The 115343-nt window shown below is 48.1% G+C and carries 87 protein-coding genes, 2 pseudogenes and 1 riboswitch (1 of these 90 running past the window's edge); of the genes and pseudogenes, 41 read left to right on the plus strand and 48 right to left on the minus strand.

Going from position 1 to position 115343, the window contains the following annotated elements; all coding sequences use genetic code 11:
* The first annotated feature begins 224 nt into the window (after nt 1-224).
* The 3 genes from P1P86_01350 (at nt 225) to P1P86_01360 (ending at nt 3056) form a co-directional block, all read left to right on the plus strand.
* Nucleotides 225-1292, plus strand: coding sequence for a family 20 glycosylhydrolase (locus tag P1P86_01350; GenBank protein MDF1573824.1), 1068 nt, complete (start codon nt 225-227; stop codon nt 1290-1292).
* Nucleotides 1293-1320: 28 nt separating this feature from the next.
* Nucleotides 1321-2046 carry a cyclic nucleotide-binding domain-containing protein gene (locus P1P86_01355; GenBank protein ID MDF1573825.1) on the plus strand — a complete coding sequence of 242 codons (726 nt, stop codon included), beginning with the start codon at nt 1321-1323 and terminating at the stop codon, nt 2044-2046.
* A gap of 83 nt (nt 2047-2129) precedes the next feature.
* Nucleotides 2130-3056 (plus strand): DUF1295 domain-containing protein, encoded by a 927-nt coding sequence (locus P1P86_01360; protein MDF1573826.1) that lies wholly within the window; start codon nt 2130-2132, stop codon nt 3054-3056.
* 4 nt (nt 3057-3060) lie between these two features.
* Here the strand turns inward: P1P86_01360 and P1P86_01365 are convergent, their stop codons facing one another.
* The gene (locus tag P1P86_01365; protein ID MDF1573827.1) at nt 3061-4125 is read right to left on the minus strand and encodes an ATP-binding protein; all 1065 of its coding nucleotides are present in this window, start codon (nt 4123-4125) and stop codon (nt 3061-3063) included.
* Nucleotides 4115-5476 (minus strand): annotated as a pseudogene (locus tag P1P86_01370) (sigma-54 dependent transcriptional regulator). Before P1P86_01370 ends, P1P86_01365 begins: the two are co-directional and overlap by 11 nt.
* 192 nt (nt 5477-5668) lie before the next feature.
* On the opposite strand from P1P86_01370, the gene P1P86_01375 reads away from it, so the two are divergent.
* The 4 genes from P1P86_01375 (at nt 5669) to P1P86_01390 (ending at nt 13735) form a co-directional block, all read left to right on the plus strand.
* Nucleotides 5669-7045: an ABC transporter permease gene (locus P1P86_01375; GenBank protein MDF1573828.1), complete on the plus strand. Its 1377-nt coding sequence runs from the start codon at nt 5669-5671 to the stop codon at nt 7043-7045.
* Complete coding sequence (locus P1P86_01380; GenBank protein ID MDF1573829.1) at nt 7042-8085, plus strand: ABC transporter permease; 1044 nt, start codon at nt 7042-7044, stop codon at nt 8083-8085. The genes P1P86_01375 and P1P86_01380 overlap by 4 nt, the downstream gene beginning before the upstream one ends.
* A 123-nt stretch (nt 8086-8208) precedes the next feature.
* Nucleotides 8209-12579 (plus strand): CusA/CzcA family heavy metal efflux RND transporter, encoded by a 4371-nt coding sequence (locus tag P1P86_01385; GenBank protein MDF1573830.1) that lies wholly within the window; start codon nt 8209-8211, stop codon nt 12577-12579.
* Nucleotides 12580-12589: 10 nt separating this feature from the next.
* On the plus strand, nt 12590-13735 hold the full coding sequence (locus P1P86_01390; protein ID MDF1573831.1) for an efflux RND transporter periplasmic adaptor subunit: 1146 nt from the start codon (nt 12590-12592) through the stop codon (nt 13733-13735).
* A 49-nt stretch (nt 13736-13784) separates the two neighbouring features.
* On the opposite strand, the gene P1P86_01395 is transcribed toward P1P86_01390, so the two are convergent.
* The 5 genes from P1P86_01395 to P1P86_01415 all read right to left on the minus strand — a co-directional run bounded on the left by P1P86_01395 (nt 13785) and on the right by P1P86_01415 (nt 21027).
* Nucleotides 13785-14960, minus strand: a complete 1176-nt coding sequence (locus tag P1P86_01395; GenBank protein MDF1573832.1) for a TolC family protein — start codon at nt 14958-14960, stop codon at nt 13785-13787.
* Nucleotides 14957-18046: an efflux RND transporter permease subunit gene (locus P1P86_01400; GenBank protein MDF1573833.1), complete on the minus strand. Its 3090-nt coding sequence runs from the start codon at nt 18044-18046 to the stop codon at nt 14957-14959. Before P1P86_01400 ends, P1P86_01395 begins: the two co-directional genes overlap by 4 nt.
* Nucleotides 18047-18057: 11 nt before the next feature.
* Entirely contained in the window at nt 18058-19566 is a 1509-nt protein-coding gene (locus tag P1P86_01405; GenBank protein ID MDF1573834.1) for an efflux RND transporter periplasmic adaptor subunit, read from the minus strand.
* A 77-nt stretch (nt 19567-19643) separates the two neighbouring features.
* Entirely contained in the window at nt 19644-20063 is a 420-nt protein-coding gene (locus P1P86_01410; GenBank protein MDF1573835.1) for a hypothetical protein, read from the minus strand.
* Nucleotides 20064-20106: 43 nt separating this feature from the next.
* Nucleotides 20107-21027: a sugar phosphate isomerase/epimerase gene (locus P1P86_01415; protein MDF1573836.1), complete on the minus strand. Its 921-nt coding sequence runs from the start codon at nt 21025-21027 to the stop codon at nt 20107-20109.
* A 41-nt stretch (nt 21028-21068) separates the two neighbouring features.
* On the opposite strand from P1P86_01415, the gene P1P86_01420 reads away from it, so the two are divergent.
* The 11 genes and pseudogenes from P1P86_01420 to P1P86_01470 all read left to right on the plus strand — a co-directional run bounded on the left by P1P86_01420 (nt 21069) and on the right by P1P86_01470 (nt 33969).
* Nucleotides 21069-22145 carry an AI-2E family transporter gene (locus P1P86_01420; protein ID MDF1573837.1) on the plus strand — a complete coding sequence of 359 codons (1077 nt, stop codon included), beginning with the start codon at nt 21069-21071 and terminating at the stop codon, nt 22143-22145.
* Between the two features lie 30 nt (nt 22146-22175).
* Nucleotides 22176-22622, plus strand: a pseudogene (locus P1P86_01425) (DUF134 domain-containing protein).
* Between the two features lie 71 nt (nt 22623-22693).
* On the plus strand, nt 22694-24058 hold the full coding sequence (locus P1P86_01430) for an FAD/NAD(P)-binding oxidoreductase (GenBank protein ID MDF1573838.1): 1365 nt from the start codon (nt 22694-22696) through the stop codon (nt 24056-24058).
* A gap of 8 nt (nt 24059-24066) precedes the next feature.
* Nucleotides 24067-24846, plus strand: a complete 780-nt coding sequence (locus P1P86_01435) for an MBL fold metallo-hydrolase (protein MDF1573839.1) — start codon at nt 24067-24069, stop codon at nt 24844-24846.
* A 20-nt stretch (nt 24847-24866) separates the two neighbouring features.
* The gene (locus P1P86_01440) at nt 24867-26075 is read left to right on the plus strand and encodes a DUF418 domain-containing protein (protein ID MDF1573840.1); all 1209 of its coding nucleotides are present in this window, start codon (nt 24867-24869) and stop codon (nt 26073-26075) included.
* Nucleotides 26076-26152: 77 nt separating this feature from the next.
* Nucleotides 26153-27070: a metallophosphoesterase gene (locus tag P1P86_01445; GenBank protein ID MDF1573841.1), complete on the plus strand. Its 918-nt coding sequence runs from the start codon at nt 26153-26155 to the stop codon at nt 27068-27070.
* Nucleotides 27071-27096: 26 nt separating this feature from the next.
* Nucleotides 27097-27337: riboswitch (cobalamin riboswitch) on the plus strand.
* A 105-nt stretch (nt 27338-27442) separates the two neighbouring features.
* Nucleotides 27443-28663, plus strand: a complete 1221-nt coding sequence (locus P1P86_01450; protein ID MDF1573842.1) for a T9SS type A sorting domain-containing protein — start codon at nt 27443-27445, stop codon at nt 28661-28663.
* An 81-nt stretch (nt 28664-28744) separates the two neighbouring features.
* On the plus strand, nt 28745-30082 hold the full coding sequence (locus P1P86_01455; GenBank protein ID MDF1573843.1) for a T9SS type A sorting domain-containing protein: 1338 nt from the start codon (nt 28745-28747) through the stop codon (nt 30080-30082).
* 1 nt (nt 30083) lies between these two features.
* Entirely contained in the window at nt 30084-32081 is a 1998-nt protein-coding gene (locus tag P1P86_01460; protein MDF1573844.1) for a TonB-dependent receptor plug domain-containing protein, read from the plus strand.
* A gap of 4 nt (nt 32082-32085) precedes the next feature.
* Nucleotides 32086-33180: a YncE family protein gene (locus tag P1P86_01465; protein ID MDF1573845.1), complete on the plus strand. Its 1095-nt coding sequence runs from the start codon at nt 32086-32088 to the stop codon at nt 33178-33180.
* Between the two features lie 45 nt (nt 33181-33225).
* The gene (locus P1P86_01470) at nt 33226-33969 is read left to right on the plus strand and encodes a hypothetical protein (GenBank protein MDF1573846.1); all 744 of its coding nucleotides are present in this window, start codon (nt 33226-33228) and stop codon (nt 33967-33969) included.
* Nucleotides 33970-34070: 101 nt separating this feature from the next.
* Here P1P86_01470 and P1P86_01475 read toward each other — a convergent pair whose 3' ends face one another.
* Together P1P86_01475 and P1P86_01480 are read right to left on the minus strand one after the other, a co-directional pair.
* Complete coding sequence (locus P1P86_01475; protein ID MDF1573847.1) at nt 34071-35390, minus strand: TldD/PmbA family protein; 1320 nt, start codon at nt 35388-35390, stop codon at nt 34071-34073.
* Nucleotides 35391-35408: 18 nt separating this feature from the next.
* Complete coding sequence (locus P1P86_01480) at nt 35409-36935, minus strand: TldD/PmbA family protein (protein ID MDF1573848.1); 1527 nt, start codon at nt 36933-36935, stop codon at nt 35409-35411.
* Between the two features lie 240 nt (nt 36936-37175).
* Between P1P86_01480 and P1P86_01485 the strand changes: the two genes are divergently transcribed.
* The 3 genes from P1P86_01485 (at nt 37176) to P1P86_01495 (ending at nt 40587) form a co-directional block, all read left to right on the plus strand.
* A complete protein-coding gene (locus tag P1P86_01485; protein MDF1573849.1) occupies nt 37176-38600 on the plus strand; it encodes a DUF1080 domain-containing protein in 1425 nt (474 codons plus the stop codon).
* A gap of 78 nt (nt 38601-38678) precedes the next feature.
* On the plus strand, nt 38679-39596 hold the full coding sequence (locus P1P86_01490; GenBank protein MDF1573850.1) for an aldo/keto reductase: 918 nt from the start codon (nt 38679-38681) through the stop codon (nt 39594-39596).
* Nucleotides 39597-39600: 4 nt separating this feature from the next.
* Nucleotides 39601-40587 (plus strand): hypothetical protein, encoded by a 987-nt coding sequence (locus P1P86_01495; GenBank protein ID MDF1573851.1) that lies wholly within the window; start codon nt 39601-39603, stop codon nt 40585-40587.
* Here the strand turns inward: P1P86_01495 and P1P86_01500 are convergent.
* The 5 genes from P1P86_01500 to P1P86_01520 form a co-directional block, all read right to left on the minus strand.
* Complete coding sequence (locus tag P1P86_01500) at nt 40584-42035, minus strand: NAD(P)/FAD-dependent oxidoreductase (GenBank protein ID MDF1573852.1); 1452 nt, start codon at nt 42033-42035, stop codon at nt 40584-40586. The genes P1P86_01495 and P1P86_01500 overlap by 4 nt on opposite strands.
* A 14-nt stretch (nt 42036-42049) precedes the next feature.
* Nucleotides 42050-43222, minus strand: coding sequence for a hypothetical protein (locus tag P1P86_01505; protein MDF1573853.1), 1173 nt, complete (start codon nt 43220-43222; stop codon nt 42050-42052).
* Nucleotides 43219-45000, minus strand: coding sequence for a long-chain fatty acid--CoA ligase (locus P1P86_01510; protein ID MDF1573854.1), 1782 nt, complete (start codon nt 44998-45000; stop codon nt 43219-43221). Before P1P86_01510 ends, P1P86_01505 begins: the two co-directional genes overlap by 4 nt.
* Before the next feature lie 56 nt (nt 45001-45056).
* On the minus strand, nt 45057-46463 hold the full coding sequence (locus tag P1P86_01515) for an amidophosphoribosyltransferase (GenBank protein ID MDF1573855.1): 1407 nt from the start codon (nt 46461-46463) through the stop codon (nt 45057-45059).
* A gap of 67 nt (nt 46464-46530) precedes the next feature.
* Nucleotides 46531-47364, minus strand: a complete 834-nt coding sequence (locus tag P1P86_01520) for a methylated-DNA--[protein]-cysteine S-methyltransferase (GenBank protein ID MDF1573856.1) — start codon at nt 47362-47364, stop codon at nt 46531-46533.
* An 81-nt stretch (nt 47365-47445) separates the two neighbouring features.
* Between P1P86_01520 and P1P86_01525 the strand changes: the two genes are divergently transcribed.
* Nucleotides 47446-48339, plus strand: coding sequence for a carbohydrate kinase (locus tag P1P86_01525; protein MDF1573857.1), 894 nt, complete (start codon nt 47446-47448; stop codon nt 48337-48339).
* A gap of 10 nt (nt 48340-48349) precedes the next feature.
* Here P1P86_01525 and P1P86_01530 read toward each other — a convergent pair whose 3' ends face one another.
* The 3 genes from P1P86_01530 to P1P86_01540 form a co-directional block, all read right to left on the minus strand.
* Nucleotides 48350-48805: a hypothetical protein gene (locus P1P86_01530; GenBank protein MDF1573858.1), complete on the minus strand. Its 456-nt coding sequence runs from the start codon at nt 48803-48805 to the stop codon at nt 48350-48352.
* 31 nt (nt 48806-48836) lie between these two features.
* Nucleotides 48837-49343, minus strand: coding sequence for a hypothetical protein (locus P1P86_01535; GenBank protein ID MDF1573859.1), 507 nt, complete (start codon nt 49341-49343; stop codon nt 48837-48839).
* A gap of 626 nt (nt 49344-49969) precedes the next feature.
* Entirely contained in the window at nt 49970-50479 is a 510-nt protein-coding gene (locus P1P86_01540; protein ID MDF1573860.1) for a hypothetical protein, read from the minus strand.
* Between the two features lie 617 nt (nt 50480-51096).
* Between P1P86_01540 and P1P86_01545 the strand changes: the two genes are divergently transcribed.
* From P1P86_01545 to P1P86_01555, 3 genes are all read left to right on the plus strand, one after another.
* A complete protein-coding gene (locus tag P1P86_01545) occupies nt 51097-52227 on the plus strand; it encodes a hypothetical protein (GenBank protein MDF1573861.1) in 1131 nt (376 codons plus the stop codon).
* Nucleotides 52228-52414: 187 nt separating this feature from the next.
* Nucleotides 52415-53026 (plus strand): hypothetical protein, encoded by a 612-nt coding sequence (locus P1P86_01550; protein ID MDF1573862.1) that lies wholly within the window; start codon nt 52415-52417, stop codon nt 53024-53026.
* A 50-nt stretch (nt 53027-53076) separates the two neighbouring features.
* Nucleotides 53077-53577, plus strand: a complete 501-nt coding sequence (locus P1P86_01555; GenBank protein MDF1573863.1) for a T9SS type A sorting domain-containing protein — start codon at nt 53077-53079, stop codon at nt 53575-53577.
* A gap of 40 nt (nt 53578-53617) precedes the next feature.
* Here the strand turns inward: P1P86_01555 and P1P86_01560 are convergent, their stop codons facing one another.
* Nucleotides 53618-55054 carry a ThuA domain-containing protein gene (locus P1P86_01560; GenBank protein ID MDF1573864.1) on the minus strand — a complete coding sequence of 479 codons (1437 nt, stop codon included), beginning with the start codon at nt 55052-55054 and terminating at the stop codon, nt 53618-53620.
* A 266-nt stretch (nt 55055-55320) separates the two neighbouring features.
* On the opposite strand from P1P86_01560, the gene P1P86_01565 reads away from it, so the two are divergent.
* Complete coding sequence (locus P1P86_01565; GenBank protein ID MDF1573865.1) at nt 55321-56841, plus strand: M81 family metallopeptidase; 1521 nt, start codon at nt 55321-55323, stop codon at nt 56839-56841.
* Between the two features lie 116 nt (nt 56842-56957).
* Here the strand turns inward: P1P86_01565 and P1P86_01570 are convergent, their stop codons facing one another.
* The 3 genes from P1P86_01570 to P1P86_01580 form a co-directional block, all read right to left on the minus strand.
* Nucleotides 56958-59768: a pitrilysin family protein gene (locus P1P86_01570; GenBank protein MDF1573866.1), complete on the minus strand. Its 2811-nt coding sequence runs from the start codon at nt 59766-59768 to the stop codon at nt 56958-56960.
* An 88-nt stretch (nt 59769-59856) separates the two neighbouring features.
* A complete protein-coding gene (locus P1P86_01575; GenBank protein ID MDF1573867.1) occupies nt 59857-61755 on the minus strand; it encodes a sulfatase in 1899 nt (632 codons plus the stop codon).
* A 63-nt stretch (nt 61756-61818) separates the two neighbouring features.
* Nucleotides 61819-63270, minus strand: coding sequence for a nucleoside hydrolase (locus tag P1P86_01580; protein MDF1573868.1), 1452 nt, complete (start codon nt 63268-63270; stop codon nt 61819-61821).
* Between the two features lie 406 nt (nt 63271-63676).
* Between P1P86_01580 and gpmI the strand changes: the two genes are divergently transcribed.
* The gene (gpmI, locus tag P1P86_01585) at nt 63677-65200 is read left to right on the plus strand and encodes a 2,3-bisphosphoglycerate-independent phosphoglycerate mutase (protein ID MDF1573869.1); all 1524 of its coding nucleotides are present in this window, start codon (nt 63677-63679) and stop codon (nt 65198-65200) included.
* Nucleotides 65201-65215: 15 nt separating this feature from the next.
* On the opposite strand, the gene P1P86_01590 is transcribed toward gpmI, so the two are convergent.
* On the minus strand, nt 65216-66022 hold the full coding sequence (locus P1P86_01590; protein ID MDF1573870.1) for a hypothetical protein: 807 nt from the start codon (nt 66020-66022) through the stop codon (nt 65216-65218).
* A gap of 118 nt (nt 66023-66140) precedes the next feature.
* The gene (locus P1P86_01595; protein ID MDF1573871.1) at nt 66141-66833 is read right to left on the minus strand and encodes a cytidylate kinase-like family protein; all 693 of its coding nucleotides are present in this window, start codon (nt 66831-66833) and stop codon (nt 66141-66143) included.
* Nucleotides 66834-66972: 139 nt separating this feature from the next.
* Between P1P86_01595 and mdh the strand changes: the two genes are divergently transcribed.
* Together mdh and secDF are read left to right on the plus strand one after the other, a co-directional pair.
* Nucleotides 66973-67923: a malate dehydrogenase gene (gene mdh, locus P1P86_01600; GenBank protein ID MDF1573872.1), complete on the plus strand. Its 951-nt coding sequence runs from the start codon at nt 66973-66975 to the stop codon at nt 67921-67923.
* 162 nt (nt 67924-68085) lie between these two features.
* Nucleotides 68086-71124: a protein translocase subunit SecDF gene (secDF, locus tag P1P86_01605; protein ID MDF1573873.1), complete on the plus strand. Its 3039-nt coding sequence runs from the start codon at nt 68086-68088 to the stop codon at nt 71122-71124.
* Nucleotides 71125-71139: 15 nt separating this feature from the next.
* Here the strand turns inward: secDF and P1P86_01610 are convergent, their stop codons facing one another.
* The gene (locus P1P86_01610) at nt 71140-71826 is read right to left on the minus strand and encodes a response regulator transcription factor (GenBank protein ID MDF1573874.1); all 687 of its coding nucleotides are present in this window, start codon (nt 71824-71826) and stop codon (nt 71140-71142) included.
* Nucleotides 71804-73156 (minus strand): HAMP domain-containing sensor histidine kinase, encoded by a 1353-nt coding sequence (locus tag P1P86_01615; protein MDF1573875.1) that lies wholly within the window; start codon nt 73154-73156, stop codon nt 71804-71806. The genes P1P86_01610 and P1P86_01615 overlap by 23 nt, the downstream gene beginning before the upstream one ends.
* Before the next feature lie 126 nt (nt 73157-73282).
* Between P1P86_01615 and P1P86_01620 the strand changes: the two genes are divergently transcribed.
* From P1P86_01620 to P1P86_01635, 4 genes are all read left to right on the plus strand, one after another.
* Nucleotides 73283-73915 carry a hypothetical protein gene (locus P1P86_01620; GenBank protein MDF1573876.1) on the plus strand — a complete coding sequence of 211 codons (633 nt, stop codon included), beginning with the start codon at nt 73283-73285 and terminating at the stop codon, nt 73913-73915.
* A 94-nt stretch (nt 73916-74009) separates the two neighbouring features.
* On the plus strand, nt 74010-74447 hold the full coding sequence (locus P1P86_01625) for a twin-arginine translocase TatA/TatE family subunit (protein MDF1573877.1): 438 nt from the start codon (nt 74010-74012) through the stop codon (nt 74445-74447).
* Between the two features lie 15 nt (nt 74448-74462).
* The gene (locus P1P86_01630) at nt 74463-75398 is read left to right on the plus strand and encodes a calcium/sodium antiporter (GenBank protein ID MDF1573878.1); all 936 of its coding nucleotides are present in this window, start codon (nt 74463-74465) and stop codon (nt 75396-75398) included.
* Between the two features lie 4 nt (nt 75399-75402).
* Nucleotides 75403-76053 carry an ABC transporter ATP-binding protein gene (locus tag P1P86_01635; GenBank protein ID MDF1573879.1) on the plus strand — a complete coding sequence of 217 codons (651 nt, stop codon included), beginning with the start codon at nt 75403-75405 and terminating at the stop codon, nt 76051-76053.
* Between the two features lie 15 nt (nt 76054-76068).
* On the opposite strand, the gene P1P86_01640 is transcribed toward P1P86_01635, so the two are convergent.
* The 6 genes from P1P86_01640 to P1P86_01665 form a co-directional block, all read right to left on the minus strand.
* Nucleotides 76069-77403, minus strand: a complete 1335-nt coding sequence (locus P1P86_01640; protein ID MDF1573880.1) for a saccharopine dehydrogenase C-terminal domain-containing protein — start codon at nt 77401-77403, stop codon at nt 76069-76071.
* Nucleotides 77404-77407: 4 nt separating this feature from the next.
* A complete protein-coding gene (locus tag P1P86_01645) occupies nt 77408-78007 on the minus strand; it encodes a riboflavin synthase (GenBank protein MDF1573881.1) in 600 nt (199 codons plus the stop codon).
* Nucleotides 78008-78103: 96 nt separating this feature from the next.
* Complete coding sequence (metK, locus tag P1P86_01650; GenBank protein MDF1573882.1) at nt 78104-79363, minus strand: methionine adenosyltransferase; 1260 nt, start codon at nt 79361-79363, stop codon at nt 78104-78106.
* Nucleotides 79364-79565: 202 nt separating this feature from the next.
* Nucleotides 79566-80540 carry a tetratricopeptide repeat protein gene (locus tag P1P86_01655; protein MDF1573883.1) on the minus strand — a complete coding sequence of 325 codons (975 nt, stop codon included), beginning with the start codon at nt 80538-80540 and terminating at the stop codon, nt 79566-79568.
* A gap of 103 nt (nt 80541-80643) precedes the next feature.
* Nucleotides 80644-81561 carry a gliding motility-associated ABC transporter ATP-binding subunit GldA gene (gldA, locus tag P1P86_01660; GenBank protein ID MDF1573884.1) on the minus strand — a complete coding sequence of 306 codons (918 nt, stop codon included), beginning with the start codon at nt 81559-81561 and terminating at the stop codon, nt 80644-80646.
* A 3-nt stretch (nt 81562-81564) separates the two neighbouring features.
* Nucleotides 81565-82413, minus strand: coding sequence for a universal stress protein (locus P1P86_01665; GenBank protein MDF1573885.1), 849 nt, complete (start codon nt 82411-82413; stop codon nt 81565-81567).
* Between the two features lie 111 nt (nt 82414-82524).
* Here P1P86_01665 and asnS point away from each other — a divergent pair, with 111 nt between their 5' ends.
* The 3 genes from asnS to P1P86_01680 are packed head-to-tail and all read left to right on the plus strand — an operon-like array spanning nt 82525 to nt 85989.
* Nucleotides 82525-83913 (plus strand): asparagine--tRNA ligase, encoded by a 1389-nt coding sequence (gene asnS, locus P1P86_01670; protein MDF1573886.1) that lies wholly within the window; start codon nt 82525-82527, stop codon nt 83911-83913.
* 10 nt (nt 83914-83923) lie between these two features.
* The gene (rpoN, locus tag P1P86_01675; protein MDF1573887.1) at nt 83924-85375 is read left to right on the plus strand and encodes an RNA polymerase factor sigma-54; all 1452 of its coding nucleotides are present in this window, start codon (nt 83924-83926) and stop codon (nt 85373-85375) included.
* 8 nt (nt 85376-85383) lie between these two features.
* Nucleotides 85384-85989 carry a hypothetical protein gene (locus P1P86_01680; GenBank protein ID MDF1573888.1) on the plus strand — a complete coding sequence of 202 codons (606 nt, stop codon included), beginning with the start codon at nt 85384-85386 and terminating at the stop codon, nt 85987-85989.
* On the opposite strand, the gene P1P86_01685 is transcribed toward P1P86_01680, so the two are convergent.
* The 6 genes from P1P86_01685 to rbfA all read right to left on the minus strand — a co-directional run bounded on the left by P1P86_01685 (nt 85973) and on the right by rbfA (nt 94978).
* The gene (locus tag P1P86_01685) at nt 85973-86353 is read right to left on the minus strand and encodes a DUF4296 domain-containing protein (GenBank protein ID MDF1573889.1); all 381 of its coding nucleotides are present in this window, start codon (nt 86351-86353) and stop codon (nt 85973-85975) included. The genes P1P86_01680 and P1P86_01685 overlap by 17 nt on opposite strands.
* Nucleotides 86353-87249: a type IX secretion system membrane protein PorP/SprF gene (locus P1P86_01690; GenBank protein ID MDF1573890.1), complete on the minus strand. Its 897-nt coding sequence runs from the start codon at nt 87247-87249 to the stop codon at nt 86353-86355. Before P1P86_01690 ends, P1P86_01685 begins: the two co-directional genes overlap by 1 nt.
* 1 nt (nt 87250) lies before the next feature.
* Nucleotides 87251-92461: a gliding motility-associated C-terminal domain-containing protein gene (locus tag P1P86_01695; protein ID MDF1573891.1), complete on the minus strand. Its 5211-nt coding sequence runs from the start codon at nt 92459-92461 to the stop codon at nt 87251-87253.
* A 128-nt stretch (nt 92462-92589) separates the two neighbouring features.
* Nucleotides 92590-93831 (minus strand): ABC transporter permease, encoded by a 1242-nt coding sequence (locus P1P86_01700; GenBank protein ID MDF1573892.1) that lies wholly within the window; start codon nt 93829-93831, stop codon nt 92590-92592.
* Nucleotides 93828-94637, minus strand: a complete 810-nt coding sequence (locus P1P86_01705; protein ID MDF1573893.1) for a class I SAM-dependent methyltransferase — start codon at nt 94635-94637, stop codon at nt 93828-93830. The genes P1P86_01700 and P1P86_01705 overlap by 4 nt, the downstream gene beginning before the upstream one ends.
* Nucleotides 94637-94978, minus strand: coding sequence for a 30S ribosome-binding factor RbfA (rbfA, locus tag P1P86_01710; protein ID MDF1573894.1), 342 nt, complete (start codon nt 94976-94978; stop codon nt 94637-94639). Before rbfA ends, P1P86_01705 begins: the two co-directional genes overlap by 1 nt.
* A 46-nt stretch (nt 94979-95024) precedes the next feature.
* Here rbfA and trpS point away from each other — a divergent pair, with 46 nt between their 5' ends.
* Nucleotides 95025-96014 carry a tryptophan--tRNA ligase gene (trpS, locus tag P1P86_01715; protein ID MDF1573895.1) on the plus strand — a complete coding sequence of 330 codons (990 nt, stop codon included), beginning with the start codon at nt 95025-95027 and terminating at the stop codon, nt 96012-96014.
* A 156-nt stretch (nt 96015-96170) separates the two neighbouring features.
* Here trpS and P1P86_01720 read toward each other — a convergent pair whose 3' ends face one another.
* The 3 genes from P1P86_01720 to P1P86_01730 all read right to left on the minus strand — a co-directional run bounded on the left by P1P86_01720 (nt 96171) and on the right by P1P86_01730 (nt 99856).
* Nucleotides 96171-96578 carry an META domain-containing protein gene (locus P1P86_01720; protein MDF1573896.1) on the minus strand — a complete coding sequence of 136 codons (408 nt, stop codon included), beginning with the start codon at nt 96576-96578 and terminating at the stop codon, nt 96171-96173.
* 170 nt (nt 96579-96748) lie between these two features.
* Nucleotides 96749-97417, minus strand: coding sequence for a uracil-DNA glycosylase (gene ung, locus P1P86_01725; protein ID MDF1573897.1), 669 nt, complete (start codon nt 97415-97417; stop codon nt 96749-96751).
* Between the two features lie 48 nt (nt 97418-97465).
* Nucleotides 97466-99856, minus strand: coding sequence for a TonB-dependent receptor (locus P1P86_01730; protein ID MDF1573898.1), 2391 nt, complete (start codon nt 99854-99856; stop codon nt 97466-97468).
* 111 nt (nt 99857-99967) lie between these two features.
* On the opposite strand from P1P86_01730, the gene P1P86_01735 reads away from it, so the two are divergent.
* Genes P1P86_01735 through P1P86_01745 form a run of 3 tightly spaced genes read left to right on the plus strand, consistent with a single transcriptional unit; the run spans nt 99968 to nt 105818 of the window.
* On the plus strand, nt 99968-102727 hold the full coding sequence (locus P1P86_01735) for a hypothetical protein (GenBank protein ID MDF1573899.1): 2760 nt from the start codon (nt 99968-99970) through the stop codon (nt 102725-102727).
* A 5-nt stretch (nt 102728-102732) separates the two neighbouring features.
* A complete protein-coding gene (locus tag P1P86_01740; GenBank protein ID MDF1573900.1) occupies nt 102733-104367 on the plus strand; it encodes a hypothetical protein in 1635 nt (544 codons plus the stop codon).
* Nucleotides 104364-105818 carry a DUF5723 family protein gene (locus tag P1P86_01745; GenBank protein ID MDF1573901.1) on the plus strand — a complete coding sequence of 485 codons (1455 nt, stop codon included), beginning with the start codon at nt 104364-104366 and terminating at the stop codon, nt 105816-105818. The genes P1P86_01740 and P1P86_01745 overlap by 4 nt, the downstream gene beginning before the upstream one ends.
* A gap of 13 nt (nt 105819-105831) precedes the next feature.
* Here P1P86_01745 and P1P86_01750 read toward each other — a convergent pair whose 3' ends face one another.
* Both P1P86_01750 and P1P86_01755 read right to left on the minus strand, forming a co-directional pair.
* Entirely contained in the window at nt 105832-106581 is a 750-nt protein-coding gene (locus P1P86_01750; protein ID MDF1573902.1) for an ATP-binding cassette domain-containing protein, read from the minus strand.
* Nucleotides 106578-107318, minus strand: coding sequence for an ABC transporter permease (locus P1P86_01755; GenBank protein ID MDF1573903.1), 741 nt, complete (start codon nt 107316-107318; stop codon nt 106578-106580). The genes P1P86_01750 and P1P86_01755 overlap by 4 nt, the downstream gene beginning before the upstream one ends.
* A 108-nt stretch (nt 107319-107426) precedes the next feature.
* Between P1P86_01755 and P1P86_01760 the strand changes: the two genes are divergently transcribed.
* The gene (locus tag P1P86_01760) at nt 107427-108521 is read left to right on the plus strand and encodes a mannose-1-phosphate guanylyltransferase (protein MDF1573904.1); all 1095 of its coding nucleotides are present in this window, start codon (nt 107427-107429) and stop codon (nt 108519-108521) included.
* 33 nt (nt 108522-108554) lie between these two features.
* On the opposite strand, the gene gldN is transcribed toward P1P86_01760, so the two are convergent.
* The 6 genes from gldN to P1P86_01790 form a co-directional block, all read right to left on the minus strand.
* Nucleotides 108555-109457 (minus strand): gliding motility protein GldN, encoded by a 903-nt coding sequence (gene gldN, locus P1P86_01765; GenBank protein MDF1573905.1) that lies wholly within the window; start codon nt 109455-109457, stop codon nt 108555-108557.
* Between the two features lies 1 nt (nt 109458).
* On the minus strand, nt 109459-111036 hold the full coding sequence (gldM, locus tag P1P86_01770; GenBank protein MDF1573906.1) for a gliding motility protein GldM: 1578 nt from the start codon (nt 111034-111036) through the stop codon (nt 109459-109461).
* Between the two features lie 19 nt (nt 111037-111055).
* Nucleotides 111056-112018 carry a gliding motility protein GldL gene (gene gldL / locus P1P86_01775; GenBank protein ID MDF1573907.1) on the minus strand — a complete coding sequence of 321 codons (963 nt, stop codon included), beginning with the start codon at nt 112016-112018 and terminating at the stop codon, nt 111056-111058.
* A gap of 16 nt (nt 112019-112034) precedes the next feature.
* Nucleotides 112035-113420: an SUMF1/EgtB/PvdO family nonheme iron enzyme gene (locus P1P86_01780; GenBank protein MDF1573908.1), complete on the minus strand. Its 1386-nt coding sequence runs from the start codon at nt 113418-113420 to the stop codon at nt 112035-112037.
* Between the two features lie 82 nt (nt 113421-113502).
* Complete coding sequence (locus P1P86_01785) at nt 113503-114447, minus strand: type IX secretion system membrane protein PorP/SprF (GenBank protein MDF1573909.1); 945 nt, start codon at nt 114445-114447, stop codon at nt 113503-113505.
* Nucleotides 114448-114619: 172 nt separating this feature from the next.
* A protein-coding gene (locus P1P86_01790) for a formimidoylglutamase (protein MDF1573910.1) crosses the window boundary here: on the minus strand, nt 114620-115343 show its 3' portion. The gene runs 452 nt beyond the window's last position; 724 of the gene's 1176 nt are visible here — the last part of the coding sequence; its start codon lies off the right edge, out of view — the gene reads right to left on this strand; its stop codon occupies nt 114620-114622.

A 115343-nucleotide genomic window follows, 5' to 3' on the forward strand; every position in this document is an offset into this window, starting at 1 on the left:
AATCCGGCTCAAGCCACCTGGGGGTAAAACCGTTTTTCAATTCTGCTATCTTATTGATATCTTTACTCTGCAGCATGATTGTTGTGTTTGGACGACATAGTTAATATACTCAAAAACAGTATATTAACGTAACAATCCTGCTGCTTTTTTCTTTCTATATCTTGTTAGTTTTCAACATCTAAGAGAACTGCGAAACTTTAATTAATTAAAAAAAAGCGAAGAAAATGTCCCGGAAAGTTGCACTTATCTGCTTGCTGTTTTTTACAGGCTTTTGTTTAAATGCCCAATCCACCCTGGAAGATCGCATACCTGTCAGGGGCTTTAGTATTGCCGCTCCGTCTCCGGGGGCCGTGGACCGGTTTGAGGCCTTCATTGAGGAGGAGCTGGCCGCCAGGGACATCAATGTGCTGATTCTCCGGGTCGATTATAACTTCCAGTACAAGTCGCATCCGGAATTACAGGATTCAGAAGCACTTTCCGAAAAGGATGTGAAAAAACTGGTAGAGGTGTGCAAGGATCTAGGAATCCGTATCGTCCCGCAGATCAACCTGCTTGGTCATCAGTCCTGGGCGGAAGGGATCGGGAACCTTTTAAAGGCATATCCTGAATTTGATGAAACCCCTTCCATACAGATGCCGGAGAAATACGAATGGCCCAATGAAGATGGCCTTTATTGTAAAAGCTATTGCCCCTTACACCCGGGAGTTCATAAAATAGTCTTTGAGTTGGTGGATGAATTAATGGATGTGTTTGAAGCTGTCGATTTTCATGCGGGTCTCGACGAAGTATTTTACATTGGGCAAGAGGAGTGTCCCCGTTGTTCCGGTCATGATCCGGCCGGGTTATTTGCCGGCGAAGTGTGGCAGATCAGAAACCACCTGGCTGAAAAAGGAAGGAGACTCTGGATATGGGGAGATCGCCTGCTGGATGGAAAAGCGACCGGACTGGGAATGTGGGAGGCCAGTATGAACAACACCCACCGGGCCATTGATATGATACCCAAAGATGTTTTTATCTGCGACTGGCATTATGAACGACCCGATAAAACCTCTGTCTATTTTGCCATGAAAGGTTTTGATGTGGCCACCTGTCCATGGCGGAAACCTGAAGTGGCCCGCATACAGGTTCAGGACATGATTGCATTTAGAAGTGGCTCCACGCCTGCCATGAAAGAAAAATTCCAGGGAATCATACTGACCAGCTGGTCCAGTGCCGAAAATTTCATGAAGAACTACTATGACGATTCCGGGGAGGATGGAGTCAAAGAGATGCTTTCCATTTTTGAACTGTAGCACGGGTAAAACTGAAATCCGAATTACTATGAGAATCCTTGTTGCTTTAAGATCGTTTTTTGCCTCGAGCAGGCAGGTGAATAAACCGGTGGATGTTCCATCCCATGAAACCATGGAGAAACCTGTGGAGATGCTCCGTGGACTGCCCTGGTTAGCAAAGCTGAACGAAGAGGTGTTCCAGCGGGTAGTGGATGGATTTGAAACACGCCGGTTCCCTGAAGGTGCGGTCCTGCTGAAAGAAGAAGATCCTGATAACGGCATGTTTGTGATTGTGGAGGGTAAAGTAAAAATAGAGATCAGGGGAATCCAGATGGACGTGGTTGGAGCGGGTAGCTTGATTGGGGAAATGGCAGTCCTGACCGGCTATCCCCGGAGCGCATCTATAATTACCGTCTCGCCGGTAACTGTCGTTTGGCTGGAGCCGGGCACCTTAAAATCAATCATGAAGAAATCCACGGAATTAGAAAACGGACTTTGGGAATTTGCCAGTATGCGTTTTGCCATGAACCTGCTGGGGAAGAAGGAACCATATAACCAGTGGGAGCAGAATATATTCATACAGTGGCTGGCGGCCGGGGAAATTAAATTACCCAACGAAAATGGAATCATCGACCTGAAAGGCAAAGTAGGAGTCCTGGTTACCGGTACTGCTGCAAGCCATGATGGAAGCACCGTAGTAAAAGCTCCGGCATCGCTTACCGGTACAGACTATGTTTTTAGCCAGGAGGCACGGGTATACCTGCGAGATAAATAAACCTTAAGCTCCCTGCGGATATTAGCAGGAGGAGTGATCTGGGAAATGTTTTTATATTTGCCATCGATCAAATCTGAGCTCATATGTGGAAAACTGTTCTTGCGCTGCTGGTGACCATCATTGTGATCCCTGTCCTGGCTTTCACCATGGATGAACCTGTCACTGCCTTTCAGAATGAGATGCTGACAAAACTGTTCCTGGTCTATCTGGCTGCTGCACTGCTCACTTTTGTGCTGAGCTCAATAACCAACAACTACAGTCAGGTGGATAAGCTGTGGAGCCTGATCCCCATGGTATATGTCTGGATGGTGGCCGTTCATTCAGCATTTGAACCCCGTTTGGTTTTAATGGCAATGCTGGTAAGCGCCTGGGGCCTGAGGCTGACCTACAATTTCTCCCGGAGGGGGGGATATTCCTGGAGATTCTGGACCGGAGAAGAGGACTATCGCTGGGCCGTGCTTCAGGCCAAACCTGAATTTAAGGCAAGGTGGAGGTGGATTCTTTTTAATCTGCTCTTCATTTCCCTGTATCAGATGGGTTTGATACTGCTTTTTACCCTTCCTGCCGTCAGAAGCCTGGATGGCTTGCCTCTGGGATGGCCAGATTATCTGATAGCTGCTCTCTTGCTTTTTTTCATAGTGATCGAAACTATCTCCGATCAGCAACAATGGAATTATCATAAGGAAAAGAGAAAAGCGCTGGCAGCAGGAGGTCATATTCCGGAGATTTACAAGAAGGGTTTTGTGCATAAGGGATTGTGGGGAATGGTTCGTCATCCCAATTATGCAGCCGAACAGGCCATCTGGATTGTATTTTATTTCTTTAGCGTGCTTGCCACCGGAAACTGGCTCAACTGGTCGGTGATGGGGGCCATTCTGCTGGTGCTTCTATTCTGGGGGAGCAGTAATTTCAGCGAATCCATCACCAAAGAAAAATATCCCGACTATGCCGGTTATCTGAAGAAAGTTCCACGCTTTTTACCCTTCAGCAAGAAAGGGAAACACAGGTAAGGATTTATCTTTGAATCAAACATATCTCCACCCGGGTTCCCTGACCTGGTTCAGAGTCTATCCGGATGCTTCCCCCGTGTAAGCTGATAATCTGTCTGCATAAGCTCAACCCGATACCGGAGCCCTCTTCCCTGGTGGTAAAAAAGGGAATAAACACCTGCTCCAGTTTATCCCCGGAAATCCCTTCTCCATTGTCGCGGACCGAGAGACATATGTGGTCAGCAGAATCGTGGTAACATGCCAGTTCAATTACCGGGTCTTCCTGATCGCGGAGAGCCTCCAGGGCATTTTTTACCAGATTGATCATGACCTGTTCCAGCATTTGCCGGTCAGCTTCAATTTCAATCCTGCATGGCCCGGCCCAATAAATCCGGGTTCCCTTATTCTTAAGATCCTCCCTGAAAAGCTGTTCAATTTTGTCAAACAGCTTATTGACCGAAATGCGCTCCGGGGTCATCGGGGGAAGACTGGTCAGCTTCTTATATCTTTCAATGAATTTTACCAGTCCCTTGGAACGTTCTTCAATAATAGAGGCACTTTGAAGAGCGTCCTGGAGAACCTCTCCGCTTATTTGGGCCGGAGACGAAAGCTCTTCCCTATTGCCAAGTTTCCTCCGGATGGCCGTGGAAAGGGTAATTATAGGCGTTATGGAGTTCATGATTTCAATCTTTCCGGAATCGTCAAAGCAGAGAATGCCGGTGGAGACATTATCCAGAATGGCCGCCAGATAATGTGCCTGAACCTCCAGGTCGATACGGGCTTCCTTTAACTCTCCAATCAGGCTCTCCATGCTTTCCTTAAGTCCTTTAAAATGCCTTTTCACAAAAGCCAGGGAATAATGGAGCGAGGGATCGCTCTCCTGCATATAGGAAAGAAAATTCCCCAGTATGCGGTTTGTCCGGTTTACATAATATATCATCCGGAAAGTCAGCAGAAGGGCAAATACGGCCATACCCACGGCACTGTTGGGCTGCTGTCTGACCTGCAGGAAATAGAAACAAAGAAATGCGGAGAAAAAGATCAGCAGGCAGTGGGCAACAACAGACAAATAAAAGCGGTTAGATCCCATATTTCTTCAATTTGGTGTACAGGGTGGTCCGGGAAATATCGAGCATCTGAGCTGCCTTTGTATGATTTTCCCTGCATTTATCCATGACCCGGACGATCGTCAGGCGTTCAACATCATCCAGTCTGAAAGAGGGATGGACCTCAGCTTCATGACGATCAAGGAGACGGAGGTCCCCGGGACCCAGCCGGGTACTCTCGGAGAGAATGACAGCACGCTCCATGGTATGTTTCAGCTCTCTCACATTCCCCGGCCAGCCATATTCCTTTAGTTTCCGGACGGCACTCTCCATCAGCTTCAGTCCGGGCTTGTTGTATTTACGGGGATACTGTTCCAGAAATAATTCTCCAAGTACCAGGATGTCATCGCCCCGTTCTCTGAGAGGTGGAACTTCGAGGGCCACGGTATTCAACCGGTAATAGAGATCTTCGCGAAAGGAGCCTTCAGCAATCATCTTTTTCAGGGACCGGTTGGTGGCGGCGATAAGGCGGATGTCAATGGGAACGGGGGTAAAATCACCTACCCGGATCAGTTCCCGGTTCTGGATTACCTGTAGCAGTTTGGCCTGGATCGGCAGCGGAATGTTCCCGATCTCATCCAGGAACAGAGTACCTTCGTGCGCGTTCTCAAAGCGGCCCGCCCGGTCTTCACGGGCATCCGTAAAGGCCCCCTTAACATGCCCGAACATTTCGCTTTCAAACAGGGATTCGTTCAGGGAGGCCACATCCACTCCCACAAATATCTGAGCGGCACGTTTCGAATGTCTGTGAATTTCCCTGGCGATTACTTCTTTCCCCGTACCATTTTCTCCCAGGATCAACACATTTGCATCTGTCGCAGCAACCCGCTTAGCGGTTTTTATCAACTCTTGCATGGCCGGAGAGCTTCCGTGAAACATCCGGTGCTCCCGATCCAGGTCTTCCGACAGCTGTTTTTGCCGGTTTTTGATTTTTTTAAGCTCCTGGTGGGACCTTCTCAGGCGCCAGGCATTCTTCAGGGTAATGATAAGCTTTTCCGGATCCCTGGGTTTGACAATAAAATCGGTGGCCCCCTCCCTGATCGCTTTTACCGCAAGTTCTATATCCCCGTAGGCCGTTATCATAATGACTGGCAGCAGGGGGTCTGTGTTCATTATTTCATGAAGCCAGTAAATTCCTTCGTTTCCGGAGGTTTAGCCCATGGCAAAATTCATGTCCAGCAAAACGATATTATATCTGTTTCGCCAGAGCATCTCCGGAATGCGGGATGGTTTGGGAATAAGATCCACGAACTCGAATTCATCCTTCAATAATAGGCGGAGCGATTCCAGAATCTGGACATTATCGTCGATAATAAGAATGCGTGCAGGACTCATTCCTGGATATTTACCCGTAATTTAAGGGTATTCGTCCGAAATGTTGGCACCTGCTGTTCAGTTTCTGAACAGTCATTTTTATTGTTGGAACCGAAACAAATTCTTAATAATCATATAATCAGGCTTATAGGACTGAATTTCATATTTTGGCATCCATTTGGCATTGGGACCTGTAACCATAGAAATTCAAGTATGATACGCAGCTATTTTAAACACGCCTTCCGGAACCTCCTGAAGCAACGGGGGCGAACCCTGATCAATGTTTTCGGACTCTCATTCAGCATAGCCATCGTGATTATCATCTTTCTTTATGTGAGCGGAGAAGTGACTTACAACAATTTTCACAGGCAGGCCGATCGAATCTACCGTGTCTACAGCTCTATGCAGTCGGTGGAAGGAGAAACCTGGTATTCTTCTTATCAGCCAGCTGAATTTTCCGGAGCCTTGCAGGAAAGTGTCCCGGGAGTGGAATCCACGTGCCGGCTGAAATCCACCCCGGTTTTTATTGGTCTGGAAGAAGAGGTCTTCCAGGAGCATGTGGGCTTTGTGGATTCCACCTTTTTTCAAATATTCAGCTATGATTTTCTGGCTGGCGACGGAGAAACGCCTCTTCATATGATTAAGAGTGTCGTGCTTACCGAAAGTGTGGCCCGTAAAATTTTCCGCGACAGCCTGGTTCACCTGGATGATCTCATTGGCCGGACCGTGAATTTTCCGGAACGTCCCCCCTTTAATATCTATACAGTTACTGCCATTATTGCGGATCCGCCAAAAAATACTTCCTTTCGGTGGAGTGTGCTGGTCCCCTATGTAAATGCCCGGATCTATCCCCGGAGCAATGACTGGGGAGGGGATACCTATACCTATGTGATGCTGGATGAAACCAACAACCTGAGTCAGCTGGAGTCTGCTTCCGCTGCCCTGGTGGAGCAGATTCACGGGGAAAACATCAACGAGGCTGTTAAGGAGGGCTTTTTGAGAGAGGGTGAATATAACTTCACTTTTCATTATATGCCTTTCCGGGACTTTTACCTGGAGTCAGATTTTATGTGGGAATTTTATGAGATCCGGGGGAATAAGAAAGCCCTGTATATTTTATCCAGTATCGCCGTTCTGATCCTCTTGATTGCCTGCTTCAATTATGTCATGATTTCCATTGGGACCGCCATGAACCGCATTGGTGATTTCGGTCTGATGAATGTGGTGGGCGCCCAACGATGGCAGGTACTCTTCCAGTTTGTGGTGGAATCATTTGTCCTGACCCTGATTTCTCTTCTCCTGGGTATTATACTGGCAGAACAGCTTTTGCCTCTGTTCAATCATCTTGCGGAGGAAGATCTGCTTTTCTCCCTTTATTCCAGGGGAGGGAATTTTTTATTCCTCCTGATCATACTTCTGTTTATTGTCGTCAGCACCAGCACTTATATCGGGATCTACCTGCTTCACAGGGCACAACCTTTGCTCCTGCTCCGAAGAGACATGCTGTCGGTTCGCCGCAATGGAGTGGCCCGGATTTCGGTGGTGCTGCAGTTTCTTATTGCGATTATCCTGCTGATATCCGGGGGGTGATCCTGAAGCAGCTGCATTACCTGTTGAACCGTGATGTGGGGTTTTCCAAAGAGAATACAGCCGTGATCCACGTGGATTTTGAAATGCAGAAAATCCAGACTTTGAAGGAAAGAATCCTGGAATCACCGCATGTCCGGTCGGTGACCATGAGCGATCGGAATTTCGACAGCGGGAGCTCTTCCCAGAGCGTGCATAATCCGAGCGGAGAAAGCGTTAGCATTCGCTTTCTGAGAGTCGATGAGGATTATTTGCAAACCCTTCATCTGGAATTGATCGAGGGCAGGGATTTTTTTCGCAATGAAGGCGGGGACAGCATTCCCAAAGTGATCGTCAATGAGACCCTGGTCCGGCAGATGGAGATTGAAGACCCGGTTGGAGAACGGCTAATTCTGGGTTCCGATGGTTTTGCCGTCGATATCATCGGGGTAATTCGTGATTTTCACTTCGATTCCATGCATGATGAAGTGCGGCCCCTGATGCTGCACACCTTTGATTACAATTCCATCTGGTTTCTCTTTGTTAAGGCCCGGGAAGGCCAGATGGCAGCGGCACTGGAACATTGTGAAAAGGTATGGAGGGAGGTGGTGCCGGAGTTCTCCAGGGATTACACCTTTATGACTGAAATCCTGGAGGGACAGTACAAGGATGAAAGCCGGTGGAGCCGGATTATTGCTCATGCCTCGGGAATTGCCATTCTGCTTTTCTGTCTGGGTTTGATGGGTATCAGCGGACTGCTGGTGGCCCGCCGCTTTAAGGAGGTGGGAATCCGTAAGGCCCACGGGGCCAGTATTTGGAAAATCATCGTCCTGCTAAACGGGGAACTTTTAAAATGGGTCTTGCTGGCTTATGTGATTGCCTGCCCGGTGGCCTGGTACATTGCGCAGCGCTGGATGCAGAATTTTGCTTACCGCACAGGGATCTCCTGGTGGATTTTTGCACTTGCCGGACTGTCGGCCCTGCTGATTTCCGTGCTGACCATTACCCTTCAGATCTACCGGGTGGCCCGGCAGAATCCGGTCAATGCCCTGCGATATGAATAATCTGGAATTTGGTTCGTCCTGCGGCAGGGGCAGTGCTGTTTTGAATCTGCTTTGAGCTGATCCCAAGCTGAATTTAGCTATCTTTGGAGTTCAGTAGTTCTGAACTCTAATTAAAGCCCTGGCATGCTTAACCGAATCATCAACTTAAGCATTAAGAATAAACTGATCATACTTTTGCTGACGCTTTTTATGGCTGGCTTTGGTGTGTATTCCATTTTTCAGATACCTCTTGGTGCAGTTCCCGATATTACCAACAATCAGGTACAGGTCATCACCACCTCCACCAATCTTTCCACCCAGGATGTGGAACAATTCATCACATACCCGGTGGAGCTGGAAATGTCCAATCTTCCCGGAGTAGAAGAGATCAGGTCCATCTCTAAATTTGGCCTCTCGGTGGTTACCATCGTGTTTGAGGATAAGCTGGGGACCTACCTGCCCAGGCAACTCATTGCCGAGAAAATTAAAGCTGCCGCAGCCAATATCCCTGAGGGATTCGGAACCCCGGAGATGGGTCCCATCACTACCGGGCTGGGAGAGATTTACCAGTACATTTTGGATACCAAACCTGGTTACAAGGATAAATATTCCATCATGGAGCTTCGTACCATTCAGGATTGGGTGGTAAGAAGGCAACTTTCAGGAATTCTCGGAGTGGTGGAGGTGAATACCTGGGGTGGATTCCTGAAGCAGTATGAAGTGGCCGTGAATCCTGAAAGGATCAAAGGCCTGGGAATTTCTCTGCTTCAGGTTTTTGAGGCCATCGATAAAAATAACAGTGTAGCCGGTGGGGCATACATAGAAAAGCAGAACCAGAGTTTTTTTATCAGGGGTGATGGACTGGTTTCCTCCCTGGAGGATCTGGAAGAAATAGTGGTTTCCAACCAGGAAGGGATTCCAATTCTTATCAAGGATATTGCCACGGTGCGGTTTGGAAGTGCCAACCGCTTTGGTGCCATTACAGCCAATGGCGGGGGAGAGAAGGTGTTGGGTCAGATCATGATGCTCAAAGATGCCAATTCCAACAAGGTGATTGATGCTGTTAAGGAGCGGGTGGCGGAGGTTCAGGAGACACTTCCCGAGGGGATTTTTATCAATCCTATCGTGGAACGGAGTGAATTGATCGCTAAGACCTCCCTGACTGTCTTTGAAAACCTTTTGTTTGGCTGCCTGATTGTCTTTTTTATTGTGGTGCTGCTGCTGGGTAATTTACGTTCAGGTCTTGTCATAGCCTCTATCATTCCGCTTTCGCTCTTATTTACTATTTCGATGATGTATATTTTTGGAATCGATGCCAACCTGATGAGCCTGGGGGCGCTCGATTTTGGGATCATCATTGATGGAGCTGTCATCATTGTGGAATTTATTGCCATACGTCTGACTCTGAATCGCGATAAACTGGAGGGAACAGATCCGGAGGAGAAGCAATCCCTGATGGACCGGATTACCCACGATGGGGCCTCCAAGATGATGAATTCCGCCATTTTCGGGCAGCTGATTATTCTGATTGTCTTTATACCCGTGCTTTCGCTGAGCGGGGTGGAGGGGAAGATGTTTCGTCCTATGGCACTCTCCTTCAGTTTTGCATTGCTGGGGGCCATGTTCTTTGGCCTGACTTGGTTGCCGGTGGCCTCGGCGCTTTTTCTGCGTCCTGAAAAGAAGAAACAATTTGCCCTCACCCGTTTTATCATGAAACTTTTTTATCGTTCCTACGAGCCGGTTATTCGCTGGTCCTACGATCATAAGGGGGTCATTTTCGGACTCGCCATTGCGTCCCTGATCTTTACCGGAGTCATATTTTCCAGAATGGGTGGCGAATTTGTACCCACCCTGGATGAAGGCGATTTTGTGATACAGCCGGTGCTAAAAACCGGCACCTCTCTGTCAAAAACGGTAGAACTGACTACCCGGATGGAAAATATACTGATCGACAATTTTCCTGAAGTCGATCAGATTGTCTGCCGGATCGGGGCGGCAGAAGTGCCCACGGATCCCATGTCCATGGAGGAAATAGATATGATCATCAAGCTAAATCCGAAAAAAACCTGGGTTACAGCTGAGAGCAAGGAGGAACTGGCCGACCGTTTTAAGGAAGCGCTAAGCATCATACCGGGTATCGATTATGAGTTTACCCAGCCCATAGAAATGCGTTTTAATGAATTGATCACCGGTGTGCGTGCCGATCTGGCTATTAAGATTTTCGGAGAGGACCTGGATATCCTGGCGGAAAAGGCCCAGGAGGTTAAGGCTTTGATCGATGAGGTACCCGGGGCGGTAGATATTATTATTGAAAAGACTGCCGGGCTGCCTCAGATGAGTGTGAAATACAGACGCAACAGAGTGGCATATTATGGTCTTTCTATAGAAGAACTGAATCGTTATCTCAACATGGCCTTTGGAGGTGCCACCGCAGGAAACGTGTTTGAAGGGGAGAGGCGCTTTGACCTGGTGGTCCGGCTATTGCCCGAATTTCGTGAGGACATTGAGCATATCAGGAACCTTCCGGTTCAGATCCCCAATGGAAAGCAGGTCCCCCTTAGTGAGCTTGCGGAGATTAAGTATGCTACCGGGCCCGCCAAAATTTCCAGGGACGATACCCATCGCCGGGTGGTTGTGAGCGTCAATGTGCGCAACCGGGATCTGGAATCGGTGGTTACAGATATCGAAGCCATACTGTCCCGGCAGCTGGAATTACCGTCCGGGTATTCGGTGGATTATGGAGGGCAATTCGAAAATCTTAGAAACGCAAGTCAAAGACTAAAAGTGGCGGTGCCGATCGCCCTGCTTCTAATCTTTATTTTTCTTCATTTTGCCTTCAGTTCCTTTAAGGAGGCAGCCTTGATTTTTACGGCGGTCCCCCTTTCCATTGTGGGAGGTGTTTTTCTGCTCTGGATCAGGGGCATGCCTTTCAGTATTTCGGCGGGTATAGGATTCATCGCCCTGTTTGGTGTTGCCGTGTTGAATGGAATTGTATTGATTGAGCATCTGAAAGATCTGAAAAAGCAAGGGATTACCAATATGCGCGAGAGGGTTCTGAAAGGAACCAGTGAGCGGCTACGGCCGGTTTTGTTAACGGCCGGTGCAGCTGCATTGGGATTTCTGCCCATGGCTATCTCAAATTCAGCCGGGGCAGAGGTTCAGCGTCCGCTGGCCACCGTGGTTATTGGCGGACTGGTCACCTCCACGCTGCTTACCATGCTGGCACTGCCTCTGCTGTATGCGGTGGTTGATGATATCACAGGAATTCGATTATGGCCTCCGCGTTTTAAGAGACAGAAGATAGTACCGCTTTTGCTTCTCCTGCTGATCCCTGCAATGGCTGTCTCACAGTCTTCTGATTCCACGGGAGTTGAAGCGGAGGGGCTCTCTCTGGATGAAGTTCTTGAGATCGCATACCAGAAAAACAGTGAACTAGAAGCTTATCGATTGATGGCGGAAGAGAGTGGTGCACTTATTCGCACTGCCTATTCCATAGATAAGACCTCCCTCTATTACAGCTATGACGAGAATAATATTGCATCCAATGACTATCCCATTGGGGTCTTTGGAGGGGAGCAACGTTTTGATTTTCCCTCGGTCTATCCTGCCCGGAAAAGGGCCAACACCTTTGCATATAACATGGCTGTAAATCGCCTGGAGGTAAAACAGAGAGAGCTTACACGGGAAGTATCGAAAGCTTATTATCGTTTATTGTACCTGAAAAACAGCCTGAGGCTTTATGAGAAAGTCGATAGCATCTACAGCCGGTTTACACGGGCATCGGAGACCAATTACAATCAGGGGGCTATCACTTACCTGGAGTTGCTCAATGCCCAATCGAAACATCAGGAGATATTTCTGATCCAGAGCCAGATGCAGCATGATATGGATATAGCCTTTGAACATCTTTCGACTTTGATGCATGTCGACTCTGTATTCCATATCTCAGAAAGGCCTTTGGAATTATTACTGGTTGAGGCAGATAGTGTCTGGTCGGATCCCGGATTCCACTATTTTCAGAATGCTGCATTAAAACAGGGTGCAGACTTAAAGGTCGAGAAAAATCTCATGCTGCCTGATCTGACACTGGGATATTTTAATGGCACCAACAGATATGAAGGAGCCCGTCATTACCAGGGTTTTGAACTGGGTGTAGGGGTGCCGCTCTTCTTTGGCGAGCAGCGGGCCAGGGTTAAAGCCTTACAGTTCTCCATGCAGGCCACAGAGAATCTTCAGAGCTACTATATCCGGACTTATGAGAACAGAGTGTCTGAATTGAGGAATGGTTTAGCGAAATATCAGGAAGCCATAAGCTATTATGAGCGCATCGGAAAGCAACTGGCTAAGGAACTGATACGGTCATCACAGATGAGCTATTCAGCTGGTGAGATTGATTTTTTTCGCCTGGCTCAAAGCCTGGACCGGGCCATAGAGCTGGAAATGAGCTATCTGGATAATCTGAACTCTTACAATCAACTGGTGCTGGAAATTAACTATTTAACACTTGAGAATTAACGGAATGCTTATGAAATATTCTTTGCTTATTATATCGATACCGTTATGGCTCCTTAGTTTCTCCTGTCATCGTAGTCCGGGGGATGAGAGCACTTCTTCCCCGGGTGCTGTATTAAATAACAGCGATGAAACGGGAAAGATAAGCATCTCCAGGGAGCAGTTTGAGTCCATGAACATGAAGGTGGGTGATCCTGTACCCACAATGTTCAGTAACAGGCTCAGTGCCAATGGGTACGTGGAGGCCTCACCCACCGGAAGAGCAAAAATTGGAACCTTTATGTCCGGGCGGGTCAAGCAGATCAATTTCTCCACGGGGGATTTTGTTAAAAGCGGGGAAACATTATTTACACTGGAGAGCTATGAGCTCATTCTTCTGCAACAAAGCTTTGCGGAGGCATTTCAGCGCCTGAAATTGTTGCAGGCGGATTATGAGCGCCTGCAGGTTCTCTGGGATGAAAAGATTGCGGCACAGAAGGATTTTCTGAAAGCTGAAAGTGAATACAAAAGCTTACAGGCTGAAGTGGAAGGCCTTAAGGCACAGCTAAGAATGATTCATATTGATCCTGAGGTGATTACCAAAGGAATTATGATCCCTTATCTGTCGGTGAAATCTCCCATTTCCGGAACCGTTATCCGCCAGAAACTGGTGTTGGGGCAGCACATTGAGCCCCTTGAAACTGCCATGGAAGTGGTCAATGTAAAAGAACTGCGCTTAAGGTTGGAGTTGTTCGAAAAATCCATTCCTGATTTGGAAGTTGGTCAGCAGGTTGAGTTTTCCCTTCCCGACCGGCCGGATCAGCTATACCGGGCCACCCTGAGCCACATTGGAAAATCTGTTTCCTCAGAAACCAGGACCGTGGAGTGCTATGCAAGAATTGCAGAGAAGGATAAGATGGCTTTCGTGAATAATATGTTCGTGGAAAGTACTATTATTACCTGCGAAAGGGAAGCCCTGGCCATTCCTGAGGAAGCACTTATCAGGGAGCCGGAAAGGGATTTTGTATTGATTCTGACCGATGAGACCGCTGATCAAATGACCTTCCGGAAAATTCCGGTCAGAACGGGTACTACCCGGCAGGGGCATACCGAAATTCTGGAAGAGGACATAACTTCGGTCTTAATGGAAGGCGCCTATAACTTATGGACGGATGAATGATACCCAAAGCACTTTTTCTGTAGCGCCCTCACATTTGCAGATCACTTATTTACAGGTATATTTTTAACAATTCTGCTTCCCGGATCAGCAGGTCACGCTTATAACGAAGAAGCTGCTCTTGGTTCCGGAAGTAGAAATCAGAGGTATAAAAATACTCGGAAAGAGAGATTTCCCCGTTTTCAAGGACAGAGCTAAGCAGAGACAGACTATTGGCCGATTTCAGGGCCTCTTCCAGCTTATTCACCCTTAAGCGGAGAGTCTCCAGCTGCTTTAGTTTTTGCCTGAGCTCCTTTTCCTGCCGGAGGTTTACCTCTTGCACTTTTGCTTCAGCCCGGGCTATCTCCGATTTCGCTTTCTGAACCGTGTTGGCATTTTCCCACAGGGGAACAGACAAGCCCACACGGAATCCCCGGTATGCCTGATCGATCACCGATTCGGAAAAATATCCTGCCATGAGCCTGGGAAGGTGCTCGCTGACAACCAGATTAAGTTCTTCCTCTTTTAACTGAAGGCCCTGGTCGTATAACAGGGCGTATGGTCCGTATCGGTAAGCCTCAAGCAGAGTGTCGGGAATCAGCCGGGCGGGCTCCGGGAAGTGGAGATCATCAATTTTTATCTGATTTCCTCCCGTAATCTCCGTCAGTGCCATTCGCTTAGTCTCCAGCTGAGCAAGTACTTCCCCGTATTCTCCTTCCAGGGAAGCGAGCATTAATTTACTCTGTCCAAGCTCCAGGAGTCCGAGCTCACCGGCCTCCAGCTGCTGCTCCACATGAAGATGGATGATTTCAGCCTGCCGGAGTCTGTTCGAGAAGAGATTGCGGAGCTGGTTGAGATGGATTTTTTCGATCCAGAGCTGCCGGGCTTTAAGCAAGACCTCCTGCCGGGTGAGGAGATATTCCAGTTCGGCTCGTGAACTCTGGATTTTTCTCAGTTTTGATCTGTGAATATAGGTGGTGGGAAAATCCAGTTGCTGACTGATCCCGAAATCGACGCGGCGACCCAGATCGGACGGCTTCCCGAACAGGTAGGCAAACTCCAGCTCCGGATCCGGCGGGGTGTTTCCGGTGCCAGCTTCAAGAATGGCCACCTGGTATTGTTCCCTGGCCACCTTCAGTTCCCGGTTTTGTTCCAGGACCAGTTTCATCAGGCTGTCAGCTTGCTGCGCCTTCGTACCGGCTATGATTCCAAAGCTCAGTAACAGGATATGGATCATTGTTGTCTTCATGCTTTTCTTTTTTCAATCATATAGTATACTGCAGGGATCACAATCAGGTTGAGCAGGGTGGAGGTAACCAGTCCGCCCAGAATCACAATGGCCATGGGGCTCTGGATCTCATTTCCCGGCTTATTCCCTCCCATGGCCAGGGGAATCAGGGCCAGGGCCGAGGCCAGGGCGGTCATCAGAATGGGATTGAGCCGGTCGGCCGATCCGTGAACAATGGTGTCTAACAGGCTCTTCTCCTCCTTCCGAAGTTGTATATATCTGGATATCAATAAAATTCCGTTTCGAGTGGCAATCCCGAAGAGGGTGATAAATCCGATGATGGAGGGGATGCTAAGCACTCTGCCGGTCATCCAGATGGCCATTACACCTCCTATCAGGGCCAGGGGAAGATTCAGAAGAATTATACCGGCCAGTTTTCCGCTTCTGAATTCCTGGAAAAGAATCACGAAGATCACCAGGATAGCCAGCAGAGAGGTAAACAGAAGTGTCTGGGAGGCACTTTGTGCGCTTTTGAATTGTCCGCCATACTGGATCCGGTATCCTTGTGGCAGCTCTATCTGACTCTCAATGACAGATTGGATCTCGGCGACCACACTGCCCAGGTCCCGGCCCGCGGTATTGGCCGAGATTACGAGTTTTCGCTGCACATTCTCCCTGTTGATAGTATTCGGTCCGCTGCCAGAAACCACATCAGCCACATAACGCAGGGGAATGCGGTTTCCCTTGTAGGTATCGATCAATGCATCTTCGATATTCTCCCTGCTGTTCCTGAAGGGAACATCGTACCTGATCACCAGGGGGTAATTGAGATTTTCGTCGTAAACCTCAGCGTATTTTTCCCCGGCAATGGCAGTTTCCACAAACTGTGTCAGCTGATTCTGGGAGATTCCGTAACGGGCCAGCATTTCCCTGCGGGGCCGGATCTGTATCTGGGGAACCTCCACCAGTTGCTCCACGTTCAGATCCACCAGTCCGGGAATGCCTGAAATTGCCTGCTGTATCCCGGTGGCTGTTCGGTACATGGTACTCAGGTCGGTACCGAATAGTTTGATGGCAATGCTTGCCCTGGTACCCGAGAGCATGTGATCGATGCGGTGACCCAGAGGCTGTCCTATATTGAGATTTACTCCCTGGACATGTGAGAGTCTCTCTCTTACATCTTTCATGAAGGCTTCGTAATCTCTGTCTCCCAGGGTGTAGGGGATATCGATTTCAGCCGAGTTGGTCCCCCCGTGGCTGTGCTCATTCAGTTCTGCCCTTCCGGTTCGCCGGCAGACATATTTAACTTCAGGGATTTCCATTAAAGCTGCATCGATTTGCCGGATGAGTTGATTGCTCTCATCCAGGGACACTCCCGGTAAGGTCACCGCAGTGATGGTGAGTGTCCCCTCGTTGAATTCTGGCAGGAAAGAGTTTCCAAAGCGGGTGAAGAGGACCAGGGCCATGACCAGGAGGCCGGCGGCAAGAATCACGACCTGAAGTCTCCATTTAAGTATCTGAGGCAATGTCTTTTTGTAATAATTATTGAGCTTTTGTACCAGCGGGTTGCCTCCCCGTTCATCTTTTTCGAGCTGTTTTTTACCTGTTAGCATATAACTGGAGAGAACCGGAGTCAGGGTCAATGCAACCGCTAGGGAGGCCAGGAGCGACACAATGAAGGTAATACCAAGGGGTTTTAACATACGCCCCTCCATTCCTGCCAGAAAAAAGAGGGGAATAAAAGTCACAATGATGATCAGGGTGGCCTGTACAATAGAAGAGCGGATCTCCACAGAAGCCTGGTAGATCACCTGCAGCTTGCCCTTCTGTTCTGATTTGGGCAGGCGGTGATTCTGCTTCAGACGTTTAAGTACGTTTTCCACATCGATGATGGCATCATCAACCAGCGCACCAATGGCAATAGCCATACCCCCCAGGGACATCGTGTTAATAGTGAGCCCCAGCAGCTTCAGGGTAATGAGTGATAGCATCAGGGAGAGGGGGATTGCCACCAGGGAAATGAGGGTGGTTCGCAGGTTCAGCAGGAAGAGAAACAGGATAATACTCACAAATATACCTCCCTCCAGCAATACCCGGAACACATTGTTTACGGATGTATTGATAAAATCGGCCTGACGGAAAATCCCTGAGTTAATATGGACATCATCGGGGAGTGTGGCCTGCAATCCTGTCAGAGCCGATTCCACCTCTTCGGTAAGGGTCAGGGTATTTACATTAGGCTGCTTCAGAATAGTCAGGATGACCGCTTCTTGCTGGTCCAGCCAGGCATTCCCTACCAGATCGGGATGACCAATCTTTACCTCGGCCACATCAGCAATTTTCACAGGTTTCCCATTTCTGATCTTGATCACTGCTGAAGCGATATCGGCACAATCGGTGGAGCGGCCGGTAACCCGGACGGCGTACTCCTGACCATGCTGGTTGATGATGCCGCCCGCTGCATTGCTGTTGGTGTTTTCAGTAATGGCGATCAACTCCTCCAGGCTCACGTCGTGGTATTTCATTTTGTGGGGATCAACCAGGATCTGGTATTGTTTTGGGAGGCCCCCGATAACCACCACCTGGGCCACTCCGGTCACAGAAAGAAGGCGCTGCCGCACCTGCTTATCGGTGATGGTTCGCAGCTCGAACATGGAGAGGGAATCGGAAGTAAGAGATACAAGCATCACCTCACCCATTACAGAGGTTTGCGGTGCAATAATTGGGGTCCTAATCTGTTTGGGAAGCAGGGCCGAAATGGTTGGCAGCTTTTCACTGACTATCTGACGGGCTCTGTAGATATCCGTATTCCAGTTAAATTCCACCCAGACGATGGAGAAGCCATAAGAAGAACTGGAACGGACCCTTCGTACATCGGTGGCTCCGTTGAGAGACGATTCAATGGGAAAAGTAACCAGGGTTTCCACCTCTTCCGCGGCCATGCCATGGGCATCGGTAAGCACCACCACAGTAGGAGCCGTCAGGTCGGGAAATACATCGATTTCCATATTTCTGGCTGTAAATAATCCTCCGATCACCAGCATCAGCGACAGGAAAATAATCATCATCCTGTTATCCAGGGAATATTGTATGATTCTGTTCAGCATTTCTATCTCTTTTAATGGGAATGTCCGTCACCAACCACTCCGCTAACCAAAGATGCTGCTTTAACCAGCATCACGCCCCTGGTGACTACCCGCTCTCCTGCCTGCAGTCCCCCGGTAATTTCCACTTCGAGGCCATTATTTCCGCCGGTGCTTACAAATCTTTTCGTATAGCTTTCCCCGCTCAGCTGAACATACAGATAGTGTCCTCCCTGTTCTTCAGCCAGGGCAGTAAGCGGCACAGAGAGAATGTTACTTTTTTCTTTGGCCTGAAGGAATACTTCGGCAAAGGCCCCCTCCAGCAGGTGGCCATCGTTCTGCAATCTGAAGATTACCGGAAGATAGTGATCGTTCTCAGCCACTGAAACACCTGCTGCAAGCAGGGTCCCGCTCATCTCCTCCACGGTAAAAACCTGCTTGCTGTAGGCGGGTCTGAAATGGGCGCTTCGAATATCATTCAGCTGGTCATAGTATTGTTGTGGAAGATCGGCCCTCAGCATCAGGGTACGGTTTGTGGAGAGAGTGGCAAGCAATTCGCCGGCTTCTGTATATTCCCCGTCCGAAACAAGCAGCTCATGTATGGTCCCCGATACGGGCGCCGTAACTTTTACCCCGCCCTCTGAGAAATTATGGGCCAGATGGTAGTAACGCAGACTATCTTCCACAAAGGAGGCCCTGGACTCCAGGAATTGCCGCTCGGAAATGGTTTCCTTTTTAAACAGTGCCAGGTGTCGCTGGTATTCACTGCGGCTTTTCTCCAGCCTGTTCCGTGCTTCCTCATACCGGAGTTTCACATTATCTTCCAAAAGGTTTTCCGAGGAGAGAGTAAAGAGCATTTGTCCCTTCTTTACTTTGGATCCCTGTACCAGGAAGGGATTGGTAAACCGGACAATTCCCGGGCTGCTGGCCGTTATATTTTTATTCTCTCCCGGCATGGCCATGAGCTCCCCGCTGGTGGGGATCACTGCATGGAAGGGAGCCGGATCTATCTTCGAAACCATAAACTCAGATTGCCAGGCCTGCTCTTTCAGAAATTCAATCTCCCCGATGACCCCGGCTTCATGAGCATGTCCGACATCCTCTGATTCACCGGCATGTATATCACCGTGATCTTCGTAGACATGCAGGTACTGCTCCGCAGATTGGCTTACAGATCCGTTGTTAAATACGAATTCTGCATGAAAAGCGCCGGCTTTCCGGGGGGTATATGGAACATGGAAGATCCCGGGTGATCCTGCTTCGCCTGAAGTGACCGTTACTCCGTCTATGAGGATGCTTACCCGGCCGGTTGAACAGGCTTTATAATCGGTCAGATCGGTGAGGTGCACCAGGAATTCTGCCTCCTTACCTGCTTCCAGGGGCGGATGTTCAATAAAGAACTCAAATTGCCCGCTGAAGAGCGTATATTGATTGCCCTCTTCGTTATGCTGGTGGGAGCTGGCCGGCTCACCCGGATTTGTATGGGGACCGGTATGGCAGGCAGTGAATACCACCAGGAGTGAAATAATGAAAACTTTGCTCATGCTTTGAATATTTAGAATGTCATACTACAGTGTATCTTGGATACACTGTGGCTTATAACTGGAAGATCTGGCTTGAGTTATGCCATGGAGGGGGGTGCCCGGAGGGCCCGGGTCCCCATTTCTGCAGGCGAACTGCCGGGGGCTTTAAGCGGGGTATATGATCTAGAAAGCCGGACCTGGGGGATTTCAGGAACATAGGCTTTACGGAGAATTATCAGAGCCAGCAGCGGAACGGTCCTTGTCTGGTTCAGAGAAGGGCTGTAATTTTTAAATACCACATCGTTAAAGGCATGGCAGTGGTCGGGCTGCTTCTCAGTATCCTTGCTCTGGTCTCCGTCATGATTGTGACCGTGATGATTTCCGTGTTCGATGGGACAAGCAGTGGCCATCGGGCCGGAAAGCACCCCGGAATGGTGATTATGTGGCACCAGGTTGTGTCCCAGTAAGGCTGAGAAACAAAACAGTAGTAGACCAGCTATGTGTCTGTTGGCGTTCATAAATACTAAGTCCGGACAGCAAAAATAGTGATTTCTTTAGATATCAGGTAATTTCCAGAATAAGGGATTTCATTTTAGCCAGACCTCTTTTAGCCACAAGCAGTGGATCTTCCTTCCAGTAAGTCCGGTTGAAAAGCTCCAGGGACAGCACTTTCTCTCCCCCCATTTTTTTCAGGTCGGTCAGAATCTGTTTCATGGGAGCCGCTCCGTCACCCGGGAAAACACGGTCCGCATCATCCTGCTGCTCTCTGGGTTTGTTTTCAGGATAGTCGTTCATATGAAAGAGATCAATCATATTTCCGTCAAGCATTTTTAAGGCATTGAACCCGCTCCCCCCCCGGAACATGTGATATACATCGGGAAGTATTTTTACCTCCGGATCATCTGCTGCTGCTGCGATCATCAGGACCTGGCCCAGGTGCCACAACACAGGCGAGGATCCCCAGAATTCCAGCTGGGGCATCACGCCGGTTTGCCTTCCCAGGTCGAGCAGGCGTTTGTATTTTTCTCCTGCTTCAAACAGATCCGGAGGCTGGTCACCAGGAAGCCCTGAAGGTGCAGCTGCGATGCGTCGGCATCCGATCCCGGCCAGCATTTTCATTTCTTTTTCCATCTGGATAAACCCGGCTTCACCTTCCGCCATCCAGGGGGCAAATCCAATGGCATTTTCTACCTGAATTCCATGGTCCTCGATATACATTTTTAACGAGGAAAGAGAATGCCCCGCTTTCAAAGCGATCTCCACATCTCTTACCCAGACCTCAATACCGTCATATCCTGCTTTTGAAGCGACCTTAATGTAAGCGAGAAGCCCGGGATTGTGACCACTTATAGTGCTGGTGTTCAAACAGTAACGGAATATGGAGGGAGTTCCGGATAAGCCAGCCCTAAGCCGAGCCGGAAAGGCCATCAACAGGGGACCCATGGCCAGGGTAGTGAGCGCCTCTCTTCTTGATATTCTCATTTTTAATTGTTCAATTTGTATGAAACCTTTAAGATACGAATATGCCGCGAAAACCAGTTGATCAGGGAACAAGTAACAAGCATGTGAATATTGCCATCGACCTTATTCTGAAGGTGGGGACCCTCTTCCTGGTGATCTTCTTGTGCTTTAAAATTCTGAAGCCTTTCCTGGGGATGCTGCTCTGGGGCCTGGTCATTGCCATCATTCTCTTTCCGGTATTTGAGCGTGTAAGGGGCTGGCTGGGAAAGAGAAACAAACTGAGTTCCATTATTCTGACCCTGGCAGCACTTTCCATTCTGGTATTGCCCAGCATCTGGCTGGTGAACCAGCTGGTGGAGGGGGTAAAGTTCCTTGCCGGAAATATACAGGCAGGGGATCTGAATATTCCCAAGCCCAGTGATTCGGTGGCCGACTGGCCTCTTATTGGAGAGTGGCTTTACTCTCGCTGGATGCAGCTATCTGAAAATATGGGAGTTTCCTTAAAGGGATTTATGCCCGAGATTATTTCCTGGGTGGAAAAAACCCTGGGTACGCTGGCCAATACGGGACTTGGGATCCTTCAGTTTGCAGCTTCCATCATTATCGCCGGGATTTTTTTAATATTCTTTAAAAAGGGTTCGGAATCGGGGCGAAAGATTTTTCAGAAAGTTGTGGGCGAACGGGGGGAGGAGTTCATGGAAATATCGCTGCATACTATCCGAAATGTGGCAACGGGGGTTCTGGGCGTGGCAGTCATTCAGACTACTCTGATGGGCCTTGGACTGATCCTTGCAGATATTCCCCTGGCAGCTGTCTGGATCGTTCTGATTCTTGTAATGACCATCGCACAGATACCGGTACTACTTTTTAACATCCCATTAATTATCTATCTTTTTGCTTTTGTGGATCCCCTTCCTGCAGTACTTTGGATGCTTTATTTCCTGGTGATGGGAATGATTGATAATCTCCTGAAGCCCCTGTTTATGGGAAAGGGATCGGATGTGCCCATGCTGGTGATCTTTCTGGGAGCACTTGGAGGTTTTATGGCTTTTGGATTTATCGGTCTTTTCCTGGGCTCCATTGTTCTTTCACTGGCCTATAAATTATACACCACCTGGGTGGCTTCAGCGACCGGATAAAACTGAGTTTTATTATACGAAGAGTATGAGGCACTTCGTCTGGCAGTTTATTCGGGATTAAAACAGGAGGAGGCTGCTGAATTTATGAATATATCACGACCCACCTTCACCAGGATATACAGCTCCTGCCTGAAAAAACTGGCCATGGCTTTTACCGAAGGACGCTCTATTGTCATCGAGGGAGGCGATGTGGAGTTTGACAGGCAGTGGTACAGGTGTAATCAATGCACCACGGTTTTTCATCATCCGGATGCGGAGCACAAAGAGTGCATCAGTTGTCACTCCGGGGATATTGAACATATCAATCAGAGCATCCGTGACTGGAAAGAGGATCGAGGGGTCCTCAAGACAAAGGATGTGGTGGAATACTGTACCTGTCCCTCCTGTGAATACGAGACCTTACACCAGCCGGGAGTCCCCTGCTTTTCGTTTACCTGTCCCGACTGTAAAACCCCTTTAATCAGGAAGCGTGAATAAGTGCCGGGGCCTGATTGCAGTAGCGATTACAATTAACATATTATATAACAGCATTTTAATAGATATTTATCATGAAGAGTACTGACGTATTGGTGATTGGAGGAAGTGCAGCCGGACTGGCTTCGGCGCTGGCATCAAAAGCACATTATCCGGAAAAGAGTGTAACTCTTGTAAGAAAGGAGGCTAAAGCCGCTATTCCCTGTGGGATCCCGTATATTTTCGGATCACTTGAAAGTCCGGAACAGGATATTTTACCGGACACCGGCCTGATCAATTCAGGTGTTGAAATTGTAATAGATGAAGTGACTTCATTGGAAGGTCGATCAAAAACTGCAACTCTGAAGGGGGAAGGAAAGATTTCCTATGACAAGTTGATTATTGCCACTGGATCCACGCCTGTGTTTCCCGCTTGGCTGAAAGGGGCCCGGCTGAAGAATGTTTATAGGGTTCCCAAAAACCTGGTATACCTTGAAGAGATGAAAAAGGACCTGAGCGATAAGAAAAACATTGTGGTGGTCGGAGCTGGTTTTATCGGTATTGAGATGTCGGACGAACTGCGAAAGACCGGGAAGAATGTCACTCTGGTGGAGCTGCAACCCCATGTTCTTCCCCTGGCTTTTGATCCCGATCTGGCCGGTGAGGCAGAAAAGCTCCTGAAGGAAAGGGGCGTCAGGGTATTGACCGGTCATGGGGTTAAGGAGATTGTGGGTGAGGAAGTTGTGAAAGCAGTTATCATTGCCCATGGTGATAAGTCTGAAACCCTGGAGGCCGATGCTGTGATACTTTCGGTGGGATATGAGCCCAGGGTTGATCTTGCCAGGGACCTGGAAGATGTTGCCTTTAACAGAGATGGCTTTATCAAGGTGGATGAGTACATGCGCACCGATCACCCCGATGTATTTGCGGTGGGAGACTGTGCGGAAAAACGTGATTTTTTTACCAGGAAGCGCTCCAGGGCTATGCTTGCTTCCATTGCATGTGCAGAAGCAAGGGTTGCCGGAATGAATCTTTACAAACTCTCCACCCTGAAAACCATTGGTGGTACCATTGCCATCTTCTCCACTGCCCTGAACGGCACAGGTTTTGGCGCAGCCGGCTTAACGGAGACAGTTGCACGTGAGGAAGGATTTGATATTATCGTCGGGAAATTTGAAGGAGTGGACAGGCACCCCGGCCTGCTTAACCATCCTCATAAGCAGATTGTAAAGCTGATAGCAGGACGCGAAAACGGAGTGATCCTGGGTGGTGAAGTCGTAGGTGGATCCAGTACAGGAGAGCTGATCAATATCATCGGTCTGATCATTCAGAACAAGATGAATGTGAACATGCTTTTGACTTTGCAGATTGGGACCCATCCACTTTTAACAGCCTCTCCCGCTGCTTATCCATTGATAAAGGCAGCCGAGCTTATCGCAAAGGAGTTCTGGCACAATTAATTGGTCTTATGAATCTGACGGTGTTATCGGAAAAAAGAGCTATGGACGGATTTGATTCCGAACATGGACTCTCTTTTCTTATTGAAGTGGACCAGAAAATGATCCTGTTCGATACAGGAGCCTCCGATTTATTCGTTCATAGTGCGGCAAAGCTGGGGATCGACCTGGAGAGGGTAGATCGCATTGTGTTGAGTCACGGGCACTGGGATCATGGCAACGGTCTGGAATATCTGAAAGGCAAAGCCCTGATTTGTCACCCCGGCTGTTTCGATAAGCGCTACCGGAAATCGGGTGATGATTATCTGGGGATTTCTCTCTCCAGGGAAGAGGTTGCAGAAAAATTTGACCTGGAAACCTTTCGAAGGCCCATGATGCTATCTGAGCACCTCTGGTTTCTTGGCGAAATCCCGCGGAAGAATGATTTTGAGGCGAAATACACAAAATATAAGCTGAAGGACGGCTCCGATGATTATATCATGGATGATTCCGGCCTGGCCGTAATAAGCAGACAGGGTCTGGTAATCATTTCCGGCTGTGCCCATTCAGGTATATGTAATATGATTGAACACTCCAGACGGGTTACGGGCATTTTTAAAGTGGCAGCAGTTATTGGGGGTTTCCATTTAAGGGTAGTAAATACTCAGACCCGTAAAACCATAGAATGCCTTAAAAAACTGGAAGTAGACCGGGTACTGCCTTCTCATTGTACCCTCGATCCCGCACTGGGCCTGTTCCGAAGGGTCTTTGGAAGCCAGGAGGTCCTGACCGGGACTTGCCTGACGTTCTGATTAATCAGATATTTGCTTTCATGAAGGGAAACGCATTATCTCTGGTTTCGAATACGGATCGTATCGTTTCCATAGATATGCTTCGTGGTATTGCTGTGCTGGGAATTCTGATCATGAATATCCAGCATTTTTCCATGCCCGCCGCTGCTTATATCAATCCCACTGCCTTTGGCGATCTGAGGGGAATGAACCTGTGGATCTGGATCCTCAGTCATATGCTTGCCAGTGGAAAATTCCTGAGCATCTTCTCTATGCTTTTCGGTGCCGGTATATTACTTTTTACCGGGCGGGCCGAACTAAAAGGGTTTAGCAGTGCAGAGCTCCATTACAGGCGAATGGGATGGCTATTGCTTTTTGGTATGATGCACAGCTACCTGCTATGGTCGGGAGATATCCTGGTGTCATACAGCCTCTGCGGCATGCTCGTATTTCTGTTTCGTAATAAAGCTGCATCCACACTTCTTTACTTGGCCTTCGCTTTTTTTCTTGTTCCCATGCTGCTTGATCTTTTTTTTGTGTGGTCGCTGCCTTACTGGCCCCCGGAGGTTCTCCGGTCCACCATGGATAAATGGAGTCCTGGCACAGAGGTACTTAATCACCATCTGGAGGTTTACCGGAGCGCCTGGCTGAAGCAGATGGAGCTGCGGGTTCCAGGAAGCATTTTTATGCAGACAGGCTATTTTCTTATGAGGCCTTTCTGGAGGATCACGGGCCTGATGCTATTGGGTATGTCACTTTTTAAATGGGAGGTGCTCACCCGCGGGCGCTCTTCCGGTTTCTACAAGAAAATGATTATATACGGATTGTTGACGGGTTATTTGCTGACGGGATTGGGAGTTTACCTGAATTTCAGGAAACACTGGGCCATGGAGTTCTCCATGTTCCCGGGGGCTCAGTTTAATTATATGGGGAGTGTGGCTGTAGCCCTGGGCTATGTGGGAGTGGTGATGCTATTCAGCAAATCCGGGGGCTTCAGAAAGATTAAAGAAGCGATATCAGCGGTGGGCCGTATGGCATTTTCCAACTATATACTGATGACCCTTATCTGCACACTCCTTTTCTATGGGTATGGACTGGGCTTGTATGGAAGTGTGGAACGAAAATACCAGATTCTTATCGTTCTGGCCATCTGGAGCCTGGTGCTTATCATTTCCCCGCTCTGGTTGAAGTACTTCCGATTTGGTCCTCTGGAGCTAATTTGGAGAAGACTTACTTACCGCAGCCGCTAAAATAATTTGTATCTTAGCTACCGTAATTTCCCTGTTATCTCCTGTGAGAAATGGTAAAACCTCTTAAACAGTATACGATGAAAAAATCCTGCTTACTCCTGGTTATATGGCTTCTAATATTGACTGGATGTAATTCAAAAACCGACAGGACCGCGGCCATCGGGGAGGAAGGGTTCAGCTTTGCCTTTCTGACCGATATTCACCTTCAGCCGGAGCGGGGTGCTGAGACTGGTTTTCAATGGGCTATCAAAGAGGTGAATAAAAGAAAACCGGATTTTGTGCTGACCGGGGGTGATATGGTGATGGATGCTCTGAATCAGACCTATACCAGGGCAGATTCTCTGTATAAGCTTTATCAGGACTTATCCGGAAAATTTGATATGCCGGTTTACAATACCATTGGTAATCACGAAGTCTACGGCTGGCAGAGAGAGGAGGAGAATTTGGAGCAAAATCCTGAATATGGCAAACAGATGTATGAAAAGCGTTTGGGTCCCCGATACTATTCTTTCGGACACAAAGGGTGGCATTTCATCATTCTGGATGGTATCCACCAGGCAGAACAGGGGGGATATAAGGGAAAAATTGAGGAGGAACAAATGTTGTGGATAGCCAATGAGTTAAAGCAGATTGATCAGAGAACTCCCATTGTCATCAGCGTGCACATTCCCTTTATTACCTCTGCATCGCAGTTAATGAGGGGCTCCATGGCCGCCAACAGTGAAGGGCTCGTGATAAGCAATTCCAGGGAAGTGCTGAACCTTTTTTTGGAACATAATCTGAAACTGGTCCTTCAGGGGCATCTCCATTTTCTGGAGGATATCTATGTCCAGAACCAGGTCCATTTTATCACCGGGGGTGCGGTCAGCGGCAAATGGTGGAACAATGAACCGGAGACGAAGCCCGAGGAGGGTTTTATCATGGTTAAAGTGTTGGGGGATGATCTGACCTGGGAGTACGTGGATTTTGGATGGACCCCACCGGATGATAATTAATTCTTTTCCCGGATAGTTTTATTTCGTATTTTTATCCCATCATTGGTTTCCATATACCGGCCTGCCGGTGGAATCAAAAGGGAATACCGTTAGAATCGGTAACAGTTCCCGCTGCTGTGAATCTGTATGTGGATCAGCGATTGTTTATCCACATAACAAAGCTTCTGAAGGAAGACCACTGTTCTGATAATCCCGGTCGGGATTAGGACGGGAAGGTTTCAGAAGCTCGGACAAGTCAGAAGACCTGCCAGTGATAAACCAGCTTTTGCAGCCCGCGGTGAACGGGAAGCTGATCTGACATATCGCCCAGGTCTCGACTACCTCACTATCGCCCGCTGCGACTTTAAATGTTTTAATTTAAATCGTAGTCTGATGAAATTTTTTTACTCAACACTGCTTACACTCTGTCTGCTGGCACTGCCGGCATATGCTCAGAGTTCCCTGGCTCCCAGGTATGGATATGAGATAGCTACCTGGTTTCCTGATTATCCCAATATCGGGGCTTTTGATTTTTCAGATACTCTTTTCTTTCTGAATGATGGGGACACCATTCATATGTTAGGGGTCCGGAGCGGAACCGAACTGAAAAAGTATGGGAAACCGGCGGATTATTCGGCCAACAATTACGCTACATTTCTCACTCTTTCCCCTGATGGGAACACCATCTGGGCAGGCTATACCAGCGATGGGGCCGAGGATGATCGCATTTACAGCATCGATGTGACAAGTGGCCGGTGGGAATTGCAGGCTACCTTTCCCGGGAACATGGACCTGATCTTCTGGAACGACAGCATTCTGGTATCCGGTTTGAACAGTCCTTCATGGGAGGCTCCTTCAGCCATATTTATCCTGGATACTACCGGGCTAAATCATCACCGCAGGATCATTGAGCCGGGAGGATATTCGGCTGGAATGGCAATCGACCAGCAGAACAATCTCTATTATGGAACCTCTTATGCCGTGAATCCCAATGCCTTGTATCGTTGGGATAACTCCATGATTCAGCTGGTGGCAGAGTTTCCGGACAGGCCTGTTCTGCAAGTATCACATGGTGAAAAACTCAGCGACCTGCCTGGCGGTGTCTATGATTGTGAGGTGGATGCCGGGGGGAATGTACTCTTTAATATGAACCTCTATGGAGGGATTATGTCTGTGTGCAAATGGAACGGCAATAAGGGGGATGGACACAATTTGGACACTCTGGCCACCGCATCCGGGGAGTATGACTGGCTGGGAAGCCTGAAATCAAAAGGGGATATAAGCCAGGTAGAACCGGGGAACATGGTGGTGACCTACTCTTTCGGCCAGCCTCTTGCTATACTGACGCATATAAATACAGTCGGGGTGAAGATGGAGCAGGCACCAGAGTTTCTTGCCTTTCCAAATCCTACCAGGGGCATTTTTACTATCCGGTCGGCGACCAGAGAAATAATGGAGGTGAAGGTATATACCATTCAGGGTTCCCTGGTGTATGCAAAAAGTGATTTTGTTTCGGGAACGGAGATCGATCTATCCGGGCAGTCTGCAGGTTCGTTTATTCTTCAGGTGACAGACAGTCAGGGAATTACAAGTAAAATAATTCAAAAATTATAAAGATTGATCCGGAGTTATCTTATATCCTTCCTGGTTGTCCTGAGTCTTTTGGATTCAGAAGCTCAATATATATCACAGGTGATGGAATATACTCCAGCTCCCGGACAACTCATTAATCTTGATCCCTGGGGAACGCCTGGCGGGGCCCGCTCTCTGGAAGGAGGGATCCTCGGATCAGTTTGCCTGGGAGCTTTTGGTGGTTATGTCGTCTTCCGTTTTGAAGAGCCCGTGGAAAATGATCCCCTGAATCCTTATGGAGTTGATTTCACCATCTTCGGGAATCCAATGCCCGAATGGTCGGAACCCGGGGTGGTCTGGGTGATGAAGGATGAAAATGAGAACCTTGAGGCAGACGACACCTGGTATGAGCTGGCCGGAAGTGATTACTGGTTTTCCTCCACGCGAAGGGATTTCAGGGTGACCTATTCCAATCCGGGAGGGGAGTTTGCTGCGGATGTCCCCTGGCAGGATCAGTCGGGGAGTTCCGGGGTCATCCGGGCCAACAGTTTGCACACTCAGCCTTATTACCCTGTGCATGACTCATTTCCAGCCATTGATCCGGAAAGTTACAGCCTGGAAGGCACCCTGTTACAGGGCCAGGTATTTGAACACTTCATCGGGTATAAGTCGATGCCCAGGGCTTTTGGATATGCCGATAATCAGTTTCGTGGCGCAGAGCCCTTTAGCCTTCCTGATAATCCTTATACCCGGGAGCTTGAAAACTCAGGAGGAGATGCCTTTGATATAGGGTGGGCGGTGGATACGAATGGAGACTATGTAGAAATTGACCGGATTCATTTCATCAAGGTTCAGAATGGCATCCTGGCCGACGGGGGAAGACTGGGCGAACTCTCTACGGAGTTGACCGGCGCTTTGGATGTACCTCCTGATCCTTCATTAACAGGGGAAAGCAGGATGGTGGTCATCCGGGATCTGCCTCCCCTGCTTGAGGTGGCGGAGTATCAGCTGGAAGTATTTATTTTTCAGGACGGGCGAAAAATATCAGAAGGTCCTGTTCAATGGACCACCAGTAACTCCGGAGCCACAGTGAACAAGTATCACCTCCTCCGGGTCACTGAAGAGGGTCCGCTTACTATTACCGCCGCCTTACCGGGCAACCCGGAGATAGACGCTAGCGTATCCACCACGGTTCAGTTCGGGCAGACAGCTGCATTTGGACATTCAAGTTTGGATCCCGGGCCTGTTCTTTACCCGAACCCGGTTTCAGATTACTTCAGGATAAAGGGCTGCACTGATGCCTCCCTGCTGCTCTGTGATGCTTCAGGCAAAGTTTTGATCAGGGTGGATCATTATCAGGAGAACAATGCACTGGATATTCGTGCATACCCCGGCGGAATCTATCTGCTCCGGATCGCACGGGACTCTTCCGTCCGGTGGTTTAAACTGATTAAAGAGTAGGATGCGATTCAGAACTCACATATTCCTGCTTCTGGGCTTCAGCTCTTTTACAGCAATGGGGCAGGGGATTACTGATACGGTTTTTCATATCCATGGGGTGAGTATCACAGCAGAACAGATCTTTATAAAAGAGCAGGCAGGAATGAAACAGACCGAAGTGGATAGCTCGGTAATTCAGGATAAGTTGAGTCTTTCCCTGTCTGAACTTCTCTCGGAAAATACTTCGGTTTTCATCAAAAATCATGGGCGTGGTGCACTGGCTACTGCCTCTTTGCGGGGCACTTCTGCTTCCCATACACAGGTGAGCTGGAACGGGATCAATATCAATAGTCCCATGGCGGGTATGGTGGATTTTTCCTTGATACCGGTTTATATTATTGATGAGCTTCATCTGAAGCATGGCTCAGCTTCACTGGCCGACCGGAGCGGGGGCATCGGGGGCTCTATCAATATCAACAACCGGGCCAGATGGAACGAAACAAAATCGATCGGCTATCTGCAGGCCATCGGGAGCTACAGGACTTTTGATGAATTTCTGCAGCTTGGTACCGGGAATAAGAAGATCCAGAGCAAAACCCGTATTTACCATAACTATTCCAGAAACAATTATACGTATATCAATCGGGGGGTCGCTACCATTGACCCCTCTACAGGAGCGATTACCAACCCTGTTGATACCAACGATCATGCGGCCTATAAACGTTATGGCATACTACAGGAGCTCTACTTCAGGCCGGGAAGCAATCAGCTTGCTTCATTGAAATACTGGGGACAGTATGCCGATCGGACCATTCCCAGACCTACCAGTTACGAGGGGCCCGACAACTCCAATTTGAACAGGCAGGTCGACAGAGATCATCGCGTGGTGGCCGACTGGAAATATTATGGTGATTTTGGCAGGCTGATGCTTCGTTCAGGTTTTGCAGATAAAGGTCTGGATTATAATCAGATGAACCAGGTTCCCGGATTGGGCCTGATTCCGGCCATCTGGTCGGAAAGCAAACAACAGAGCCTGTATAATTCATTTTCCTACTCCGGAGAATCCGGGGAACAACTATCCTGGGAGGGCCAAATAGATCTGAATCATCACAGAGTGGGGTCGGCCGATTCGGTTTCAGGTGCCGGCTATAATGGCAGCCGGAACGAATTATCTACCCGGATAGCGATTCGAAAGAGTTTTAAGGAAAGGCTTAACCTGAACCTGATGCTACGGCAGGAGTGGGTCGACGGACGGCGTTTGCCGCTTATTCCCTTTTTGGGAATGGATATAAGGCTGATAAAGGGGGTGGATCTTCTTTTGAAAGGAAACATTGCACGCAACTATCACCTGCCTGCTCTGAATGACCTTTTCTGGCAACCCGGAGGGAATCCCGGACTGAGACCCGAAGAGGGCTTTACAATGGAAGGAGGGGTGGTGTACCAGCAGGATCTGTCGGGTCAGTTATTGAAAACGGAGCTCACGTTTTACCGTTCCGATATAGCGAACTGGATCATCTGGATTCCTTCCTACCGCGGCTACTGGGAGCCGCAGAATATCCTCCGTGTTTTGTCAAAAGGAATGGAGTGCAACCTGCAGCTCCAGGGAAACTTTTCAGAATTCCGTTATAAACTCGTGGCCACTTACGGGTATACCCGTGCTGTAAACCTTGGAGATCCGCTGGTTTGGAGCGACGGATCATACGGCAAACAACTGGCTTATATTCCCCTTCATTCAGGAAATGTGATGGTCCAGATGGGATGGGGCCATTTCTTTTTCACTTACCAGTATAATGCCTATAGTGAAAGATATACCACCTCCAGCAATGATGTTAGCCGTCGCGATCGCCTTTACCCCTATTTTATGAATGATCTCTCAGCCGGGACCCTGTTCGACCTGAAACAAATGGATCTATCCCTGGAGCTGAAGTTGAATAATCTGTTCAATGAATCTTACCATACTATTTTATACCGGCCTATGCCGGGAAGAAATTTTCAGCTTGTTATAAAGATACAATTCTGATGTCATGAAGCTCCGAATATGGATCCCCATAAGTTTTTTCTTGCTTTTTTCCCTTTCGGGATGTATGGAGGATGATCTGCTCTGGAACTTTGAGCGGCCTGTCTACGATGTTTCCCCGAATGGGATTTTTGTGGTCAATGAGGGAAATTTTATGTACGGGAACGCTTCCCTGAGCTATTATGATCCGGAGACCAGGGAGATACTGAATGATGTATTTTTCAATACCAATGCCTTACCCCTGGGTGATGTGGCTCAATCCATGACCATTCACGACAGCCTGGGCTATGTCGTGGTCAATAACAGCGGCAGAATCTATGTGTTCCATACCTCAAGCTTTGAGCTAAAAGGAAAGATTACCGGACTCACCTCGCCCAGGTATATGCATTTCATCAGCGATACCAAGGCCTATGTAAGTGATCTGTATGCCCGTTCCATCGCGGTGGTAAATCCTGCCACCCTGGAGGTAGTCGGGTCGATTCCCGTTAGCAACCGCAACACTGAGTTTTATCAGCACGCTACAGAACAGATGTTGCAATTCGACAGCTTTGTTTATACCAATTGCTGGAGTTACGACAACCAGGTCCTGGTGATCGATGCGGAGCTGGACCGTGTGGTTGATTCCATCGAAGTACTCAAGCAACCCAACTCCATGGTCCTGGACCGCTATCATACTCTATGGGTCCTGTGTGACGGAGGTTCGGAAGGCAGTCCATACGGAAGTGAGGCCCCCGGGCTTGTAAAGATAGGTGCCGGATCCAGAGAGGCACAGATTGTTCACAGATTCTCCCGGGGGGAAATACCCAGGGAACTCAGAATTAATGGAAGCGGGGATACGCTCTATTTCCTGAACGGGGATGTCTACAGCTATGCCGTGCATGGTTCTTCCGATCCCGGTTTGTTGATTGAAAATCCCTATGATGGCACCCTGTTTAATGGCTATTACGGGCTGGAAGTGGACCCGGTAACATCGGAAGTTTATGTGGCTGATGCATTAGACTTTGTGCAGCGGGGAATGATATACCGGTTTTCTCCAGATGGGATCCCTGTTGATACATTTCAGGCAGGAATTGCACCCGGATCTTTCTGTTTTAAATTCTGAAAATATGTTGTAATTTGTTCATGTAAACACATTGAAACGATGCCAATGACCATTCAACAATACCAGAAAAAATGTTCCCGGGAGTATCTGAATAATATCAAGTTCCCCCAGGAGAACACTTACCTGTACGGGAATCCGGTTCAGACCGTGGTTCCCATTGAAACGAACATAGGAAGAATTATGGTGATCGGTCCTCAGCCGGCCGCCAAAGTCTTTTTTGTGAATGATATTCCCGATGTACCTCTTTATGATGCCACAGCTCCTTTTTCCATCGAACCCTATTACGATGGGAACCGGGTTCGCAGTTCTTATACCGGGCAGGAGCTAAGCGAAGTGATCCTGGAAACCCTGGAGATTGAAAGAGAACACTGCTGGCTTACCACCCTGGTCAAGGTTTTTTTGTTTGATGAGGATCATGTGAAAAAATACCGCCGGCTGGGCAAGGAGATCAAAGCCAATAAATCTCAATACAACGAGTATGCCCTTAAAAGCATGCCATGGATAAGAGATGAGATTGAGATTGCCAATCCCAAAGCCATTATCCTGCTGGGCCCTGAGGTGATCTCCAGCCTGCTCCTGATTTCTGAGAAAGAAGCCATGGATCTGATAAGCGGTGAGGTGGTGGAAAAGAAGATTATCTGGAAGAACTCCAATTTTATCTGTCTGCCTCCTCCCGGGGTGATTATGGACCGCTCGGCGCGGAACCCCTGGTCCAGGAAATTTGCACTTCAAATCGGTCCGAAAGCGGCCGGGGAAATCCGCAGACTGGAGGCCATGCCCTCCATCTGACCATAGTTTTTTCAATTCCTCAAGCAAGGAAGCCCGGTCTTTTTTGCGAAGCTGATCAGCAGCTTGCGAAAAAAATATACCTTGGGAATGAAAGGTATATCTTAGATTCCGCTAAAGTCAACATTGTCAAATACCAGCGATGGCAAACGCCAGGATCGGCTGGGATCCACATCGCTTCCAACCGCTACCAGGTCTTTCCAAAGTTGCCTGAAGTTTCCGGTGATATTCATCTCTGCCACAGCTTGAATCAGTTTTCCCTTTTCTACCAGGAAGCCTTCGATCCCGAAGGAGAAATCGCCGGTGGCGCTGTTGCTGTTACCTCCATTGAAACCAGTCACCAGGATACCCCGTTCGATATCAGCAAGTAAGCCCTCCAGATCCTTTTCACCCGGCTTGAAGATCAGGTTGGTGGTTTCTCCGGAAGTGGCTTCCATTTCCAGTTTTTTGGCATAGTAGGTGTCAATGTAGTAGGTTTTTAATATACCCTTTTCAATTACGGATCGCTTTTCAGTGGCCATTCCCTCGCTGTCAAATAATCTGGATCCGCGTCCCGATACAAGGAAGGGGTCGTCCATGATGGTCATCAGGTCCGAACCTATCTGTTCTCCTTTCATCCCTATCAGGAAAGATTGTTTTTGTTGGATGGCGCCGCCATTGAGGGCCGAGATCATAGGTTGCAGAGCTCTTCCGGCCATTTTATTTTCTACAATCATGGGCATTTTTCCGGATTCAATTTTTGCCTGCCCAAGGCGGTCCAGGGCCCTTTTCAGCGCTTTTTTTCCGATATCTTTCCTGATTAATTCATCAATGAATATGGCCGATTCGTTCCAGCCACCGCGGGGACGGGCTACTCCATCGGTCACGGAAACCGAGGCGTTCAATGAATAGTAGGTATTTTCAGTATCCCCTTCAAAGCCGTTGCTGGCCACCATCACACTCCCACTCATTCCATCGCTGTACGAGGTAGAGACCGAGATAATTCGCTCATCCGCACCAAGAACCTCCTTTTCTATGGCAAAGGCATCATTTATCTTCTGCTGGGGATCCACCGAGCTGAAGCCGGGATCCAGGGTATGCAGATCGGGTCCCCCGCCTTTGTAATAGCGTTCAGGATCGGGAAGGGAGCGGAACTCATCTTCGGACAGGTACCGGGTTCCTGTAATAGCCTCCTCAATAAATTTGGCCATCTCTTCCTTGTTGGTAATCCTGTTGGTAGAGATACTGGAATACTTTTTATCCACATAGAGGTTAATCCGCATGCCATTGCGGTTGGATTCCTGCAGTTTGTCTATCTTTTTTTCCCTTACCTCAATCTGGCTGCTGTTGTTGTTGTATATGATTACACGGGCCTGCTGCGCACCATTCTTAAGGGCGTGTTCCATGGCCCATTTTGCAATGCTGTATTTTTCTTCTTTGGTCATGATCAAATGTTTTCAGGATTATGCGTTTGTTCCCCCAACGGTCAGTTTCTTAACCAGCACAGAGGGGAGGCCCATGCCAACCGGTACCGATTGTCCTCCCTTGCCACAGGTCCAGGTTCCGGTTGCTGTCTGATAGTCGCCGGCCGCCATGGTAATATCGGCCAGTGCCTGCGGTCCGTTCCCGATAATATTGATGTCCTTGATGGGCATGGTCAGTTTTCCGTTCTCAATCAGGGTTCCGGATTTTACAAAAAAGGTAAAATCCCCGGCACCAATCTTCACCTGGCCGTTAGTAAAATTATCCACATATACCCCGTAATCAACACTGGAAATAATTTCCTCCCTGGTATGGGGGCCGTTTTCCATATAGGTGATCCGCATCCGGGGAAGCGGTACATGGCGGAAAGACTGCCGGCGTCCGTTTCCGGTAGGATCCACCCCATAGTGTCTGGCGCTAATCCGGTCGTGCAGATAGCTCTCAAGGACTCCGTCCTTGACCAGATAAACCTTTTTCACGTCATTCCCTTCATCATCCACATTAAGGGCTCCGCGGTTGTTCTCCATGGTCCCGTCTTCTACAATATTGATAAAGTCGCTGGCGATACTCTTGCCCATTTTATCAGAGAAAATAGATTCCCCCTTACGGTTGAAATCGGCCTCGAAGGGGTGGCCCATGGCTTCGTGGAGCAGAATTCCTGATCCGCCGGCACCAAGCACAACCGGAAGTTCTCCGGCTTTGGGTTTCCCGGCACCAAAGAGAAAGTTGGTTTTTTTCACCGCCTCCTGGGCTAGCTCTTCCACCAACTGATCATTCATGAATTCGAAACCCTGTCGCACGGAACGTGCACTGTAATCATTTTCAATGGTTCCATCCTTCTCCATAACACAAACCACTCCCAGGGTGGCCATGGGACGGTGGTCACAGGTAAGCAATCCTTCCGAACTGTAAAACATCACATAAGAGGTCTCGTCCCGCTGAAATACCCTGGCCTTGGTCACCTTCTCATCCAGTTCGAACAGACGATCATTCAGCTTCTGAACAAAAGGGATTTTCTTATCAATGGTAGAGTTTTCCCACTTCTGAGAAACCTTATAGTAATTGGGAAGGGTTTTTTCTATAAGCTCACCCTGGTTAAAGGTGACGGGATTATCGGCGATATTGGCTGCAGTCTTTGCCACCTTCAGCATATCCTGGAGGTTGGTGGATTCGGTAAAGGCAAAACCGGTCTGGTCGCCTTTCAGCACCCTGACTCCCACCCCGTACTCCACGTTGGAGTTTGCACTGTTCACCTTTCCATCTTCCAGTCCAAGGCTGTTGGACAAGGTATGTTCGAAAAAGAGGTCTGCATAGTCACCACCTTTTGACATGGCTTCGGCAATCACTTTTTGCAATATTTCAGGGGTCACCTCAAAATGGTCTAAATAGTTTTTCACGTCTGGTGAAATTTGAATGTTCTGGCAAGATTTTAAAAGTGGAGGAAGCACCATGGTTCCTGCCACAGCCGCACCACCAGTTTTGATAAAACGTCGTCTGTCTAAAGTCATTTTTTCCGGGTTTAGCAAATAAAGCGTTCAATGTACAATTTTCCCCTGTAAGAAGAAACAGTCATCCACCTGTTTATTAGAATAGTTAACATAGTTTAATAATTGGGGCTGTTGAACAGTTGCAGAGAAAAACTCCCGGCCGGACCTATAAAATTTCACCCGGTCTCAGGGAAAGCCCTCTTTAATTATTACATTTATTTCCTGATTGATAACCAACTAACTAATCTCAAAATGAAAACTTTGAAACTATTTGTTTTTATCCTTACCGCTACGATACTTCTCGGTTGTAATTCCACCACTGATGAATGGATCTCTCTGTTTGATGGAAAGACCCTGGATGGATGGACAGCCAATGAGCATAGCGACTCCTGGAAAATCGAGGATGGTGCTATCGTTACTGCGGGCGAGCGTTCCCATCTTTTCTATTCGGGAGATGTCCTGGATCATAACTTTAAGAACTTTGAATTAAATCTGGATGTAAAGACCCAGCCGGAATCGAATTCGGGCATATATATCCACACCAGGTTTCAGGAGGAGGGCTGGCCGTATGATGGATATGAGTGCCAGGTGCTTAACTCCAGCGGTCAGGGCGATTATGTGGAGCATAAGATGACCGGAAGCATCTATGCCATTCGCAATGTCTGGAAAGCGGTTACCCCCGATAATGAGTGGTTCAACTATCGGATAAAGGTGGTAGGGAAAACCATTCAGACCTACATCAATGGAGCTCTGGCAGCCGAATACACCGAACCGGATGAAGCCTACCGTCCTGAGAGTTTTGCCGGAAGGCTCCTGTCGTCCGGGACCTTCGCTCTGCAGTGTCATGATCCGGGCAGCGTGGTGGCTTATAAAAATATCAAGGTAAAACCCCTGGCCGATGATCTGCCTACTCCGGGCACTCCCCCGGCCGATCTGGAATTTGAGAAGAAGATCGTCGATCTTTCCGGTCAGAATTTCCCCCTGATCGACTTTCATACCCACCTGAAAGGAGGCCTCACCCGGGAAGAGTTGCTGGCTCATGCACGGAGCTACGGGTTTACTTATGGCTTTGCCGTGAATTGCGGACTCAAGATGGGATTTGAGAGCGATGATTCGCTGAAGACCTACCTGGATGCTTTCGAGCCCACGCCTTTTGCCTGGCATGCCATGCAGGCCGAAGGAAGGGAGTGGCTGGACCTGTTTAGCGAAGAGAGCCGTGAACGATTCAACTATGTGTTTACCGATGCCATGACCTGGACCAATAACAGAGGGGTTCGGCAGCGGCTCTGGATACCAGCTGAGACTGATATCGGTGATCCCCAGGATTTCATGGACCAGCTGGTGGAGAACATCGTCAAGGTGGTTAGCACTGAACCCATCGATATCCATGTGAACCCGACCTACCTGCCGGCAGAGATTGCCGACCAGTATGATGCTTTGTGGACGGATGAGCGCATCGACCGGATGGTGCAGGCTTTGGCAGAAAGCGGGGTGGCCCTGGAGATAAACAACCGTTTCAAAATTCCCAGTGCCAAAATTATCAAGAAGGCCAGAGAGGCCGGGGTGAAGTTCACCTTCGGAACCAATAACGGGGGGGCCGACGATCTGGGCAGAATGGAATATGGTATCGATATGGTGTACGAATGCGGACTTACTCCGCAGGACATGTGGTTCCCTGAAATGTAGTTGAAAAGCAGGGTTTTAACAGTTGGTTTGCTGGATATTGACGGACTTTGATTTATCTTAGGTCCAAAATAGTTGATTATGGGAAAGTTTGATCTGAACCGTCGTCAGTTCCTGGGTGCCCTTTCCCTGGGTACCGCCCACCTGATGTTTCACAATCCCCTGTACGGAACTTCCGGGAGGTTCCTTTCTCCGGATCCCCTGCAAGGGGTGACCCTGGGGAATACAGGCATTAAAACAACTCTGTTGGGTGTGGGGACCGGCATCCATGGAGGAAACCGCAGTTCTTTTCTGGTCAGGCAGGAGAAAAGCAAGAGCATCGCCACCCTTCGGCATGCCTACGACCGGGGTATCCGGATGTTTGATAATGCCGATACCTATGGGACCCACGGCATCGTGGCCGAGGCATTAAAAGGAATGGACCGGGAGGAGATTGTACTGACCTCGAAGATCTGGACCCGGGAAGGAGGGATCCCCGAGCCGGAGCGCCCGGATGCCCATATCGTGGTGGACCGCTTTCGCAAGGAGCTGAATACCGACTACATAGATGTGGTGCAATTGCACTGTATGGTCGATGCGCAGTGGACCGATGGTGAGCGGAGGCAGATGGATATACTGGAAGATCTGAAGGCTAAGGGAGTCATCCGGGCCCACGGGACCTCTGTGCACTCCCTGGAGGCCATGATTGCCGGGGTGAAGGATCCCTGGGTGGATGTTTTGCATGCCCGGGTGAACCCCTTCGGTATTGCCATGGACCGGCCCGATCCGGCCGAAGTGGTGGAAGTGATCCACCAGATGCATGCATCGGGAAGGGGGGTGATCGGTATGAAGCTGGTCGGAGACGGGCAGCTGCGCGATGAGAGTGAGAAAATCGATCAGGCACTCAGGTTTGTTCTGGGACTTGGAAGTGTGGATATGATGATCGTAGGATTTGAGACAGAGGCACAAATAGACAATTATCTCGACCGGATGGAAGTGGCCCTGAAGGAACTTGCCTGAACAGATGGCCCTATTGAAAAACTGTGTCTTCCATATCGTCCTGCTGTTTCTGGTTCTTTCGCCGGCAAAGGCTCAGGATTTGCAGTTTTACCTCGGATTTGACCAGATTCTCGATAACCGCGAGTATTTCACCGAATACGGCCATCCCCAGACCATCTTTGGAGCCAGGATTAATCCCGGGGCCTTTTTCACATTTGATTCGCTGCATCAGATCCATGGGGGGCTGAACTATATGTATGAATTCGGAGGAGAGATTTTAGGAATAAAACCACAGCTCGATCTCTACTACAGCTTCCGGTCCGAGCGGATCGATTTTTTTGCGGGGTCTTTCCCCAGAAAGGAGAAAATGGACTATCCTCTTCTGCTGCTCACCGATTCCCTGAACTATTACCGGCCTAATATGGAGGGTGCTTCGGTCCGGTATAAATGGGAGTGGGGAAGCATTCATAGCTGGGTGGACTGGACCGGCAGACAGAGCGATGAGAACAGAGAATCGATTCTTGGAGGCATAGATGCCACCATCAGCTACAGGAGTTATTATTTCACGGCCATAGCTACCCGCTACCATTTGGCCCGAACTTCCGCAGCAGACGACAAGCTGGTGATCCGGGACGATGGTTCTCTGGTGGCCCTGGCAGGTATGGATCTGAGCGGAAGGACAGACCTGGACAAGCTGAATATCTCCAGCGGCCTGGTTACCACCTACGTTCTGATGCATTCAGAGGGCTTTGTATGGAGACATGGCTGGCTCACACAACTGGATGCGCGCTGGCGCATGTTCGGTATACAGGGATCCATGTACCTGGGCGATTTATCACCTCTGCTTTATGGAGACAGGCTTTACAGCCATGGTGATTACGGGAGGATCGATTTTTATATGGATCCTTTCCGTAATTCACGCATTCACTCGAAAATTGGATGGAACCTGCACTGGTTACCGGGCGAGGGACTCTTCCATTCCCAGCAGCTGCTTATTTCGGTTCGCCTCTAAATTCCGGGACGTTTCCTCAGAACCTCCATGGCTGTCATGTAGCCATTGACCATGGCTCCGGAGAATCCGCCCCCGATCTTTCCCCAGGCGGAGGCCACAAAAACATTTTCAGGTAACACAGACAGGTAATCCAGGGAACGGCCGGGATGTTGGGCAAAACCATAAACGGCTCCTTTGGGATTCAGTGTAAAGCGCTCAACACTCAGGGAGGTGGCTACTTCCACATATTCCACGGCTTCACGAAAACCAGGAAGGATCTTTTCCAGGCGACCGGTGAAAATGTCGGCGACGTCGGCCTTCATACGCATGTATTCATCCCGCTCCAGTCCTTCCCAGTCGCTGGGATAATCAATGGCACAAACCGCACCCACACTTTTGCCTTCCGGAGCCAGACGGGCATCTACCTGGCTATAGTCCACAAAGGTAAAGCTGCGGGTAGAGAAATCACTGTGATTGTTACCCAGTATATCTCTTTGGGACCGGACAGATGCATCGTAAATGAAGGTCGAGTAATTCTTGTTCCCGATCGTTTGCAGGGGTTTATTAAATCCATAATAGACGGTTAGCAGAGAAGCTCCGATGGCCAGATCCCTGATTGATCGGACCAGGGGAGCTGCATCTTTTTCGGAGAGCAAACGGCAAAGTCCCGGTACCGAGCCGTTCATAATGATCTCTCTGGCGCCGGCCTGATCCACCTGCCCCTTGTTTTTTCCTTTTACTTCCTGGAAGGTAACACCCGATACCCTGTCGCCCCGGTAATCGATGGATGTAACCAGCTGATTCAGACGGACCTCCCCGCCCCGTTCAGTGATGAGATTGCTCAGCGCATTGGACAGGCTCTGTGATCCTCCCTGTATAAAACTGGCAGTGCCTCCGTAGTATGAGCCCTGGGCATTCAGGTAGTAAAGCCAGGAAAGGGAATACGGGTCGTCGTGAAAATACCCCAGGTTGCCAAGCAGTACAAGCTTCAGATCTTCATCCCCGATAATTTCATCCAGGAAAAGCCCCAGGCTGCGATCCGGTTTTCCCTTATGGGCTACCATGACCCTGCGGACATTCAGGACATGATAGAAATAAGCATCTATTCCCTTTTCTTCGCCGGGGAAGCTCTCTTTCAGTATGGATTTGGCTTTTTCCGGATCATGAGGGATGACCAGGTCGTAACGGTCATTGATGAAACGGTAAAATTCGGGGACGGGCAGGAAGTTTACCCGGTCGCCCAGCCCGATGTCCTCAAAAATCCGGTGCTTGATATCCCTGGGGTGGAGGCCATCCATTTCATGAAGCCCAACTTCCATGGTAAAATCCTTTCGCCTGAAGGTAGTGGCACAACCACCCGGACGATCATGTTGTTCGAGCAACAAAACCCGTAAGCCCTCTTTGGCCAGCTTGGCTCCTGCGGTCAGGCCACCCAGTCCGGCTCCTATGATAATGACATCATGTGACATATGTTTCAGCTATTTCATGTTTCATCGCCCGGTATGGGATACCTGTGGAATTCTGCGTTCCGGTCAAACAGGTAGCGGTAGGTAATGTAATGTTTCACCGATTTGCAACCCACGGATATGAAGATCTTTCGCATCTTGGGATTAAAATCACCCACCCAGGAGAACTCAATCTCCGTGTAGTGCGGTTTTTTCTCAAATACCCTCACCAGCTTGAGGATTATACCGGCTTCAATACCCCGGCTCTGGAAAGCCGGGATCACTCCCATAAGCACTCCGCGTGCCCGGGTCATGGTCTTTTTTCTTTTCAGGTAGAGAAACTTCAGCATGGCACCCGGGTGGAGCCTGCCATTGAGGTGTTTCAGGATCAGGTTTACATCGGGGTACATCAGATAAATAGCAATGGGCTTGCCACTGCTGTAGGCAATCCAAATAAACTCTTCGTCAATAATAGCTTTCGCCTTTTTCAGGGTTTTTTTGATATAGGAGACCTCCAGGGGTTCAAAATTCTCCTTGAAGGAGGCCCAGGCTTCGTTAAAAACCGTTACAAAATCCTGAATATAACGGTCGGCCTCTTTCCATTTGAAATGCTGGAAATCATACTCGGGATTTGAAGCAACCCGCCGGGCAATCCGTTCAAATCTGGGGGGCAGGGGTTTTGTTACGTCCAGATGAAATCCTTCCTGCCGGAAATAGGTCTTAAAACCATAGTTTTCAAACAGTTCCTGGTAATAGGGAGGATTATAGGCAATTTCGTATGAAGGGTGTGTGAAGCCATCCACCAGTAAGCCCCAGTACTTATCGGTCTCCCCGAAATTTACGGGTCCGTCCATGGCCTCCATGCCCCTCTCCCTGAGCCATTCTCTGGCTGTATCATAGAGCAAGTTGGCGGCCTCCTGATTATGGATACATTCGAAGAATCCCAGGCCCCCGGTTGGCTGGTCATGCTTATCACAACTGTTGCGGTCTATAAATGCGGCAACCCGGCCGATCAATTGCTGTCTGTCGTCGTAAAGCAGCCACCGTGCCGCTTCACCATGTCCGTAATAGACATTAAGCTTTGGATCGAAGATCGAATCAATCTCTTTATCGAATGGACATACCCAGTTTTCGTCGTTCCGGTAAATGATCCTGGGCACCTCCAGAAATGCCTTTACGGACTTCCGGTCCTTAACCTCCTTAATTGTCATGAGGCTTTGCTATAGATAGATTGCAGAAGTTTGTTGTAGCGGTCAGCCACCACCTTGCGCTTAAGTTTCAGACTGGCGGAAAGCTCGCCGGTAGCGGGTGACCACTCTTCGTGTACCATACGAAATCTTTTGATCCTTTCCCAATCCATCAGGCCCCGGTTGATTCTTTCGATCTCCTGGTTCATAATGGTGATTACCTCCGGCATAACAATCAGCTCTTCACGCTTTTTCCCGTTTTTAATGTCGTTGTTCGCACACCACTCCTTCAGGTAATTGAAGTCGGGAACCACCAGAGCGCTGGCAAATTTCTCGTGTTCTCCCACGACCATCACCTGGTCGATAAAGGCAGATTCTTTGAACCGGTTCTCAATGGGTTGCGGAGCCACAAACTTTCCACTGGATAATTTAAAGATCTCCTTCTTCCGGTCGGTGACCATCAGGAATTTTCCCTCTTCCAGGTGCCCCACATCACCTGTATGGAACCAGCCCTCTTCGTCAAATACACTCCGGGTCTGCTCTTCATCCTTGTAATATCCCTGCATGACACAGTCGCCTTTGCAAAGGATTTCTCCATCGTCTGCTATTTTAAGTTCCACTCCATCGATCACGGTCCCTACCGAGCCCAGTTTGCACCTTCCCTTTTCATTCCGGTTGATGGTGATAATGGGAGAGGTTTCGGTAAGGCCGTACATGTTGATAATTTTCAATCCACTGGCCCAGAAGATGCGCTCCAGCCTTGCCTGAAGTGCTGCCCCTCCGCATCCCACCAGTCTGGCAGAACCGCCCAGGGCCTCACGCCATTTGCTGAAGATCATTTTATCGGCAATCTTTAGCTTCTGGTAGTAGAGCCAGCTTTTCTTCCCAAAAGGTTCATATTGCAAACCCAGTTTCACTGCCCAGAAGAAAATCCGTTTTTTAATTCCGCTGAGACTTCTCCCTTTGGCAATGACATTGTCGTAGATCTTTTCCAGAATCCTGGGGACAGCATCAAAACCGGTGGCCTGGATCTCCTTCAAATTGGCAGCAATGGTCCCCATATTTTCGGCATAATAAATACAGGCTCCCGAATACTGGGTCTGATAATTGCCCAGTCTGCCCCCTACATGGCAGGTGGGGATAATGGCCAGGTAACGGTCATTTTCATCGAGCCGGAATACGTCTGCCGCAGCCAGGAAATTACTAACCAGGTTAAGATGGCTAAGCATCACTCCTTTGGAACGACCCGTGGTCCCCGAGGTGTAAATGATAGATACGAGATCACCGGGAAGAATCGAATATTTGATGTTTTCCAGTTGCTCCCTGGTTTTTGAGGAAGCACGCTGTCCTTTTTTTAGGACCTCACTCCAGTGTGAAGCACCCCCGATGGTATCGAAGGTAAACAGATACTCCACCTCCTTAATCTTTTTTGCTTCAGGCTCAATGATCTCATATAATTTCCGATCGGATACGATCACCATCCGGGCATCGCTGTGCTCCATGATAAACCCGTACTCTTCGGCGTTCATGGAAGTGTAAACCGGTACATGGATCACCCCTGCCATGGACATACCCATATCCACAAAATTCCACTGTGGCCGGTTGTTGGTTACCGTCATAATTTTATCACCCTTCTTGAACCCCAACTCCAGCAATCCAAGGGCAAACTGGTGAGATATCTGGTTGTAGTCCTCCGAAGTGTAGAATTTCCATTTGCCTTCAATTTTTTCAGACAGAGCATTTTTTCCGGGAAAACTGGTGATAAATCTTTCCAGCAGATCAAAAGTGCGTGTGGGGACCATGGTTCAGTATTTTCAGTTCCCTACAAGATAATGAATCTTAATGAAAAACAGAGTCGCTAGTAATAGCTGCTTCCGTCCCAGCAGTGGGTACAAAGCTTCTCTTTTGGAAGCCCGATGGCCTCTATCAGATCCCCCAGTTCCTGGTAGATGAGAGAATCAATTCCCAGGTTCTTAGCGATCTGCTCCACCATATTCTTGTATTTTTCAGAACCCGGATCGGCATACTCCTCCAGGTGAACCTCTTCATCGCCCTCCAGCTGTTTGATAGCCTTTCTGGTGGCCAGTTCCAGGATGGACCGCGATTGAGAAAAATTCAGGAAATTGCAGGAGAAAGTAAGCGGGGGACAGGCAATCCGCATATGAACCTCTTTAGCTCCGGCCCGACGCAAATCAATGGTGTTATCCTTCAGCTGGGTCCCTCTGACGATAGAGTCATCGAGGAATACCATGCATTTCCCTTCAATCATTGCTTTGTTGGGAATCAGCTTCATCCTGGCAACCAGATCCCGCATATCCTGGTTCTGGGGCATAAAACTCCTGGGCCAGGTGGGGGTATACTTGGAGTAGGCTCTTTTGTAGGGGACGCCATTGCAGTTCCCGTAACCAATGGCATGACCAACTCCCGAATCGGGAACCCCGCAGACAAAATCGGGTTTCACCGGATCTCTTTTTGCCAGGGCTTCTCCACAGCGGTACCGCACTTCATCTACGTTGATTCCTTCGTAGTAAGAGGGGGGATAGCCGTAATACACCCAGAGAAAGGAACAAATCTGCATCTTTTCGCCTGCCGGCTTCAGGGTCCGGTAGCCCTCGGCAGTAATTTCCACTATTTCGCCCGGACCCAGGTAATATTCAATTTCATACCCGGTATTGGGGAAGGCGCAGGTCTCCGATGCTACGGCAAAGGCTCCATCTTTTTTCCCGATAATAGCTGTTGTCCTGCCAAGCTTATCTCTTGCAGCAATAATCCGGTCCGGTGTGAGAATCACCAGGGTACAGGATCCCTGGACCCTGTTATGAACATTTTCTATACCTGCCACGAAATCATTCTCTTCGCAAACCAGGTTGGCCGCCACCTCGGTGGGATTTACGTTCCCCTGAAAGTTCTCTGTAAAATGTCCCTTGTTTTGAAGGAAATAATCTTCAAGCTCATCAATATTTACCAGGCGGCTGACTGATGCGATGGCGAAGCGTCCCATATATGAATTGAACATGATGGGCTGCGGGTCCGTATCACTGATAATTCCCAGGCCCTTGCTGCCCTTGAATTTTGCCAGGTCGGGCTCGAACTTTGTCCTGAAATATCCGTCCTCCAGGCTGTGAATCGATCTTCGGAAACCCTCCGTTTCGTCATAGAAGACCATCCCGGCCCTTTTGGTCCCCAGGTGAGAGTGGTAATCCGTTCCATAAAATACATCGTAGACACAATCCTTTTTGGCAATTGCTCCGAAGAAGCCACTCATGTGGGTGCTGGTTTTAGGTTAGTAGTGGCCTAAAACTATGAAGAAAAACCGTGAATGCAAACAAATTTTAATGCTGCTCTTTGTGAGCTGCTTCCCATCCGATCAGGGCCGATTTTCTATCCACGCCCCACCGGTAAGCATGGATCTCCCCGGTTTTTCGGACCACCCGGTGACAGGGAATCAGGAAGGCAATGGGATTTTTCGCAATGGCTCCGCCTGTAGCCTGAATTCCCCCGGGATTATGGATATGTTCTGAAACAGCCTGGTAGGAGACCAGCTTACCGAAGGGGATTTTCAACAGCGCTTCCCAGACCTTGAGTTGAAAAGGGGTTCCTTTCACCAGGAGCCGGAAAGCTTTTAAGGGCTTATTTGAAAAGAGCCGTTTGGCCAGAGGGGCAGTGTAAGCCAGATCGAAGCGGAGTTCCGATTCACTCCATTGACGATGTAAGGTCCGGACCGCTTCCTCTTCCTCTTCTGTAAACTCCAGGGCACAGATTTGCCCACCGGAGGTGATGGCCAGGATAAATTTCCCAAAAGGGCCCTGGTGGAATCCGTAATAGATGGTGATCCCTTTGCCCGAACGTTTGTACTGCCCGGGAGTAATTCCCTCCAGTTTGACAAAGAGATCATAAAGCCGGCTGGTTCCGGAAAGACCCGCTTCAAAGGCTATTTGAGACAGGGAGAAATTCTGTCTGAGTTGCTCCTTCGCGTACTGAAGCGTGAGGAACTGAAGAAATTTCTTGGGGGAAATCCCGGCCCACCGGGTAAAAAGACGCTGGAAATGGTAAGGGCTCATGTTTATATGGGCGGCGATCTCTTCCAGGGAGGGCTGAGTGTTCCGCTGCTCCCCAATAAAATGAATGGCCCTTTCGATGTGCCTGTAGTCAAGTTCTTCCTGCATGCTGTAAAGATAGGGCCGGAATGCAAAAACCAGTCCAAAAAAATTAGCTATCTTTTCGGATCTGCATAAATAGAAATCTGCATGAAAAAGGTCATTTGTTTTGGGGAGGTATTATGGGATTTTTTACCCACCGGAAAGAAACTGGGAGGAGCTCCACTGAATGTTTCCCTTCGGGCACAATCCTTTGGTAACCGGGCCTCAATGATCAGCAGCATAGGCAGGGACAGTCTCGGTGATGAACTCGCCGAGACGATGAAGGCTCATGGTGGTAGCCTGGAGCATATTCAGTATAGCGAGGAATATGCCACCAGTGAGGTCCTGATCGAACTTGATGAACATGGAACGGCATCTTACGAAATCAGAAAACCCTGTGCCTGGGATCATATCTTACTGCTTGAGCGTGATATAGAAGCCGTTAGAGGCTGCGACGCCTTTATTTACGGAAGCCTCGTGGCTCGCAACAATACTTCCAGGGCTACCCTGTATGCTTTGCTGGCTTATGCCGGATACAAGGTTTTTGATGTGAACCTTCGCCCGCCCCATTACACTCCGGAAGGAATTGTAGCCTTGATGAAACAGGCAGATTTCGTGAAGTTCAATGACGAAGAACTTTATGAAGCTTGTGCCCACCTGGGATTTGTCGACCGATCGCTGGAGGCAGGCATCAGCTTTATTTCTGAACAGACCGGGGCTCAGGAAATTTGCGTCACTTTAGGTAAGGACGGAGCAGTCCTTTTTTACCACGATGCTTATTACTATAATCCCGGATATAAGGTAAAAGTAGCTGATACTGTAGGTGCCGGTGATTCCTTCCTTGCTTCTGTCGTCAGTCAGCTTCTGAATGGAAATTCCCCTCAGGATGCCATTGACTTTGCCTGTGCTGTTGGCTCTATTGTTGCCTCAAAAAACGGGGCCAATCCTGAAGTCACGTACCAGGAAATAGAAGCCATGATGGAAGGCCGAAGGGCCTCGTAAACAGAGCATTTTATTGCTCCGGGTTCGCAGGAAGATTTGGTTTTCGACGTTTTCGGAAGGAAGATGGGATCAGATTAAAACTTTTAATCCCAAACTTTCGTGCCAGCAATTCCAGTCCGACCAAAGAAATTACCCCGCCGGGCAGGATGACCAGGGTGGTGAAGATAGAGAAACGACCCACATCCTTCAGCTGTTCGATGGCTGCCCTCACCTCCTCTTCGGAGGGTGGGGTTTTCCTTTTATTCAGATCCAGTTTAGCTTTTAGTAATCTGAAGAAAGAGCGCGCCATTTGTTCGGTCTCCCCTGCCTCTTCTCCCAGGGCCCGGAATCCTTCGTCAATGAGATCCTTGGTTTTGGCCGCATATTTCCTGGCAAACAGGTAACTCCGGTGGTTCTTTACCGGCAGATTCCAGGCGGCATTTTTCAGTGTCCGCAGCTTATTTAACAGGACCGATTCCTTTTGCATTCGCCAGGTGTAATCATGTAAGAGGAACTTTTCAGCTGATTTGAATGGTGCCCGTAAAATTGTAATCCATTAAATCTTCTTCATTCAACCAGTAGTCGGAAGTGATCAGGGTGTATTTGTGCTGACCATGATTATGTAATTCCCAAATTATTTTTTCCGCTTCAGGGAAAGCTTCCTCCCCGTTTATTTGATCCTCAAATAATCTAAAAATAAGGGTTGTATCGCTTAAGCCTTTGCCGAATGCTTTTAAAACCAGTTCTTTCGTAACAGTTTTGTTTTCTCCCCCCAGCAGCTTCAGCTCAAAGTCAATTTTAGTGGCTTTGGAATTTGGAAATATTCCGTTATAAGATTTATATAAGATCTGGTTTATGTTGAACAAAGGGTAATGAAGCTCAATATCGGGATATTCTTCGGCCTCGTTATCCTCTGACATTTCATAAGAAAGATTTTCGATTTGGCCAGGGCTCAATTCTTCCTTTAACTTATATTTTAGCAAAATCTCTGCCGATTCGTGTGGTTCGAATTCACTGATTACCATTTCTAACAGCTCGCGCAGTTCGGAAGATTCTGAATATTGAGCATCCGGATACTCAAACTCTTCCAGAAGATTAAGGTAATCATCACTGGTCCAGTATCCATTTATCTCCCGGATCGTTTTTACCTCGCTTATCTTTATAATGAACTTTATCATGCTTTTTGAAACATTTCTACAAATTGGACTGAAATATCTTATTTATGAATATAGAGAAAGGGATTTCTCATATGTTAAAACTGATGGCTTCGATTCGCTAAGAAAGATATATTTTTAAAAGTATTCGAGCAAGCCTATCCATTCATAGAGGCTAATGTAAATATTTATACTTTGAAGGAGTGGTACCTGTATTGTCTTTGAATACCCGGACAAATGAAGATGTAGATCCAAATCCCGCCATTTCTGCAATACTATCCATGGAGCCGGCTAAATTCTTATTATCCTCGATAAGCCTTTTGGCCCTCTCGATCCGGTAATTATTTACAAATGCGTTAAAGTTGCATTTAAACTCTTTATTGATCGTATGAGAAACATAGGTTCTGTTGCTTGCCAGCGCTGTTGAAACATTCCAAATATTGAGGTTGGGATCCCGCCAGGGAGCATGTTGTTCAAAGTACTTTAAGAGCTCAGATTTAAAACCGGTGGTCACTTTCTCCGGACTCCTCTAAGAGGTTAAACGTTTCATTTTTTTGATATGCAGAGACAGTAAAAGCTTTCTGTCTCAGACCCACCATTCCCAGAATAACATACAGGAAGGTAAAGAGAAAAGTTACGATTCCCAGCAAATGACTATTTTCCGTAAACGGAGCACGACCAATGATGGTCACATAGATGCCCGGAACGGCCATAAATATCAGGAAAACAATATTAACCAGGTAGAAGTAATGCAGCTGGAATTTATCCAGATTGGAAAAACTGTTTTGAATATGCTTCCTGGATCTGAGGATGTAAACGAAGGAGGCTGTATTATACAAGAGGATTTGTGCAATATGGATGATCCGGGCACCCTTATATAACCAGGAAAGTAAAATGGAATGGGAGTTTTCCATGGGTGTACCGTATAAGTTGTTGTTCATGTATTCCTGATAGGTCTCCCAGCTGCACCCGTAAGAGGAGCCCAGCATGACTGTTCCGACAATCATGGCTGGGGCAAAATGCAAGCTCCGCTTAAAAGGGAATATTTTATATCCGAAAGCACTATGAAGATACCTGAAATAGAGCGGGTAAAACATTAGCAGAGCAGACAGAAAAGCAAAATCGAGAAATCTGAAAATTTCCCAGTATTCATAAAAAGACAGGACGTGACCGGTGAAAACGACGAAGCTGTTCTAAAAGAAAAGGGACAGATAGAACCTGTTCCTGTAAAGCCTGCTGGAGGCAGCCCATAAAAACAGAGCTCCGAATAAGGTGATGTAGAGTGAAGATAATAGACCAAAGGTATTTAGCATGTTCGTAAATGAGGGGCTAATATTAGTCAATATTTTACGATTTGAAGCTCTTTTTTTTACGATTTGAATTACGCAAGCGCATTCCCCGTAGCTCTGCTGCGGGGTAAGCGAGCACATTTAAAATAAACAATTAATCGATGATTCCTCGCAGCTTGCTGCGAGGAGAATCAATCCCCGCAGAGTCCTATTATTTTCATTTTTAGCGGGAATTAATCCGGGGAGATAATCTGATCAGAGGAGCCTTTCCCGGCCTGTTAATGAATATCTGACAATCAGACTTAAACCTGCATTCCAATTTTAAAAAAACAATTATGAAACGTATTATACTGATTTCAGCCATCGCCATGGCAGCTGGGCTTACCTCCAATGCACAGTTATCCATTGTCATTCAAAATAATGATAAGGTTTTCGAATCCTCGAAAATAGATACCATTATCAATCATGTGGAACAGGGCGATACCATTTATTTGCCCGGAGGCAGTATCGTGCTTTCAGCTGAATTAAGAATCGACAAGGAGGTTCATATCATTGGAGCGGGACACTATCCCGATTCCACCTCGGCCACATCTTTTACAAATATCTCGGGATACAATATCCGTTTTATGCCGGTTTCGGATAACTCCTCCTTTACAGGGATCAATCTCTATTACGATCTCTATATCGGAGGATCGATGGATGACAGCATCTCCAATATCAGCATTTTAAGATCTTCTATTAACAATGTCTTTTTGGGTTATGCCAATGCGCGGAATTTGAAGAATACTTTCATCAACCTCAGAGAGTGTGTGGTCCGGGGGTCAATCCTGGGCGGTGATGTTCAGCATGTCCTGTTACAGAAGTGTCTTATTAACGGCCGGATAGACAATTTTACCGATAACGCTGTTTTTAAGAACAATGTTTTTCTTTACCTGGGGAGCTATTCAGTATTCAGAACCTGTTCAGGCCTGTCGGTCAGCAACAATATTTTTGTGAGGGACGATCATGGGCTGACGGCATCAGAAATAAATAACAACCTGTTCAGGCTCAACATAGTTCCCGTGAGCGGTACAAACATGGGCAGCGGCAATATTGTCTATAATGCCATAGACACCCTGTTTATCAATTCGGATGGTGACGGTCTTTTCAGTTACGAAACCAATTATCACCTGCATCCCGACTGTGATGGCATTGCTGCCGGAACAGACGGAACAGACATTGGAATTTACGGAACCACCAGTCCGTATAAAGAGGGAGCAGTTCCCTTTAATCCCCATATACGTTTTTCAGATATTAAGCAGAGACGGAGAATGGAATTCTGCCGGTTGAAATACATGTGGGTGCTCAAGAACGATAGTTATGAAAAGGATCCATGCAGTATGCTTTTTTCTGGTCCAGTTATCCGGCAGCCTTCTGGCCCAGCCTATGATTACCGGGGGCGAATACTGGATCGACAGGGACTTTAATTCAAGAAGCATCATCACTCCTGTTTCTTCAGAGAACCTTTTTTATCAGGCAAACATCGATGTCAGCAGCCTGAACAATGGCCTGCATACCATCCACTACAGGTTTATGGATGACCGTCGTTACTGAAGCAGCGTTGTTTCCGGTGAACGGGACTTTACACTCCTTGCAAACCTGGATGTTTCCGGATTGAACGACGGATTACACTCCATGCATTACCGCTTTAAGGATACGGATCACAGGTGGAGTTCGGTATTGTCCAGGTATATAGTGTGTAAGTCCGGGACACAGGTATTTGCCGGTAATAGGATCGTGGCCTGCCGTTACTGGTTCAATGGCGAGAGCATGACCGAGGTGGCCCTGGATGATCCAGTTCAGAACCTTGCTTTTATGGATACTCTGGAGATGTACCGGTACCGCAAGGGCGAGTACTATGTAACTCTTCAGTTTAAGGATGAACTGGGTCTGTGGAGCGCTCCGTTGACCGACACGCTTGAAAAGATAGGCTTCCCTGTTGCCCGGGTGTTCAGTCCCGGGGAAATAGTATGTGATACGGCTACTCTCGAATTCTTAAGCCAGTCCTATGATGCTGATTCGCGGTTGTGGAGTGTGAACGGCCTCCCTGTAAGCGGCGATACGGTCCTGTACTATTTCTTTTCGGAGACCGGGGTATATGATGTGGGATTAACTGCCAGGGAGAAAGCATACAGATCAGTGCCGTACCGGGTTACACCTATTTATGGAGCACAGATGAGACCTCCCGGAGTATCGTGGCCAGCGAGGAGCAGTGGTATATCGTAAAGGCCACCACGGTCAATAATTGCAGTCAGTAGGATTCTGTTTACCTGGTGGTGCATGATAATCCGGTGGTTGACCTGGGAGGGGACCAGAGCCTTCCGGTGAACGGTTCTCTTCAACTGGATGCGGGGGCAGGTTTTTCCTCCTACCTGTGGTACGATAACGACAATAAGCAATTGAAGACCTTTTCGGGAGCCATCCTGGGTATGGGTCAGCATGAAGTGTATGTATCAGTTGTGGATGAAAACATCTGTAAAGGATCTGATACCATAACTATTTCTGTGACCGCTGCGGTGGGAGTAGAAGAGGCCGGTGACCAGCAGATAAAAATGTATCCGGTTCCTGTGCAAGAACACCTGACCATTGAAATTCCGGAAGCTATGCTGGGAACGCTGGTCAGGATATACAGCTCATCAGGCCGGATTCTCAGTGAACGAAACCTGGAAAACCAAATTAGTGTTTTTGATATGAGCCCTTATTCTTCGGGATATTATATGATCACCTTCATTAATCAGGAACAGGTATATACCAAGACGGTGGTGCTGAGCAGGTAAAACCTTCCTGTTCCCTGCCGGAGGCATTGAAAACCGGAGCTTATTGCGGAAAATAGAGAGGATGGTTCTTATTGTATCTGCGGATAAATTCTACCATCCTCTTTTTCTTTTCTCTTTTTCTCAGAGAGTTATATTCTGCAGACAGGCAGGAATCCCGTTGAAGCAGTTTCCCCAGAGCCTCAGGATCATACCCCACCAGGCTATTGGACTCAAAATCGTAGAGGGATACCTTCCCTTCTGCGCTGACATTCAAATAAGAAGGTTTTGTATGGAAGGAGCGATAGATATCCTGGGTGGTGGAATAATATGCGCTGCTGTCGCGGCGTGAATCCGGAGATTTTTCATAGGTGGTTGCCGAGGCAATGAAATGGGAAATACTGCCTTCGATATTGAGTCTCTGAAACTTACCTCCCAGCATGATATAGAGCCGGCCGTTCTGCGCATATCCCCAGATATCTTTTGTTTTAATGGATGTTAAGACGCCGAAATCATCATACAGGATAATCTCCTCATTAGTGATCATATCCTCGAAGAAGTCCCTGTTATAATTGTTCAGTTCAGTGACAATCCTTCCCAGGGGAAGGGGGTCATTGGTCCGCACCTTATCCATATTCAGATACAGCCCATCCCTGAATTCAAATTCCGGACTGTACTTTATCATTGGAATCTCCTTGTTTTGAACCCAATCAATCGCCTGTTTTAACAGGCGGCGGTAATTGGGATTTTCATAAGCGAAGTGGTCATGCCCCGGCTGGATATAGACGATCCGGGAATTTCCATAGTGGTTTGTCCATCCGATGATTTCCCCGCTTTCGGGATGTGTGGTTTTTAGAAGGGGACGCACGCCCGGCTGCACCCTGAAATTCCCGTAGACTTCGTCGTGAATAATAAAATCCTTCAGGCCCCTGGTAACAGGATGATCCTTATCCATCAGTGTCACAGGCACATCTACATCGTGCCGGTATGTAGAATTATCCTGATTTTCTTCGTCTAATACATAACGTCCCCCAATGATCCTTTCGAATTCTTCCCAATCCTGATAGGAGACCAGGGAATGATGTAAGAACACCAACCCCTTGCCTCTCTCCAGAATTCGGATAAAGGCTGCTTTTTGCGCATCCTTTATTTCCTGGACCATATCGTAAAAAAGAAGGACGTCAAATTGCTCAATCAGCGCAGAATCAAAAACCGGCGAAGCCTGTGGATGGATGAGTTCCTGATAGTCCGTAGCCGGCATGTCCTGGAAAATGTCAAAGAATGTCTCTCTTTCGAAATCATGTCCGCCCGTGTAAATCAATACCCGCTGTAGCTCCTGGGCCGGGCAATCAGGTAAAACCAGGGCCCCTGCAGCTGTCGAAAAAAGCAGCAGGAGAAGGCAGTTCTTAAGCTGAAATCCGAACATTTTTTTGCCCGCAAATTCACCTGTGTTTTCCATGTGATCCAGCGCAGAATTTAGGCATTCTTTATCGCTAGCCATAGGCTTTAATTTGTTTTTAAACGATTACAAAAGCAAAAATAATCATTCCTTGCATTCCCTCTGAAATGAGCCGACAGGGTAAGATAAACTGCAGAACCCTTATCCAGCCTGTATGCTTGGTTTCAAACAGCAAGGTTTTGCAGAAAGAAATAAAAATACGCAATTCTTAAAGATCACCGGATCCGGGACTATCCTTTGGGACGGATATGCTTGACGGGCTCTGTAAACCTTTGTATCTTGGTTAATTATAAAAACCGGAGGTTTCCATGAACTTTAGACTGGCCAGTACAACAATTCTGACTGCAGCAGCACTTTTTTTCGGTCTAGGCTGTACGCAGAAAAAGACAGACGGATTTCGGATTTTAACCGCCGGCATCCGGCATGAATCCAACAGTTTTATGCCTTATTTGACAGAGGAAGAAGACTTTATCACCCTGAGGTCCGGGGATGTGACAAAAGACCGGGCCTGGGCCGGCTACCTGGAGGATGAGGGCGTGGAAGTGATCCCCACACTGCATGCGATCAGCGGACCGTCCGGGGTGGTTTCCAGGGAGGCCTATGAGGCCTTTCGCGACGAAATCCTGGAAGGATTCGAGGGTGCCGGCAGGGTGGATGGCGTTTTACTGGATATGCATGGGGCCCTCCATGTGGAGGGCTATCCGGATGCCCAGGTCGATTTTATTCAACGGATCCGTGAGATTGTTGGGGAGGACGTCCTTGTCGCTGCCAGTTTTGATCTTCACGGCAACATTTCCCCGGAGTTTATGGAAGGCCTTAATATTATCTCCGCCTACCGGACTGCTCCGCATGTTGATGGAGAAGAGACCCGTTTACGTACTGTAAAACTGCTGCTTGAAGCGCTTCATCATAACTACCAGCCTCAGGTGGCTCATATCAATATCCCTGTATTGATTCCCGGCGAAAAAGGTATTACCAGTGTGGAACCGGTCAGGACCTTCTATGAGCGCCTGCCAGAAATAGCCGGGATGGAAGGTCTGATGGATGCCAGTGTTTTTGTGGGCATGCCCTGGACCGATGTTCACAGGGCGGGGATGAGCGTGCAGGTGGTGGCACAGGATGCCCGGTATATGCCAATGGCCCGAAAGCAGGCTGAAGCACTGGCCAATAGCATTTGGGATCAACGCGAAAACCTTCGTTTCGATGTGGAGACTGCCACCATTGATAAGGCTATACAGTTCGCCCTGGAGTCGACGGATAGTACCGTGTTTATTACAGACTCGGGCGACAATGTTACCGCAGGAGCAGCTGGTGACGGAACCCTTGTTTTAGAGCGTTTGCTGGCGCATCGGGTATCAAGTGCTGTTCTGGCGGGTATTGTGGACCCAGAGGCGGTGGAACATTGTGTGAAGGCCGGAGTGGGAACTGAGGTGGAGCTGAATGTAGGGGGAAAAATCGATTATGTATACAGCAAACCGCTCTTTATATCGGGGACCGTAATCAGTCTTCCCAAAGGCGAGCCGGGCAGCGAAAAGGGCGATGCTGTATTACAGTTAGAAGGTATTACTCTTGTCTTACTGAGCAGTCACCGGGCTTTTACTGATCCTGCTCATTTCCGGGCTGTGGGAATTGATCCTCTCTCTTACAAAATAGTTATTGTCAAAGAAGGGTATCTGTTTCAGGGGCTCAGGGATATTGCTCCCAGGGCCATCATGGCTCTGACCCCCGGATTTGCCAATCAGAATCTGGAAGAACTCGATTACCAACAGGTTCGCAGACCCATCTTCCCGCTGGATCCGGATCTAAGCTGGACGGTCCCTGCAAATTAGACCATCCCGCCAGGGAGCACAGGCCAGATAGTCCCGCATATTAAAAAAGACAGGGATGTTTTTAAGAACAACCCTGTCTCTGCCATTAATCCGATTCAGGTACCGGGCCCTTGATTTTATCTTTCCACCAGGACAGGATCACCAAATCCCAGGGATTTTAGAGGCTCCAGCTGTGTGGCAGCATCTCCAACCACCACATAATACATGCGGTCTGGTTGAATATATTTCTGCGCCAGTTCGTGATGCTGCTCCAGGGACATGGATCTGGTGACTTCCTGCTGCCTGGTGACGTAATCAAAGGGCAGACTGTAGGTGCTGATCTCTTCAAGCATGCCCTGCAGCGAACGCATGTTTTCAAACTGGCGGGCATTGGATTTCAGGAGGGCATCTTTGGTAAAGTCCAGATCCTCCTGGGAGATCCCCTCCCGGTATTTTTTCATCTGCTCAGAAAAGATCTCCATGGATTCCCGGGTTGCATTGGAACGAACACTCGAACTGGCCTGGAAGGAACCATATAGATTATTTCCTCTGAAACTTGAGCGGGCCCCGTAGGTAAATCCCTTCTCTTCCCGGAGGATCAGGTTCAGAAATCCGCTGAAAGAGCCCCCCAGCTTATAGTTCATAGTCTGAATGGCATCGTAATCAGGATCTGTTCTCGTGGAAGCAAGGTTCCCGATCTGAATGACTGATTGTTTGGCTCCGGGGACATCTACAAAATAGATGACAGGAGCATCCGGATTTTCCGGAATCTCAAATTCCGGAATCACCACTTCTTTAGATGGCCACCTGCTGGCGATTCCCTCGAATGAAGACTTGATATCCGATACGGGAATATCACCAACCACGTGCAGCGAAGCCAGTGATGGACTAAAATTGGACTCATAGTAATCCTTCAGATCCTCCAGGCTTATGGCCTCTATGGTCTCAATGGTTCCACTGGTGGGAATAGCCAGCAGCATATCTTCCCCGAATGTGAGTTTAGCAAATGTTCTTGAGGCCAGGTAATCTGGATTTGCCTGGTTCCGTTTAATGGAATTAATTGCCCTGCTTTTGGCCAGTTCAAATTGTTCTTCATCCCAGCGGGGTTCTAAAAGGATCTCTTCAACCAGAGCCACCGTGCTTTCAAAGTTTCTGGACAGGGTGTTTACATCGATGGTAATAGATTGTTCACCTCCATAGACGTTAATCCTGGCGCCCAGCATGTCAATGGCCTCTTCCAGTTCTTCCGGTGTTTTACCGGCAGTGCCTTCGGTCATCAGGGATGCCACCAGAGAAGCAGTACCTGATAGCTCGGGCCGGTCCAGAAGATGCCCGCCTTTTATGACCAGGGAGTAGCTGACCAGCGGAACTTCATTGTAATTGATGCCATAGATTTTTATTCCATTGGATAATTTTTCGCTCCATATTGCGGGGGGTACGACCACAGGATCGGGACCCGGGGTCGGTTCCACAGATCGGTCGAAGGAAGATGGGGTTTTTTCAATGACCTCTTCTTCTTCAGTTTCCTCCTGGGAGACTTCGATGGCATCTGAAATGCTTTCTTCCACCACATCAGCCTTTACGGAGTTTTCAGCCATCAGGTTCAGACTGCCTTTGGGTACAAAGCTGGTTGCCACATAAGGTTTGTCTTTGATATAAGTTTCGTAAACACGCAGGACATCTTCGATGGTGACGGCCTGGATATTGGCAATGTCCTCTTCGATAAAGGAAGGTGACCCGGCGTACTCATTATAACGGGCCATTTGAAATCCCTTTCCCAGAACCGAGCTGATGCTGTTGTAAAAACCGGTCTCCAGGCCGGCCTTGATTCGTTCCATGTCGTTTTCGGTGATCCCTTCTTCCTCGAAAAGTGCGAGGGATTCAAAAATGGCATCTTCCACCTCAGCCAGACTAATTTCTGCATTGGCGTTTATGGTGACTCTGAAACTCCCTGCCAGCTCCCTGGAGCGGTTATAAGCGGAAGCACGGGAAGTGAGTTTTTTATCTTTAACCAGCACCCGGTACATGGGTGCTTTCTTTCCGCTGGACAGCAATTCTGCAAGAAAGTTCAGGGCATAGGCATCCTTGGTATACTGCTCTACAGTGGGCCAGGCCATGGTAAACCTGGGAGTTTTGGCAAAATTATCTTCGTGATAAAGTTTCTTCGTTTCATTCAGGGTGACCCGCACAGGCTTCAAATCCTGCATGGAGGGCCCACCGGGAATTTCACCGAAATACTTTTCCACCAGGGTCCTGGTTTCTTCCGGGTCAATATCTCCCGCCACCACCAGAGTGGCATTGTTGGGACCATAGTAGGTGGCATGAAACTCTTTCACATCCTTTACGGTGGCATTGAACAGATTCTCCATCTCTCCGATCACCTGCCAGCTGTAGGGATGGCCCTCGGGGTACAGATTCTTGTCCAGAACCCAGGAGTTATGTCCATAAGGTCTGTTATCCACCATTTGGCGCTTTTCATTTTGAACCACATTCTGCTGGTTGGCAAATGCAGACCGGGTCACTGTGTTGATCAGATAACCCATTCGGTCGGACTCCATCCAGAGGGCCTTCTCCAGAGCATTTTTAGGGACAATTTCATAATATACCGTCCCATCCGAATTGGTGCCGCCATTCAGGGTTCCGCCTGCCGCCTGGATCTTTTTAAAGAACTGATCCTGGCCCACGTTTTCCGACTGCTGGAACATCATGTGCTCGAAGAGGTGGGCAAATCCGGTTCGACCCGGTTTTTCGCGGTTCGATCCCACATGATACTGAATGGCAACGGAAACGATGGGATCCGACTTATCAGTATGCAGGATTACATCCAGTCCGTTTTCCAGAGTATACTTCTCATAATCGATGGAGAAGCTTGTCTTCTCCACCTTGGTGGAACAGGAAATAAGCATTAGGAACAGGATCCCTATGGCATAAAAGGTGCATTTTTTCATGGCGAGTTTTTGTGAATTCTATACTAGTATATATTTAAGGTCAAAATACATATATATTCCTTCCAGAATCCCGGATTCTGTCGGGTTTTTAGATTTTATCCCACTTTTTTAACAGGGAGTCAGACATGAGCCAGTCGAAAGCATTGAAGCGGGCAAAACCCTCTTTCCCCTCCTTATTTGCTTCGTGAAATTCCTCGACCACCCTGGTCAGGGCTTCATCATATATATGGGCGCCGTCGATGCTGTTCAATGCAAAATTCCGGTCCATCATACCGTAGGAGGTATCGGTAAGTATCCGGATATATGCCTCGATAGCAGCTTCAGTTTCTCCCAGTTCATACAGAGTCTCGGCAGTAATAATGGCAACCGATGAGGATTTGTCCCCGGAGGCTTTTAACAGGGCCCTGGTCTCCGGTGAGGCTTGCTTCTTGTGTATCAAAAGTCCAACGGCTCCCCAGTAGCGTATGGCCGGATGTTCATGCTTTAAATATTTTACATAGGCAGGGATATCGGCTTCCGGAAATGTCGCTTTCTCTGCAGCTTCCAGAAGTTCATCGAAAGGACAGGCATCAGAACGCATATAATCGTACATGCTTGCCTCGCCGGAAAGGGCTTCGTATTCGGTTTCGGGGATCAGACCCACATCCCTGATCTCCTCCATCCAGGCTCTGTTTTCTGCACGCATGCGCTCCAGCACCTCCTTGTAAGCGGGATCACCGGCCAGGTTATTCACCTCCCAGGGGTCGTTCTCTGTATCATATAGTTCTTCAACTGCTTTGGGAAGAAAGGGAATACGCTGTATCTCATTCAGCTGTCCGGCAAAAAAAGCATCTTCCCAGGCCTGGGCGGAGGGAGCCATAAACAAAAAGTCCAGATGCTGCAGGGGAATGCGGAAGGGCATGTAGTTCCGTATATACCGGTATTTTTTGTCCCTGACCGCCCTGGCCATATCGATTCGTTCATCCATGCGCTGGCGGGTCATGTGCAGGTATTCGGGTTCGGGTGTTGTTTGCTTACCCAGGAAGGCATCTCCCTGCATAAAATCGGGGATCTCGGCTCCTATGATGCTCATCAGGGTAGGTGCCAGGTCGACAAAACTGATCATACGGTCCACCTGATTCCCCGGATTCCCGGCCGGGAAAAGTTCTTTGTATTTATCCGGAATGCGGACAATAAAAGGAACTCTGGTGCCTGTTTCATAGATGTAACGTTTGCTTCTGGCCAGCACCCCTCCATGATCGCCATAGTAGAATACAATGGTGTTTTCCGCTTCTCCCAGGGTCTCCAGTTCCCGCAGCAATTCGCCGACGCGTGCATCCATGATTTCCACCTGGTCGTAATACACCGCCCAGTCGTGCCGCATTTCCGGGATATCGGGATGGTAGGGGGCTAAAACCATGGCCGCCGGATTGTGTTTGGGAACGACCGGTTTACCGGGCCTGCCTGCCATGGCTCCCGGAGGGAAAATCCGGCTCTCATGGGATTCCATCAGGTTGAAGATGGCAAAAAAGGGTTTCCCGTCGGGGCGGTTCTTGTAATGAGCCTTGGCACTGCTTTCGTCCCAGACTTTGGCCGGGTCAATACTGCTGGTATTGTAATCGGTTTTTAAATTGTTGATGCAATAATACCCGGCTTGCATAAGCAGGGAGGAATAAGCCTGTACCTGGTCTGAACTGGGGTAGGTGCTGCGCATATGTTCGTTGCCATTGGAGGCTGCATAGACCCCGGTGATAATGGTATTGCGAGCCGGTGCGCAAACGGGACAGTTGGCATAGGCGCGGGTGTAGAGAAATCCTTCCCGGGCCAGCTGGTCCAGACTGGGGGTGGTGGCGTTTTTATCCCCGTAACATCCCAGCAGGGGACTGTTGTCCTCGCTGGTAATCCATAATATGTTCGGACGGGAATCATTTTGTGAAAAAGCACCGTTGGTAATAAAGGTCAGAGCTAGTGCCTGAAGGTAAATAAGTAGCCTGGGGATCGTTTTCATTTCTAAAGAGTTAAGAGTATTAATTATTAGCAGGAGCGTATTTTTAATGAGAGATATGAATTTTTATAAATTCTCAATTACAAATATATCATTACGGTCAAAACCTGCCCAGTATATTATGGCAAGCTTTTCAATATAAAGCCAGTATGTTTCAGTAAGCAGTCCGAATGTTTCCACTCCATAGTTGATCTCGTTTCTCATCTGTTCCGCAATTTCAGGCTTAACGGAGATATGCACCTTTCGCTCATTGAATCGAAATATGGCCGATGGGATGGAGGAGACAGAGTCTGAAACTGTAATTAATCCCTGTCCGATCGTAGCTCCGGAGCTGATTTGAATTCCATCATTAAAACAGCTGATGGGTGGATTGTTTCCTGTGAATGTGGTCACTGTCAGGTTATTTACCCCCACATTATAATATTCCATGGCCCGGATACCCATTTTAGCACCTATGATAGAATAGATACCGGTATGTCCGTGTATTTCATTTGTCATGCTGATTGCCTTCCATTCTTTCATCCCATATTTACGGAGCGTTTCATGAAGAATGCTTGCATATTCTGTTTTATATAAAGTTGAATCAAGCGGGAAGGCACTAAATACCCGGTTATTGGTGTATGCTGCCGACATCAAGAGACTTGCAATAGTCTCATAAACAAATTCCGGGGGCAGGGTCTGATTGATGGTGGCAAATCTGATGTTATTTTCGACCCTGGTTTCAAACATTACAGGGGTGGTCAGATAGAGGGGGACCAGATCGTCCCAAAGTTTTAAATGTTTGTTCCTGATTCTTTCCTCCACCGGCGCCTTAGAGTGTACCGCCACAATCTGATCTGCATATACGGATGGCAGTGATTGCAGATGTTTTAGGTAATTGTCATTGACTAACAAATCGTTCCTCTTACCGGATACCACTTCCAGGGGGATTCCGCTCTGCCTGATATATTCGAAACTTTCAGGGTCAATGCTATAATTATATCCGTCTTTCATCCGGGGAGTGTTGTACCAGATGATGCGTTCAATTTTTTCTCTGTCATGTGGATTGGCTTTGAGCCAGTCGGCATATGTTTTCAGTGATCCCAGAGCAATCAGCGTAATTTTTTCCCTGGAATATCCCATCGTGTTTTCCAAAATATCCATGGAGGATTCTTTCCGGGATGGATCCGGAATACTCGCTGAATTCGCCCAACGGATGTTTTCGGCAAAGGATCTCCAGGCAGGCGATTCAGCTGCAAGCCCGTCGCTAATGCCCACCGGGATTCCTTCGTGATGAAATACAGATAGCAAAGCATGGACTTTTATATACACCGAATCCGGCAACAGAGTGCCCTGTGAGCAGGTGATGGCCAGAACCCTTATATCGTTGGCAGACAGAAACATGGAAATTGCCCTCATGTCATCAAGGGCTCCGTCTGTGTCAATAATGAGTTGAAATTTGGGTTTTCCGGAATGTCCCGATGCCTGGCTGCAAAGCACTCCGGCCAGGAGCAAGAATCCGAAGAGTTTCTTTAACATCTTTATTCAGAAATTACATAAAACCTGGGACCAACCTTACTTTTTCTTTTCCAAAAGAGAAAGAACAATGCTGATTACCAGAAGTATCATTGCAATAATACCCAGATAGCTTCCGGAGTTATTCGACCAGCTTAAATCCCTGAAATCAGTAACTGAGATATGCCCTATAATTAGCAATACCGCTACTCCAATGAGTATATATTTTGTATTTTTCATGCTTTTGTCCGGAGTCCAAGTTATTAATTATTATGGAATATTATAGGCTGCAAATAGTGCTTTTGAGCTAGCTCTGTACTTGGTTAATGGTGGGAAAAGAGTAAAATCAACTATCTTTGTGCGCTAATTATCAGCTCCGGACAAGCAGATACTCCGGAAATGTGTCAAACTGGAAATAAGAGTTTAAGATATGAGCAACAAAAAGACCCTTTTGATGATCCTTGATGGCTGGGGTATTGGTAAAGGAGATAAAGCCGATGTGATCAGCCACGTACCCACTCCCAATATGGACAGGCTTCAGAAGGAGTACCCTTCTTCAAAGCTTTATGCTTCAGGGGAGAATGTAGGATTGCCCGATGGGCAGATGGGTAATTCGGAGGTGGGACACCTCAATATCGGTGCTGGTCGGGTGGTCTATCAGGACCTGGTGAAGATCAACAGGGCGGTGAAGGATGGCTCCATCAGTGAGAATCCTGTTCTGGTTGAAGCATTCAGTTATGCCCGGGACCATCAGAAACAGGTTCATTTCCTGGGACTGCTCTCCGATGGTGGGGTACATTCGCTGAACCGGCATCTTTACAAGCTGTGTGATATGACCGGTGAGTTTGGAATCAGGGATGTTTTTGTACATGCTTTTGGAGACGGACGTGATACCGATCCCCAGAGCGGAAAAGCTTATATGGATGAACTGGTCAATCACCTGGCTGCTTCTAACGGCAAGGTGGCTTCTTTTGTTGGGAGGTTCTATGCCATGGACAGGGATAACCGCTGGGAAAGGATCAGGGAGGCCTATGACTTGCTGGTACATGGAAAGGGAAGGGCAGCAAGCGATGTACGGAAAGCCCTCCAGGAATCTTATGATCAGGGAGTTACCGATGAGTTTGTGAAGCCCATTGTAGTTGTAGATGATAAGAGCAAAGCCCTTGGAACCATTCAGGAGGGAGATGTGGTGGTCTTTTTCAATTTCCGCAACGACCGGGCCAGGGAGCTGACCATTGCTCTTACCCAGAGGAATATTCCGGAGTACAATATGCACACCATCCCTCTGCACTACTGTACTATGACGCCTTATGATGCCACCTTTAAGGGCCTGCATGTGATTTATGATAAAGATAATGTAAGTAAAACCATGGGAGAAGTGGTTTCGGCGGCCGGATTGAAGCAGTTGCGAATTGCTGAAACGGAGAAGTATGCCCATGTCACCTTTTTCTTTTCCGGAGGAAGAGAGGCCGTATTTCAGAATGAAAGCCGGATACTGGTGCCTTCTCCCAAGGTGGCCACCTACGATCTGCAGCCTGAAATGAGTGCCTTCGAGGTGAAGGATGCAGTGATCAAGGATATCCGTGAGAACGGCCCCGATTTTATCTGTCTGAATTTTGCCAATGGAGATATGGTCGGGCATACCGGTGTATACGCCTCCATCGAAAAAGCCATTAAAACCGTGGATCAGTGTGTGGGTGAAGTGGTGGAAACAGCCAGGGGAAAGGGGTACGATGTGATGATCATTGCCGATCATGGAAATGCCGATCACGCAGTGAACGAGGATGGATCGCCCAATACGGCTCACTCTCTGAACCCGGTACCCTGTATCATGGTCACAGACGATTATTCCAAAGTGGATGAAGGGATCCTGGCCGATGTGGCTCCAACACTCTTGCATATCATGGGAGTGAAAAAGCCAGAGGAGATGACCGGAAAGGTCCTGGTATCCTAGCCTAGTTTGCAGTATTTAGTGATGCACCATGGGGAGGATTTCCTCACGTAATTGCAGGACGATCTTACAGATTTCTTCCAGCGCTTCAGGTTGATAAATAATCTCTGCCAGGCTTGCATGGAAGCTCTGCTGGCTACTATCCAATTCAAAGCTTTCGGGTTCATACCGGATATCGACCTGCTCATAGACTTCTTTCAGCTTATTAACCGTATGCATATAGCGTCTGATCATTAAGGATTCCTGTTGATTGGAAAGAATTCCGGACAGGCTGCTCAGGGAATATTTCTGCTGAAGGATCCGGTCGCCCATCTCTATAACGGATTTGTCCTGATAGATTTTCACACCGATATACATGGTTTCCAACCATCCTCCCATCAGCGCCAGGGAGGCAAGTGATAACTGGTTCTTCTCCTTAAAGTGCGCGTCCATCTCCCTGTAAATTTCAAAAATCTGATTCTTCAGGGAATCGGGATTTTCCAGGTAGGCTCTCTGCACTCCGGGGGAATCTTCAAAGATTTCCCTGGGCAGATCCAGTTTCCCTGCCAGCAATTCAATATGACGATAGTATTCTGCTGTTTCATGGATCCTTTCAAACAGGGTACAGTAACTGAGATCAACACCCAGAACGCCCAGTAAAAGAGCCATATGTTCCGGATTTTCATACCTGGGTATCTTTTCAAGAGGACAGGTAAACCCCGGATCAAACCCGGTTCCGGTCTCTTCAAAAAAACTGACAATATCTGTAGGGATCTTCAGGGTATATACGATCTCCCCGGCTTCAGCGACCGTAGTACGATCGGGATTGGGTATAAAATCGTTCATCCCGGACCGGGAACCGGAAGAATTGCATCCATACAAGCATAATGTCAGTATAAATGCATGGAACGCAAATCGAAACATAAATTGGAGTTAGTTTATCAGGATAAAAATAACAAATCTTTTAAATCATGGACCGTGTTCTCATGGCTGCAATAATAATGTCAATCAACTCATCGGGTTTCAGAGTCATACAGTTCAGCCTGATATCAAAACGTGTGTAATCATTGCCTTTACCCTGAAAGAAACCTCTGAAGGCGGCTCTCTTTTTATCTATATTCTGCGCGTAACTGCGTGCCTGATCAATAGTGAAATTAAATTTGTCGGCCACCCTCAGAGCTCTCCATTCAAGGGGGGCCTCCAGGTAAATGTGAAGTGATTTAGGGATGTCCCTGGTGATTGCCACCCCCCCCCTGCCTACAATAATCGCGTTACCGGAATTTGCAAAATTCCTGATCACTTTAGCGATGGTAGTACGGATCTTCATATCCGATTTATAGTAATTCTTGGATTGGGCCAGCAGCATATCTTCAAGCACCCCCCGGCTTTTGTAATCAAAAATATGCTGAATCTGGTTGGAATCCACCTGCAGCTCTTTGGCCGATTCCAGCATGATCTCCTTATCGATCCACCTCCAGGGGTGCTCTTTGGAGTACTTCTTTTTCTCGGTATTCAACCTGGCAGAAAGCTTCGAAGCAATACTTTTGGCCGGACAACCCACCTCTCTGGACAGGGTAACGACCGGACCGGGATATAGTTGTTTAGCCGGATCCTCCTTGTACCAGTTATCCAAGTATTTCGACAGATCTATTTTCATGGCTCGGAAACGAAGAGGTTCATGCTCAATTTACTATATTTACTATCCAAAGTCAAGGAATCGGGCCCCTCATGCTCAATATTATTTATAGAACGGACCTAAATGTTACAACAACGTCTAATATTAAAACCCTGGAATTATGAACAAAATTACTGTAATTGGCGCCGGAAATGTAGGCGCCACCTGCGCCAATGTTATTGCCCATAAGGATCTGGCCAATGAAGTGGTCCTGCTCGATGTGAAAGAGGGACTGGCCGAAGGAAAAGCTCTGGACATCTGGCAGACTTCCTCCATCAATCACTTTAATACCCGGGTTACCGGTTGCACCAATGATTATCTGAAGACCAAGGGATCCGGTATCATTGTGATCACATCAGGGATTCCCAGAAAGCCCGGCATGTCTCGTGATGACCTGATCAAAACAAATGCCAATATTGTGAAGGAGGTTACAGAGAAGGCAATCAAATACTCGCCTGATGCGATTATCATAGTGGTTTCGAATCCGCTGGACGTGATGACTTATGCTGCATTTTTGGCTGCCAACAAGGATCCACACAAGGTATTCGGCATGGCTGGTATTCTTGATACGGGTCGCTACAAGGCCTTCCTGGCCGATGCCCTGAATATTTCTCCAACTGATATTCATGCCATGTTGCTGGGGGGGCACGGCGATACCATGGTGCCATTGCCCAGGTATACTTCAGTAAGTGGCATTCCGGTAACCGAACTTCTGGGTAAAGAAGTGATTGATAAAATTGTGGAGCGCACCCGAAAGGGTGGTGGCGAGTTGGTGGGCCTGATGGGAACCTCTGCCTGGTATGCACCCGGGGCGGCCGTTTCACAAATGGTGGAGGCCATAGTAGATAACCAGAAAAGGATATTCCCGGTATGTGCATACCTGAATGGGGAATACGGTCAGAAAAAGCTCTACCTGGGAGTCCCGGTAAAACTGGGCAAAGGCGGAGTGGAGGAAATCATAGAGATTAGTCTGAATGCAGAGGAGAAGAAGTTAATGACTTCCTCAGCTGAAAGTGTGAGGGGAGTGATGAAAGTACTGGACGATATGAAATTATTTGAAGAGCAGTTTTAAAACACACTATGTCAGATAATTAGGCTTTGGGAAATGCGTGATGAACCCCTGGGTTGATTACGCATTTTTTTAGAGCTTCTTTCCAAAGTGCAAAAAAATAGTGCTATATTTGCGGCCTATTCGAAAAAGACAATCAAGTAACTACTAATAAACAAGTTAAAAATGCAAAATAAAGGTGCTATCAGGTTTTTTACGATTGTTCTTGCGCTGGTAAGTGTATACCAACTTCTGTTTACTGTGTTTGCCCAGAAGGTGGAGCGTGATGCCAGGGAAGTAGCCAATGGTGATGTACGCATAGAGCGTTCCTACCTGGATTCGATGAAAGGGGAAGTGGTGTATAATGTTCTGTTTAAAAAATATACCTACCAGGAGTGTAAAGAGAGAGAGGTAAACCTGGGACTTGACCTCAAAGGGGGAATGAATGTCATTCTGGAGATCGCCGTGGAGGATATTATTCGTTCCCTGGCAGCCAGCCAGTTCCTGACTGATCCGGTTTTTACAGAAACCATGGCACTTGCTCATGAGAAGAAAATCAACAGTCAGAATGATTTTGTGGATCTGTTTGCAGAAGCGTTCGAAGAGCTGAATCCCGGTGCTCAGCTGGCACAGTTTTTTATGACCCCTGAAACACGGGGTGAGATAGACTTCAATACCACCAATGGTGATGTGGTGACCTACCTCAAAGCGGAAGCAGAGGATGCTATTGATAATTCATACAATGTACTCAGAAACAGGATAGACCGCTTTGGAGTCGTTCAGTTGAATATACAGAAGCTGGAACGTCAGGGGAGGATCCTGGTGGAGCTTCCGGGCGTCAAGGAGCCGGAAAGGGTGACCAAGCTGCTTACAGGTACGGCCAACCTGGAATTCTGGACTACCTACCAGGCCGCTGAAGTATGGAACTACCTGGATCAGGCCAACCGGACCCTGGCCGATATATTAAGAACTGAGGCTCAGGCCGGGGAGACGGCTGATGTGGAAAGAGGTGAAGAGCTGCTTGCAGATGAGACGGTTGAAGAGACTCTTATTCCTGAAGAGGGTCTTTTGCTTGATACAAGCGGACTGGACCTGTTAACGGATCTGGATACCACCCAGGTTTTTGATGACCAGGAAGCTCAGTTTTATCGTGAAAATCCCCTGATCGCTGTCCTGACCCCCTATCTGGATAATCAGAGAAATTTTATTCCGGGATCTACTGTTGGTGTGGTATTGTTGAAAGATACAGCCGAAGTGAATTCCTACCTGGCCATTCCACAGATCAGGCAGTTATTCCCTTCTGATCTGAAATTTGCATGGCACTTTCAACCTCAGGGCGAAGAGCAGCAATTTATCAGGCTTCATGCCCTGAAGGCCACCAGGAATAATCAGCCGGTGATGGAAGGTAAATACGTGACCGATGCCCGGGTTGGTACGGATCCTTATACCGGTGAGTTCAATGTAAGTATGAACATGAACTCTGAAGGTGCTAAAAAATGGGCCAATGTGACCAGGGAGAACGTTAACCAGGCGATTGCGATTGTTCTGGACGGCCTGGTATATTCGGCTCCTAACGTTTCGGAAGAGATCCGGGGGGGCAGTTCCTCCATATCCGGTGATTTCACACAGACCGATGCAGACGACCTGGCCAATATTCTGAAATCGGGTAAGATGCCTGCCCGCGCCCGCATCGAATCCAGTGAGGTCATTGGACCGACCCTGGGTGCCAAGTCCGTCAAAGACGGTCTGAATTCCTTCCTGATAGCATTTGTGGTGGTTCTGGCTTATATGTTATTTTACTACAGCCGAAGGGCTGGTATGGTGGCCGATATTGCTCTGATCGCCAATATGTTCTTTCTGATGGGGGTTCTGGCTTCCCTGCAGGCAGTGCTCACCCTGCCGGGTATTGCCGGTATCGTATTGACCATAGGTATGTCGGTGGATGCGAACGTGCTGATCTACGAGCGGATTCGGGAAGAGCTGGCAGCGGGTAAGAATCTGAAAACCGCCATCAAGGATGGTTACCGGAATGCATACTCAGCTATTTTTGATGCGCAAATCACCACCTTTCTGACCGGCTTGATCCTGTTTTTCTTCGGAACCGGTCCCATCAAGGGTTTTGCCACCACGCTGGTCATTGGTATCCTGACTTCCCTGTTCAGCGCCATCATACTCACCAGGCTGATGTATGAGCGTATGCTGGTCAAAAGCGGAAAGATCACCTTCGATACCAAGATCTCCAGGAATGCCTTTAAAAACACCAAAATTGATTTCCTGGGAAAAAGAAAGATCTTTTATATGATTTCGGGCCTGATTATCCTGGGAGGCATTGTTTCCCTGGTCACCCGGGGATTGAACACCGGGGTGGATTTCACCGGTGGACGTAACTATGTCATCACCTTTAATCAGGATGTGGAAACCACCGAAGTACAGGAACACCTGGAGGCAGCTTTCGGAGAAGCTCCCACGGTCATTACCTATGGGTCACGAAATACAGTCAGAGTGACCACCAAGCACCTGATAGATGATGACCGGCCCGAGGTGGATTCGATCATCAAGGCGGAGATGTTTGCAGGGCTTCAGCCATATCTGGATAGCGATACCAGCCTGGATGAGTTTATTAACGGACAGGACTATATTATCAGTTCGCATAAGGTGGGTCCCACCATTGCCGATGATATTAAGCGGACGGCGGTCATCGTGATCATCGCCTCGCTGCTGATCATCTTCCTCTATATCCTGGCCAGGTTCAGGAACTGGCAGTTTGGTCTGGGGGCCCTGGCAGCGCTGGTACACGACGTTTTAATTGTTCTCGGGCTCTTCTCCATCCTGGATGGAGTTATGCCCTTCTCGCTGGAGCTGGATCAATCCTTTATTGCGGCCATTCTGACCGTGGTGGGTTACTCCATTAACGATACCGTGGTGGTGTTTGACCGCATCAGGGAATATGTGGGCCTGCAGAAGAAGCGGGAACGACGGGATATCATTAATTCGGCGCTGAACAGCACATTGAGCCGTACCTTCAGTACCTCGCTGAGTACCTTCTTTGTACTGCTCTCCATCTTTGTCTTTGGCGGGGACGTGATCCGGGGCTTTACCTTCGCATTGCTGCTGGGTGTGATTGTGGGTACTTACTCCTCCCTGTTTATTGCCACGCCTGTCGTATATGACACGGTCAAAGGGGATGAGACTACCCGGATTTTAAAAGGAGCTGTCAGGAAATAAAATCTGATAAACCCTTTACAAAGGGGTGTGGGAGCTGATCTTGAAGATAAAGCCCACACCCCTTTTTGTTTCTAGTGAAACGGATGGTTCGGCCTGTATGTATTTTCTGATTCTCGAAATAAAGACATCCATGGAACGGCCCAGGAAATAGTCATTCTGACCCCAGAGGTCTTCCAGGATCTCTTCTCTCCTGACTACGTGATTCTGGTTTTCAATCAGATATTTCAATAAGGCCGATTCCCTGGGGGTCAGGTTATAGCTGTTTTTCCCGTCTTCGATCAGCAGTTCACTGTATTTAATATGAAGGCATCCGATCTTAAAAGTGCTGGTATCTTCTTTGCCGGCTCTCTTCAAAATATTATTCAGCCTTAGAACCAGCTCCTCCGCCTCGAAGGGTTTGGTGATGTAGTCGTCCGCTCCAAATTTCAGTCCTTTCAGCCGGTCCTCTTTCTGATTCCTGGCAGTAAGAAATACCACCGGCATAGAACGGTCCAATTTTCGGATCTCTGCTGCCAGGGTAAATCCGTCCATAACCGGCATCATAACATCCAGGATACAAAGATCCACATGATGCTCCTGGAAAACCTTCAGGCCGTGTTTGCCATGGTTAGCGGTATATACATGGAAGCCGGATAACTCCAGGTACTGGGCCAGCACTTTCTGGAGGTCAATGTCGTCTTCAACAAGTAAGAGGTCTATCATCTGTCGGTATTTTTATATGAAAGGAGGTGCCCTCTCCGGTTTTACTCTGAACGGTGATGGTCCCCCCGTGCGCTTCTACAATCTGTTTCACATAATAGAGACCCAGTCCCAGTCCCCTGACTACCCGCTGCCTGGCCTCTTCGCCTCTGAAGAATTTTTCAAAAAGGTGTTTCTGGTCCTCTTTTTTAATCCCCGGGCCATTGTCCGATACCCGGATCCATAAACAGTGATCCATATCTTTCATCAGTACTTCTATCCTGCAGGGATGCTTACCGTAGCGTACGGCATTGGAAAAAAGATTATTTAAGACGGTAGACATATGGACCCCATCCATCAGGTAGTTGCTCTGATTCAGCCGGAAATCCAAACAGATCTCCGGAGAAGCCTTTTCATGTTCCAGTTGAAACCCGGCTACCAACTGCCTGGTCCAGTTTTCCAGCTGGATGTGTTGTGGTTTCAGCCTTACCTGATCTTTCTCCCAGATATGGATATCCAGGATCCGGTCGATCAGATCAGAAAGATGTCTGTTCTGTCTCTTGATCAGACCCGAAAGCTCTTCAACTCGTTCCGGAACCTTCATGATTTCCTGCTTGCCCAGGGAACTGGAGGCCACTGAAATGGTGGACAGGGGTGTTTTCAGCTCATGGGTCATATTGGAGATAAAGTCACTTTTCATCTCCGAGAGACGTTTCTGCTGCAGCATGTTCCGGAGAGTCAGGATGAATACGGTAAATACCAGGACCAGGGTTAGGAGGTCCAGTACCAGGATTAACCACATCTCTCTCAGGATCAGCTTTGAGCGGTTCACAAAATCGATATAGATGCTGTAGGAGATATTAAAAAAGTTTCGCTCATGCGTGAAGTTCCCCGCCAGCAATGCATTGGCAGGGGCCTGTGGCAGCTCCGGCCCGTTGGGATAAACCCGTTGACGGAAGCCCATATCTACCAGGTAGAGTTCATCCACCTGCAGGTGATAGGTAAATTCAGGGTCCTCGCCAGCCTGGTGAATATAGTCGCGGATAAAATATTCAGGTTCCCGGTATTGATTTAAGATCTCCTGGAATACTTCTCCCGGTTTGCGGCTCATGGAATCCCGGGATTCATATATGAATTCCAGGGCCCTTTCGTCCAGAAGAAAGAGAACGGAATCAAAATCATAGCGATAATCCAGGCTGTTGAATTTGGAAATCGCCTCTCTCGCAAGACTCCCAAAGCGGGAATCGAACTGCTCTTTCTTGGTCCGGTAAGTCTCGGTGATAAAAACATATTGCACCACAATAAGGACCAGCAGTGCCAGGACGGATGATCCTATGAAAAACCGGCTCTTCATTCTGTACAACTCAAGAGCTAAGATACACTCTTTCCAGCATCCTTAACCTATCGTTAACACTCTATTAACCAAGATGCACGGCTTCCCTCCCTACTTTTGTAGAAGAAACCCATTAATCATTGTTTTATGAAAAATTTGAAGATATACCGGATATTTTCCTTTGCTCTGTCCTTACTGCTCCTGGCGACGGTGGCCAGGGCCCAGACACAGGAGGAGAAGACAGACAGGGATGCAGAACTGAAAGTCAAGCAGGAACAGATCGAAATGCAGAGGCAGCAGATGAAGGAACAACAGCTTAAAACAATAGAGCTGGAACGGGCCTTTGCCGGGCAGGCCAGGGAGGCATCCAGGGCCAGAAGTTCGGCCAGGTTTTTCTCCCCCGGCAGCGGTTTTGCAGACGAGGGCTCCTACTATTTTTTCTCCGGGGGACAGGAAAACCAGTCACAGCTTACCATCAGAAACAGTTTTACCGGGAATAGCGATAATTCAGAAGGGGAATTCGATGTGGATGAAAGCACCACTCACATCAGATGCACCATTAGCGGGAAGGCAAATGCCGGAAAGATTAAAATTAAAGTCTTATATCCGGGCGGAAAGGTATTCAAGGATCTTTCCATTACTTCCTCCGCCCAGATTTCATTCTCCCAATCTCTCTCCATCAGGGAGGAAGAAAAGAATAAATATGTCGGGTCATGGACCTACCTGATTACTGCAGACAAAGCTGAAGGAAGCTATACCCTTTCATTTATGACCCATTAGGAGCGAGGCATATCAAAATTCCACTTATGTCCGGAGCCATTCTGATGCATTTCAGGATGGCTTTTTTATTATCTTTGCGTAAATCATTACTAGGATGTTTGGGATAGTACTATTTATTAGCGGGCAAGAGATCGTATTTGCTGTATTGATCGCGTTGTTGTTGTTTGGATCCAAGGAGATTCCTAAGCTTGCCAGGACATTCGGCAAGGGAATGAAAGAATTCAGAAAAGCTACCGAAGATATCAAGCGGGAGTTTGAAAGCAGCACCCCCGAGGTGATGGAAGATTTCAAGGAGATCAAGAAGAATCTTTCCAAAGATGTAAATGATATCAGGCAGAATCTCACCAAGGATGCCAATGAGATAGGAAAGAATCTCACCAAGGATGCCAATGAAATAGGAAAGAATCTCACCAAGGATGCCAATGAAATAGGAAAGAATCTCACCAAGGATGCCAGTACAGTTGGAAAGAATCTCTCCAGGGAAGCCAGTACAGTGGCGAAGGAGGTTAAGAAAAATCTGGACATCGGCTAGCGCGACCACGTACCCATGGCACAAGTTTATCTTTTTCTGTTTGCCGGACTTGCACTGCTTTTTGTCAGTGGTAAATTCCTGGTTGATAGCAGTGTGGCTATTTCCCGGCGGCTGAAGATCCCTAAAATGATCATCGGGCTTACCGTGGTGGCCTTTGGGACCTCTGCTCCTGAACTGCTGGTGAGCCTTCAGGCTGCTTTTTCAGGCTACCCTGAAATTGCCATGGGCAATGTGGTGGGAAGTAATATCTCCAACATCCTTTTGGTCCTGGCTATTACTGCGCTTATATTTCCCATTCCTGTTCCTGCTTCCTCTGTAAAACGTGACTGGCCTATGATGATGGCAGTCTCCCTGCTTCTTTTTGCTTTCTCACAGGATAGATGGATTACCAGGCCTGAGGGAGGGGTACTTGTCGGATTACTGGCCGGGTATATTGCTTATTCAGTCATAAGTGCCCGGGGACTGAATGCCACAGAAGCTCCCTCTGAAAGGAAGGGAGCCATGAAATGGTGGGTGGCGGTAATTATGTTCCTGGTATCGTGCGTGGGGCTGGCTTTTGGTGCTGATCTGCTCGTAGATAATGTGGCCCTGATAGCAGAAGAGCTGGGTATTTCGAAAAGAGTGGTTTCCGTTACGATGGTGGCCGTGGGGACCAGCATACCGGAACTGGCTACCAGTGTCATTGCAGCGCTGAAAAAGGAAACAGAGATTTCGGTGGGGAATATTATTGGTTCCAATATCATGAACATTCTGTCGGTGCTGGGACTTACCAGCCTGATAAGTCCCATCGCTGTCAGCCGGGAAATAGCCAGCTTTGACATAGCCTGGATGCTGGGGGCCTCTTTTCTTCTGGTTTTGCTTATGTTGCCGGCCTCCCGCTCAAGGATTACCCGGTGGGAAGGAAGTATTATGATTATCATCTATCTGTTGTATATTTATCTCTTATTTTAAAGGGATGATCAGCGCAGCAAAAATCACAAAGTCTTTTGGAAATCTGAAGGTATTAAAGGGGATCAGTCTGGAAATTAATGCCGGTGAGGTGGTCTCCATTGTTGGAGCATCCGGGGCAGGGAAAACCACACTGCTCCAGATTATGGGCACTCTCAGCAGGCAGGATGCAGGAAGTATTGCCATTAACGGGATCGATACCGGCCAGCTAAATGGAAGCAGGCTGGCCCGTTTCAGAAACCAGAACATAGGATTTGTGTTCCAGTTCCACCAGCTTCTGCCGGAATTCACGGCTCATGAAAATGTGTGCATTCCCGGATTTATTGCCAACAGGCCACGGAAGGAAGTGGAGGAGAGGGCCAGGGAGTTGCTCAACTTCCTGGGGCTTCTGGAGCGCCTGGATCACAAACCTTCTGAATTATCAGGAGGCGAGCAACAGCGGGTGGCGGTGGCCCGGGCACTGATTAACGATCCGCAGGTCATCCTGGCCGATGAACCTTCGGGTAATCTGGACACAGAAAACAAACAGGAGCTGCATAAACTCTTTATGACTCTGCGTGACCGTTTTCAGAAGACGCTGGTAATTGTCACTCACGATCATAGCCTGGCCGGAATGGCCGACCGCATTATCACCATGAAAGACGGGCTGATCGTCTAAGGGATCAGTACGTCTTCAGGAGATGTTTATCTCCTTCTCCACAAAACGGATACCGTAAGTGGCCAGTTCTTCCAGGACCGGGTTATATATCTCAGGCTCAATAGGTAGCCTGACGCCCGTTCCCTGATAGGTCCCCTCGAGAATCCGCCGGGCCACCATGGCAAGCGGAAGCCCCACCGTGATCGACATGGCGGTATTTTTTATGTCTTCTCCGATGCAGACCATGGTGGAAAACCTCTTCTTAGAGATTCCCCCTTTCTCAAAATCGAACTGGTGCTGCATAACAATCATATCTTTGTCGTTTGGCTCGAGCTGCCATTTTTCTTCCAGGATCTTCTGGAGGATTTTGGCAGGGCTCAGTCCGGGTACCCCGATTTTTGTATCCCCGAAGATACCCAGCCATCTCAGGCGTTCCATCATCCCTGAGTCTTTATCCAGATTCAGATAGTTCAGCAGTTTCTGTTCTACAGGGATGTCGGTCCGGAAAGCCATAAAACTGTTGATGAACTCTCTGTAGGTCATTTCCTCTGTATTCTCCATCACATAGGTATCATCCGTGGCCCCAAGCTGGACAAAAGTGTCCCAGGCCTCACAGAATCCCGGCCGGCGGATGGTTCCGCGAAACATGGTCTTCAGCTTATGCAAACCATAGGTTTCCCTGTAGGTAAGGGAGTCCCTGTTTCCATACACTTCGAATTCTCCCAGCTCCGGAACCTGGATGGTCTCAATACGGCTGAATAATTTGTGATAGGGGATATACTTAAATTTTCCGTTATGAAGAAAGCGGGCACCTTCATGTCCTGCCAATACCACGTTTCGTGGGTTCCAGGTAAACTTATATCTCCAGGGATTATTTTCATAACCCGGGGCCACCAGTCCACCTGTACTCGATTCAAAAGCCTTCAGTTCGACACCCTCTTCCCTGAGCCTGTGAATCATCTGCATGGCCGACATGTGGTCGATGCCGGGATCCACCCCGCACTCGTTCATCAAAACCACTCCTTTTTTCCTGGCTTCCCCATCGAGGGCCCTGATAGCCGGAGAGACATAAGAAGCAGTGACCATATTCCTTCCCAGTTCCACACAACTTTCTGCCACCAGGTGATGCATCCTGGCCGGAAGCATGCTGATCACGATATTCGCCCGGTATATCTCTTCCTGCCTTTGAACGTGATCATAAATATCGAAGCGAAAAGCCTCTGCACCGGGATGACCAAAAGTACGGGCCAGGGCATTTTCGATATGGATATCACCTACCCGGATTTTCCACTGTTTCTCAGAGTGATCCAGGAAGTATTTGATAAGTGAGTTGGAAGAGAGTCCTGCACCCAGGATTAAAACGGTCTGCATGGATTTATTTTTTTAACTGTGTCTTCAGAATCCGGGCTATGTATTTTCCGATGATGTCGAATTCAATATTGACCACTGTTCCAACCTTGAACTGGTGAAAGTTGGTGAGCTCGTAGGTAAACGGGATAATGGCCACCTGGAATGAAGTATCTCTGGAGTTAACGACTGTCAGGCTTACTCCGTTCACCGACACGGAGCCTTTCTCCACAGTAATATGCTCCTCTCCTTTGGGTTCAAAGGAAAAGGTATAATACCAGCTTCCTTCGGCTTCTTTCACTTTGGTGCAGGTGGCGGTCAGATCCACATGACCCTGTACCATATGCCCGTCCAGCCTGGAATCGAGTCGGGTGCTGCGCTCCAGGTTTACCTTATCGCCCACCTGGAGTAAGCCCAGGTTCGATTTTTGAAGGGTTTCCCGGATGGCGGTTACCGTATAGGTATCTTCTTCGATACCGACCACGGTCAGACAGACCCCGTTATGCGAGATGCTCTGGTCAATTTTTAACTCGTTGGTAAATGAGCAACGGATGGTGATATGCAGATTCTCCAGTTCTTTTTCAAGCCGGACCACCGTCGCGGCTTCTTCAACGATCCCTGAAAACATAAGTTTATGTTAGAGTTTTTGAAAATGTTAGGGTGTTAGAAATAGTGGAATAAAGCTATATACAATATTCCAATGAACTAAGGCCGGGTTATATGTTTAAGAAATACCAAAAACCTCTTTGAAGGTATCCACGAGATCCAGTTTTTCCCAGGTGAAAAGTTCCACTTCAATGGTCAGGGGATCCCAGTATTGTGATTCAAAGGTTTTCTTAACGACCTGCGGTGTACGTCCCATGTGTCCATAGGAAGCGGTTTCCAGGTAGATGGGATTCCGTAATTTCAGGCCCTTCTCAATGGCAGCGGGCCTTAGGTCATATACCTCTTCAATCTTGCGGGCGATTTCACCATCTGTGAGATCTATCCTCGATTTTCCATAAGTGTTGACAAAAACCCCAATGGGTTCAACCACGCCAATGGCGTAAGCGAGCTGTACCAGGATTTCATCCGAAATTCCTGCAGCCACAATGTTTTTGGCAATATGACGTGCCGCATAGGCAGCTGAACGGTCCACCTTGGAAGGATCTTTTCCGGAGAAGGCACCCCCGCCATGAGCCCCTTTCCCGCCATAGGTATCCACAATGATTTTCCGTCCGGTGAGACCGGTGTCTCCATGGGGCCCTCCAATCACAAATTTCCCGGTAGGATTCACATGGAGGATGAACTGACCATCAAACAATGATTGAAGGCGTTCGGGAAGCTGCTGAACCATTCTGGGGATCAGGATCTCTTTCACATCAGACCTGATCTTTTCCAGCATACGAGAATCATCACTATCGAACTCATCATGCTGGGTGGAGATAACGATGGTATGAACCCTGATGGGTATGTCATTATCATCGTATTCAATGGTTACCTGTGATTTGGAATCGGGTCGAAGGTAGGTCATTAGCTTTTCTTCCCTCCGGATAGCGGCCATCTCGATCAACAGCTTTTGGCTAAGCTCCAGGGGGAGCGGCATAAAATCGTCCGTCTCATTGGTGGCATAGCCGAACATCATGCCCTGGTCGCCGGCACCCTGCTGCATGGGGTCCTCCCGGTCAACCCCCCGGTTGATATCGTGACTCTGTTCGTGGATCAGAGTAATCACCCCGCAGGAGTTGTACTCAAACTGGTAATCGCTTTTCGTATACCCGATTTTCTTTATCGTCTCCCTGGCTACTTTTTGCACATCAATATAGGTAGAGGTCCGGACCTCCCCGGCGAGCACCACCTGCCCGGTGGTTACCAGAGTTTCACATGCCACTTTGGACTGAGGATCGAATGCCAGGAATTCATCCAGCAGGGCATCAGATATTTGATCGGAGACTTTATCGGGATGTCCTTCAGAGACCGATTCGGAAGTAAACAGATAGGCCATGATGTAATTTCAATTAGTGTAATACAATTAAGATGAGAAAATTGACCGATGTTTGCTAAGAGGCTGTTTTAGCATTTTTTTATCGTGGTTGCAATCAGTCAAATCTTTCCACATCGACCCGACAAAGGAAGTAATTTTCGCTCATGTAGCAAAAAAAAGCAGCGTTATTAACGCTGCTTAATAAGGATTACGTTCCGTTGTACTAGTTACAGAGGGACTCGATCTTTTTCTCGGCCCTGGCAAGGAAGGGCTCTTCGGTAACCTTTCTCAGGGTTTCGCAGGCTTTATCATAATCGGCTGTATTCTGAAAGGCGCTTCCCAGTTCGAAATTGATGGCTGAGATCCAAACTGATTCAGTTTCATGAAGCAGGGCTTCCTGGGCATATTCGACAGCTTTATCGTATTCTACCGTTTTGTTGGATACAATAGCCAGGTGATAGAGCGCACGCGGATTATTGGGATTAGCTGCCAGTGCCTTTTCGCAGGCTTCAACAACAAAAGTATAGTCGTTTTCCTCGGGATCGACCATTTCCATCTCTTCCAGGATAAACTTGTTATAATAAGTGTCGATAACGCCGTTAATCTGCTCGATGGTTTTTGTGTCATTTTTAGCCGTGGCTCCCTCTTTGGCCCTGGTGAAGCACTCAAGCATCTCTTCGGTTTTATCCTGGTCGAGGTAAACCATTCCTTTGCCCTGACAAGCCTGATAGATATTGGGATTTATGGCCAGTACCTTGTCAAAATATGCCAGGGCTGCATCGAAGTTTTTATTTTTCCACTCCTGGCTGCCCTGCCTCATACACAGCTGGGGTAAGTACCCGGCGGCTTTGTTGCTGATTTCTTCGTTGTTGTTGTAGAGTGTGGCCATTTCAACCGTTTTCTCCAGGAAGGGAATCGCATTGTCGTATTGCTTTCTCTTCATAAAAGTAGTGGCCTGCCGGTAGTAAGTGGAGGGAATTTGATCTTCAGCCTGAGCCTTCAGATCGTTCGCCTCATCACCCACTGTTACAGCCATGGCCAGCACCTGATTAAAATGTTCAAGTGCGGCATCATACTCTTGTCCATTTATACTTTCAACGCCTGCATTGAATTCATTGATAACGTCGGTCATGGTCTGGGCATACAGGGATCCTGCCAGAAGAACACCTGTTAGAATTGCCAATACTCTTAATTTCATACTATCATTGTTTGGTTAACAAAATGAGTCGGTAAAAATATAAAAATATTGAACAAATACAATGCCATTTTGTTTTTGCCGCAACAATTTGATAAAGAGAATCTTAATTAGTGGTTAATTCCCGGAAGACCTCTTCCAGGCTCTTTTTCTTCAGGGAGAGGGATAAAACAGTAAATTCCTGACTGACAGCAAAATTAAAAATATCTCCACGGATATCACGCATTTCGTGGGTTTCCAGCAGAAACTGCTTGTCGCCAATGGGTCTGACATGCTCGATAAACGGAAGAGTCTTCCAGATCCCTGGATCGACGGGGCCATCCAGTTCAATATGAATGGTCTGGGTCTGGCCTCCGCCCTTTTCCTTTAAAAGGGTGGCATTCTCATCTGCAACAATCTTCCCATTGTTGATCACAATCACCCGGTCACAGATCGCTTCAACCTCCTGAAGAATATGGGTGGAGAGAAGCACGGTTTTCTCTTTGCCTATGTTGGAGACAAGATTTCTGATTTCCACCAGCTGATTGGGATCCAGGCCCGAGGTTGGTTCATCCAGAATGAGGATCTCCGGATCGTGGATCAAAGCCTGCGCCAGTCCGACCCGCTGCCGGTATCCTTTAGACAGATTTCCAATTTTTTTTCCCACTTCAGCCGAGAGCGCTGTCATTTCAATGACAGAAGAGATCCTTTCCCTGGCCAGTTTTCCGCTGACCTGGTATAAGCCTGCCACATATTGAAGATACTCGCGAATATACATCTCATGATAGAGGGGATTGTTCTCGGGAAGGTAACCGATCAGTCCGCGAATCTCTTTTTGATGCTCAAGTGCCGGCAGGCCTTGTATGGTCACAGATCCACTGTCGGGCGACAGGCTTCCGGTAATCATCTTCATGGTGGTGGACTTACCTGCTCCGTTAGGGCCTATGAATCCTACAATTTCCCCGGTATGAACTTCAAAAGATACTTTGTTCACTGCGATCTGAGAACCGTAGCTTTTGGAAATCTCTTTTATTGCAATGGACATATTTTAACCGTACATGAACTGCCCCACTTTGGCAAAGTTGGACTTGGGATTCACACACATCACAGGAATCTTCTCTTTATTGGAGATAAGATATTGTTCCTTGGCTCCAAAAATATAGTCGACTTTTGTGAGGTGTTTGGTGGTGGTAATCAGGATCAAATCGGCACTGATTTTTTTACAGAAAGCAAGCAGTTCTTTATGAAAATTGCCTGATCCCCTCTCCGACGAAGTGTGAATCTCATATTCAATATTATTCTGAATCAGGAAACGGATAGCAAAATTCAGATTGACATTTACCTTCTTTTGAAGGTTTTTATCCATGACAGGCGCCTTATACAGGTGAATTTTGGAATTCAGGTATTTCCCCAGGAAGATGGCCCACTGTAGTTTCTCTTTGTTTTCGGATTTGAAGTCAATTGGAAAGACTATATCTGTATACCTGTCTTTTTCCGGGGGCAGATCCTGAACTACAATAAACGGAACAGACGATCCGGCGATCACCCTCAGGGCCCAGCTGCCAAATAGTTTTTGCCCCCCTTTCATACCATGGGTTCCCATGACCACGAAGTGAACATTGTTCTCCTCCCTGGAGGCATAATCGGAAATCTCTTTGAAAATTTTTCCATGGTGAACAGAATAACCCACCGTTTCGCCAAGATCCTTTTTTATTTCCTCCACCGTCTCTTCCATTCTTTTCCTGGCTGCCTCCTCTTCAGATGGATCTTTGACAATATGAAATAATATCACACTGTTTTTTAAAATGTGAGCCATCTTAAGGGCATGCTTCAAGGCACTGAAGGATACAGCAGAAAAATCCCAGGTAACCAGAATGGATTTCTTCTCATGCTCCATGGTCATGTTTTTTTGGACGGAAGTAAATTTAGCGGATTCTTTTTAGATTATAAAGTTAACGAATGGAAATTGATAAAATTGTACTTTTGTAGCTTGATTAAACAAAAGAAGATGAAGAGATCGACAGTTAAAGAGTTGCTGGGTGCAGCAGAAAAAAGCAGAGAAGTCCTGCTGAAAGGATGGGTAAGGACCAGGCGGGGAAATAATCAGGTGGCGTTTATCGCCGTAAATGACGGAACCATCATTCATAGCATCCAGGTTGTTGCCGATCTGACTCTTTTTCCCGAGGAGCTAATGAAAAGGATTACCACCGGTTCCAGTATTAGTGTGACCGGTACACTGGTCGAATCGATGGGTAAAGGCCAGAATGTGGAGATACAGGCCAGGGAAATAGAAGTTTTGGGAGACTCCGATCCGGAACTCTATCCTTTGCAGAAAAAGGGACACTCCTTTGAATTTTTGCGTGAGATTGCACATCTGAGGTTCCGGACCAACACTTTTGGTGCTGTCTTCCGCATCAGGCATGCCCTGGCATACGCCATACACAAATACTACAATGATAAGGGATTCTTTTATCTGCATACCCCCATTATCACCGCTTCAGATGCGGAAGGGGCGGGAGCCATGTTTAAGGTCACTACCCTGGATCTGGATCAAACCCCTAAAACCGAAGAGGGGAAGGTAGATTTTAGCCAGGACTTTTTCGGACGACCCACCAATCTTACCGTTTCCGGTCAGCTGGAGGGTGAACTGGGAGCCCTGGCACTGTCGTCCATTTACACTTTTGGCCCCACATTTCGTGCCGAAAACTCCAATACCCCCCGCCATGTGGCAGAATTCTGGATGATAGAGCCTGAAATGGCGTTTTATGATATCCACGATAACATGGACCTGGCAGAAGATTTCCTGAAATATCTGATCAGGTATACCATGGATCACTGCCAGGATGATCTGGAGTTTTTGAATAAGATGCTTGATAAAGGACTGCTGGAGCGCCTGCAATTTGTCCTGGAACAATCCTTTGAAAGAAAGACTTACACGGAGGCAGTTGAGATCCTGAAGAAGGCAGACAAGAAGTTCGAGTTTCCTGTGGAATGGGGACTGGATCTCCAGGCCGAGCATGAAAGGTACCTGGTTGAGGAGTATTATAAGAAACCGGTGATACTGACCGATTATCCCAGGGATATCAAGGCCTTTTACATGAAGCAGAACGATGACGGACTGACCGTCAGGGCCATGGATGTACTTTTTCCTCAGATTGGGGAGATCATCGGAGGTTCACAAAGAGAGGAGGAGCTGGAAAAACTGCAACGCAGGATGAAAGAGATGGATATTCCTGAAGATGAATTGTGGTGGTATCTGGAAACTCGTAAATTTGGAACAGTTGAACACAGTGGATTTGGATTAGGATTTGAACGCTTAATTATGTTTATTACAGGTATGAGTAACATCAGGGATGTCATTCCATTCCCCCGCACCCCCAGGAGTGCAGAGTTTTAATTAGGGAACTATGCTTAAACAGAGGCTTCAGCAGAAATTACTTCAAAAGCTGTCTCCGCAGCAGATCCAGATGATCAAACTCCTGGAGATTCCTGCTATTCAGCTGGAGCAGAGGATTAAAAAGGAACTGGAGGAGAATCCGGTTCTGGAAGAGGGCGCCGAGGAGATGGAGTATAACGAGCAGGAGGAGCCCAAAGAGGAGCAGACTGCTGATCAGCTGGAAGAGTTTTCGCTGGAAGACTATATGCAGGATGATGATATACCCAGCTACAGGCTGAATGCTCAGAACTATTCCGCTGATGAAAAACGGGAAGAAATTCCATTTTCGCTGGGCAACACCTTTCGTGAACAGCTGAAAAGTCAGCTGGGATTAAGAAAGCTCACGGAGGAGCAGGAGGTGCTGGCCGAGTATATCCTTGGCAATATTGACGATGATGGCTACCTGCGCCGGGAACTGGAGGCCATAGCGGATGATCTGGCCTTCTCGCTGGGTCTGGAAACTAATTATGAATCGCTGTATAAAGTTCTGATGATCATACAGGAATTGGATCCTGCCGGTGTTGGTGCCAGGAGTCTGCAGGAGTGTCTTTTACTCCAGATCAGAAGAAAGGATCTGGAGCAGCCGGTGATAAAACTGGCACACTCCATCCTGAAAAATAATTTTGAGGAGTTTACCAATAAGCACTACGATAAGATCATTCAGCGCCTCAATATCTATGAGGGGGAGCTGAAGATGGCCCTGGAGGAGATCTTAAAGCTAAATCCCAAACCGGGTGGGGCTATGGGCGATTCTCAGTCAAAATCCTTCCATCACATTGTCCCCGATTTTATTCTTGAAGAGAATGAGGGGAACCTTCTTTTGTATCTGAATTCATCAAATGTTCCCGAACTAAGGCTTAGCCGGACCTATTCGGATATGTTTGAAAGCTACAATGCCAATAAATCTTCGGCCAGTAAAGATGAAAAGAATGCCATCACTTTCGTAAAACAGAAGCTGGATTCAGCCAGATGGTTTATTGATGCGATCCGGCAGAGGCAGAATACCATGTTGCTAACCATGAATGCCATTCTGGAGTATCAGAAAGACTATTTTATTGAAGGCGATGAGACCAGGATGCGTCCGATGATTCTGAAAGATATTGCCGATATGACCAATCTGGATATCTCCACCATATCCAGGGTAGTGAACAGCAAATACATCCAGACTCATTTTGGCATTTTCGCTCTGAAATATTTCTTTTCGGAAGGGATGCAAACCGACAGCGGTGAAGAAGTTTCCACCAGGGAGATTAAAAAGATCCTGCAGGAATGTATCGAGAATGAGGATAAAAGAAAGCCTTTGACAGACGACCGGCTGATGGGAATCCTGAATGAGAAGGGATATCAGATAGCCCGCCGGACAGTGGCCAAATACAGGGAGCAACTGGGAGTACCGGTAGCCCGTTTAAGAAAAGAGCTTTAAGGGAGGATATGAAGAAAGCAGCTCCACTTATCTCCTATCTGTTGCATCCCTTACTTATGCCCACCCTGGGGCTGTTAATCATACTGAACTCGGGAACCTATCTCTCTTTGCTTGATCCTGCAGCCAAGCGTGCCATTGTATATGTGCTGGTGCTGGGAACGCTGGTTTTCCCTTTAATGATGCTTCCGGTTCTTCACTACAGGAACCTGCTGACGAAAAATGGGGAGATCCCCGCCAGGGAGGAGCAACTTGTTCCTCAGATCATCATCCTGATACTCTATATCATTACTTTTGTCTATTTCAAAAGGCTTCCCCTGAGCCAGGTTATTGATGCCTATGTTCTGTCGGTGACAGGCACTTTTTTTATAGTCCTGGCCCTGAATCTTAAATTCAGAGTATCTGTTTATACGGCAGCACCGGGGGGCTTGACAGGATTGATTATTGCGCTGATTTATATGTATGAGACTCCCCTGGAGGGACTGCTTATGCTTTCACTCCTGGCAGCGGGATTATCGGGCAGCTCGAGGCTGGCGCAGGGGACTCACTGGAGTGCCGTGCTATCAGGATTTCTTGTGGGCCTGGCTGTGGTACTGGGGACTATTCTTCTGTATTAATCCCCGGGTCTTTGTTAATCTCGTCCAGCATTACATTCAGTTGAATCAGTACATCGCTGTAAACCTGGTCCAGAAGCTCCGGATCTCTGCTGTAGACAAACATGGTGGTATCGAACTTCTGGCGGGATATCTGGTGTTTCTCCAGGATTGGAGTAAGTATATCGATACTGTCCACGTCATACCTTCTGTGAAATTTGCGGTCGTTGGATAAACCATCGGCCAGATGAATATCCACCAAAACACTTACAAGTACCTTCCGGTCGACGAATTCGTCCCCGGTGATTTTTTGCTTCTTCTGGCATGCAGTAAAACTGAACAGCATAAAAACCAAAAGGAACAATGGATACAGCTTGCGGCCCGACATTACTTGATATCATTAAAACGGTAACCAATCATGATTTCATGGGATCCGGTCTGGTATTTCCTTATGGCGGATATCCCAATATCATAGGCATAGCCAAAGAAAAGCGTTTCATCGAAGCTGTAACCCACCATGATGCCGATGGCATCCTGAAAGCGGTAGGATACAGCTCCCCAGAGCATACGCTGCCATTCGACTCTCCCTGTAAGGTCGAAGGTAAATTCTTTGGGAGCAGTTCCCTTGATCATCAGCGAGGGCTCTATAAGCCAGTCTTCCTGCACCCGGAAGCGGTAAGCCCCAATCAGGTTTATATGTGATTTCAGGCGGTTTAGACCCTTTATATTATCAAAGATCTTGATGCTGTTGTTCAGAAGCTGGGCCACTGAAAGTCCCACGTAAAACTGTTCCGCGTAGAGATAGAGACCGAGTCCGGCATCGGGCAGGTAATTGGTGCTGACCAGATTCAGGATACTGGGGTCAGAAACATCGGCCGGATTCAGCTGAGTTCCATCGATGCGATACTGCATAATACTGGCAGACAGCCCCATAGAGAGCCTGATATCGCTGGTAACGGCAATATTATAAGCATAGGAACCCGTAATCCCTGCCCGGCTGGTGGGCCCTGTGACATCGCTGTAAATATATCCTCCATAACCCATATCCAGGTTGTCATGCGGACCATAAAAACCGATGGAGTTGGTCATGGGAGGATCCATGAGCCCCACCCACTGAAACCTGTGATTGGTCCTGATCTGATAATAATCAAAGACTCCGGCAATGGCCGGGTTGATTACAAAATCATTAAACATATACTGGGTATAATGGGGCATTTGTTGTGCCGAAACTCCGGTCGACCCTGCAATGACTGTGAATAATATAATGGATGTAACCCGTCTCATGCTACCTGATTATTGTTACGTTACCTGAAATCGGTTCGGCACCCGGGTAGGGGACAATGATATAATAGTAGGTCCCTAAAGGCGCCTCTTTCCCCCGGACTGTACCGTCCCACTCGTTTCCACTTCCATATCCCACGGTGGAGAAGATTTGATCTCCCCACCTGCTATACACCTCTACCAGCATCTCCGGAAAACGTTCGGAATTTCTGATTTCAAAATATTCATTAATGCCATCGCCATTGGGCGAGAAGACGTTATAAGCCTGGATATCTTCGATCACATCCACAAATACCGAGGCTGCCTCCTCACAGCCGTAAGCGTTCAGGGCAAAAACATAATACCTGGTTGGTACGAGGGGTGTGGCCACGGGATTGGATACCGAAGCGTTGTCCAGTCCGGTAGCTGGTTCCCATCTGTACTGTTCAAAGGGTCCGCCTGCAGCTTCCAAATGGATGGACTGACCTTTGATGACAAAGGTATCCGGAGTTACATCCAGACCGGTTAAGGGATGGAGGTTCACCCAGACCGTATCGGTGTTGTAGCACCCATAAGAGCTGGCAGTTTCGGTGATGGTTAACACAAAGGGGGTTGATTCTGTCATTCCACCAGCCACCGGATCAAGAAGGGCCGGGTCGGTAAGGTAGGAACCCGGAGCCCAGGAGGGTACTCCGTTCCCGGCCCCCTGCAGCTGGACAGAGGCTCCGGAGCAGATGCTTACATCTTCCCCGGCATCCGCTGTTACGGTCACCTCACTGAAAACGCTGATCGTATCTGTAAGGGTACAGCCGGAACCATCTGTAATGAGCAGCCCGTATTCACCGGCCAGTATATTCAGGCGGTCTTCAGAAGTACTATCATCAGACCAAAGGAAGTCGAAGCCGCCGGATCCACCCGACACGCTGATCTCAATGGCACCTGTTTCACTAAAAACATTGCATTGAGCGGGAGTAATCGTGTAGTTTAACAAAATCTCAGCAGGTTCGTTGATGGTAACCGTACCCGTGAAGAGTTTACCTGCCTCATCCAGGGCCACCAGCTGGTAGGTCATATTGCCCGGCAGGTTCTCAAACAGTGGATCAGTTACAAAGCTTAAGCCCATATCGATGGAGTACTGTACAGCTCCCTCAGCATCCTGGGGCACAAATTCAATGGAACCATCGTTGGCTCCAAAACAGCTCAGGTGTGATATATTGACCAGCACGTCCAGTGGCGGGGTATCCAGGATCAGAACGATCTCTTCATAGGTACATCCGTCCTGGTCCCGGACAATCACCTGATAACTGGCCGGAGCCAGGCCGGAGTAGTCTGTTATATCACTGAAAGGACCGGCCAGGCCGTTGATGGAATATTCATAGGGCGCCGTCCCTCCGGAGATACCGGAGATGGAGATGGTTCCCGGATTCCCATAAGTGGCATCCGTTTTTATCACGGTGGCCAGCACAGGTGCCGGTTCGGAGATACTTGCGGATGCTGTAAGGAAACATCCGTTGGCATCCCGCATCCAGGTACTATAATCGCCGGCGCTTAAGCCGCTAAAGGTTCCGTCTGACTGGTAGGTGACTCCATCCAGGGAATATTCCAGTGGAGCGGTTCCCCCCGACCCGGTAACTTCCAGCTCTCCATTGGCATCCCCGTTGCAGGGAGTTACCGGAGAGCCAATGATATTGTCAATGGAAAGCGGGGGCGGGGCCAGGATCTCCACCGTGGTATCCAGGATGCAGGCATTATCATCAAACAGGCTAAGCAAATGGATTCCCCCGGGCAAATTTTGAAAATCTCCTGCAGAAACAGGGGGATCTCCGTTTAATGAATAAGTGATGGATCCCGTGCCACCGGCACCAGTAATGAGAATTCTTCCCTCGTTGCTGTCTGAACAGGAGGTGATATCCTCCTGGTCAAAGAAAGAAATTTGAATGGGTGCAGGTTCGGTAAGAACATTCAGATTACCGGGTATACTGCATCCGGTGGCATCCATAACGACGGTCTGGTAACTTCCCGGAGCCAGACCGGTAAAAAGACTGGAGGCAAAGAAGTCTGTTCCCCCGTTGATGGAGTAAGTATAGGGGCCAACTCCTCCGCTAACCCCGTTAATGGAGATCTCCCCTAGCAGGGCTCCATGGCACAGGTAAGTGCCGGTCTCACTCTGGATAAGGATCTCCGCCGGTTCCGGGAGGGTGATGGTATCGGTGACCGTGCACAGGTTGGCATCCCTGGTCCGGATGGTATAGAAGCCCGGAGCCAGTGGTCCGAAGTTATTGGCAGCCTGGTAGGTGCTGCCATCGCTGGAGTACTCATAGGGCCCGGATCCGCCTGCTGCGGCAACTGTTATCGTACCGTCGGCGGATCCGTAACAACTGATATCTGTTTTAACCAGGTCGACGGTCAGAAGCGGAGGTTCCGTAATAATGGCCAGATCCGGAAAACTGAAAGCACAACTGCTGGCATCGGTAATCACCAGGGAGTAGGTACCGGCCGGCAGGCCCACGGGGTCCTCCAGGCCGGAGGCACTGCCTCCCGAGCTGTTGGTCCAGTCAAAAATATAGGGAGCTAAGCCTCCGCTTACATCGATCTCTATGGACCCGCTTGCATCCCCGTGACAGAGGACATCCTGATGAGACACATAGGTGGCCGTTACAGAGGCCGGTTCAATGATGGTCTCCAGATTTGGAAAACTGACCATACATCCATTCCCATCGGTAATGCTTAAACTGTAGCTGCCGGCTTCCAGTCCGTTCAGATCCTCCGAGGCTGAAAGGAAGCCATTTGGCCCTGTCCAGGCAAAGAGATAGGGGGCCACCCCTCCTGTCACACTAATAGCAATAGCGCCATCGGTCAATCCTCCGCAGGAGATATCTGTTTTTACCGAGGCCACCTGGATTTCGGGCGATTCGGCAATGGTGGCAATATCGGTAAAGGGCACCACGCATGTGCCGGAATAGGTGACGGTGACACTATAGGCTCCTTCTTCCAGTCCAGAGATATCTTCGGTGTTGTCCATAAAGCCACCGGGGCCGGTCCAGGCAAAAGCATAGGGGGCTGTTCCACCGGAAACAGAAAGATTTATGGAGCCGTTCCCTGCTCCAAAACAGTCAATATCTCCCTGGGTGGTGGTGGCTGTAAGGGCTGGAGGGGCATCCACCGTCTGCGGGGACATTATTTCCACACACCCCAGGTTGTCGGTGACTTCCAGCACATAGGTCCCCGGTTCCAGGGCGGAGATATCTTCGCTGTTATCATTAAAGCCGTTGGGTCCGGTCCAGAGATAGGTGTAGCCTGGGATGCCCCCGGAAATGCTGGCATCAATGGCGCCATCATTGCTGGGCAAAGGCATTCCGCAGTTCAGGTCTGTGACAGAAAATAAAGCGGTGATAAGCGGATTTTCGTTGATAGTTACCAGATCGGGGAAATCCCGGGTGCAACCGTGATCATCGGAGATGCTCAGACTGTAATCTCCGGCCGCCAGGCCTGAGATATCCTCTGTGGTGGCAGTAAACCCGCCGGGACCGCTCCAGGAAAACAGGTAAGCGGGGGTGTCGCCAGCGGGGGTAATTTCAATAAGTCCTGTAGAGGCTCCAAAACAGTCTACCTGCCCAATCAAATCCACAGTCACATCCAGCTGGGCAGGTTCTTCGATGGTAACAATATCCGGGTAAGTAAGCACACAGGAGTTGTTATCGGTAATGGTCAGGGTGTAACTATCGGCGGGAAGGTCGTCCGGGTCTTCGGCGTTTGAACTGTGGCTGCTTGAAGCCCCGAGCCATTCAAAGGTATACGGGGCCGTTCCCCCCGAGGGTGTTATCCGGATCTGCCCGTCGTTGCCACCGAAGCAGGAAACGTCGGTGCTTCCGTCCACGGTCATGCTGATGGGGGAGGGTTCGGTAATGGCCAGCACATCGGGGAATGCCACTACACAACTATGATCATCTGATATGGTCACCGAATATACATCGGCCGGCATGGTCGTGGGGTCTTCTTCAGAGGAAGAATAGGGGGTGGTGGAGCCTGACCATACAAAAGTATACGGGGCCGATCCTCCGGTCACAGTGATCTGTGCGGAACCGTCATTATCCCCGTTGCAGGAAACGGGGATCGTGGAATTCACAAGAACGGCCAGTGGATCCGGTTGGCTGATAGTCACAAAAGCAGGGAGGTCCCGGTAGCATCCACTTACATCCGTGACAGTAAGGCTGTAAGTGTCTGCAGGAAGGTTAAGCGGGTCCTCATCCGTGGATACCGGTCCGCTCACCTCGCCAACCCATGCATAGGTATATCCTCCGGCACCTCCGCTGGTGCTCAGGGATATGGTGCCATCGCTGCCGCCGTTGCAGCTTACATCAGTTGTTCCATCCAGGACCGGATTGATCTGAGTAGGCTGACCCACCGTATAGGGTCCCAAAGCGGAGGAACAGCCGTTTCCATCTGTTATGGTTACAAAATAGTCACCTGCTTCCACCAGGGAGATATCTTCGTCTGTGGAGGTGTAGCCCGAGGGTCCGGTCCATGCATACGTATATCCGGTGCCTGTTCCCGAGGGGGTACCCCCGGTGGGGGTGATTGAAACGGATCCGGTAAAGGCACCAAAGCAGCCGGCATCGGTGATGTTGTCCAGGGTGGCTAAGACCTGATCGGGATTGATGATGGTGAGCGGGGGAGTTATATCCGTGGATGGACAGCCTCCTGCATCGCTTGCTGTAACTGTATAATCTCCTCCCGGGAGACTGGTAAAAACGCCGGTGCTGTTAGATCCGTTAACGGGTCCGGCCAGTATAAAGGTAAAACTCCCCGATTCGCCGGTCGCAGTTACTGTTATGTTTCCATCGTTGGCATTGTTGCAGCTGATGTCGGTGGAGGTGTAAGAAGTAATAAGCATGGGATCGGGACCGTCAACGCTGGCGGTATAATAGGCCGGATTACCCAGATTGTCCAGGACGGCAATCAGGTAAAAGTTAAATTTTCTTCGGCCAACCGAAGTAATAGAGGTGCTGTTTGTGGGACCACCAAAATCGACCGGGAATCCCCCGCCTTCATATATATACCATGTGAAGGGGGCAACTCCGCCTGAAATGTCGAATGAGATCGTTCCGTCAGTCCCATCTGAACAGGTGGTTGGAGTGGAGCTGACATTGATGATGGACAGCACCTGTGCCGGTAGAAAAGTAGCTGAAGCTGACAGAGTCAGAGTCAGTAGAATCATATATCGGAATGCTTTCATATGGCCTCAAATTCATGCAGTACCCCACTAGAACAGGAATATCCCGTCATTGGTTGCAGACAATAATGTACATTGCTTGCAGCTTGACATAAAATTAGAGCTTCTGAGAATAAGAGAGATGCAAAGTTTTAAACAATAGTACCCTTTTCGACAGCTGCAAGGTATTTTTTTGAGATCTGCTGCACAGGGTACCTGGCAGCGATCAGGCCGATGATTAACACCGTTATCCAGATAAGACCAATGTCAAGCAATTCAATTTGAACCGGATAGGCATCAATAATAAAGGATCCGTTTCCGGTAAGTTTAATCACGCCAAAGTGTTGCTGGATCCAGCTGATGGCCGTTCCCAGGAAAATACCGCTTACACTGCCAAGCACAGAAATGAGCCAGCCTTCTACCAGGAAAATCCGTTTGATCAGCTTCTTGCCAGCTCCCATGTTACGAAGCGCAAGGATATCCTTTTTCTTGTCAATGATCAGCATGGAAAGGGAGCCTATGATATTAAAGGAGGCGATGATCAGAATAAAGGTCAGTATCAGGAAGATAGCCCATTTCTCTGATCTCATCACCTTATAGAACAGCTCATTTTGCTGTTCCCTGTTTTTAACGTGGAAGTTCGTCCCCAGGATGGTCATGATCTCTTTTTGGACCTCTTCAACAGGGAAATCCGGGTCCAGCTTTACTTCCAGATGTGTGACCTCTCCCTGATAGGAGAGCAGTTCCCTCACATAGTCGATGGGACAAATGATATACCTGGAATCGAAGTCTTGTTCGATGGCAAATATTCCGGAAGGGTAAATGAAATTCCTGCGGATCGACTCCTCGGGTTGGGACATATTGATCCGTGCTTTCCGGTCGATGGTATAGATAAAGAGGGGATCAATAAAACTGAGTCCGATCCCCAGGTTGATAGCCACCCCCTGGCCTACCACTGCGTATGACCTGTTCTGGTCTTTCAGTTTCATCTCCCCGTCATAAATCATGGAATCCAGTCCGGAGACATCCCTGAAGGCTTCATCCACCCCTTTGACCGTGGCAATATGCTGTCTGTCGTTGTACAGCAGCAGTACGTTTTCCTCCAGTACTTCAGAGAGTGCGACAACTCCGGGATGTGAGCGGATAGCCTGCATATTTTTGGGATCGGGTTCGAAGGTCTTGCCCTTGACGGCCGAAATCTTAATTTCCGGGTCAAAGGTATTATAAAGCGATTTTACGATGGAATCAAAACCGTTGAACACTGAAAGAACGATGACCAGGGCCATGGTGCCGGTGGTTATGCCCAGTACGGAAATACCGGAAATGATATTGATGGCATTCTGGGACTTTTTTCCCAGCAGGTAGCGCCTTGCTATGTAAAAGGAGAGCTTCACTTTTTACATTTCACGATCAGTCCGGTGCCCGTGTGGTGTTCTCCCCTTACATCGGCCATGTTCAGCAGATAGCAAAAGGGATAAACGAACAGATAGTATAATGGAAGCACCATCAGGAAGAGTTTACTGAAATTGGCCAGCAAAATGGGATACTTCATAGAGAGTTTCCAGGAGATTTTACCGGGTTTGCCATAAGAGTAGTTGATCTGAATATTGGAAAAACCGGCTTCTCTGAGTTTTTCCTCGATCTCCTGCACCCCATATCCATCCCTGACATGTTCGTCGATAAAGGATTCATCATGTTCGTGATGTACATCCGATCCGCCCTGGTCCGAAGGGGTAGAGATCAGCAGCACACCTCCTTCTTTTAAGCCCCTGTATATATGCCTGAATACGCTACGATCATCTTCAATATGCTCCATGACATCCACAGAGAGTACCAGGTCCCACTCTTCATTTACTTCCAGCTTTGTCAGATCCGCATGTCTGAACCTTACCTTATCGCTACGATGGATGGCAGAGAAAAAGTGATTGCAGTCGTTCACCTGTTCCTGTTTGATATCCAGGCCGGTGATCCTGGCATCGGGATAGCGCTTGGACAGATCATAGACATACTGTCCAAACCCTGATCCCGCATCTGCAATCTCTACAGGATGGAATCCCTCCCCATTCAGTTTTTTTAATTCACGGCGAATATGCCAGGAGCGTAAGAGGAGCAGGTCCAGCAGCCTGTAAAAAAACTTCCTTAACCGGGGGGTCCGGTTAAATACTCTGCCCAGGCTGTGCTTGATGGGATCGTATTGCATTAATCATCTTTTAAAAGGCCATCGATCCGGTCGATGTAATCCAGGGAGTCATCCAGGAAATAGGAGAACTCCGGAATGTGCCTTAACTGGCTCCGAAGCTTTCTGCCCAGTTGACTGCGGACCATTCCCGCTTTTTCAGAGATTGCCCGAACAGCCTTATCCGCTTCTTCAGCCGGGAAGATGCTCAAATAAACTTTTGCTACTCCCAGATCCGGGCTGATCCGGACCACGGTGACCGTAACCATCTTTCCTCCGGTAATTTCAGGACCCTGTCTCTGGAAATATTCACCAAGTTCTTTTTGAAGCAACCTGGATACTTTATGCTGGCGGGTAGTGGTCATGGGGGCAAAAGTACGTTTTTTCAAGAACATTTTATAGTTTTGCACGATGGACACAGTATTAAGCGGGATCCGGTCTACCGGGAAACTTCACCTGGGGAATTATTTTGGTGCGATAAAGAATTTTGTAAAGATGCAGCACCAGAACAGGTGCTTCTTTTTTGTGGCTGATTATCATGCCCTGACCACACATCCCAAACCGGAAAACCTGCATCACAATATCCGGACCGTTGTTTCGGAATACCTGGCAGCCGGGCTGGATCCGGAGGTGGCCACCCTCTATATCCAGAGCGATGTCCCGGAGATCATGGAACTCTACCTCCTTCTCAGCATGAATGCCTATGTGGGTGAGCTGGAACGTACCACGACCTTTAAGGAAAAGATCCGCAGGCAACCGGAAAATGTGAATGCGGGATTACTTACTTACCCCGTCCTGATGGCTGCGGATATCCTCATACATAATTCAGACAAGGTGCCTGTGGGCAAGGACCAGGAACAGAACCTGGAAATGGCACGAAAGTTTGCCAAGCGCTTTAATCATATGTATGAGGTGGAATATTTCACACTGCCGCAACCCTATAATTTCGGGGAAGAGCTGATCAAGGTGCCCGGACTGGACGGGACCGGCAAGATGGGGAAAAGTGAGGGGAACGGGATCTACCTGGCGGATGAACCCGCAGAGATTCGCAAAAAGGTCATGCGGGCAGTCACCGATGCCGGACCTCAGAAACCCAATTCACCTATGACTGAACCGGTAGCCAACCTGTTTTACCTGCTTGAGCTCCTGTCCACCCCGGATGTGGTGAAGCATTTCCGGGAAACCTACCTGGATTGCAGCATCCGTTACGGGGACCTGAAAAAGCAGCTGGCTGAAGATATCATCACTTTTACCAGTCCGATCCGGGAACGGATCCATGAAATTTACAACGATGATGACTATCTGCGGAAAGTGGTGAGGATGGGAGCCGAGAAAGCCCGGGAAAGTGCATCCGGAACCCTGCGGGACGTGCGGGAGATTATCGGATATAAGCCCTTTTAGGGCATACCCCTTCGTATATACCGCCTCCCCGCTTAAAATCTTCACTGCGTGAATATTTATAGGCGATATCAGCAGCATATACTTCGGGATATCTTTGAGAATAGGCCTCTTTAGGGAATACCCCTTCGATAACATATACTTCGGGTAAATGGCGGATTAGAGTCTGAGGAGGACTATTTTACCCTCCCCTTCCAGGTGAAGTTCGTCTCCCCTGGCGTAATATCCAGTCATTTTTGGAAGCAGGAGAGAAAGATCCTCGGCAAACTCGGAATCACAGCAGATTTTTGTGCAAGCCATTGCCAGAATCTCCACACGTCCTATCTCCGGAATATCGTATGAGCCAAAGCAGGTATTTACATCCAGTCTCAGATTATAAGTTTCATCGCTGACAAATTGAAGAATATAGTTGCTATCTGTACCTGTAAAGGTAAATTGCCCGCTTTTCCGGATCTTTTCTACTTTCCAGGCATTCTCCCTCAGGTCCATATCTATATCCTCTTTCTGACAGGATGATCCCACTAATCCGGAAAGGAGCAAAAAGAGCAGAATTTTCAATTTTTCCATGTTTTATAGGCTCGTTTATACTCAGGATGTGTATATGGGACAGATGGTTGCCAACAGGGCTATATAAAAAGTAAAAGTCCGCCTGTGGAGACGGACCTGGCCCCGAAGTTGTCAGGGAATATGTTGGATGAACTGTCGCTTTATATAAAACAAAGAGCGTGCCAAACTATTTAAAGGGTCCAGTCAATCGCTGTTTTACCCTGTTGTTCTAGGTAGGCGTTGGTCTGCGAAAAGTGCCGGCAATCAAAAAACCCGTTATATGCCGACAGGGGGGATGGATGGGCGGCTTTCAGGATCAGGTGCTTATTGCTGTCAATCAGGGACTCCTTGGCCTGGGCAAAGCGGCCCCAGAGCAGGAAGACCACGCCGCTCTTTTCCTGAGAAACAAGCTCAATCACCCGGTTTGTGAAGGTTTCCCAGCCTTTTTTCTGATGTGAGCCTGCCTGGCTGTCGCGTACTGTCAGGGTGGCATTGATCAGGAGTACCCCCTGGCCGGCCCATTTTTCCAGATTCCCGTGAACCGGTACCGGAATCCCCAGATCCGAATGCAGTTCTTTAAAAATATTCATCAGCGACGGGGGTTGGGGAATCCCGTGGGGAACCGAAAAGCAGAGCCCGTGCGCCTGGCCTTTGCCATGATAGGGATCCTGTCCCAGGATAACCACCTTGACCTCTTCGAAAGGAGTGCGCTGAAAGGCATTAAAAATCAGCTTTCTCGGGGGGTAGAGGGTGTACTTTTTTTTCTCTTCCAGCAAGAACTCCTTAAGCGTTCTGAAATAGGGAGACTGGAACTGATCCATCAGGACCGATTTCCATCCCTCTTCAATGACCGGATCGATCTTTTCCATGCTATGAAAGTAAGTAAAGTGGAGGAGGCTTACAACGGTCTAAAGGGTAAAGCGGGCAGTAAGTATGAAATTGCGGCCCGGTGCACTCACCCCGGAAGCGTAAGGCTTATAAAACCGGTCCAGCAGGTTCTCCGCCGATAACAGGATATCCGTGTATCTCCCGGCCTCGAAACCAAACCTGAGATTGGCGGTCCACCAGGAAGGAAACCCATCCTCCATGGCCTCTCCTTCATTGTCCTCCCCAAAAGGAGAGAAGTCTTGGGCATATTTCCAGCCCTGGTACAGAACATAGGCATCTAAAAAAAAGCTGTTTTTCCGGTAGCTGAGCGAGGTCCGTCCAAAAAGGGGAGGAATATGTCCCAGCGGGACCTCATCGCTCAGGTTGTATCCCCGGGTATAATTGAGCGTCCCTTTCAGGCTGATTTGTTTATTCAGTCTGGCGGTCATCCCCAGGGACCCCCCGTAAATACAGGCTTCTCCCGCATTGTAATTGGCTGTTATCCGGTACAGATCACCATCATAATATAAGGAGTCCTCTCCGTTCAGCTGGTAGCCGGTCCGGACAATGGCCTCATCCAGGTAGCTGAAAAAACCTACCAACTGTATCTTCATATAATCTTCGATAAACCGGCTGATTCCGATTTCCGCATTATAGGTATACTCCGGTGAGAGATCCGGATTGGGAACAGTGACCAGGCCGTCCTTGGCCCTCACTTTGCCATAGTCGTCCACGTTTGGATTCCGGAATCCCGTTGATAAAATCGCATTCACCTGCCAGCGGTCAGAGGGGGCGTAGACCATGCCCGCACTTCCGGAAAGAGCACCGTGGTCCATGCTTATCTGGTCGTATGGTAGCAGGGGATTGGAAAACAGGGAATGCATGGCTCCCCAGTTATACCGGGAACCCAGGTTCAGGACCAGCTTATCGTTCATGATCCATTTATAGCTGGCATAGGCAGAGGAGCTCCAGGTCCGGCTGCCCCCCTCGGGATAGCGGGTTTGCGCCGCCTGTCGGTCACCCGTGAGGGTATTCTCATACCAGGCTTCTGATACAAGCAGATTGTGATGAAAATCAGCTCCATAGTGCAGCTTATGACGGGCTCCCCAGATCTTCACCAGGTCCAGGTTCAGGCCAAAAACCATCACATCTTCCTGCTGTACCAGGAGTTCCTCTTTCCTGAACTGGCGGGAATAGCGATCTTCATCGATTTTTTGAAAGGAAGCCAGGGTCGTCATATTGGTGAAGAGGCGCTTGTCTTTCTTCAGCACATTTTTAAGGGATACCAGGAATCTGTTCTGAGGGCCATAATAGTATTCCGCGTATTTCAGTTCCTCACCACTGTAATCGTTTAATTGGTCCAGCCGGTCAATATCCGAGGAGCTTGAATATTGCATATTCAGGATCCAGTCCACATACTGAGAGGGGGTATACCTGATTTTTTGCAGGATATCCAGCTGGCGGTAAGCAGTGTTTTTCTGGATCAGAGGGTTTTGATTGGCAAAGATTGAATCCGTCCCGTTTACCTGGTCGACGTAGTGCATGACTTTCCCCCAGTCACCCAGGTCCGGACTCCTCCGGCCACCCATCCGGATATCGCCCAGGTCCTTGATGGTGATGCTGCTTAGTGCGGCCCAACGCTTTCTGCCGGCTGAAAAGTCCAGGTGCCCTGTTTTAGCCTCCATGGCAGAGGCATATTGCATGTAGGCTCCGGCATTGAACCGGGTGGTACTGTCTGTGCCCAAGCCGGGATCCTTTGTATAATAGTGAATGACTCCTCCGAGGGCATCACTGCCATACATAATGGAGGTGGGCCCGAAAATGACCTCTGTTCGCTCAAGGATGGAGTGATCGATGGTGATCGAGTTCTGAAGATGCCCGTTGCGGTAAATGGCATTGTTTAATCTTACCCCATCTACCACAAGGAGTATCTTATTGGCCTCAAATCCTCTTAGAATTGGGCTTCCTCCACCTCCCTGGGTTTTCTGGATCGCTATATTTCCGGTTTCCTGAAGGATCTCAGCCGAGGTGAGTCCGGAGGACTCCTTCAGAACCTGGTCTTCCAGTATATCCACCATATAGGGAATGACCAGGCTGCTCTCCCGGTATTTGGAAGCAGATATGACATATTCATCAATCTGGATCCTTTTTCTTTGCAGGACTATCTGGTTCACGCCTGATAAATCTTCACGGCTGCATCTTTTTGAGAGATACGAGGGATGCTGGAAGATCAGGCTGTCATTGGCCTGGAATATGGATAGTTCTATCGTACCCAGAGAATCGCTGATGGTTGATCTTTCCCTGGTGGTGTTAAATACAGCCACGTTTTCTATGGGAGAACGATCGGAGGCGCCGGTTATACGTATCTGCTGTCCATTTACCTGGGAAACTGAAATTAAAATGCTTATAAAGAAGAGAGTACGATATATCATCCTATGAGAAAACATCCAATGCTGACACAAAAACTGTACCAATCTTACTGTTGGTAATTTTCCATCAATCCTGCCCCTGAAATTCCTATTTTTGATTTAAACTATAGCTGAATGCTCAAACGCTTTATATATGCCGGGCTGTTTGCGGTAGTCTGTCTGGGACTGGTCATCGTTTTTCTCGTAAAGCGCTTAGACAGAAAGGAGCCTGTCGAAGTGCAGAAAGCCGTTCCGGAAAATGCGATTCTCTTCATTGAGGATATCGATTACAGATACCTCACGGAGACTTATCTGCCAGGAAGCCGGACATGGATCGATTTTGTCAATCTCATTCACCGGAGTGAGCTTGATTCTATAGTGAATACAGCTCTGGGGGAGATTCGTTCCTCCGGGTCGCTGAATGAGCTCCTGTTAAATAAGGGTTTAAGCCTCTCCCTCCATAAGGTGGGCAAAGACCAGCTTGTTCCCTTGTTGTTCCTCGATTATTCATCTTCCCACAGCGATAATGATTTTGAACATTTGATGCTGGCGCTTTTTGAAAAGAGGACCATGATGAATGAAAGAAAATATGAGACGGAGGTAGTTTATGATGTATCGGGCGAACCCGGGTTTGTACCCGGAAGATTCACCTTTACCTGCACGGAGGGATTGTGCCTGATCAGCTCCTCTTCCATGCTTGTGGAGGAGTCCATCCGAACCATCCATTCCGGCGTTAACCTGGCCTCGGCACCAGGCTTCCAAAGGGCGCAGGAGACAAAGGGCAAGTATGTGCACGCGAACTTCTATGTCAACTATAAAAAACTCAACGAGCTTTTACACCCCTTTGTTAAAGAGTCGGAGTGGCCAAAGCTGGATCTGCTATCCAGACTATCCTCCTGGGGCGAATTGGATCTGGATGTGAAACAAGAGTCCATGACGCTGAACGGAATGACTTATGCCGATCCCGGACAACCCATGTTCCTTGGAGCCTTCAGGGAGCAGTCACCGGTGAAGATGGAATTGCATAAGATGCTGCCCTCGGGAACAAGCTTTTTTCTCCATCTGGGAATAAGTAACAGGTTAAAGTTTAAGGATCAGGCCCTCTCTTTCTTGAATGGATTGGGCGAAGGCCCGGAAATTGAGTCAGAATCTGAACGAATCAGTCAGCAGTACGGAATAGATCCCCTGGACGACCTGTCCCGGATAGTGGCAGATGAAATGGCCTGGTTCGCTATTGAGGGAGTGACCCAAAAGCCGGAAGATGAGTTTCTGATTCTAGAAACCAGAAGCCGGGGCGAGACCGTGGATGTGGTGATGCACTGGGTTAGGCAGTACCTCAGGCTGCACTCGTTTGATATGGGCTCCCTGAGATCGGTATATCAACTGGACAAACAAACAAGTTTTAACATATACAAATTGCCGGATCCCTTTTTCAAGGAAAGCTCAGCCGGGCGGCTCTTCAATGAGTATTTTACTGTGTATGAAAACTACCTGATTTTTGGACCTTCCGCAGATGCACTCTCCAGGGTGATTTATCAGAATGTCCTGCATAAGACTTTCATCAGCGATCCTGTATTCAAGGAGATTTCAGACTATATGTCCAACCGCAGCAATGTCACGCTGTTTTTCAAACCTTACGCTTCTTTGGACTACAGAGAGGATATGTTGAATGATAAAATGAAAGACAGGCTGGAGAACATGAAACTCTTCATTCGCCGGATTCCGGGAGTTGTGGTGCAATTCAGTGCCGAAGGCGATCTTTTCTATCAAAGTGTCAGTTGTAAGTATACCTCTCAGATCAAAGAAAGGGCTCTGACTGTTTGGGAGAGTCTGATGGATACTGCTGTTGCAAGCAAACCGGCACTGGTTATCAATCATAATACCCTGGAAAAGGAGATATTTGTTCAGGATTTGTCCAATAAAGTCTATCTGATCAACGGGACCGGCAGGGTATTGTGGAAGCAAGCTCTTGAAGGCCCCATCCTGGGGAGTGCGCAACAGGTGGATTTTTACCGGAACGGGAAACTACAGTACCTGTTCAATACGGCCGGGAAGATTCATTTAATTGACCGGAACGGGAACTATGTGGAGCGCTACCCCATTTCGCTCAGATCCAATGCAACCAATCCCCTGGCAATTTTTGACTATGATAATAGCCGGAATTACCGTTTGTGTGTAGCTACAGAAGATCGAAAGATATATCTGTATGATATTGAAGGGAATATGATTACCGGCTGGAGGTTTGGAAAAACAGAATCGATGGTTACAGGCGAGATTCAACATTTTAGAATCGGAGATAAAGATTATATTGTGGCTCTTGATCAGAACCGTGCCTATTTTCTTGACAGGCAGGGAAGGGAAAGAATCCGCTTAAAGGAGAGAGTGGTTTTAACTCCACATAATCCGCTTGCCCTCGATATGAATATAAGAGAGGAGAGACCCAGATGGATCTCCACGGATACTTCCGGAAATGTGACAGCCATTTATCAGGATGGATCTGTTTCCGGTCTTCTATCCACAGAGCTGTCCCCGGATCATTTTTTTTCGATGGAAGATCTGACCTGGGACGGAGTACCCGAATATATTTTTGCAGATGGCAATGAACTGGATGTTGTCGGGCAGGATGGCAAGCGAGTGTTCAATTATAAGGTGAAGGAGCGCATAAACGATCGCCCCGATATCTATAAATTCTCTGCTTCGGATGTAAAAATCGGAATAAGCGATCGCTCCAGGAACAGAATATATCTGATCAATTCTGACGGTTCGCTTTATGAAGGATTTCCCCTGGAAGGTTCCACCAGGTACAGTATCGGGTATTTTAAGGGTTCAGAAAGTAGATTTAATCTGATTGTGGGAAGTGAAAATAATTTCCTTTACAATTATTCAATTGAGTAGTCATGATGAAAACCTTAATAAATGGTTTGAAATTCTTACTGCCTGGAGTCCTTTTTCTGACGGCCTGTCAGGAAGAGTATTTTCAGCTGGAGAAATTGTCCGATGAGATAGAGATTGAGACAGATCTGGTGGCTCCCCTGATACGCGGTTCCATGAACCTGGGTGATCTGGTAGCCAGGCTGGATTCCTCGGGATATTCCGGAGAGTTTGAAGACGGCCTTATCTATCTCAGCTATTCGGATACCCTGACCGAGGTGATGATAGATACGCTTGATCTGATGGTCGACGGTTTTTACAGCGAATTCTATCTGGATTTGGAGATTGGGGATGACCCCATATATATCGGCAGTTCCATAGGAGATACGGTGCATTTTCGGAAAAGCAAGTTCTTCGGATTCAAAACAACGGGAGAAAGCCGTTTGGATAGTGTATTGTTCAAGGGGGGCGAACTGGAGACTGTCATGGAAAGCAGTTTCCGGCATACCGGGTTCTTAACCATTAGCAGCGATTACATTAAAGACAGTGACGGCAATCCATATACCTATACCATAGAGATTAACGATGCAAGTGGGAACTTTACCTGGACAGAGATGCGCGACCTGGACGGCTTTTACCTGGAAACAGATCAGCAGGGAGATTCAAGTGTATTCCGGATGGATTATGACCTGGCTTTGATCAATAGCGGCAATCCCGTTAATCCGGGGGATTATTGCGATATCAACTCCAATTTCACGGATATGGGATTTTACAGGCTGTTTGGTTATGTGGATCCAGCAGAGCTGGTTACTGAGAGTGGAGTACTGGATATTCCTATCTTCGCTGATGTCCCTGAGCTGGCACATTTAAAAATTGCCGATCCGCGTATCACTATTTCGATTGAAAATTCACTGGGAATTCCCTTTGAACTGTCAGTTGACAGCGTCATTGCCACGGCGGAGGATGGCAGTACTGAAACACTGGAATTTTATGAAGGGCATCCTTTCATCATTCCTGCTCCGGACATGGATATGATCGGGGAGACCGTATACGGGGAGTATCATATCAACAAGCAGACTTCCAATTTTCAGGATCTGTTTAATTTAGCTCCGCATACCCTTTCTTACCGGGTGACCGGGAACATTGGTGCTCAAAATCAGTACCATTTTGTGCTGGATACCAGCAGGTTTATGGCAGAGGCGGAATTTGTACTGCCCCTGGATCTCAGTATTTCTGAATATGTCCTGGAAGATACATCAGAGTTTTCCTGGGGGGAGGAAGGCGTCGATACCTCCATGGTGAAAAATGTGGAGGTCTCTGTCTCGACCCTTAATGAGCTGCCTCTTCAGCTGGGACTTCAGGTTTACCTGCTGGATGGGTCATATACGGTTCTTGATTCCCTGTTCGATGGTACTCCGCCGCTGCTGTCTTCCTCCGAAGTGGACCAGGATGGCAAGCTGCTTCGTCCCAGTGAAAAGGATATACGTATCAGTTTTGATGCAGAGAGATTTGGAGTTCTGGAGCGAATCCGGTTTATGCGGGTCGAAGCACGAATAGTCAGTGCAGGATCCGGAGCTCAGTATGTAAAATTCTATTCTGATTATTCACTGGATTTTGAGATTTCTTTTTATGCCAATCTCCGGTTAAACAATAGGGAGCTATGAGGATTTTTAACAGGATAGCCATTTTTCTCGGTTTGATGCTGGGGTCCAGTTTGCTGTTAAATGCCCAGTCGGATAACTCGCTTTATTTCATGCGCGGGGTTCCACAGGCAAACAGGATTAATCCTGCAAGGCAGCCCGAATGCGGTTTCTATTTTGGGATTCCGGGAATTGCTCCCTTAAGTATGGAGCTCTCTTCAAGTTCGCTGGCCTATGACGATTTGATTTATCCGCATCCAACAGAGGATTCCCTGATTACCTTTCTTCATCCTTTGGGTGATCAGCAAGCCTTTCTGAAGCAGCTTAAACCATTGAACTATGTGCTTTCTGATGTGGGGACCTCGTTGTTTTCAATGGGATTTCGTACCGGTATCGGCTTCTTTTCATTGGATGTCACGACCAGGGTGGACGGGAATTTCTTCTATCCCGGCGACCTGGCGAAGCTTGTGCTGGAGGGTGCTGACGATGGTGAAGTTTACACGATGGATGGGACCGGGGTGGATCTGTCGGTTTTTGATGAGATCTCTCTGGGCTGGTCCGGAGCCATTGGTAATAACTGGCAGATCGGAATCCGGGGAAAGGCACTGTTTGGCCTGGGGAACCTGAGTGCAAGCAGTTCGGACCTGGCCGTTTCTACCTCTGAAGAGCTCTGGAACATTCGTTCAAACATGGTATTTAAAGCCTCCCTTCCCTTTGCGGAGGTGATTTATGATGAAGAAGGGATGATCGAAGACATTATTCTTGATGAGGATTTGGAAAACCTGGATCCGGGGACCATTGCCAGAACAGCCTTAAACAGGAAGAACTTTGGACTGGGCTTCGACCTGGGGATTGACTTCAGGCCCTCAGACCGCTGGTTGCTGAGTGCCAGCATCCTGGATCTCGGCTATATTCGCTGGACCGATGAGGTCCATGAGCTCAGCTATATGATTGATTATGACTTTACCAGCCAGGAAATCAATCCTTTACACTTAGATGATAATTTCACCTTCGATGATTGGCTGGATAGCACCTTCTCCCAGATTGGCGATTCTCTGGCCGGGGCATTAGAATTCACCCCCGGAGGGATTTACAGCCGGCGGCTGAATACGAAACTTTTCATCGGAGCTGCCTGGTTCCTTACCCCAAATATTAATTTAGGATTGCTTTCCAGGACGGATGTTTTAAGGGAGGCAGTGGCGGAGCAGATTACTGCCTCAGCAAACATGCAGGCCGGACGTTTCCTCAGTTTCACACTTAGTTACTCCTATATCAATGACTATTATAAAAATTTCGGGGCCGGGATCTCATTAAACGCAGGCCCCCTGAATATTTATGTGATCTCCGACAATATTCTGAATGCGGTGTTCTGGCCACAGGAAGTCCGGTCGGCCAAGCTCTGGTTTGGGATGAATTTTGTTTTTGGATACAGGAAGTTTACTAAAGCGGACAGGGACAGGCCCCTGGTCTATTAGCTCCGGAATATGGCTAAGATCTCTTGATCTGCTTGGCCATATTGGTAGCAAAAACAAAATTGTTAAGTGCTTCATTATCTGTCTGCAGAATCTCCTTTCTGGAACCCTCCCAGCAAAGACATCCTTTGTAGATAAATATGACCTTATCACCGATCTCCAGAACCGAATTCATATCATGTGAATTTACGATGGTGGTCATCTGAAACTCTTCGGTTAGTTCCTTGATCAGGTTATCGATGACAATCCCGGTTTCAGGGTCCAGTCCCGAATTGGGTTCATCGCAAAGCAGATACCTGGGATTTAGAGTAATGGCGCGGGCAATAGCGACCCTTTTTTTCATCCCGCCGCTTAGTTCGGCGGGATACAATCCGTTGGAACCCGTTACTCTTACCCTTTCCAGGCAGAAATTGGCCCGGTCCAATTTCTCACTTCTGCTCTGTTGGGTGAACATATCGAGAGGAAAGAGAACATTCTCCTGCACAGTCAGGGAATCGAACAGGGCTGCTCCCTGAAAAAGGACTCCCATCTCTTTCCGGATAATTTGTCTGGATTGGATATCCAGGTGGCTGAATTTCTGTTGATTGTACCAGATCTCTCCCTCATCCACTTCAATCAGGCCGGCAATGGATTTCAGGAGTACAGTTTTCCCTGAACCACTTCGGCCAATGATGAGGTTACATTTCCCTTGTTCGAACCTGGCACTCACATTATTGAGCACATACTCCCCGTCATATTTTTTATACAGGCCTTTGACCTCAATCATGAAAGTATGGTTCTGGTTAGAATCAGGTTTGCAAGCAGAATCAGGATACTGCTCTGAACAACGGCCCGGGTACTGGCCCTTCCCACCTCTACGGCTCCGCCTTTCACATGATAGCCAAAATAGGAGGAAACAGAAGTGATAATAATGGCATAGAATACTGTTTTTGTAAGAGCGTAGCTTATATAATAGGGGTAGAAGGCATACTGAATGCCATAAATATAATCGTTTGCGGGCATTACTCCTCCCAGGATACATGAAAGATAGCCTCCGAAGAGGCCAACCATGATACTGAGCAGGCATAATATGGGGAAGAAGAGTACGGCGGCAATTATCCTGGGAAGAATCAGGTAGGAGGCTGAATTTATACCCATCACTTCCAGAGCATCAATTTGTTCGGTTATCCGCATCATTCCCAGTTCGGAAGCAATACTTGAACCCACTTTCCCGGCCAGGATCAGTGCTACCATGGTGGAGGAAAATTCAAGCAGAAGAGAATCCCTTACGGTCACTCCTACCAGGTACTTGGGGAGGAGAGGATTCTCAATGTTGAAATTGGTTTGAATAGTAATCACGGCCCCCACAAAAAGGGAGATGACCACCACGATGGGAAAGGAGTTGATGCCCACCTTTTCTATCTCCCTCATTGTTTGGCGATACAGGATCGAGTGTTTTTCAGGCCGGCTAAAGGTCCTTACCATCAGATTAAAGTAAGATCCGATATTTGAAAGCAATTTCATGCACTCATGACAATTTCATGTAATATATTAATTATTGTATAAAACATCCCGGAGTGTATGGACGATTCCTTAAAAAGCGACTATATTTAATGTAAATCGATTCAAAGCATGGATAAGAATTACTATTGTATCATAATGGCGGGGGGTATTGGCAGCCGTTTCTGGCCCTTAAGTAAAACAGAACGGCCCAAGCAATTCCTGGATATTCTCGGGACCGGGCGAACCCTGCTGCAACAAACTTACGACCGCTTTCTCCGGATTATGCCTGCCGATCATATTTTTGTAGTCAGTAACCTGGAATACCAGGAGATCATTGCCGGTCAGCTCCCTGAATTACCAGAAGAGAATATACTCCTGGAACCCTTACGTCGCAACACGGCTCCATGCATTGATTATGCCAATTTCAGGATTTCCAGGAAAGATCCCAATGCCAGAATTGTGGTAGCACCTTCCGATCACCTGATTATGAAGGAGGACGTATTTCTTCAATCCGTGAAGCAGGGACTTGAGTTTGTATCCTCCAATGATGCATTGCTGACCCTGGGAATCGTTCCCAGCAGGCCGGAAACCGGTTACGGATATATCCAGTCGGTAGAGAAGCAGGTAAAGGGATATGAGACCCTGGCTCTGAGAAAGGTGAAAACCTTCACCGAAAAACCGGATCTGAAACTGGCCCGGGTATTTCTGGACAGTGGCGACTTTTACTGGAATGCCGGTATCTTTTTCTGGTCACTGGAGACCATTATGGACTCTTTCCAGATGTTTCTTCCGGAGGTTCATTCCCTGTTCAAGGAGGGTGAAGAGCTGTATGGGACAGAGAATGAAAAAGGTTTTATCCATGAAACCTATGGGAAGTGCCGGAATATCAGTATCGATTATGGAATTATGGAGAAAGCCGATAATGTTTATGTGTTGATTTCTGATTTTGGATGGTCGGATCTGGGTACCTGGGGATCCCTGTATGAACAGCTGCAAAAGGATGAGAATGAGAATTCAGTAACAGGCAAGCATGTCTTTATGTACGAATCCACCGGAACCCTGGTGAATGTCCAGGATGATATGCTGGTAGTCCTGCAGGGCCTGCAGGACTATATAGTCGTACAAAATGAGAAAATCATCCTGGTATGTAAGCGTGAAGATGAACAGAAGATCAAACAGTACCTGACCGATATCAAGACGGAAATCGGGGATGGCATGATTTAACTCCGTATACTCCTGTGCGGGGAGAGTCAATCCCTAGTATTCCCAGAGGTCATGTTCCATAATGAACAGGTCATTCTTGATCCGTTCAGCTTCAAGCAGAACATCCTGCCCCAGCTTATAGTCGGTTAGCATACGGTTTCCAAATACGTTGGATTCGGCAATAATGGTGCTAGAGAACCGACGTTGCATAAAAAGGTCGTCAAATGACATGGCCTGGGCATCGTTCTTCGGATTGTAAACCGAATGAGTGGCAAACAGCCTGCGGCATTGCGGGAAATGTACCACGAAAGGGATCATAGGTCTCGGGGAAGGCAAGGGCTGGTTGAATTCGTCAAAGTACTCATAAAAAACCGGTGCCAGAGCCACAATTCGGACATTCATGGTGGAATGTTGCTTATCGAAATACCATTGCTCCTGAAGCTGGATTTGCAGGATATTGCTGGTACCCTGACCGACCCTTTCAAAATTGCCTTCATTGTCATAAATGGTATCACCACCTGAGCGGCGATATATCTCTTCCAGATTGGTGACAATGGAGAAGGGATCTTTCCAGCCGGCTATCACATTGAACTCATAAGGAGTAATCTCCTCAGATTTGATACCCTCCATCAGGAGTCCAAAGAGGCTGTACCTCTCGCCATCGCTCATGGTTCCCTCCAGGGGATATCGCAAGGGCATGTTTTGCCGGTGCCTCAGGTCAATGGTTCTCCAGACGTCCTTGGCCCAGGCCACGTCTGCTTCGCGAATGTAGCTGTAGGGCACAGGTTTCTTTTCAGGAATAATGGTTTCCGCTTTGTATACATCCGTGGACGGAGTATAGGCGGTGATTACCGGTGCATTTCCCGGAGTGACGGATGTATTGACATTCTGGGCGCTTAAGGACGTGGTCCATATGGCCAGAGTAGCTGCTCCAATGATATACCTTCTTGCCTTCATATTATCGAACTGTTATGGTAATACTATTGAGATTTCTAATGACACCGTCGGGCCCGGAAGCCTTGATTTTTTCAATCATAACCCGCTGACCGGATCTGAGCTGACGGAATAATTCTTTCTGCTGAGAAGTGAAACGATCGTTAGAGGAGGGCATGGAACTCCAGATTCCTCCGGAACCCATGAAAGCGACCTCAAAGGATTCAACTTTGTAGTCCACTTCGAAAACAAAGTCTTTGGCTTCAGCCCTCACATTTTGTAATTGAGAGAGTCTTCCAACGGTAAGTGCTCCGGAGGAACCCGGAATGCCTTCCACAACCGCATCCGGCTTGGGAAGATCGTAAACCCTGAAATCTGCGCGGCTCATGAGTTTTCTCTGACCCTGGATATTGGCAAATACGCTTACTGTGGCTTTATCGGATCCAACGCCGGGTTTTACTTCGTAGGTACCGGAACCTACCCGTTTGATATTCCCGGATGAGATTTGAGCTACAACATCTCTCTCAGCAACACCACCCACGGAAATTTCAACCGGGTTTGGGATTCCCCGGTAGAATACATTCATTCCTGTGGCTGATACAGTCGCATTGGATTCGGCTACCTCAAATTCAGCATAAAAGGGTTTGCTGGTAACCTGACCATCCTTTTCAACGGAGATGACCCCGCCCCATTTTTTAATTCCAATGCTGTTATAGGATACTTCGTAAATTCCCTTTCCACCTTGTGTTTCCAGGATAGTGCCGTTTTCCAGTTTTACCTCGGGAATATTGGTTGAATCATAAGCTGCAAGAAACACCTCTGCCTGGTAGGGCACTCCTTTAAAGACATAATTTGATTTGGCAATAACCACAGGCTCAATGACATTTACCTTGAAGTCACCCGCATCCACCTGCCCCAACAGAAAGTTTAGCATCTCAGCTTCGACGTTCCGGACATCGCCCTGCATCTTGGATAACAAAGTAATCACGGATGCCAGCGGCAGATGTTCAAAATAGGTGGACTCCCAGGTGGGCGTTTCTCCTTTTTTCTTATTGTGATACATGGTTTCCGGAACCTCTGTACTAAGGATACTCTCCACCGCTTCCACTGTGGTGGTGTAGGTTTCCTTATCTTCTACCATGGTCAGCAGAAACCCCCGGTACTCTTCAATCTTATTTTTGAGTTCGATCCCCCGCTTGTTTACCAGCATAATTTCTGCGGGGAAGTTGGTGTCATCCTTGGAATCAACATCGGCCAGATGCACTTCTCCATCATGTATGGCTTCTTCATCTTTCTTCGAGACGATCTCAATCTTACACAGATTAAGGAATTCGTAGAGCTCATTAGACATTTCCCTGACCTCTTCGGCTCTGGTTTTCCAGTCACCCACTTTTTCCGGGTTCTGTTCGAAGGCTATGTTGAATTTGTCATACAGTCCTTCGTTCTTGGCGGCAAAATTCTGAGTGGTGGTAGTAAGGCCTCCGTCAACCAGGGTAAATGCATCCAGCACCTCCTTTGATACATTCAGTGCCAGCATTGCTGTCAGCACCAAATACATCATGCCGATCATTTTTTGTCTCGGTGTTTCTTTACCGTGTGCCATAGAGCAGGATTAAATATTATTACTTTTTTCTAATGCTCATGGCTGTGAGCATATTACCGTAAACATTGTTTAGTTCAGAAAGACTCTCGCTGAGTTTTACTATCTCATTTTTGTATTTCTGTGTCTCCTCAACGGAGGCCTTCAGGTTGGTGATCATCTCATTCAATCCGCTGTAGACGCCGGCAGTTCCCTGCAGGTGTTCCTTACTTCCCTTCACCTGATCCGTGTAGGAGAGGTTCAGTTCTGCCAGATTTTTATTCAGCGCTTCAAGCTGTTGGTTAAATTGTTTCTGACTTTGTGAAATGTTGGAATGCTCCTGCTTTACTTCACCCGACATGGCTTCGTAAGTCGCTGTCAGATTTGCACTGGAAGAGGCAAATTTGTCAGCAATATCTTTGCCTTTTGTATCGATAAGACTGGCTGTATTTTTATAGGACTCAGCCAGGGTGTTTACAGATTCATTCAGCACACCCGTATTGGTGCCGTAAGCCGTAGCCACACTGTCCATGTTCTGGGCGGCATGGCCCATCTTGTCAAAATACTCCTTGGTGGCCAGGGAAGCACTGGTGATATCCCCGATGGACTCCGTGGTGGCAGAGATGGTGTTCAGGTGCTTACCAAGGCTTCTCACATCCTCTGCATTTATCTGGGATTGCTGGAACAGCTCGTCAAACTTTTGCAGCCCCACATTCCGGTCTGCAATAGCCTGCTCTTTAAATTCATCAATTTCATCCGGATCTGACATGCCGGCCAATTCCGGGTATACCAGGGTCCAGTCCAGTTCTTCATGGAGGGGTTCAAAGGCAGAGAAAAAGAAGATGATCGCCTCGATAAGAAGTCCTGACGTCAGTGCCGCACCTGCTCCAGGCCAGTGCTGGATCTTAAAGAGAGCTCCAATAATTACGATAGAGGCTCCAAAACCATATAATTTAGCGGTAAAGCTCTTCCAGCCCGAACTTTGAACTAATTCTGTAATTCCCATTATAGATAGTATTTAATTATTGATCACCTAAATATGAACGTACACACCTGAAACCGATGTATGATTTGGTAGTATCCTGATATTCAAAATCACGGGTACTTACCTGCAGATAACGGGCAACGTCTTTCCAGGATCCGCCCCTGACCACCTTCCGCTTCATCACAGGAGGATCATCCGGCGTGGCTTCGTAATTATAATAGGGGTTCAAATCGTGAGAAAACACATAGGCTGAAGGATCATAGGCAGTTATGGTCCATTCGGCCACATTACCAGCCATATCGTAGAGTCCGAATTCATTGGGTACCCCATAAAAGGCTACCCTTGAAGGATACATGGAGCCATCATCTGTATAATTGCCGCGCAGGGGCTTAAAGTTGGCAATGAAGCAACCCAGCTTGTTCCTGAGATATACTCCGCCCCAAGGATACATGCTGTGATCCAGACCACCTCTGGCCGCATATTCCCACTCGGCCTCAATCGGTAAGCGGTAGTCCTGTACAATAGACTGCCCGCTGTTTATAAGCGACTGGTTCAGATAGTTGGTTCTCCAGATGCAGAAAGACTTGGCCTGTTTCCAGTTGACTCCAACCACCGGGTAATTGTCATACGAAGGGGAAGAAAAATAGAGGTTGGTCATGGGTTCATTAAAGGAGTATGTAAAGTCCTTCACCCAGACCAGTGTATCCGGGTATACGAGAACCCAGTCCCTGTTAACAAATGAAGAACGCCCGGTAATCTCTTCCTGCTCTCCGTTGGGACGGGTAATGGTTCCCCCGTACTGTACAACCGGCTCTGCATTGTTCCCCGAATACTCAAGGCGGAATCCGTTGGCCGGATTAGCTGCCTGAACGCGGTCGATCCAGTAATAGTTATAAATAAGCTTGGTTGGATTGATCTCCCTGAAATAGAGCGACAGGCGATCCTCTCCTGAATAATAAATCCCCAGGTCATCAATGATCTGTTGAATATTTCCCTCTTTATCCTTGGAAGGATCAAGCGGTGTTTCCCAGTCAATGACAGGATCCCCGTTGGCATCCTCAAAGGGCTGATCATCCCTGTCTTTAAGGATGAAGTCGTCAATCCCGTTCAAGGCAAGCTCTTTCCGGATAATGGAATCACGAACCCAGTATACAAACTGACGGTATTCGTTGTTGGTGATTTCTGTTTCGTCCATCCAGAAAGCATCAACTGCCACAGTTCTGGCCGTGGTATTCTGGGTCCAGGTGACATCCTGATCACTGACACCCATGACAAATGATCCCATGGGGACCGCCACCATTCCAAACGGATCAGGTTCAGCATAAGCTTTTCTACCTTCAACTCCGACCAATTCACCGGTATTGTATGAACCACAACCGCCGATGAAGATCGCAATAACAACTAAAATCCCTATACGTTTCATAGCATATCGCTTATAAGATGCAAACCAAACTTTATACGTACTGTTTTTTAAAAAAAACATCCTAATATAGATAATTAATTATTTACAAAAATCTAATACTCTTATACTTTTGAGGACTCTTATCAACACTGAGATCGAAGCAATACCGAACTGTTATTTCATGTGATCCGCTGTTGTATTTCAGAAGTGGTGAAAGTTCAAAATCATAGGAATATCCGATCTTGATTCCATTCATCATTTCAATTCCAAACAGTGCAGTCAGGGCCCCCCCCACTGAATAGGAAACTCCACCCCAGAACCTTTTATTGTATCTAAGGTTGGTATTCAGATAGATATGGTTGGATCTGAGGTCGCTCTGAACCATCAGTGAAGGCATAATCTCAAACATCGGATTGGCAAGCTGAATGTTGTATCCTGCCATCAGATAGTAGTGTCTGATCAGTTTTGTTTCAGCCACATCTTCCGGATAATCAAAAGAGGTCTGGTTCAGATGTGTGGTTGAAACACCCACATATAAATTGTCTGTATTGTAAAATGCTCCGAGCCCCATATCAAAACCGAAAACGCTCCCACCGCTTTGTGGAATCGCCGGATCCCCTTCTGCAGGAGTCATAATCCCGTCGCCATCATCCCATTCCGGCGTAAGTGCCTGGTTGGCAAGGCCCACATTGGCCCCGATTCCCAGACTTCCCTGTCCCAGGTCGATCCGGAAGGCATAGCTGAGGCTAAAATTGAAATCATTGTTAAAGGCCAGATTGTCATTCATCAGGCTCAGTCCTATTCCATGAGTCCTTCCAAGGAGACTGACTGGCATATCGGCTGTAAAAGCAGTGGTAATCGGGGCATCTGGAAGCCCTGTCCACTGATTGCGGAAGGCAGCTGCCAGACAGATTTTATCTGAGCTTCCTGCGGCACCGGGATTGTAAAATGGAGAAAGGAACATATTCTGGCTGAATTTAGGGTCCTGCTGAGACAGAACATTCAGTGAAACAGTTCCTAAAACAAATATATAAACCAATCTCTTCATCTTCCGCTTAACTCAATTCAGGGCTTCTTTTCTTGGCTTTTTAGCTAGGTTAAAATAAACAAAAATAGTTATGGTTCACAAACTTTATTAATACCAGAATGTTAATAAACTCAGGAGTTTCAGATCATTTTATGAATCTGATTCACCCCTACTCAAATAAGTAAACGTGAGTTCATTCCTTTTCATTACCCAATCTGTTCAAAAAACGCCACCAGCGGTCAGGAATCTCCTGATTACAGGCTTGCTGGTAATCTTCATACGAGCAAGAGACAAAAAAGTTATAGCCTGTGGCAGGATTCTTTACAGGAATTTCCATCCACCACCTTTCAGAAAGGGTGCTTTTATGGAAGATAATATCGTGTCCGGCGGCATTCAGGGTAACAATAAACTTCTTTATATGCTCCGGAGTATCCACCGGATTTTCGCGGATACGATGAGTCAGCCCCTCCAGGAAGTACCAGGCAGCCTGCGCGGCCAGGTGAGCCGTCTGGTCATTCATGTCCGATGATGGATTTAGTTCGAAGAAGCCGAGTATATTGGCCCGTTCACTCAGTCCTGCATATCTGGTAATCTGACAAATTTCATCTCCGAAAAAACCGTTGGGAGAAGGGATAGAGGCTCCCGGAGCATCGGCATGTCTGACAGCTCCCATGTCAATTCCGATAAATACACAATCCCGTATCAAAGGCTCAGCCTGTTTGATTTCTTTCCGGGCTTCTCCCAGGCGGATGCTTTCCAGGTACGATTTCTCCAGTACCTGGAGTTGGGTTTCAGTCACAAAGCACGCCTGATGCCCCAGGTTTGTGAGACTAAACTGGTTCAATCCGGAAGAATAGACAATGTGATTCAGGTAATTGCGGGAATTCAGGAGATCATCTTTCTGAGAGAAGTCAAGC

This window comes from Bacteroidales bacterium, from assembly GCA_029210725.1.
Lineage (GTDB): Bacteria > Bacteroidota > Bacteroidia > Bacteroidales.

Excerpts from the sequence above, each read along its gene's own strand:
- P1P86_01565 (MDF1573865.1), top strand. The coding sequence starts at position 55,321 with ATGAACTTTAGACTGGCCAGTACAACAATTCTGACTGCAGCAGCACTT.
- P1P86_01780 (MDF1573908.1), bottom strand. The coding sequence starts at position 113,420 with ATGAAACGTATAGGGATTTTAGTTGTTATTGCGATCTTCATCGGCGGT.
- P1P86_01760 (MDF1573904.1), top strand. The coding sequence starts at position 107,427 with ATGGATAAGAATTACTATTGTATCATAATGGCGGGGGGTATTGGCAGC.
- P1P86_01640 (MDF1573880.1), bottom strand. The coding sequence starts at position 77,403 with ATGCAGACCGTTTTAATCCTGGGTGCAGGACTCTCTTCCAACTCACTT.
- P1P86_01695 (MDF1573891.1), bottom strand. The coding sequence starts at position 92,461 with ATGAAAGCATTCCGATATATGATTCTACTGACTCTGACTCTGTCAGCT.
- P1P86_01615 (MDF1573875.1), bottom strand. The coding sequence starts at position 73,156 with ATGAAGAGCCGGTTTTTCATAGGATCATCCGTCCTGGCACTGCTGGTC.
- P1P86_01415 (MDF1573836.1), bottom strand. The coding sequence starts at position 21,027 with ATGAGAATATCAAGAAGAGAGGCGCTCACTACCCTGGCCATGGGTCCC.
- P1P86_01525 (MDF1573857.1), top strand. The coding sequence starts at position 47,446 with ATGAAAAAGGTCATTTGTTTTGGGGAGGTATTATGGGATTTTTTACCC.
- P1P86_01395 (MDF1573832.1), bottom strand. The coding sequence starts at position 14,960 with ATGAAGACAACAATGATCCATATCCTGTTACTGAGCTTTGGAATCATA.
- P1P86_01440 (MDF1573840.1), top strand. The coding sequence starts at position 24,867 with ATGAAGGGAAACGCATTATCTCTGGTTTCGAATACGGATCGTATCGTT.
- P1P86_01730 (MDF1573898.1), bottom strand. The coding sequence starts at position 99,856 with ATGATATATCGTACTCTCTTCTTTATAAGCATTTTAATTTCAGTTTCC.
- P1P86_01385 (MDF1573830.1), top strand. The coding sequence starts at position 8,209 with ATGCTTAACCGAATCATCAACTTAAGCATTAAGAATAAACTGATCATA.
- P1P86_01355 (MDF1573825.1), top strand. The coding sequence starts at position 1,321 with ATGAGAATCCTTGTTGCTTTAAGATCGTTTTTTGCCTCGAGCAGGCAG.
- gldA (MDF1573884.1), bottom strand. The coding sequence starts at position 81,561 with ATGTCCATTGCAATAAAAGAGATTTCCAAAAGCTACGGTTCTCAGATC.
- gpmI (MDF1573869.1), top strand. The coding sequence starts at position 63,677 with ATGAGCAACAAAAAGACCCTTTTGATGATCCTTGATGGCTGGGGTATT.
- P1P86_01690 (MDF1573890.1), bottom strand. The coding sequence starts at position 87,249 with ATGAGACGGGTTACATCCATTATATTATTCACAGTCATTGCAGGGTCG.
- P1P86_01645 (MDF1573881.1), bottom strand. The coding sequence starts at position 78,007 with ATGTTTTCAGGGATCGTTGAAGAAGCCGCGACGGTGGTCCGGCTTGAA.
- P1P86_01430 (MDF1573838.1), top strand. The coding sequence starts at position 22,694 with ATGAAGAGTACTGACGTATTGGTGATTGGAGGAAGTGCAGCCGGACTG.
- P1P86_01620 (MDF1573876.1), top strand. The coding sequence starts at position 73,283 with ATGAAAAATTTGAAGATATACCGGATATTTTCCTTTGCTCTGTCCTTA.
- P1P86_01475 (MDF1573847.1), bottom strand. The coding sequence starts at position 35,390 with ATGACCAAAGAAGAAAAATACAGCATTGCAAAATGGGCCATGGAACAC.
- P1P86_01540 (MDF1573860.1), bottom strand. The coding sequence starts at position 50,479 with ATGATTGTCGGAACAGTCATGCTGGGCTCCTCTTACGGGTGCAGCTGG.
- P1P86_01745 (MDF1573901.1), top strand. The coding sequence starts at position 104,364 with ATGAGGATTTTTAACAGGATAGCCATTTTTCTCGGTTTGATGCTGGGG.
- secDF (MDF1573873.1), top strand. The coding sequence starts at position 68,086 with ATGCAAAATAAAGGTGCTATCAGGTTTTTTACGATTGTTCTTGCGCTG.
- rpoN (MDF1573887.1), top strand. The coding sequence starts at position 83,924 with ATGCTTAAACAGAGGCTTCAGCAGAAATTACTTCAAAAGCTGTCTCCG.
- P1P86_01720 (MDF1573896.1), bottom strand. The coding sequence starts at position 96,578 with ATGGAAAAATTGAAAATTCTGCTCTTTTTGCTCCTTTCCGGATTAGTG.
- P1P86_01405 (MDF1573834.1), bottom strand. The coding sequence starts at position 19,566 with ATGAGCAAAGTTTTCATTATTTCACTCCTGGTGGTATTCACTGCCTGC.
- metK (MDF1573882.1), bottom strand. The coding sequence starts at position 79,363 with ATGGCCTATCTGTTTACTTCCGAATCGGTCTCTGAAGGACATCCCGAT.
- P1P86_01450 (MDF1573842.1), top strand. The coding sequence starts at position 27,443 with ATGAAATTTTTTTACTCAACACTGCTTACACTCTGTCTGCTGGCACTG.
- gldN (MDF1573905.1), bottom strand. The coding sequence starts at position 109,457 with ATGAAGGCAAGAAGGTATATCATTGGAGCAGCTACTCTGGCCATATGG.
- P1P86_01390 (MDF1573831.1), top strand. The coding sequence starts at position 12,590 with ATGAAATATTCTTTGCTTATTATATCGATACCGTTATGGCTCCTTAGT.
- P1P86_01560 (MDF1573864.1), bottom strand. The coding sequence starts at position 55,054 with ATGGCTAGCGATAAAGAATGCCTAAATTCTGCGCTGGATCACATGGAA.
- P1P86_01785 (MDF1573909.1), bottom strand. The coding sequence starts at position 114,447 with ATGAAGAGATTGGTTTATATATTTGTTTTAGGAACTGTTTCACTGAAT.
- P1P86_01515 (MDF1573855.1), bottom strand. The coding sequence starts at position 46,463 with ATGAGTGGCTTCTTCGGAGCAATTGCCAAAAAGGATTGTGTCTACGAT.
- P1P86_01750 (MDF1573902.1), bottom strand. The coding sequence starts at position 106,581 with ATGATTGAGGTCAAAGGCCTGTATAAAAAATATGACGGGGAGTATGTG.
- P1P86_01705 (MDF1573893.1), bottom strand. The coding sequence starts at position 94,637 with ATGCAATACGATCCCATCAAGCACAGCCTGGGCAGAGTATTTAACCGG.
- P1P86_01635 (MDF1573879.1), top strand. The coding sequence starts at position 75,403 with ATGATCAGCGCAGCAAAAATCACAAAGTCTTTTGGAAATCTGAAGGTA.
- P1P86_01575 (MDF1573867.1), bottom strand. The coding sequence starts at position 61,755 with ATGAAAACGATCCCCAGGCTACTTATTTACCTTCAGGCACTAGCTCTG.
- P1P86_01350 (MDF1573824.1), top strand. The coding sequence starts at position 225 with ATGTCCCGGAAAGTTGCACTTATCTGCTTGCTGTTTTTTACAGGCTTT.
- P1P86_01610 (MDF1573874.1), bottom strand. The coding sequence starts at position 71,826 with ATGATAGACCTCTTACTTGTTGAAGACGACATTGACCTCCAGAAAGTG.
- P1P86_01680 (MDF1573888.1), top strand. The coding sequence starts at position 85,384 with ATGAAGAAAGCAGCTCCACTTATCTCCTATCTGTTGCATCCCTTACTT.
- P1P86_01625 (MDF1573877.1), top strand. The coding sequence starts at position 74,010 with ATGTTTGGGATAGTACTATTTATTAGCGGGCAAGAGATCGTATTTGCT.
- P1P86_01740 (MDF1573900.1), top strand. The coding sequence starts at position 102,733 with ATGAAAACCTTAATAAATGGTTTGAAATTCTTACTGCCTGGAGTCCTT.
- P1P86_01360 (MDF1573826.1), top strand. The coding sequence starts at position 2,130 with ATGTGGAAAACTGTTCTTGCGCTGCTGGTGACCATCATTGTGATCCCT.
- asnS (MDF1573886.1), top strand. The coding sequence starts at position 82,525 with ATGAAGAGATCGACAGTTAAAGAGTTGCTGGGTGCAGCAGAAAAAAGC.
- P1P86_01590 (MDF1573870.1), bottom strand. The coding sequence starts at position 66,022 with ATGAACGATTTTATACCCAATCCCGATCGTACTACGGTCGCTGAAGCC.
- P1P86_01755 (MDF1573903.1), bottom strand. The coding sequence starts at position 107,318 with ATGAAATTGCTTTCAAATATCGGATCTTACTTTAATCTGATGGTAAGG.
- P1P86_01410 (MDF1573835.1), bottom strand. The coding sequence starts at position 20,063 with ATGAACGCCAACAGACACATAGCTGGTCTACTACTGTTTTGTTTCTCA.
- rbfA (MDF1573894.1), bottom strand. The coding sequence starts at position 94,978 with ATGACCACTACCCGCCAGCATAAAGTATCCAGGTTGCTTCAAAAAGAA.
- P1P86_01375 (MDF1573828.1), top strand. The coding sequence starts at position 5,669 with ATGATACGCAGCTATTTTAAACACGCCTTCCGGAACCTCCTGAAGCAA.
- P1P86_01530 (MDF1573858.1), bottom strand. The coding sequence starts at position 48,805 with ATGCAAAAGGAATCGGTCCTGTTAAATAAGCTGCGGACACTGAAAAAT.
- P1P86_01365 (MDF1573827.1), bottom strand. The coding sequence starts at position 4,125 with ATGGGATCTAACCGCTTTTATTTGTCTGTTGTTGCCCACTGCCTGCTG.
- P1P86_01435 (MDF1573839.1), top strand. The coding sequence starts at position 24,067 with ATGAATCTGACGGTGTTATCGGAAAAAAGAGCTATGGACGGATTTGAT.
- P1P86_01545 (MDF1573861.1), top strand. The coding sequence starts at position 51,097 with ATGAAACGTATTATACTGATTTCAGCCATCGCCATGGCAGCTGGGCTT.
- P1P86_01520 (MDF1573856.1), bottom strand. The coding sequence starts at position 47,364 with ATGCAGGAAGAACTTGACTACAGGCACATCGAAAGGGCCATTCATTTT.
- P1P86_01580 (MDF1573868.1), bottom strand. The coding sequence starts at position 63,270 with ATGTTAAAGAAACTCTTCGGATTCTTGCTCCTGGCCGGAGTGCTTTGC.
- P1P86_01495 (MDF1573851.1), top strand. The coding sequence starts at position 39,601 with ATGGCCCTATTGAAAAACTGTGTCTTCCATATCGTCCTGCTGTTTCTG.
- P1P86_01470 (MDF1573846.1), top strand. The coding sequence starts at position 33,226 with ATGACCATTCAACAATACCAGAAAAAATGTTCCCGGGAGTATCTGAAT.
- P1P86_01655 (MDF1573883.1), bottom strand. The coding sequence starts at position 80,540 with ATGAAATTAAGAGTATTGGCAATTCTAACAGGTGTTCTTCTGGCAGGA.
- gldL (MDF1573907.1), bottom strand. The coding sequence starts at position 112,018 with ATGGGAATTACAGAATTAGTTCAAAGTTCGGGCTGGAAGAGCTTTACC.
- P1P86_01665 (MDF1573885.1), bottom strand. The coding sequence starts at position 82,413 with ATGGAGCATGAGAAGAAATCCATTCTGGTTACCTGGGATTTTTCTGCT.
- P1P86_01505 (MDF1573853.1), bottom strand. The coding sequence starts at position 43,222 with ATGACAATTAAGGAGGTTAAGGACCGGAAGTCCGTAAAGGCATTTCTG.
- P1P86_01500 (MDF1573852.1), bottom strand. The coding sequence starts at position 42,035 with ATGTCACATGATGTCATTATCATAGGAGCCGGACTGGGTGGCCTGACC.
- P1P86_01490 (MDF1573850.1), top strand. The coding sequence starts at position 38,679 with ATGGGAAAGTTTGATCTGAACCGTCGTCAGTTCCTGGGTGCCCTTTCC.
- P1P86_01735 (MDF1573899.1), top strand. The coding sequence starts at position 99,968 with ATGCTCAAACGCTTTATATATGCCGGGCTGTTTGCGGTAGTCTGTCTG.
- P1P86_01570 (MDF1573866.1), bottom strand. The coding sequence starts at position 59,768 with ATGAAAAAATGCACCTTTTATGCCATAGGGATCCTGTTCCTAATGCTT.
- P1P86_01535 (MDF1573859.1), bottom strand. The coding sequence starts at position 49,343 with ATGGTAATCAGTGAATTCGAACCACACGAATCGGCAGAGATTTTGCTA.
- P1P86_01595 (MDF1573871.1), bottom strand. The coding sequence starts at position 66,833 with ATGAAAATAGATCTGTCGAAATACTTGGATAACTGGTACAAGGAGGAT.
- P1P86_01630 (MDF1573878.1), top strand. The coding sequence starts at position 74,463 with ATGGCACAAGTTTATCTTTTTCTGTTTGCCGGACTTGCACTGCTTTTT.
- P1P86_01460 (MDF1573844.1), top strand. The coding sequence starts at position 30,084 with ATGCGATTCAGAACTCACATATTCCTGCTTCTGGGCTTCAGCTCTTTT.
- P1P86_01445 (MDF1573841.1), top strand. The coding sequence starts at position 26,153 with ATGAAAAAATCCTGCTTACTCCTGGTTATATGGCTTCTAATATTGACT.
- P1P86_01465 (MDF1573845.1), top strand. The coding sequence starts at position 32,086 with ATGAAGCTCCGAATATGGATCCCCATAAGTTTTTTCTTGCTTTTTTCC.
- P1P86_01480 (MDF1573848.1), bottom strand. The coding sequence starts at position 36,935 with ATGACTTTAGACAGACGACGTTTTATCAAAACTGGTGGTGCGGCTGTG.
- P1P86_01510 (MDF1573854.1), bottom strand. The coding sequence starts at position 45,000 with ATGGTCCCCACACGCACTTTTGATCTGCTGGAAAGATTTATCACCAGT.
- P1P86_01455 (MDF1573843.1), top strand. The coding sequence starts at position 28,745 with ATGGAATATACTCCAGCTCCCGGACAACTCATTAATCTTGATCCCTGG.
- trpS (MDF1573895.1), top strand. The coding sequence starts at position 95,025 with ATGGACACAGTATTAAGCGGGATCCGGTCTACCGGGAAACTTCACCTG.
- gldM (MDF1573906.1), bottom strand. The coding sequence starts at position 111,036 with ATGGCACACGGTAAAGAAACACCGAGACAAAAAATGATCGGCATGATG.
- P1P86_01685 (MDF1573889.1), bottom strand. The coding sequence starts at position 86,353 with ATGTCGGGCCGCAAGCTGTATCCATTGTTCCTTTTGGTTTTTATGCTG.
- P1P86_01420 (MDF1573837.1), top strand. The coding sequence starts at position 21,069 with ATGCCGCGAAAACCAGTTGATCAGGGAACAAGTAACAAGCATGTGAAT.
- mdh (MDF1573872.1), top strand. The coding sequence starts at position 66,973 with ATGAACAAAATTACTGTAATTGGCGCCGGAAATGTAGGCGCCACCTGC.
- P1P86_01400 (MDF1573833.1), bottom strand. The coding sequence starts at position 18,046 with ATGCTGAACAGAATCATACAATATTCCCTGGATAACAGGATGATGATT.